The sequence below is a fragment of the Bacteroides sp. Phil13 genome, from assembly GCF_001940965.1.
In the GTDB taxonomy this organism is placed as follows: domain Bacteria; phylum Bacteroidota; class Bacteroidia; order Bacteroidales; family Bacteroidaceae; genus Bacteroides; species Bacteroides intestinalis.
The window spans coordinates 1-115,343 of record NZ_MSHA01000068.1; the positions used below are offsets into that span (position 1 = coordinate 1).

The 115,343-nt window shown below is 42.6% G+C and carries 86 protein-coding genes, 1 tRNA gene, 3 pseudogenes and 2 riboswitches (1 of these 92 running past the window's edge); of the genes and pseudogenes, 42 read left to right on the forward strand and 48 right to left on the reverse strand.

What is annotated here, in order from left to right; all coding sequences use genetic code 11:
- A partial coding sequence (locus BWI44_RS12110; protein ID WP_286814420.1) for an ACT domain-containing protein occupies window positions 1–162 on the reverse strand: 162 nt, incomplete at its 3' end.
- Window positions 163–501: 339 nt separating this feature from the next.
- Between BWI44_RS12110 and BWI44_RS12115 the strand changes: the two genes are divergently transcribed.
- Window positions 502–575 (forward strand) — tRNA-Asp (locus BWI44_RS12115).
- A gap of 285 nt (window positions 576–860) precedes the next feature.
- Here the strand turns inward: BWI44_RS12115 and BWI44_RS12120 are convergent.
- Window positions 861–1,643: a DUF4377 domain-containing protein gene (locus tag BWI44_RS12120; protein ID WP_195209274.1), complete on the reverse strand. Its 783-nt coding sequence runs from the start codon at window positions 1,641–1,643 to the stop codon at window positions 861–863.
- A 164-nt stretch (window positions 1,644–1,807) separates the two neighbouring features.
- Between BWI44_RS12120 and BWI44_RS12125 the strand changes: the two genes are divergently transcribed.
- On the forward strand, window positions 1,808–2,452 hold the full coding sequence (locus tag BWI44_RS12125; RefSeq protein ID WP_117707106.1) for a hypothetical protein: 645 nt from the start codon (window positions 1,808–1,810) through the stop codon (window positions 2,450–2,452).
- 42 nt (window positions 2,453–2,494) lie between these two features.
- Entirely contained in the window at window positions 2,495–3,880 is a 1,386-nt protein-coding gene (locus BWI44_RS12130) for an alpha/beta hydrolase family protein (protein ID WP_195209275.1), read from the forward strand.
- Window positions 3,881–3,953: 73 nt separating this feature from the next.
- On the opposite strand, the gene BWI44_RS12135 is transcribed toward BWI44_RS12130, so the two are convergent.
- The 7 genes and pseudogenes from BWI44_RS12135 to BWI44_RS12165 form a co-directional block, all read right to left on the reverse strand.
- Window positions 3,954–4,727: a class I SAM-dependent methyltransferase gene (locus BWI44_RS12135; protein WP_117707108.1), complete on the reverse strand. Its 774-nt coding sequence runs from the start codon at window positions 4,725–4,727 to the stop codon at window positions 3,954–3,956.
- Between the two features lie 261 nt (window positions 4,728–4,988).
- Window positions 4,989–5,825 (reverse strand): endonuclease VIII, encoded by an 837-nt coding sequence (locus tag BWI44_RS12140; RefSeq protein ID WP_138292587.1) that lies wholly within the window; start codon window positions 5,823–5,825, stop codon window positions 4,989–4,991.
- Between the two features lie 180 nt (window positions 5,826–6,005).
- On the reverse strand, window positions 6,006–9,971 hold the full coding sequence (locus BWI44_RS12145; RefSeq protein ID WP_138292588.1) for a hybrid sensor histidine kinase/response regulator transcription factor: 3,966 nt from the start codon (window positions 9,969–9,971) through the stop codon (window positions 6,006–6,008).
- A 142-nt stretch (window positions 9,972–10,113) separates the two neighbouring features.
- Window positions 10,114–12,045, reverse strand: a complete 1,932-nt coding sequence (locus BWI44_RS12150; RefSeq protein ID WP_138292589.1) for an LruC domain-containing protein — start codon at window positions 12,043–12,045, stop codon at window positions 10,114–10,116.
- A gap of 141 nt (window positions 12,046–12,186) precedes the next feature.
- On the reverse strand, window positions 12,187–12,606 hold the full coding sequence (locus BWI44_RS12155; RefSeq protein WP_138292590.1) for a pyridoxamine 5'-phosphate oxidase family protein: 420 nt from the start codon (window positions 12,604–12,606) through the stop codon (window positions 12,187–12,189).
- Between the two features lie 93 nt (window positions 12,607–12,699).
- Window positions 12,700–13,575, reverse strand: coding sequence for an AraC family transcriptional regulator (locus BWI44_RS12160; protein ID WP_195209276.1), 876 nt, complete (start codon window positions 13,573–13,575; stop codon window positions 12,700–12,702).
- An 80-nt stretch (window positions 13,576–13,655) separates the two neighbouring features.
- Window positions 13,656–15,742, reverse strand: a pseudogene (locus BWI44_RS12165) (BT4734/BF3469 family protein).
- Window positions 15,743–16,157: 415 nt separating this feature from the next.
- Between BWI44_RS12165 and BWI44_RS12170 the strand changes: the two are divergent.
- Complete coding sequence (locus tag BWI44_RS12170) at window positions 16,158–16,793, forward strand: HU family DNA-binding protein (protein WP_195209277.1); 636 nt, start codon at window positions 16,158–16,160, stop codon at window positions 16,791–16,793.
- A 485-nt stretch (window positions 16,794–17,278) separates the two neighbouring features.
- Window positions 17,279–18,409: an OmpA family protein gene (locus tag BWI44_RS12175; protein WP_044532819.1), complete on the forward strand. Its 1,131-nt coding sequence runs from the start codon at window positions 17,279–17,281 to the stop codon at window positions 18,407–18,409.
- A 59-nt stretch (window positions 18,410–18,468) separates the two neighbouring features.
- Here BWI44_RS12175 and BWI44_RS12180 read toward each other — a convergent pair whose 3' ends face one another.
- The 5 genes from BWI44_RS12180 to BWI44_RS12200 form a co-directional block, all read right to left on the reverse strand.
- A complete protein-coding gene (locus BWI44_RS12180; protein ID WP_195209278.1) occupies window positions 18,469–19,104 on the reverse strand; it encodes a SagB/ThcOx family dehydrogenase in 636 nt (211 codons plus the stop codon).
- A 98-nt stretch (window positions 19,105–19,202) separates the two neighbouring features.
- The gene (locus BWI44_RS12185) at window positions 19,203–19,643 is read right to left on the reverse strand and encodes a DMP19 family protein (RefSeq protein ID WP_195209279.1); all 441 of its coding nucleotides are present in this window, start codon (window positions 19,641–19,643) and stop codon (window positions 19,203–19,205) included.
- Window positions 19,644–19,803: 160 nt separating this feature from the next.
- Window positions 19,804–20,739, reverse strand: a complete 936-nt coding sequence (locus BWI44_RS12190) for a homocysteine S-methyltransferase family protein (protein ID WP_195209280.1) — start codon at window positions 20,737–20,739, stop codon at window positions 19,804–19,806.
- A gap of 90 nt (window positions 20,740–20,829) precedes the next feature.
- Entirely contained in the window at window positions 20,830–21,726 is an 897-nt protein-coding gene (locus BWI44_RS12195) for a helix-turn-helix domain-containing protein (RefSeq protein WP_138292600.1), read from the reverse strand.
- Window positions 21,723–22,631 carry a helix-turn-helix domain-containing protein gene (locus tag BWI44_RS12200; protein ID WP_044155326.1) on the reverse strand — a complete coding sequence of 303 codons (909 nt, stop codon included), beginning with the start codon at window positions 22,629–22,631 and terminating at the stop codon, window positions 21,723–21,725. The genes BWI44_RS12195 and BWI44_RS12200 overlap by 4 nt, the downstream gene beginning before the upstream one ends.
- A gap of 146 nt (window positions 22,632–22,777) precedes the next feature.
- On the opposite strand from BWI44_RS12200, the gene BWI44_RS12205 reads away from it, so the two are divergent.
- The 6 genes from BWI44_RS12205 (at window position 22,778) to BWI44_RS12230 (ending at window position 29,269) form a co-directional block, all read left to right on the forward strand.
- Window positions 22,778–23,971: an MFS transporter gene (locus BWI44_RS12205; protein WP_353744915.1), complete on the forward strand. Its 1,194-nt coding sequence runs from the start codon at window positions 22,778–22,780 to the stop codon at window positions 23,969–23,971.
- Between the two features lie 40 nt (window positions 23,972–24,011).
- Window positions 24,012–24,554: a flavodoxin family protein gene (locus tag BWI44_RS12210; protein ID WP_195209282.1), complete on the forward strand. Its 543-nt coding sequence runs from the start codon at window positions 24,012–24,014 to the stop codon at window positions 24,552–24,554.
- A gap of 26 nt (window positions 24,555–24,580) precedes the next feature.
- Window positions 24,581–25,756 carry an iron-containing alcohol dehydrogenase gene (locus BWI44_RS12215; RefSeq protein ID WP_007665057.1) on the forward strand — a complete coding sequence of 392 codons (1,176 nt, stop codon included), beginning with the start codon at window positions 24,581–24,583 and terminating at the stop codon, window positions 25,754–25,756.
- A gap of 241 nt (window positions 25,757–25,997) precedes the next feature.
- A complete protein-coding gene (locus BWI44_RS12220; RefSeq protein WP_195209283.1) occupies window positions 25,998–26,861 on the forward strand; it encodes a DUF3737 family protein in 864 nt (287 codons plus the stop codon).
- A gap of 6 nt (window positions 26,862–26,867) precedes the next feature.
- The gene (locus BWI44_RS12225; RefSeq protein WP_195209284.1) at window positions 26,868–28,025 is read left to right on the forward strand and encodes a MalY/PatB family protein; all 1,158 of its coding nucleotides are present in this window, start codon (window positions 26,868–26,870) and stop codon (window positions 28,023–28,025) included.
- A 95-nt stretch (window positions 28,026–28,120) separates the two neighbouring features.
- Window positions 28,121–29,269: an aldo/keto reductase gene (locus BWI44_RS12230; protein WP_007665061.1), complete on the forward strand. Its 1,149-nt coding sequence runs from the start codon at window positions 28,121–28,123 to the stop codon at window positions 29,267–29,269.
- Here the strand turns inward: BWI44_RS12230 and BWI44_RS12235 are convergent.
- Window positions 29,266–30,459, reverse strand: coding sequence for a sugar MFS transporter (locus BWI44_RS12235; RefSeq protein ID WP_044532524.1), 1,194 nt, complete (start codon window positions 30,457–30,459; stop codon window positions 29,266–29,268). The two genes, BWI44_RS12230 and BWI44_RS12235, sit on opposite strands and share 4 nt — an antisense overlap.
- A gap of 115 nt (window positions 30,460–30,574) precedes the next feature.
- Between BWI44_RS12235 and BWI44_RS12240 the strand changes: the two genes are divergently transcribed.
- From BWI44_RS12240 to BWI44_RS12260, 5 genes are all read left to right on the forward strand, one after another.
- Entirely contained in the window at window positions 30,575–31,435 is an 861-nt protein-coding gene (locus BWI44_RS12240) for an HPP family protein (protein ID WP_138292606.1), read from the forward strand.
- Between the two features lie 12 nt (window positions 31,436–31,447).
- Window positions 31,448–31,987: a GNAT family N-acetyltransferase gene (locus BWI44_RS12245; protein ID WP_195209285.1), complete on the forward strand. Its 540-nt coding sequence runs from the start codon at window positions 31,448–31,450 to the stop codon at window positions 31,985–31,987.
- 356 nt (window positions 31,988–32,343) lie between these two features.
- Window positions 32,344–32,628 (forward strand): RNA-binding regulator, encoded by a 285-nt coding sequence (gene rbp / locus BWI44_RS12250; protein ID WP_007209893.1) that lies wholly within the window; start codon window positions 32,344–32,346, stop codon window positions 32,626–32,628.
- Window positions 32,629–32,778: 150 nt separating this feature from the next.
- A complete protein-coding gene (locus BWI44_RS12255) occupies window positions 32,779–33,870 on the forward strand; it encodes an NAD(P)H-dependent flavin oxidoreductase (protein WP_118308134.1) in 1,092 nt (363 codons plus the stop codon).
- 12 nt (window positions 33,871–33,882) lie between these two features.
- Window positions 33,883–34,083 (forward strand): hypothetical protein, encoded by a 201-nt coding sequence (locus BWI44_RS12260; RefSeq protein ID WP_195209286.1) that lies wholly within the window; start codon window positions 33,883–33,885, stop codon window positions 34,081–34,083.
- 255 nt (window positions 34,084–34,338) lie between these two features.
- On the opposite strand, the gene BWI44_RS12265 is transcribed toward BWI44_RS12260, so the two are convergent.
- The 4 genes from BWI44_RS12265 to BWI44_RS12280 all read right to left on the reverse strand — a co-directional run bounded on the left by BWI44_RS12265 (window position 34,339) and on the right by BWI44_RS12280 (window position 38,058).
- Entirely contained in the window at window positions 34,339–35,217 is an 879-nt protein-coding gene (locus BWI44_RS12265; protein WP_044532267.1) for a VIT1/CCC1 transporter family protein, read from the reverse strand.
- Window positions 35,218–35,305: 88 nt separating this feature from the next.
- The gene (locus BWI44_RS12270) at window positions 35,306–36,244 is read right to left on the reverse strand and encodes a DUF1848 domain-containing protein (protein ID WP_195209287.1); all 939 of its coding nucleotides are present in this window, start codon (window positions 36,242–36,244) and stop codon (window positions 35,306–35,308) included.
- 12 nt (window positions 36,245–36,256) lie between these two features.
- Complete coding sequence (locus BWI44_RS12275) at window positions 36,257–36,775, reverse strand: hypothetical protein (RefSeq protein ID WP_007209901.1); 519 nt, start codon at window positions 36,773–36,775, stop codon at window positions 36,257–36,259.
- Window positions 36,776–36,873: 98 nt separating this feature from the next.
- Entirely contained in the window at window positions 36,874–38,058 is a 1,185-nt protein-coding gene (locus BWI44_RS12280) for an iron-containing alcohol dehydrogenase (RefSeq protein WP_007665068.1), read from the reverse strand.
- Window positions 38,059–38,185: 127 nt separating this feature from the next.
- On the opposite strand from BWI44_RS12280, the gene BWI44_RS12285 reads away from it, so the two are divergent.
- From BWI44_RS12285 to hydF, 4 genes are all read left to right on the forward strand, one after another.
- Window positions 38,186–39,646, forward strand: coding sequence for a monomeric [FeFe] hydrogenase (locus tag BWI44_RS12285; RefSeq protein WP_007665069.1), 1,461 nt, complete (start codon window positions 38,186–38,188; stop codon window positions 39,644–39,646).
- A 173-nt stretch (window positions 39,647–39,819) separates the two neighbouring features.
- Window positions 39,820–40,851, forward strand: a complete 1,032-nt coding sequence (gene hydE, locus BWI44_RS12290; RefSeq protein ID WP_195209289.1) for a [FeFe] hydrogenase H-cluster radical SAM maturase HydE — start codon at window positions 39,820–39,822, stop codon at window positions 40,849–40,851.
- Between the two features lie 33 nt (window positions 40,852–40,884).
- Window positions 40,885–42,303: a [FeFe] hydrogenase H-cluster radical SAM maturase HydG gene (gene hydG, locus BWI44_RS12295; protein WP_195209290.1), complete on the forward strand. Its 1,419-nt coding sequence runs from the start codon at window positions 40,885–40,887 to the stop codon at window positions 42,301–42,303.
- A gap of 41 nt (window positions 42,304–42,344) precedes the next feature.
- Complete coding sequence (hydF, locus tag BWI44_RS12300; protein WP_007665077.1) at window positions 42,345–43,526, forward strand: [FeFe] hydrogenase H-cluster maturation GTPase HydF; 1,182 nt, start codon at window positions 42,345–42,347, stop codon at window positions 43,524–43,526.
- A gap of 9 nt (window positions 43,527–43,535) precedes the next feature.
- On the opposite strand, the gene nuoE is transcribed toward hydF, so the two are convergent.
- From nuoE to nuoF, 3 genes are read right to left on the reverse strand one after another with little or no spacing between them, the layout of a single operon-like run.
- On the reverse strand, window positions 43,536–44,012 hold the full coding sequence (gene nuoE / locus BWI44_RS12305) for an NADH-quinone oxidoreductase subunit NuoE (protein WP_007665079.1): 477 nt from the start codon (window positions 44,010–44,012) through the stop codon (window positions 43,536–43,538).
- A gap of 20 nt (window positions 44,013–44,032) precedes the next feature.
- Entirely contained in the window at window positions 44,033–45,799 is a 1,767-nt protein-coding gene (locus BWI44_RS12310; protein ID WP_138292611.1) for an NADH-dependent [FeFe] hydrogenase, group A6, read from the reverse strand.
- A 20-nt stretch (window positions 45,800–45,819) separates the two neighbouring features.
- Entirely contained in the window at window positions 45,820–47,727 is a 1,908-nt protein-coding gene (nuoF, locus tag BWI44_RS12315) for an NADH-quinone oxidoreductase subunit NuoF (RefSeq protein ID WP_195209291.1), read from the reverse strand.
- A gap of 179 nt (window positions 47,728–47,906) precedes the next feature.
- Between nuoF and BWI44_RS12320 the strand changes: the two genes are divergently transcribed.
- The 4 genes from BWI44_RS12320 to BWI44_RS12335 all read left to right on the forward strand — a co-directional run bounded on the left by BWI44_RS12320 (window position 47,907) and on the right by BWI44_RS12335 (window position 55,991).
- On the forward strand, window positions 47,907–49,793 hold the full coding sequence (locus BWI44_RS12320; RefSeq protein WP_286814143.1) for an FISUMP domain-containing protein: 1,887 nt from the start codon (window positions 47,907–47,909) through the stop codon (window positions 49,791–49,793).
- Between the two features lie 12 nt (window positions 49,794–49,805).
- Window positions 49,806–51,608, forward strand: a complete 1,803-nt coding sequence (locus tag BWI44_RS12325) for a FimB/Mfa2 family fimbrial subunit (RefSeq protein ID WP_195209293.1) — start codon at window positions 49,806–49,808, stop codon at window positions 51,606–51,608.
- A 596-nt stretch (window positions 51,609–52,204) separates the two neighbouring features.
- On the forward strand, window positions 52,205–55,312 hold the full coding sequence (locus BWI44_RS12330) for a hybrid sensor histidine kinase/response regulator (RefSeq protein WP_118216163.1): 3,108 nt from the start codon (window positions 52,205–52,207) through the stop codon (window positions 55,310–55,312).
- Between the two features lie 97 nt (window positions 55,313–55,409).
- A complete protein-coding gene (locus BWI44_RS12335; RefSeq protein WP_195209294.1) occupies window positions 55,410–55,991 on the forward strand; it encodes a hypothetical protein in 582 nt (193 codons plus the stop codon).
- A 232-nt stretch (window positions 55,992–56,223) separates the two neighbouring features.
- Here the strand turns inward: BWI44_RS12335 and BWI44_RS12340 are convergent.
- The 7 genes and pseudogenes from BWI44_RS12340 to BWI44_RS12370 form a co-directional block, all read right to left on the reverse strand.
- Window positions 56,224–56,484 (reverse strand): annotated as a pseudogene (locus tag BWI44_RS12340) (helix-turn-helix domain-containing protein); the annotation flags it as partial.
- A 191-nt stretch (window positions 56,485–56,675) separates the two neighbouring features.
- Window positions 56,676–57,548 carry a pyridoxamine kinase gene (locus tag BWI44_RS12345; RefSeq protein ID WP_022393865.1) on the reverse strand — a complete coding sequence of 291 codons (873 nt, stop codon included), beginning with the start codon at window positions 57,546–57,548 and terminating at the stop codon, window positions 56,676–56,678.
- Between the two features lie 111 nt (window positions 57,549–57,659).
- Window positions 57,660–59,345 carry a putative transporter gene (locus BWI44_RS12350; protein WP_286814149.1) on the reverse strand — a complete coding sequence of 562 codons (1,686 nt, stop codon included), beginning with the start codon at window positions 59,343–59,345 and terminating at the stop codon, window positions 57,660–57,662.
- A 101-nt stretch (window positions 59,346–59,446) separates the two neighbouring features.
- Window positions 59,447–60,979 (reverse strand): acyl-CoA carboxylase subunit beta, encoded by a 1,533-nt coding sequence (locus tag BWI44_RS12355; RefSeq protein ID WP_286814154.1) that lies wholly within the window; start codon window positions 60,977–60,979, stop codon window positions 59,447–59,449.
- Between the two features lie 2 nt (window positions 60,980–60,981).
- A complete protein-coding gene (locus BWI44_RS12360) occupies window positions 60,982–61,497 on the reverse strand; it encodes an acyl-CoA carboxylase biotin carboxyl carrier protein subunit (protein WP_278704621.1) in 516 nt (171 codons plus the stop codon).
- Window positions 61,498–61,517: 20 nt separating this feature from the next.
- On the reverse strand, window positions 61,518–63,029 hold the full coding sequence (gene accC, locus BWI44_RS12365) for an acetyl-CoA carboxylase biotin carboxylase subunit (protein ID WP_286814158.1): 1,512 nt from the start codon (window positions 63,027–63,029) through the stop codon (window positions 61,518–61,520).
- Window positions 63,001–63,228: a cysteine-rich CWC family protein gene (locus tag BWI44_RS12370; RefSeq protein WP_118221101.1), complete on the reverse strand. Its 228-nt coding sequence runs from the start codon at window positions 63,226–63,228 to the stop codon at window positions 63,001–63,003. The genes accC and BWI44_RS12370 overlap by 29 nt, the downstream gene beginning before the upstream one ends.
- A gap of 66 nt (window positions 63,229–63,294) precedes the next feature.
- Window positions 63,295–63,498, reverse strand: a riboswitch (cobalamin riboswitch).
- A 91-nt stretch (window positions 63,499–63,589) separates the two neighbouring features.
- Window positions 63,590–63,810: riboswitch (cobalamin riboswitch) on the forward strand.
- Window positions 63,811–63,939: 129 nt separating this feature from the next.
- Here BWI44_RS12370 and nrdD point away from each other — a divergent pair.
- The 7 genes and pseudogenes from nrdD to BWI44_RS12405 form a co-directional block, all read left to right on the forward strand.
- Window positions 63,940–66,033, forward strand: a complete 2,094-nt coding sequence (gene nrdD, locus BWI44_RS12375) for an anaerobic ribonucleoside-triphosphate reductase (RefSeq protein WP_278704624.1) — start codon at window positions 63,940–63,942, stop codon at window positions 66,031–66,033.
- Window positions 66,017–66,481 carry an anaerobic ribonucleoside-triphosphate reductase activating protein gene (nrdG, locus tag BWI44_RS12380; protein ID WP_278704626.1) on the forward strand — a complete coding sequence of 155 codons (465 nt, stop codon included), beginning with the start codon at window positions 66,017–66,019 and terminating at the stop codon, window positions 66,479–66,481. The genes nrdD and nrdG overlap by 17 nt, the downstream gene beginning before the upstream one ends.
- Before the next feature lie 102 nt (window positions 66,482–66,583).
- The gene (locus BWI44_RS12385) at window positions 66,584–69,004 is read left to right on the forward strand and encodes a sensor histidine kinase (protein WP_278704628.1); all 2,421 of its coding nucleotides are present in this window, start codon (window positions 66,584–66,586) and stop codon (window positions 69,002–69,004) included.
- Window positions 69,005–69,055: 51 nt separating this feature from the next.
- Window positions 69,056–70,270: an MFS transporter gene (locus BWI44_RS12390; RefSeq protein WP_286814171.1), complete on the forward strand. Its 1,215-nt coding sequence runs from the start codon at window positions 69,056–69,058 to the stop codon at window positions 70,268–70,270.
- A gap of 1 nt (window position 70,271) precedes the next feature.
- Window positions 70,272–70,934, forward strand: coding sequence for a SanA/YdcF family protein (locus tag BWI44_RS12395; protein WP_044532141.1), 663 nt, complete (start codon window positions 70,272–70,274; stop codon window positions 70,932–70,934).
- Window positions 70,935–71,056: 122 nt separating this feature from the next.
- Entirely contained in the window at window positions 71,057–71,563 is a 507-nt protein-coding gene (gene fldA, locus BWI44_RS12400; protein WP_044532140.1) for a flavodoxin FldA, read from the forward strand.
- Window positions 71,564–71,623: 60 nt separating this feature from the next.
- Window positions 71,624–71,710: pseudogene (locus tag BWI44_RS12405) on the forward strand (DUF2023 family protein); the annotation flags it as partial.
- Between the two features lie 94 nt (window positions 71,711–71,804).
- On the opposite strand, the gene BWI44_RS12410 reads toward BWI44_RS12405, so the two are convergent.
- From BWI44_RS12410 to BWI44_RS12445, 8 genes are all read right to left on the reverse strand, one after another.
- Complete coding sequence (locus BWI44_RS12410; RefSeq protein ID WP_195209296.1) at window positions 71,805–73,868, reverse strand: cytochrome c biogenesis protein CcsA; 2,064 nt, start codon at window positions 73,866–73,868, stop codon at window positions 71,805–71,807.
- Entirely contained in the window at window positions 73,855–75,006 is a 1,152-nt protein-coding gene (locus BWI44_RS12415; RefSeq protein ID WP_138292617.1) for a Rid family hydrolase, read from the reverse strand. The genes BWI44_RS12410 and BWI44_RS12415 overlap by 14 nt, the downstream gene beginning before the upstream one ends.
- A 19-nt stretch (window positions 75,007–75,025) precedes the next feature.
- Window positions 75,026–75,754 carry a hypothetical protein gene (locus tag BWI44_RS12420; RefSeq protein ID WP_195209297.1) on the reverse strand — a complete coding sequence of 243 codons (729 nt, stop codon included), beginning with the start codon at window positions 75,752–75,754 and terminating at the stop codon, window positions 75,026–75,028.
- Window positions 75,755–75,773: 19 nt separating this feature from the next.
- On the reverse strand, window positions 75,774–76,985 hold the full coding sequence (locus BWI44_RS12425) for a porin (protein ID WP_118216157.1): 1,212 nt from the start codon (window positions 76,983–76,985) through the stop codon (window positions 75,774–75,776).
- A gap of 45 nt (window positions 76,986–77,030) precedes the next feature.
- Window positions 77,031–78,464 carry a di-heme oxidoredictase family protein gene (locus tag BWI44_RS12430; protein WP_195209298.1) on the reverse strand — a complete coding sequence of 478 codons (1,434 nt, stop codon included), beginning with the start codon at window positions 78,462–78,464 and terminating at the stop codon, window positions 77,031–77,033.
- A 128-nt stretch (window positions 78,465–78,592) separates the two neighbouring features.
- On the reverse strand, window positions 78,593–79,711 hold the full coding sequence (locus BWI44_RS12435) for an imelysin family protein (protein ID WP_195209299.1): 1,119 nt from the start codon (window positions 79,709–79,711) through the stop codon (window positions 78,593–78,595).
- A gap of 40 nt (window positions 79,712–79,751) precedes the next feature.
- Entirely contained in the window at window positions 79,752–81,122 is a 1,371-nt protein-coding gene (locus tag BWI44_RS12440; RefSeq protein WP_022210573.1) for a hypothetical protein, read from the reverse strand.
- Window positions 81,123–81,236: 114 nt separating this feature from the next.
- Window positions 81,237–81,608, reverse strand: coding sequence for a hypothetical protein (locus BWI44_RS12445; protein ID WP_394368916.1), 372 nt, complete (start codon window positions 81,606–81,608; stop codon window positions 81,237–81,239).
- Between the two features lie 99 nt (window positions 81,609–81,707).
- Between BWI44_RS12445 and BWI44_RS12450 the strand changes: the two genes are divergently transcribed.
- Window positions 81,708–82,319 (forward strand): TetR/AcrR family transcriptional regulator, encoded by a 612-nt coding sequence (locus tag BWI44_RS12450; protein ID WP_044155328.1) that lies wholly within the window; start codon window positions 81,708–81,710, stop codon window positions 82,317–82,319.
- A 36-nt stretch (window positions 82,320–82,355) separates the two neighbouring features.
- Here BWI44_RS12450 and BWI44_RS12455 read toward each other — a convergent pair whose 3' ends face one another.
- The 5 genes from BWI44_RS12455 to hcp all read right to left on the reverse strand — a co-directional run bounded on the left by BWI44_RS12455 (window position 82,356) and on the right by hcp (window position 89,760).
- On the reverse strand, window positions 82,356–84,083 hold the full coding sequence (locus BWI44_RS12455; protein WP_195209300.1) for a PD-(D/E)XK nuclease domain-containing ATP-binding protein: 1,728 nt from the start codon (window positions 84,081–84,083) through the stop codon (window positions 82,356–82,358).
- A 174-nt stretch (window positions 84,084–84,257) separates the two neighbouring features.
- Entirely contained in the window at window positions 84,258–85,493 is a 1,236-nt protein-coding gene (locus tag BWI44_RS12460) for an LruC domain-containing protein (protein ID WP_195209301.1), read from the reverse strand.
- Between the two features lie 187 nt (window positions 85,494–85,680).
- Window positions 85,681–86,463, reverse strand: a complete 783-nt coding sequence (locus tag BWI44_RS12465) for a DNA-binding domain-containing protein (RefSeq protein WP_007665117.1) — start codon at window positions 86,461–86,463, stop codon at window positions 85,681–85,683.
- 571 nt (window positions 86,464–87,034) lie between these two features.
- Window positions 87,035–88,039, reverse strand: coding sequence for a tyrosine-type recombinase/integrase (locus tag BWI44_RS12470; RefSeq protein ID WP_195209302.1), 1,005 nt, complete (start codon window positions 88,037–88,039; stop codon window positions 87,035–87,037).
- Between the two features lie 68 nt (window positions 88,040–88,107).
- A complete protein-coding gene (gene hcp, locus BWI44_RS12475) occupies window positions 88,108–89,760 on the reverse strand; it encodes a hydroxylamine reductase (RefSeq protein ID WP_195209384.1) in 1,653 nt (550 codons plus the stop codon).
- A gap of 425 nt (window positions 89,761–90,185) precedes the next feature.
- Between hcp and BWI44_RS12480 the strand changes: the two genes are divergently transcribed.
- Window positions 90,186–90,824, forward strand: coding sequence for a Crp/Fnr family transcriptional regulator (locus BWI44_RS12480; protein ID WP_195209303.1), 639 nt, complete (start codon window positions 90,186–90,188; stop codon window positions 90,822–90,824).
- 45 nt (window positions 90,825–90,869) lie between these two features.
- Window positions 90,870–91,559, forward strand: a complete 690-nt coding sequence (locus BWI44_RS12485) for a Crp/Fnr family transcriptional regulator (protein ID WP_138292627.1) — start codon at window positions 90,870–90,872, stop codon at window positions 91,557–91,559.
- A 51-nt stretch (window positions 91,560–91,610) separates the two neighbouring features.
- On the opposite strand, the gene BWI44_RS12490 is transcribed toward BWI44_RS12485, so the two are convergent.
- Genes BWI44_RS12490 through nrfH form a run of 5 tightly spaced genes read right to left on the reverse strand, consistent with a single transcriptional unit; the run spans window position 91,611 to window position 97,032 of the window.
- Window positions 91,611–92,900 (reverse strand): alginate export family protein, encoded by a 1,290-nt coding sequence (locus tag BWI44_RS12490; RefSeq protein WP_195209304.1) that lies wholly within the window; start codon window positions 92,898–92,900, stop codon window positions 91,611–91,613.
- 8 nt (window positions 92,901–92,908) lie between these two features.
- Window positions 92,909–93,700, reverse strand: coding sequence for a cytochrome c biogenesis protein CcsA (ccsA, locus tag BWI44_RS12495; protein ID WP_195209305.1), 792 nt, complete (start codon window positions 93,698–93,700; stop codon window positions 92,909–92,911).
- Entirely contained in the window at window positions 93,697–94,929 is a 1,233-nt protein-coding gene (locus BWI44_RS12500) for a cytochrome c biogenesis ResB family protein (protein WP_286814221.1), read from the reverse strand. The genes ccsA and BWI44_RS12500 overlap by 4 nt, the downstream gene beginning before the upstream one ends.
- Window positions 94,930–94,938: 9 nt before the next feature.
- Complete coding sequence (gene nrfA, locus BWI44_RS12505) at window positions 94,939–96,420, reverse strand: ammonia-forming cytochrome c nitrite reductase (protein WP_195209307.1); 1,482 nt, start codon at window positions 96,418–96,420, stop codon at window positions 94,939–94,941.
- Between the two features lie 21 nt (window positions 96,421–96,441).
- Window positions 96,442–97,032 carry a cytochrome c nitrite reductase small subunit gene (nrfH, locus tag BWI44_RS12510; RefSeq protein WP_195209308.1) on the reverse strand — a complete coding sequence of 197 codons (591 nt, stop codon included), beginning with the start codon at window positions 97,030–97,032 and terminating at the stop codon, window positions 96,442–96,444.
- A gap of 161 nt (window positions 97,033–97,193) precedes the next feature.
- On the opposite strand from nrfH, the gene BWI44_RS12515 reads away from it, so the two are divergent.
- From BWI44_RS12515 to BWI44_RS12550, 8 genes are all read left to right on the forward strand, one after another.
- On the forward strand, window positions 97,194–99,944 hold the full coding sequence (locus BWI44_RS12515; RefSeq protein WP_195209309.1) for a heparinase II/III domain-containing protein: 2,751 nt from the start codon (window positions 97,194–97,196) through the stop codon (window positions 99,942–99,944).
- A gap of 306 nt (window positions 99,945–100,250) precedes the next feature.
- Window positions 100,251–103,040, forward strand: a complete 2,790-nt coding sequence (locus BWI44_RS12520) for a ligand-binding sensor domain-containing protein (RefSeq protein ID WP_286814245.1) — start codon at window positions 100,251–100,253, stop codon at window positions 103,038–103,040.
- 217 nt (window positions 103,041–103,257) lie between these two features.
- Complete coding sequence (locus BWI44_RS12525; RefSeq protein WP_229036185.1) at window positions 103,258–106,020, forward strand: two-component regulator propeller domain-containing protein; 2,763 nt, start codon at window positions 103,258–103,260, stop codon at window positions 106,018–106,020.
- A gap of 219 nt (window positions 106,021–106,239) precedes the next feature.
- The gene (locus BWI44_RS12530; protein ID WP_195209312.1) at window positions 106,240–106,755 is read left to right on the forward strand and encodes a sigma-70 family RNA polymerase sigma factor; all 516 of its coding nucleotides are present in this window, start codon (window positions 106,240–106,242) and stop codon (window positions 106,753–106,755) included.
- A 41-nt stretch (window positions 106,756–106,796) separates the two neighbouring features.
- Complete coding sequence (locus BWI44_RS12535) at window positions 106,797–108,047, forward strand: discoidin domain-containing protein (protein ID WP_117723644.1); 1,251 nt, start codon at window positions 106,797–106,799, stop codon at window positions 108,045–108,047.
- Window positions 108,048–108,082: 35 nt separating this feature from the next.
- Window positions 108,083–111,376, forward strand: a complete 3,294-nt coding sequence (locus BWI44_RS12540) for a SusC/RagA family TonB-linked outer membrane protein (RefSeq protein WP_286814250.1) — start codon at window positions 108,083–108,085, stop codon at window positions 111,374–111,376.
- Window positions 111,377–111,400: 24 nt separating this feature from the next.
- Complete coding sequence (locus tag BWI44_RS12545; RefSeq protein ID WP_195209314.1) at window positions 111,401–113,428, forward strand: RagB/SusD family nutrient uptake outer membrane protein; 2,028 nt, start codon at window positions 111,401–111,403, stop codon at window positions 113,426–113,428.
- Between the two features lie 161 nt (window positions 113,429–113,589).
- Entirely contained in the window at window positions 113,590–115,020 is a 1,431-nt protein-coding gene (locus BWI44_RS12550; RefSeq protein WP_195209315.1) for a glycosyl hydrolase family 28 protein, read from the forward strand.
- 90 nt (window positions 115,021–115,110) lie between these two features.
- Here the strand turns inward: BWI44_RS12550 and BWI44_RS12555 are convergent, their stop codons facing one another.
- Window positions 115,111–115,343 carry the 3' portion of a DUF4890 domain-containing protein gene (locus BWI44_RS12555; RefSeq protein ID WP_138292642.1) on the reverse strand. 103 nt of this gene lie beyond the right edge of the window, so 233 of the gene's 336 nt are visible here — the last part of the coding sequence; its start codon lies beyond the right edge, outside the window — the gene reads right to left on this strand; it ends in the stop codon at window positions 115,111–115,113.

The window sequence follows — 115,343 nt, forward strand, 5'->3', positions numbered from 1 at the left end:
CAATTCCCACTCGATACGCATGAAAAAGATATTCTCCACGTGATCGACATATTGGTCCAGATAGATAATATTTCCCTTGTTTACCGTTATAAAGTCTGTCACTTCTGCCAGAATTCCCGGTTTGTCGGGACAGTGAAGTAACAGTTTGGCCGTTTTCATCATCCTAAATTATCGTTTTTATCGTTTTCAAATTACAATTTTCTCGATTTGAGTTTGCAAAAATAACGATTTATTGTAAAATAACGAAGTTTTCGAGCAAGAAGTTTAAATCAAGCAACAGAAAGCTTCGTTTTCATTACAAAACCATCCCAATCCCCTTTCGCAAAAAGCTCTGCAAGAACTTATTTTTTTTCATATTCCAATGTTCTCAAAATGAGGATATAAAAGAAAAAGTGATAAAATCAAGCAAAAAAATTTCATCGTAGCTATTGCAGGTTTCAAAGAAATGCCTACCTTTGCAACCGCAATCGAGAGAGAAAGCAATTAAAGAAATGAAATTATGGTGCGTTAGTTCAGTTGGTTAGAATACATGCCTGTCACGCATGGGGTCACGGGTTCGAGTCCCGTACGCACCGCTTAAAGCTCTGAAATCGAATGATTTCGGAGCTTTTTTCTTTATAAACACGCTGTACTACTCAAAAAGATAAGGCATTTTGCAAGATAGAGAGATTTTACGCAGATCTTAGTATAAAATATACGCTCGCTGCCTTACCAAGTCCACACCAGCCCTGTACCAACCCCGTACCTGCTCCGTATCAACTCCCAATAAAGGTACCTTTATACGGACCAGGTACGGAGTTGGTACGGAGCAGATCAGGCCCAGACCCGGTTCAAGTATGTTTTAAATATTATTTCAGAGTTTATTCAGCAAATGTGCCTGTAGACATAAAGATTACCGAATTCATATAATAGTCCTCACCCTCTGTCTGTGGTTGTTCAAACAGTTGTTTATAAATAGGCTCCGGCTCAGGTCCGAAAAGTAAATCCGCATCCGGAGTGTAGATACCACAATACCATACAGGAGCCGCTTTCATATTAAAGCGCGGAATGCCTTCTATTACAAATTTATAAAGCCCAACCTTTTCACCATCTTTTACGACTCTTGTCAGCCCTCCGTAATTGGTACCCATATTATATCTCAACCCTTTTAAAGAAATATATCCATCTTCAACCAAGCTACCCTCTGCAAATTTCTTCGCTTTACAGGTAAAAGGTATTTCATATTCACCACCTTCGGGAAACAGAATAAAAGGATTAGGGCCATCTACTTTTATAGTGTATTCATACTCTACTTTTGCCTTCGATATTACATCTATCAATTTGTAGACAATGCTACTCCCATCAGCAGGAGGATTAACCAAGGTTCTTTTCTCAACCCATAAAGCATACTCATAGCCTTTTTCGTAAACGAAATCAGTAATTCCTTGAAAATCCAGCGTTTTGTAGTCACTTTCACTTTCTTCTTTCACCAACATACAATCGATAGGAGAATCACTCCCCCAAGGCTGATAAGTACCAGTTTTGTCAGAAATAAACATTTTTACAGTTTCTACCTTGTCTTGCGGTTCATCATCACTACAAGCAACAAAGCCAGTGATTGGCAGGATTAATAGCAATAATCCTAATAAGCGTTTTGTCTTCATAATGTTTTCTTTAAGTCTAGTTTTGTAATTATGCAAAGATATACAAAATCTCTTTAAGCTTATTATAAACAAAGCCTTTTATTTCTCTTCTCAGAAGAAGCTTGAATAGAATTTTAAAGGAGATAGGCTATATGAAGATATAAAAGCGTACCTTCGTCAACAGAATGAGATATCGAAGAATAACAACCACCGGACAAATCCGGGAAAAAAAGAAAGAGCGCAGGCAAACCATATATGTCTGGCTGATAGTGATTGTGATCCTGGCAATACTTGTCGGAGTGGGTTATCTGGCCACTCCCAGTACTGTATTGCTCCAGCAAACTGCATTTCGGGGTATCAGTTACCGCCCACTTATGGCATTCGTGATGCTTTTCACTGCCATTCTTGTCATTGTTATTGGCATACTACTGGCAGACAAATACACAAAATTTGGATATTACCTGAAGACCATCGCCTGTGGTATTGTCATAGGAATGCTTTTTCACGGCATGGGTATCAATCTGTTACTGAATATGAATCGTTGGTTGGCAAGTAAGACTCCCGTCCGCAAAGAATACAGAGTAACAGAAATCCGTTTTCTAAAACCCAATAAATTGGCTCGTTATCGGACCATATTGCCTGAATGCAGAATTCTGAAAGCTGTCGGCCAGGATAATCCTGATGACTGCCTTTACTTCCACGTCCCTATAGATACACAAGTAGCCATGGGATGTGTATTGCATGTTACAATAAAAAACGGTTTCTTTGGTTGGAAATCAGTGGATGAACTAGCGGTAGATTGTAGAGAACTACATAAGTATGTCAAATAAGAAATTCAAAATATAATATGAAAACCATTTAAATCACCAGATATGAAAAAACACTCCATTCTATTCCTTTTAGGATTTATCTTTCCTATCTGCACCCATGCTCAGGACATATCCGGAACATGGAACGGAAAGCTGTCTCTCCCCAACGCTTCCTTAACTATTTGTTTCAACCTGCAACAAACCGAGCAGGGATATACCTCTACTTGTGATAGTCCCGATCAGAATGTAAAAGGCATCCCGACAGGCTCCACACTCTTTCAGGATTCGATTCTGACGATTCAGATTCCTGATATTCGTGCCTCTTACAAAGGAAAGCTGGAGAAAGACGGCAAAATATACGGAGACTTCACACAAGGACTTAGATTCAAATTAAATCTGGAAAAAGGAGAAGCAGCCAAGCCTAAGCGTCCCCAAGAACCACAACCACCTTTCCCCTATAGAGCAGAAAATATTACTTTTGAAAATAAAGAAGCCGGAATCACAATTGCCGGTACTCTGACGCTTCCCGAACAGGGGAAAAAATTCTCGGCAGTAGTATTGGTTACCGGTAGTGGCGCACAGAACAGGAATGAGGAAATAATGGGACATAAGCCATTCCTGGTAATAGCAGACTACCTGACCCGTAACGGTATAGCCGTACTTCGCTGCGACGACAGAGGCGTAGGAGGCTCAACAGGCGTTTTTGCAGAAGCTACCAACGAAGATTATGCCAGCGATGCAGGAGCAGCGGTCAACTACCTGAAAGGCAGAAAAGAAATTAATCCCAAACAGATAGGAATCATCGGTCATAGCTGTGGAGGAACCGTGGCTTTTATATTGGGCGCCCGTAGCAAAGATATTGCTTACATCATTTCAATGGCCGGTGCTGTCATAAAAGGAGACAGTCTGATGTTGAAACAAGCAGAAGCTATTAGCAAGTCAGGTGGTACCTCTGATGCCATGTGGGAGTTAAGTAAACCCACATTACGCACCCGTTATGCTATATTGGCACAGGACAAAAGCACTGAGGAAATTCGGAAAGAGCTATATGCCAACATTATTGCAACACTGCCACCCGTACAACTGCAAGACCCAAACATCGCCAAACAAATAGAAGTTGAGATGAACGGAATGCTCTCCCCATGGTATCTTCATTTCATGAAATACGATCCGACCCAAGATTTAAAGAAGATAAAATGTCCGGTACTAGCTGTCAATGGAGATAAAGACATACAGGTAGATGCAGACATGAATCTCAAAGCTGTGGAAGATTGGGTAAAGTCTAACGGGAATAAGAAAGTTACCACTAAGAAATATCCCGGTTTGAACCATTTGTTCCAATCCTGTAAGACTTGTACAATTATGGAATACGGGCAATTAGAAGAAACCATCAGTCCTGAAGTCTTGAAAGATATGACGGAATGGATTCTGCTGAATTGTAAACATTAGAGTTTTGCAACGCATAAGAAAGGCCGTATCAAAATAAATGAAAATCTTTTGTTGATACGGCCTCTTTCTTTACTTAGATTTTCTTTCCGATGTAGAATGCATAACCATAAAAGTCTTTATACTTATAGTATAATTGTTGCTCATGGCGCTGATTGGCAATCAGTTCTTCAGCAGCTTGGTTACCTTTATATTTTCGTAGGAAGTCCTCTTGGGCTTCAACCTGCGGCATATAGAAATGTTCGATCCAGCAATTTTCCGGTATACAGAAACAGGCTATAGGGATATATCCGGCCTTCTGCATCTGTGCCAGCTTATTGGGAATCGTATTTATTTCAGGATAAGCATCCATCCAGAAATCATCGATCTCAGCCGGACGTTCGTCAGTGAACCATGACACCTCTGATACGGCAATATAACCGCCTTTCTTCAAAACCGGACGCCATAGATTCAACCCATATTCAAAACCAATATTATAGATGGCTCCTTCCGACCAGATAAGATCTAATTCTTCATTCCGGAACGGGAGTTCATCCATTGATCCAATAATACCTTTCACTCTGTCCTGAAGATTAAAGTGCTCGGCATTACTATTGAATTGGTTAATAAAATCAGGAAACAAATCAATGCCTGTAATTTGTCCCGGAGTATGTTGCGCCAGCGTAATTGTCTGGCCACCTGTGCCACAACCCAGATCAGCAATCAGAGATTTATCCGTAAGCCCCTCAACAAAGCTAAGAGCCTTGATTGTTGTTTCAGCACTTCCCGGTCCCTGACGTTCTACACTTGAAAAGTATTCGCAGATTAAACTAAAATCGAATTCGTGAATAGATTTATTTTCGTTACTCATGATGTTTAAATTTTATTGTTGATATATAGGTATAAAAATAACTCCTGCAAGAATATGCACGAGTTGAACTAAAGGATAACCGAGAGCATAATGCCCACAGTTATTTACTTACCGAATCCTTCTTAACTTTAAACATCCAACATTTTTTTATATCGCCACAAAGATAGGCAGACTTTTTATTCCTCCAAATTATCAGAAGAGAAAAAAGAACACCACCCTTGTGACATGTTCCTTTCGCCATAACTATAATTTAAGTTGTTATTATGTTTTCCTTATTTTCTGACACTCAGAACAATAGTAAACCGATCCTCCAAGATAGGCTTCTTTGACAATTACGCTGCCACAACGCGGACAAGGATTCTTCCATGTTTTGGAAGAAAGAATCGTTTTATACCCTCCCTCATTTCCATAAAGATCCGTCTGGGTATCACGGCCTCTTCCGGAAGTCATAGCCATTAAGGTATCCTTCAGAGATTTGAAAAGTACCCCTTTCTGTCCATCCGACAGGTCAAGCACTTTCTGTTTCGGGTGAATCCCGGCATTGAACAGAATATCCTGCGTTACCCCATTTCCTACGCCCGGAATACGTTGTTCGGTAGCCAGCAGAGCTTTAGCCGTCAATGTCTTTTTGGCGGAAGCAAATAATTTCTCAAATTCCGCTTCCGTATAAGCATCACTCAGCGGGGAAATACTTTCACGGCTTATCGTATAATATTTATTGTCGATAACAGCATCGGGATAGGCACTGATAAAGCCATACATAGCAACCGTAAATACAAGAAACGACTCATCTTCAAAAGTCAGCAGCAATTGGTAATTGGCAGGAACTTTATCACCCGGATTATAGTAACGTGCGCTCACCCCGTCACCAATATTCATTATCACATTGCCCGACAGGTAGAAATCGACAAACATTCCATACCCTTTAGACGACAAAATCGTCTTTCCGACGAGCAACTTTCCATACTCCAGTGGATCGCCACTATAGAACGTGAACTTATGAGGCTTGGTAGCATTGAACACTTGCGTAATCGTTTTACCACTTAAAACATCATTGGCTTGCTTACTCAGTGTAAGTACTTCTGGCAATTCTAACATACTTATATATCATTTAATTATTTATCAATAGGAATATAAATCTCCGTCAGCAATCCTTCAACCGACGTTTCATCCGGCGCATTGAGATACAGCGACAGTACTGTTTATCCACTGTTTGATCCATGGCACAAATATACGATGCATATTCCAAATATGACTATCCCCAATAGGTATCTTTAATCATTTTCTTTCTGACTGTAATTTAGACGCGTATTGACTTGGAGAAATTTTATATTCAGCTACGAAGCATTTAGAGAAATAAGACGGATTAGAATATCCGACCATATACATGACTTCTGATACGGAAAATCTATGTTGCGATAGTAACACGGCTGCTTTCTTCATCCTTATCCGGCGAATGAGATCTACAGGAGTCACTCCTGCCAACTGCTTAACCTTCCGATATAGTTGTTTGTTATCCATCCCCACTAACTGGCAAAGCATAGAAACATTGAATTCAGTGTTTTCCATATTCTCTTCCATTATGGAAACAAGCTCGGTTATAAAAGCCTCCCCTGTATCCGTTTCTTTCTCTTTTATCTGAGAATGTACAGTTGTTTCAACGCATAATTTCTTCTCTATTTCACGCCGGGTTTGAAGTAATTGTTCTAACCTCGACCTTAGTTTATCGACGTCAAATGGCTTAGACATAAACACATCCACACCTGCCTTCATACTTTTAAGTTCCGTCTCCTTATCATCTCTCGCTGTTAACATAATAATAGGCACTAAGGCCGTTTGTGACATCTTCCGTATCTCCCTGCAAAACTCAATACCATCCATTTCCGGCATAATCTGGTCTGCAAGAATAATGTCCGGATAGTGTTCAGAGGCAATAGTTATCCCATCTTTACCATTTAAAGCATGAAGACAACAGTATTCTTCAGAAAAAGCCTCCGCCAGATAAGTTGCCATTTCAACATTATCATCAACAATCAATAATACAGGTTTCCCTGCAAGCGGAGTTAATTGTGAGTCCGCCTGAGAGTGATTTTGCATGGAAGCCACACAATTATCACCGGATAAAGGCAAAGTGATGGTGACCAAAGTTCCACAATCATCACCGGCACTATGAATACTAACATGTCCGCCATGCAATTCTATAAACTTCCGAACTATATACAGACCAATGCCACTTCCATCTTTACGCCTCTCTTTGTTTTTACTCTGAAAGTACCGGATAAACACATAAGGAAGATCTTCACGCCTTATGCCGCTACCGGTATCCGAGATTTGTATAGCTACCGTTTGTTCTTCCTGAATTATGGAGACCTCAATTTGTCCTCCTTCATCAGGAATGAATTTAATAGCATTAGTGATTATATTCGAGATTACAGATTCCATCTTTACTATATCCAAATTCATCCACATCTGTTCACCATTGGACACAAAGGCCGACCGGATATTTTTATCTGCAAAGATTGTAGAAAAAGCATCCAGAATATTCCTTATAAAAGAACATAATTCAATATTAGATCGGATCAAAGTATCCTCACTCGTATAATCCATCTGCTTGAAATCAAGCACTTCATGAACCAGCAAATTTAATTTCAGTGCATGTTTATATATAAACTCCAGTCGGCTTTTATGTTCCGGCTTCTTAGTTTCTTTAATCAGCGTGCTTAAAGGAGCTATGATCAAGCTTAAAGGAGCCTTGATCTCATGTGAAATATGAATGAAGAAGTCTAATTTCAGATTTGAAAGCTCCAACGTCTTTTCTTTCTCTTTACGCTCATATTTCAATCTAAGATTCCTTCGGATATATTTTATAATAACAAAAACGATCACTGCCAATGCAAGTGCATATATAACATAGGCCATTACTGAAGCATACCATGGCGGAAGAATGGTAAAACCAAACTCTGTAACCGGGGATAGTTGAGGATCATCGGAGTTCCCATTCCGCATGAACAACCTATACCTGCCGGAATGTAAATTGGCAAAAGAAATACGATTCTGTCCCGGTTCTAATTTACTCCATTGTTTACTGTTTCCCAAACGATAATAAAATTCAGATTCTGAAGAATAAGCTAATGTGGAAAACTCAAATGTCAGATTCTTTTCCGTATGTGGCAATTCTATCTTATTCTGATATCGGATACTACTCCCTGCATAATCCACCATAGGCAATAGTTGCCTATCATTGCTCCGGACAGCTGTTACAATAACCGGGGCAGCTCCCTTTTCACTCTTTATGGCATGAGTGGATACATAAGATATTCCATCATATCCTCCCCACAAGATGACATCATGTTGCCTGTCATAGAATCCGGCTTGGTAATATCTTCCTGAAAATGCCATACCGGTTCTCTGCGATGAGACAATATCCCATGCCATGACTCCTTCCGTACACGAAACCCAAATATTGGTATTTTCCAACACAAATGAGTGTACCTGGCTTCCCTTGGCTAATTCACCTATTTTCTCACTGGTATAAGTCAAGACATTAAGTTTATAAATCTCGTTGTTTGATGAATACCAGATAGATTGAATTCCATCATAAATCATCCGATTCGGATAAACGTCTAATATATGTATTTTACGGGCTTTGCAGTCTATCCGGGCTAAACCTTTTTGAGTATTGACCCAGATGAAACCATATTTATCAGTCTCTATCTGATAAGCAATTTCACTTACCTTGGTTGAAATCAATGAATCAGACAAGTTCCATTCCGCCCGAAACAAAACCCGATCATCGTGTGCAAGCAATTCCCGCTTATTAACGATAAATATTCCGCCCAGATAAGTCGCAATCCATAGGCTGCCATATTCATCCTCATAAACATCATACGCCCAATTTGCTTTCTTCCGATTCAGCCTGTCTACTATGTTATAATGTACAAACTTCTCCCTCTCCCTATCATATCTTGCCACTCCGGCATCCGTAGCAATCCATACAATATGATCACGATCTTCATATATACATCTGATTTTGTTATGCCGAAGCAAGTTCTTCGGATTCTCAATATTAAAGCATTTCACTTTACCATTCTTGTCAAACAGTAAAAGTCCGTTTGTTCCTCCTAACCAATACCCTCCTTTGCTATCCTTGTATATATGGGTAAAATCATTGCCATTCCTCTCATCCGTCAATTCAGAAATATGAATAAACTGAAAAGCAGAATCATCAACAATCAACGATATACCATAGTCAGTCCCTAACCAAACATTATTATTTCTGTCAATATAGCTACAAGAGATTACATTATTACACAAGGACTGCTCGTTTCGCAAATCATGAAGTATATGATTCACTTTTCCCAAACCCCGGCTATAAATATACAGGCCATTATCCGTACCTATCACAATGTTATTCTTGTTATCAAAAGCCAATGTTTTAAAAGTATTTGATGGTAATGCAAGAGACGGTTCTACACGAGAGTCATTAAGGCAATACCTGAGTAGATATCCTTCTGTCCCAATCCATAGGCAACTCCGTTGTTCATCCCACAGCAATGAATTCACCATTAACTTCCGGAACTTTTCAGGCAATATGACTGTCTCTCTTACTTGTTTTACCGGGTCATAGCAGCTTAATCCATCATAAGAACCTATATAAAGCCTACCATCAGCCGGTTCAAATGAATAAACGATTGATTTACTTTTTCCGGGATCTAATGGCAAATGTACTATGAATTCATCCTGAAAATCATAGTACAGTAATCCTTCATCATTAGTTCCTATCCAAAGTTTATTATCCCAAACAGCCAAAGAGCGGACAGACTTGACCATTTGAGTTACCGGATACAGATTCTCAAACTGTTCAGTAAACAGATTAAGAAATCGCAGTCCCTTGTTAGTCCCGATACAAAGATATTCTTTACTTACTTGTACAATCGCAGTGATATTAGCATACTCTATATCGGTTTCTCTTGCCAATTTATAAATCTGATATCCATTATAAGAGAATAGACCGCTTTGGGTACCAACCCACACCAATCCTGTATCATCTTGAAAGATTACATTTACAACATTAGACTCTATTGGGAAATATATATTCTTAAAACTTTTATACCGATAATTATACGGAAAAGCAGAAGACAGATTATCAGAGCTATACGCCTGCATACCCCAAACTAAAATATAAACCAAAAGAAGTGTTTGCTTGCTAAGAATAATATTCTTTATAATCAGAAATCCTTTCATATATAGGGCCTATTCAGGCATTGATTAAAGCGAAGGTAATAATTTAATTCAATAAAGAGGTATACTGAGACCATTAAAACAAAAAAATGGAGCAAACTATTCAGCCATAGGCTGTCCGTTTGCTCCATCTCCATCAATTAGATTATTTTTTTGGACCGGAATAATTATTATACCAGTCTGTATACTCAATACCCTTTGACTCTGCCCATTTCGAGAAATCAAGATATTCACTGTCAATACGATGAGATTCTGTCACCGGCTTGAAGCCCAATACAGGAATATCAATGGCAAACGGATATGTCCCTTCACGATCAATGTAATAAGCATCCTGATTAGTGCCGATAAGTGACTGATTCGCTAAGGATGTAGCTTTAAACTTAGGCAAATGCACCTCTGTCCTATCCTTTTGTCCCTCAGCATATTTCACAATGATATATGGATTATACCCCTTCAAATCATCTTTCTTAAATGAAGCGTTAAATTCCCTGGTTATTGTATACGTCTTGCCAACACTTCCCTTAGCATTAGGAGTCACTATAATGGACGACGTTTCACTTTCTACTTTTACACCCGTTGAGTTCGAGGTCACTTTACCAAATTGTCCGGGATCTATCTGATAAGCGAACGCATTTGAGAATGTAGCGCCATCGTGTACCGGAGTAAATATATCAGTTATCTTCGTTACCATGTTCTTGGTATTAAAAGTAACTTCACGCCTGTATTCTACTATTACATCATTCATGTCATAATCACCGCCCGAAGGCCAGATATCCTCAAAGGCTAATGTACCTTTCAGAGGTTCCACCGGATCCGGTTCCGGATCGTCTTTACCGTCATCAGGTTTAATAATAGGTCTATCGGGATCATCAATACTTCCTTCCGGAGTGGCGTCTACATAGAATAAGAGGTCACAATAACTTTGATTCGCCCCATCTTCAACACCTATAATCGTTTTTCCGCTCTTCTCATCTTTCACAGAAACGAATCCATTCAAATTCCCAAAAGCCTCATTAGAAGTACGAAGTTCTTTTGTCCTAATTTCATTCTCTTTAACATCATAATCGTGGTAGTACCCATTGAATCCATCAGCATATATAAACCAGCCTACCGTATACCCTGCCGGAAATTTCTCACTTGCTTTACCATTTTCATCAAAATAAAGCAAACGCGCTTTGTTTCCACACTTCAAAATTTGTAACTGATTCCCACTATACGCATATAATTTAACATTTGGGAATACGATATATTTATTAACATAAGGCATCATTTGAGATTGAGGTTCCTGATCTGACTTATAATAATAATATCCGAATGTATTATCATAAGAAGCGTCGCGCTTAAGAAATATAACATCCAACGTTGTTTCTTGCGTTATCTTTATATTGGTAACCTTGGGTCCTTTATATAGATATGAATTATTTACTCCCGACATTCCATTAGGATTAAAAAATTTCATCAAGCGTTCTGCTACTTCTAAGGGAATCTCGTCACCAATCTTATCAACCGACTTCAGATATGTACCATCAAGAGAGCCCGCCTCTCCCCACTTACACAACGAATAGAGATACCACTCATCAGTAGTATATGGAACCTGACCATTGAAAGGATAAGAACGAGTAGAAGACTTCTGTTTTTTTACACTCATGTCAAAGTTTACAGCATTATTCTCTACATTCAGTTGCACGCATCTGGGTAATCCCCATGCCGCAGTATACACATATACTGTTTTCACGGAAGTAGGTATATGCATCTCTCCTTCATACTTTCCATTATTGTCCGTATAAGTTTTGAATATAGCATCTACTCCTTCCTTTTTCACCGGTGTACCTTCCACTGTTTCCATCGGGTCTTCGTCATATACCTCTACAAGAGCAGTAAAACCCGGAACGTCATAGTTCACCAGAAGTTTTACATCACTACGTGTTTCAAAACCAAAATATTCATCCGAATCAGGTAAAGGCTGTTTTCCTGCATCCGGATTATACACATCTTTTTCCATGCATCCTGTCACCAAGCTGCCGAATACGATTGTGACAGCCACAATCATAATACCTTTTAAGTACTTTTGTCTCATAAATACATTCTTAAGATTACATAGTCAACACAAATTATGTGCAAAATTAGGCTATATCAACCAAGACAATAGCCACAAAATGGACAAAGAGTAACACAAAAAAGACAAGTTTAGCATTAGGAAGATAAAGCCATCTGATTATTAGTCAACTACAAAACTTTCCGACTTAAAGTTACTATAAAATCTACCGGAAATGGCCGTAAATTTCAGGACACAATAGTCGGGATCGGTCACGCCTTCCGGATAATACATCGTATCTCCTTCCTGCCATATCATCTCCTTGCTGGCATCATCCGTCAGCACTTCCATTGTGCCGCGCAACATCACTCCCCTAAAGAACCTTGTATCACAAAAGTAAATACTTGCATGATTGTTCTTTCGATACTGCGCAACACGCATTGATGAAGTATTTGTGGTCAGATAGATAACTTTTATTCCTTCCCTTTTCCTGGGCTGCAGCATAGCTTTGATATTCGGGAAACCTTCGGCATCTATCGAACCGATAAAGGCCGTTTTCAATTTATCAATCATATTCCCTACTGTTTTTTCTACATCTCTCATAATTCAATTATTTTATTGGGTTATTGAATGAGGCAAAGATAGGGGCATAACGGAAAAGTAGTATAACAAAAAACAAGGGAGAAATAACACTTTTCACGGTTTATATATACTCCGATAAGCCAAAGGAGTTTCACCCGTAGATTGGCGAAAACAGCGTACAAAATAGGAGACAGTAGAGAAATGAAGTTCAAATGCAATTTCCGAGATAGGAAAATCCGTATAAACAAGTAGTCTTTTAGCTTCTTCCATAACCTTATTCTGAATGTATTGTTTCGCGCTAATCCCCAGAGCCGAACTTACAATCTCATTCAAATAATTGGGAGTGATACACAGTTTGTCCGCATAGTAACGGACAGAGTGATGTTCCCTCAAGTCGGTCCCTACCCATTCCATAAACTTGCTTAGATGGGTACTATTTGCCTCTTTATGGATACTGCCGTCAGACAACATCTTTTGATATGCCCGGTCCAGAAGCATGAGAGCTTCATAAAGCAATGCCCTCAATACATGTACGTCGTTTTGTTTATACGAATCGATCTCTGTCTTAATATCACTCAACAATTGAAGCATACGTACATAAAGCTGATTCGACAAATGCAGTCCGACAGATTTCCTCCCCACATTGAAAAAAGAAAGATGCTGCACAAACAACGGATCTTTAAAGAAGGAAGACAGAAACTCATCTTCGAAGATCAAAGCATAGCCATTTACAATGTGGCCGGTATCCCAATTCCGTATCTCTCCGGGTTTAGAAAACAGTACATCACAGGGAACTGCCTTATGCGTTTGATTATCGATAGAAAAGTTTCCTTCTCCCTCTGTAACGAAAGTAATATCATAGTAAGTCAATGTGTGCACAGTACCCTTAGTCAAGAACCTTTTTACGTACTTCAGTTCTACGACATCCACTAAAAGTTCGCTTCCGTACTTAGTCTTATAGAAAGTATACCGGGGAATTGAGTTTTTCATTGAAAGGCTTCTTACTTTTAGGATTACATTAGTGCATGCAAATATATTGAAAAATGCAACATAACGGTTCTAAATACTTATCACAATCTCACCAAATGATACACCGTCCCCCTATTTGACTTTTTACAAGGAATATCCAATTTCTTCAGCGAACGACCGAAGTGCCCTATTTTGCTGACCGACAGTTTATCGCGGGTTTTCTGCTGTAGATAATTGAATATCTCCATTGCGGTCAGCCATTCCCCTTCCCGTTCTTCTTCCGCCACCCGGAAATAGCAGTGGAAAAGCTGTTCGAGCGGACTGATCTGTTCAAAATCCCGGTTGGTTTCTTTCAGGATAGCTTCGTCCTCATCATTCAACCAGTAGCGCTCACCTTTATAAATGGCATCCATGGCTTGAGCATACAATTGCTTGTAGTTGATGGTGACATTCGTATCAATAGGTGCAGTCACTTCGATACAGATAAAACGGCGGCTACCACTGGGATCGGTAAGCAGTTCCATCTGATTACTGGTACCGATAAACGAAGCATAACGGCGCACCTCCTGAATGGTAGAACCGTAGGGTTTCCGCAAATTTGCCACAGGTTTCTGCAAAAGATGTTTCAGAAAGCCCTGCTGATTGGAGCTAATCTGATCAAACTCATCCAGGTTCACCAACAGAAAACGTCCCAGATAACGCTCCGCATCCTGTTTGCTCTTAAAATCAAGACTATCCGTATATCCGAAACCAGTTCAGGTGGCAAAATAATGCGACAATAGGTAGATTTACGATACCCCTGCGCACCGACCAATAATGGCGACGTACTGTTTCCGTGCTGGCGATCGAGCCCACGCCAATGTGCCACCATACTGAGAAACCAGCGGTAGAACAGCTCCCTCCAATACGGATTATTGCACGGCACAAGATCGGCAAGCGCCCGAATGCGGTCTTTTCCGTCCCAATGCCCCACATTACAAAGGTATTCTTCAACAGGATTGTACAAAGACACATACTCTGATGTCAAATAACGCTCCACGTCACGGTCCCAGGCACGAATCCCCTCTTTCAGGGCATTAATCGCCACCGTATTGCGTACCCTCCGATCCACCGGTCTGAAATAGAAATGAATGGAATCACGCTGACGATATTCCAAATCGTTCAACACCGTGTTATAACGAAACTCATAGCGCCGTTCCATAAACTCTTCCAGACGCAGAGCGGTATCCTGCTCCGGAGTCAAAATAGTTTTAGAGCCAAAGCCCTTAGACTCTTGGTAAATATTATGAACCATGGTACGTACCGTTTGCTCCTCTGCCTGTGCATAATAATGAATGATCGTCTGCCTCACAACTTCCTCTTCCGGTATGCCCGCCTTATAGCAATACTCCGCAAGGCGGACAAGCAACGGTTGGAGATTATCTCCCCGTCGCCAGTTCTCCATATCCCGGAGTGCCTTATCGAGGGCAGTTTCAAAAAGCATGGTGAAGGTCTGCGACGTTTCAAACCCAGGTTCCAGCCTCAGCAACGGATTTTTCTCAGCCAACTGCCGTTGCCGGAAGGTCTGTTCGCCGGGCATGGAGAATGGCTGTTCCAGACAGAAAGGTACCGCATGAGGATTGTATCCGGGATGTTCATCAAGCGTCATCCGGCAGCTTTGCATCAGTGAAGGCTCTTTCAAGGCAATGGGAAACGGGAACAACGGCTGATAACAACTCACCGCCAAGCGATAGGCATGGGCATGAAACAATGCGGCTTCCTGTTCACGCTTCGGTAAGCTTCCATCCGGTAAGGCGAAACATACCCATATCTTCACACTCCTTCCACTGGAACCGCAAAAAGCAGCAAACGTTTGAGGAAGCAGCATCGCCTGACGTTTCACCAGTTCAGCTTCCGCCAATCCAGCTAGCTTCTTCACTTCAAGCTGAACCAGACCATTGTATTGTTTCATTCTTCGCCCTCTGTCTTTAGTGCGGGCATACTCCACGGCAGGATAGATACGTGGAAGTTTGTCAATATAGGCAAATGTGGAACCAGTACCTTCCAACTGAGGCATAACAGTTCGTAACCCGGTTACGTACCCATCTCTGGTTTCCGTTTTCATCTTCTCCATCAGCACATCGGCATCATAAATGGTCATCATCTCTCTGCCTGTATCTTTGTCATGTCTTATTGAAGTGATTTTCATATCATTATCTGTTATGAATTTTATTTATATAGTATAATTCCTTTAAGGAGTTACAAAGATACTGTTCCTAAAAGCGAAAGTCAAGTATTTGAGCATATTATTCTGCATTTATTTCAAAAAAGTTCAGCCCATCCATTTGACAGCAAAAGCTTCAATAATAATTGAGAAATAAACAGGGAATCACTTGACTTTGCCCTGCTTATTTTGTATCTTTGTAGTAAGTCCTATTGGGTGTTAACCTTGGTTAACAGGCTTGTCAACCTTGGCTAACAAGCCGATCAACCAACGTTGACAGACCTGTTAACCAAGGTTGACATCCAATCATACCTAAGAGTAAACGGGATGTTCCTTAGGAGGAAACAGAATAGTCCCTAATGTAAAACAAATTAATACCTTATAATTAAAACAAGCAACTATGGCAATCTTATTTGAATGGTACGAAAACCCGGTGGCTCCCAACCAGCCACAAGAAGAAACAAAACTTCATGCACGCATCACCCTGAATGGAAAAACAGGAACTGACCGATTGCGACGCAAAATCCAGGAACGTTGTTCACTGACGGAAACAGATGTATCCGCCGTGCTCGACGCTCTGTCTCATGCGATGGGTGAAGAACTGGCAGAAGGTAGGCAGGTACATCTGGATGGTATCGGTTACTTCCACCCTACACTGACCTGCACGGAAGAAATAAAAGAAGATACAAAACGGAAGAATACGAAAGTAAGGCTGAAAGGCATCAAATTTCGGGCCGATCAGGATCTGAGGAGTGAAATCGGAAATGTGAAACTGAAGAATATAAAACACAATGGACACTCCAACAAATTATCGGACGAAGAAATAGACCGCCGACTGACCATCTACTTCAGTCAACACCACATGATGACAAGAAGTGACTTTCAAAGGATATGCGGCATGATGAAATCGACTGCAATGGGGCATATCCGCCGTTTACGCGGGGAAGGAAAGCTAAAAAACATCGGATTACAGAACCAACCGATATATGCGCCAAATGTGGGGTATTATGGTATAACAGAAGAAGTTATGATGTAAAAATGTAAAAATCCGGCGTGAGAGTAAGCGGTTTACCCTCACGCCGGATTTTTACTCTCACCCACACTTAATACCCTAACTATCAATAAGATATTTTAGCAGTGAGGGTAGTGAGAGTAACCTGAACCAACTTTTTATTGAGCATCCTGAATCATTAAATTATTGTTAATTATCCTTTCATACATCGAACCATGTTTCAAAGATTATGTTGTTATAAATGCACAGCAACCTTAATTATGAATTTAAAATAATGAATTATGAAGAAGAAAATTAAATTTTTAAAGAAAGAATTGCTGTTATGTTAATGAACGGGATTCGAGAAAGAGTAGATTATATGATTAAACTAACTTTAAACTTAACAAAGATCAAAGCAAACAAGAAATCTGCAACCTAACCCTCCCGCTTTATTCCTGAAAAGAGCAAACAAATAAACTACTTCAGGGCATATTATATTTTATTGTATCAACTATTAATGCATTTCAATTATGAAAAAATCTATTATTTTATCAGCATTTGTTTTAGCAGCATTGACTGCAAATGCCCAAACTACCGTACAAGGCAGCAAATTCACAGACAATTGGTCTATAGAACTAAAAACCGGTATTATAACTCCTGTAAGCCACAGCGCTTTCTTCAAGAATGCTCGCCCGGCTTTGGGAATTGAGTTTACGAAGCAACTGACCCCCGTTTTCGGACTGGGAGTTCAAGGCATGGGATATATAAACACCTCGAACAGTAAGACAGCTTTTGATGCTTCAGACCTTAGCTTATTGGGTAAAGTCAACCTGATGAACCTGTTCGCAGGCTATACAGGTACTCCCCGGATATTTGAAGTAGAAGCCGTAGCCGGTGCAGGATGGCTGCACTACTATATGAATGGTTCCGGAGATATGAACTCCTGGTCCAGTCGTTTCGGAATGAATTTCAACTTCAACCTCGGAGAAGCTAAAGCTTGGACGATAGGAGTCAAACCGGCATTGGTATATGATATGCAAGGCGACTACAACCGTAGCCGATTCAATGTGAACAATGCCGCCTTTGAACTAACAGCAGGTGTAGCTTACCACTTTGGTGGTAGCAACGGAAGCCATCACTTTACCTTGGCTAAACTCTATGATCCAGCCGAGATAAGCGACCTGAACAATTCTATCAATAATCTTCGCTCACAAGTGAACGAGAAAAACGGTCAGATCAATGTCGACGCACAGAAGATCAGCGCATTGCAACAAGAAGTCAACAATTTACAGAACCGGGTAGTTCCTGTTGAAACAATAGTGGAAACCAGCCGTATTCCGGAATCCATCGTTACTTTCAGACAAGGTAAATCTACAGTCGATGCCTCTCAGTTGCCAAATGTGGAACGTGTAGCTTCTTACATGAAGAAACACGCAAACACAACAGTAGTGATTAAGGGATACGCTTCACCGGAAGGTAGTGCCGAAGTCAATGCAAGAATAGCTAAAGCTCGTGCCGAAGCCGTAAAGACAATCTTGGTCAATAAGTATAAAATCAACCCGTCACGTATTACTGCCGAAGGTCAGGGAGTGGGTGACATGTTCACAGAACCAGACTGGAACCGGGTTAGTATCTGTTCTATTATTGAAGATGCCAAATAAACAAAATTTAAAATGGCCTACCTGTACTTAAGCATAGGTAGGCCGTTTTTTTTATTCCATTATTTAAAGTATCCTACAGGATGATTCAACATAGGAATCTGACTATCTTTCAGTTTCAATACTTTCTTCAACTGAATGGCATCCATCGAACCTCGCGGCACTGTAGCCAATTTGGCATTAGCACAGAATAAAGAGATATTCTGCGAAACGATACCAACATCTATAGCTCCAACCACCTGATTTTGTGGTTTCTGAGCATCGCCAAAGAGGGAAACATCACTGACCAGTACCAAAGATGCCGGAGCCGCTTTTACAAAAGTCTGACCACCTGCAACAGCATCGCGGTGATCTCCTTCAGAAACCAGATTTAACTGATGATTTTTCGCATCGTACACATAGCTCCCTTCGGGTAATATCACGTATACATCTACATCCTGCTTATTCAAAGCCGATGGAGCTGTCCGCTTTCCAGACTCCGGACGATTGATTCCGTTAGCAGCCCACAATAAATCCGACAAGTCAGCAAGGTTCAATGCTTTCGAAGCATATTCACGTGTAGACTGACGCTCAGACAATGCTTTCATTACCGTACCGGCACGATTCAAATTGGGCTTTGGTAACTTAACTACCTTATCAGCAGCAGAAGCAGCCACTGAAAGCACTAAACAAACTAACAATAGTTGTACTTTTCTCATAACTGTGGTATTTTAAAAGTTAAGAGGCAAATATACAAAAAAGGAATGAATTTTCATTTTTTAAGTATTATAGTATTCTCTTTTAGATAGGCTTTAAATTACTTACTAATAAAATCCTGTGGATGTTTCTTAACAAATTGTGACATCAATACAAAAAGACGGCCTCCATTATTCAACTCATAATATTCATTATCAAATTCTGTCAGAGGATTATCCTCATAACTTTTACTAAAATTTTCCGATGTACCGTCATCAAACTTTTCTAATTCTGGTTTTATTGTCTCGTAACAAGCATTAGCTCGTCTCATAAGACTGGAGAAGTCAATAGCTCCAATCAATTCCAAAGCCTTTTCAACTTCATACCGATCCTCACCCGACGGATTGAAATAGTATTGATTAAATCCTCCGTTACAAACTTCTCCATCCAATTCATAAATAAGAGAGAAAGCCTTTTGTGAATCGCTAAACCAAACTTCATCGCTAAGCAAGCTCCACATAATTTTAGTATATAGCTCATCTTCAGGAGTTGCATCTATCAACTCTTGAGTAATAGGCTCATAATCTTCAGAAATACCTTTACCAATATTTTTTTTTTAAAACCAAGTAAATTCAAGAACCAAGTAAGCATAATAATATAATTTAAGATATAGTCAAAATTAACTCATTCAAATTCACTCTTTTCGGAAAAGACCGAAAGCATCAGGACAATGCTCCGCAAGATATAGACTTAGCGATTTCTTCCATATGTGTATCATCCGTTCCGCAACAGCCGCCAAATATCCTAAAATCATATTCTGATTTCAATTTCATCATACCTTCAGCCAAGTCGGCAGGAGAAGAAGATTGCAGATCAGCGGAACCGTCCAGTTCACTATAAGACAATGCGGAAGTGTTGGCCTGAATACCGATGAACCGTGTTCGGACAGTATCGGTTTGGTTGAAGTTGTGTGCAAGAGCTTCATAGACGATGCAGGGATGTACACAGTTTGTCATATAGCACGCCGGTTTGCGAGATACATTATCGTCAATAAACCGGATAGCATAGTCGATGGTATGCCCATCAATAAGTTTCCCGTCTTTTTGGATGGTAAAACTAATGATATAGGGGATTCCGGTATCGGACATGGCCCTCGCCATACCCGCTACTTCAGTCAGCACAGGCATAATTCCTGCATACAGGAAATCTGCTTTCGCAAGTTTAAATAGTTGCGACTGCCAATGATGAAAGTCGTAAGCTTCCTCAATATTTAGAGCACCGACACCTGTATAAGCATCTCCTTTACACCCCATCAGACCGCCAATATACATTTCAATATTTGATGTTTCCTTTATCTTACGGAGGAACCTGACATTATCCTCAATAATAGCCTCATCATATCCGGCCTGAATAACTTGCTGCTTATTGGCCCGTCTGGTCGGAGTGGTAGCTAAAAACGGTAGATTGTATTTTCCAGCAATCCCCATGTAGCCCCGCCAAAGAGTTTCCAATGCCACCCGCCCCTGTTGACTATAAATCAAATCAGCCATAGCTACACTGCCATTGATGGTGAGGCCATACTCACGCTTCAATCGTTCTCCCAATGCCCCTTCCATCAGAACTGAAGAATGAGAGGCTATGCAAGTTTCAAAATCCATACAAGTCGGTTTTATATATTACTCGCAGGTATGTGATACCTGTTGCCGCAAAGTTACAGAATCCGTACTAACTTTAATGATTTGAGTTGATTAGTTTTGTGACAATCTATATTCGCTGGGAGATATCCCTACCAGTTTTCTAAACAGGTTGCTGAAATATTGTACGCTTGGATAGCCCAATTTTTCAGCAACCGAACTTACCGTATAACCTTTACCTAATAGCATCTCTTTAGCGACTTCCAGCCTTTTCAACTGGAAGTATTCATCCAGATTCTTCCCCGTTTCAAACTTCAATAAATCACCGAAATAACGGGAAGATAAATGAAGTATATCTGCGCAGTATTTTGTAGAGGGTAATACACCATTTTTCAATCGTCCGGACTGGATATAGTCATCCAACGCAATATCCATCTTGTTCAATATCGCCTTATTGACTTCATTCCGAGTGATAAACTGACGGTCATAGAAACGGGAACAATAATCCAACAGGAGTTCTATATATCTTGAAATCAAGGTCTTGCTATGACAGTCTATTGCATGTTGCAGTTCCTTCTCAATATTGTACATACATTCAATTGCTTTATCCTTTTCGCGCAAGGAAAGGTGCAACGCTTCATTCAGATGATAAGAAAAGAAAGAGTAATTCTTAATGTTCCGCCCCAATGAAGTGCTGCAAAGCAAGTCGGGATGAAAAGCCAACAACCAGCCCTTTCGGGGAAATGCCTTTCCTTCGTTGATATTGATGGATTGTCCCGGAGTCAGGAAAATCATTGTTGCATTGGAATAGTCGTAATACTTACGCCCGTAGATGAAATCTTCACATTCGCATTCCAACAGTAAGATGGTGTAGAAATCGAACTTGATAGTACGCTGCATCACATTAGCTTTAGATAAGTCAATGGCGCTCACTAACGGGTGTAAGGTCTTATTTCCCAAACAGCAATTGCACTGGTGTACAGTCTCTATGTTCAATATATCCTTTTTCAAAACTGTACATTTTGCAGTCTATATTCATTGGGCGTACAGCCGACACGTTTTTTGAACAGGCGGCTGAGATGTTGCGGATATTGAAATCCCAAGGTGTAAGCAATTTCACTGATTGTCTCGTCCGTTTCAACGATATGTTCTTTAGCCAGTTCGATCACTTTCATCTGAATATGCTCCTGAGGCGTCATACCAGTTTCTTTCTTAATCATGTCACCGAAATAATTGGGCGAGAGATAGATTTTATCCGCAAAGTATTTCACGGACGGCAAGCCATCCTGCACAGGAAGATTACTTCTGAAATATTCATCCAGAAGTTGCTCAAACTTGGTAAGAGAGTCTTTATTGGCGCCGCTCCGGGTGATGAACTGGCGTTCATAGAACCGCATACAGTAATTGAGCAGAAGCTCGATATTCATAGCAATCAATGCTTTACTATGCTTATCGATAGGATGCTCCAGCTCGATACTGATCTTTTTCAGGCAATCCATCACAGTTTCTTTTTCCTGATCGGACAGGTGCAAAGCCTCGCTTACTGAATAAGAGAAGAAAGTATAATCCTTTATTGTCTTTCCGAGGGAGGTTCCGCGAATCAGGTCAGAATGAAAGAGGACACCGTACACTTCTTGCTGCACTACATCATTCAGCATCTCTACTCCGGTAGTCTGACCGGGAGCAAAGCAAACGATGGTTCCTTCCTGATAGTCATAATGCTGGCGACCATACTTGATATCACAGTTCTTAGCTCCTTTCAGAAAGAGTGCATAAAAGCCATAAGTCATTTGGATATGATTGACTGATTTGGTTGCTTTGGTAAGATCCACCACACTCACCAGAGGATGCAGGGTTTCCAATCCGTAGAGACTGTTATAGTGATCTACATTATCTAATTTTATAACTCTATCCATATTCATAAGTATTTGAACTGCAACAAAGATAGAAATTATTTCAATTGAGAAATCAGGCATCTGTAATTGGGGTTATCATATCCGTAATTTATCTACAAAGGAAATGCTACGTTTCCCCGACCTTTGCAGTACAAAAAAAGAAATATATGAAGAATAAATTCAAACTCAATTCAAGTACCCTACTTGTATTCATCCTCACAACCGGTGTATTCGGAATAATCAATACCGAAATGGGTGTGATTGGAATTTTGCCCCTGATAGCCGGGAACTTTCAAGTAACTGTTCCGGAAGCAGGTTGGACGGTCAGCATATTTGCGCTGGTAGTAGCAATATCCGCTCCCATCACCCCCTTACTGTTTTCGGGTATCAACCGGAAAAAGGTGATGATACTGGCACTGGGATTATTTACATTAAGTAATATCATCTCCATGATGACCACTAATTTTACGGTGTTGCTGATATCCCGTGCACTTCCGGCATTCCTTCATCCGGTATATGTATCTATGGCTTTCACGGTAGCAGCATCTCTCAGTAAGGAGAAGGCACCAAAGGCGGTAGCAAAAGTATTCATCGGCGTATCAGCAGGTATGGTGCTGGGGGTACCGGTGACGAGTTACATTGCAAGCGAAGTTTCGTATTCAATGGGCATGTTATTCTTCACCGTTGTAAATGCATTGGTACTGGTTGCAACCATCCTGTTTGTACCTTCTATGCCGGTCAAAGAGAAACTGTCCTACGGTACACAACTCGGTGTATTAAAAAAGAAAGTAGTCTGGTACTCCATTCTTGCTATCACGCTGATTAACGGAGCCTTATTCGGATTCTTCAGCTATATGTCTGATTACTTGAAGACAATCACCGGGGTTTCGTATACCGTAATCAGTACAATGCTACTGATTTATGGACTGGCCAATATAATAGGAAATGTAATAGCCGGAAAGCAACTGGCGGTCAATCCGGTACGTAGTATGATAATGATTCCTTTGGCACTACTGACTTTTTATATAGGAGTATTCGCTTTGGGGGAATGGCTGATGGTAATGGCAGTAATCATTCTGATCCTGGGAATTTTGGCGGGATACGGACAGAACACCATGCAATACATGATAACGCATGCCGCTCCTGAAGCACCGGATTTTTCCAACGGACTGTATTTATTGTCTGCCAATCTCGGTACTACAGTAGGTGCAGCCGTCTGCGGATTGTTTATCACCTTCTTTAATACGCGTTATTCCGTCATCGGCTCTTTGATATTTCTTGTTTTAAGCATTGTATTCGTCGTATTAAGAATACGTGCTACACAATCCGAAAGACAAATCAGAATGGAAATGGCTGCATAAGAAATAAGAAGTAGTTTTAACTTTATAATATAAAATGATTATGACTAAGAAAGTATTGATTTTATCATCCAGCCCTCGTCGTGGCGGAAACTCCGACACCCTTTGCGACGAATTTATGCGAGGAGCAATTGAAAGTGGTAACGAAGCAGAAAAGGTTTTCCTGCGTGACAAGACAATCCATTATTGCACAGGGTGCAGCACATGTAGCCTGCACGGAAAACCTTGCCCGCAGAAAGACGATGCGGCAGAGATTATAGAGAAGATGGTGGCAACCGATGTAATAGTTATGGCTACACCCGTTTATTTCTACACGATGAGTGCACAGATGAAAACGTTGATAGACCGTTGCTGTGGCCTCTATACGAAGATGAAGAATAAGGAATTTTATTTCATTGTCACCGCTGCCGAAGATGATCGGAAACTGATGGAACGTACCGTGGACACTTTCCAGGGATTTCTGAATTGCCTGGAAAATCCAACCATCAAAGGAGTTGTGTATGGAACCGGAGTTTGGCATGTGGGTGAAATAAAAGATAAACCAGCCCTACGGGAAGCTTATGAAATGGGAAAAGAAATAGAATAATTTATAGGATTTAAAAAAGAAGAATAATGAGTCATTTTAGAATTTACATTCCTACCCGCACCTTGTTTGGTGCCGGTATGGTGAAGGAACTTCACAATCAGCAATTACCCGGAAAGAAAGCAATGATTGTTATTTCAAACGGTCGCTCTACCAAGGATAACGGATATCTGAATACAGTAGAAGCCGAACTCCAGCAAGCAGGTGTTGAAACTGCCGTATTTGACCGGGTAGAAGCCAATCCGTTAAAATCGACCGTAATGGCAGGAGCCGCTTTTGCCAAGGAAAACAATTGCGACTTTTTAGTTGCCTTGGGTGGTGGAAGCGTAATGGACGCCTCCAAAGCAATGGCATTCATGGCCACGAATCCCGGTGATGTATGGGATTACATCAGTGATGGAACCGGAAAAGGACAAACGATGGTAAACAAGCCCCTACCCCTGGTTTGCGTTACCACCACTGCTGGAACAGGTTCCGAAGCAGATCAATGGGGCGTTATCACCAATGATGAAACCAATGAGAAAATAGGCTTTGGCGGTTATGATGAACTCTTCCCGGTACTGTCTATTGTCGATCCGGAGTTGATGAAATCTGTTCCGCCTAAGTTCACGGCCTATCAGGGATTTGATGCGTTGTTCCACTCTACAGAATGTTATATCTCTAAAACTGCCAGTCTGATGAGCGATATGTACGCATTGACCGCTATTGAAAATGTAGCTAAATATCTACCACGTGCAGTTGCTAACGGAGCTGATATGGAGGCTCGTGAAAGAGTCGCATTCGCCAATAATCTGTCCGGTGCGGTAATGACCTTTTGCAGCACTACTGCCGAACACTCTTTAGAACACGCAATGAGCGCTTATCATCAGGAGCTGCCACATGGTGCCGGATTGATTATGATCTCCAAAGCATTCTATGAATTCTTTATAGAGAAGCATGCCTGTGATGAACGATTCATCAAAATGGCACAAGCAATGGGTATGCCGGATGCTGATAAACCGGAAGACTTTATCACCATGCTGGTAAAACTACAGGAAGCTTGTGGAGTGGCAAACCTGAAGATGAGTGATTATGGATTTACGCCCGATGAATTTGATACCCTTGCCACCAATGCCAAGGAAACAATGGGCAAATTATTCCTTGCCAACCCTTACGAATTGAAGCATGAGGATTGCGTGGAGATTTACCGCAAATCGTTTCATTAATTCATAAAGCCAGTTATTGTACGAGGCTGCATCCGGGTTAATTTCATGTTCTGAACGATAATGAGAAACATGAAATTATCTTCCGATGTAGCCTCTTTTGTACCCGATAAACAGAATCTGTAATCCGGGTTATTATGTCCGTAATCTGTCTACAAGGAGTATCCCATTTCCGCCGTATTTTTGCAATATAGAAAAAAGGTAATCAATCATTTAATAAACAACAAACAAAAAAACTTGAATAATGGAACTAATTAAAGACACTCATTACGAAGGTGAACGCCCTTTGTTCGCCACTCACAATCTTCATCTGGAAAACGTAACGATCCATACCGGCGAATCTGCCCTGAAAGAATGTAGTAATATCGAAGCTGTAAATTGCCGCTTTGAGGGAAAATATCCTTTCTGGCATAACGATGGTTTCGTTGTGAAAAACTGCCTGTTTACGGAAGGAGCACGTGCCGCCCTCTGGTATTCCAATAATCTGCAAATGACAGACACTTTGGTAGAAGCACCAAAGATGTTCCGTGAAATGGATGGTATCCGGCTGGAAAACGTACAATTGCCCTATGCACTGGAAACCCTCTGGTTTTGCCGGAATGCAGAGTTGAAGAATGTAAAAGTAGACAAAGGTGATTACCTGTTTGTACACGGCGAAAATATCAGGATTGATGACTTTGAGATGAATGGTAACTACTCTTTCCAATACTGCAAAAACGTAGAAATCCGTAATGCGGTAATCAATTCAAAAGATGCTTTCTGGAATACGGAAAACGTGACGGTTTACGACTCTGTATTGAATGGGGAATATTTAGGCTGGCATTCCAGAAATCTGCGTCTGGTGAACTGCAAGATTTCAGGTACACAGCCACTTTGCTATGCCCACGATCTGATTATGGAAAACTGCACGATGACAGAAGATGCAGACCTCGCTTTTGAATATAGTAGTGTGCAGGCCACTATCCATAGTCCGGTTCACAGTGTAAAAAATCCACATACAGGAAGTATCACTGCCGAAAGTTTCGGAGCTATAATCCTGGATGAGAATATAAAAGCACCGGGCAACTGTGAATTGAAATTATGGGACGACCAAACCTGTTTTGACTGATTAGGTATGAAATACAATTTTGATGAAATCATTCCACGTCGGGGTACGAACTCTTATAAATGGGATTCTGCCAATGATGCCGACATATTGCCAATGTGGGTAGCCGATATGGATTTCCGTACAGCCCCAGCCGTGACAGAAGCGCTGAAAAAGCGAGTAGAACATGGTATCTTCGGTTATGTCCGCGTGCCTGACAGCTATTATCATGCGGTAATCCACTGGTTCGGCAGACGTCATTATTGGAAAATAGAGAGAGAATGGATAATCTATACAACTGGAGTAGTACCGGCTTTATCAGCAGTAATAAAATCCCTGACGAATCCTAGTGATAGAGTTCTGGTGCAAACTCCGGTGTATAATTGCTTCTTTTCTTCCATCCGTAATAATGGTTGCGAGATGATTTCCAATCCATTGATCTATGAGGATAGCACCTATCGGATTGATTTTGACGATCTGGAGAAGAAAGCGGCAGACCCAAAAGTAAAATTACTGTTATTGTGTAATCCGCATAATCCGGCCGGAAGAGTCTGGAGCAAACAGGAATTAATACGTATTGGTGAGATTTGCCTCCGGAATGATGTATGGGTGGTATCAGATGAAATACATTGTGAGCTGGTCTTTCCGGGATATACTTATACACCTTTTGCATCTCTTTCAGAAGAGTTCCGGATGCACTCCGTCACTTGCACATCACCCAGCAAAGCTTTTAACCTGGCCGGACTTCAGATTGCAAACATCATTTCCGCTGATGCAGACATACGCAGAAAAATAGATAAAGCCATTAATATCAATGAGGTTTGTGATGTGAACCCATTCGGTGTGGAGGCATTGATAGCCGCCTATAATGAAGGGGAAGAATGGCTGGAAGAACTAAAAAGTTATCTGTTTGCCAATTATCAGTATCTGAGAAACTATTTCAATGAACATCTACCGGATTTCCCCGTACTTAAATTAGAAGGTACTTATCTGGTATGGGTAGACTGTTCAGTGTTGAATAAGTCATCGGAAGAAATCGTGACGGCTCTACTGGAAAAAGAAAAGGTCTGGGTCAATGAGAGCTGTATGTACGGAGAAGACGGAGACAATTTTATCCGTATCAATATTGCCTGTCCGCAGCAACAGTTGGCTAAAGGTTTGAAGAAGCTGAAACATGCCTTCGGATAACTTTCTTAATCAGTGCAAATTTATTCGGATTAAAACGGGAACGTTTTCTTCAATATTAGTAACTTCGCAAAAACATACTAAGAATTTGAAATATCATGGAATACAGAATATTAGGAAATACAGGACTATCCGTTAGTGTCATCGCACTGGGTTGTGAAGGTTTTATGGGAAAAACGGAAGAACAGGTACATTCGGAAATGGACTTCGCCATCAGTAAAGGAATCAACTTTATCGATATGTATACCTCAAATCCCGATCTGCGCAGTAATATCGGCAAGGCATTGACCGGACGCCGGCAACTGTTTATCATTCAGGGGCATTTATGTACTACTTGGGAAAATGATCAGTATCTGCGCACCCGTGATGTAGAAAAAACAATTGCTTCTTTTGAAGACCAGTTGACACGTCTTCATACGGATTACCTTGATATTGGTATGATTCACTATGTAGATAGCGAAGAAGATTTCCATGAAGTATTCAATGGTCCTATCATTCGGCTGGCCCTGCGTCTGAAAGAAGAAGGTAAAATTCGCCATATCGGACTAAGCAGCCACAACCCTACTGTGGCAAGGTTGGCTGTAGAAAGTGGATTGATTGAAGTACTGATGTTCTCCATCAATCCCTGTTACGATTTGCAACCGCCCAGCGAAAATGTAGATGATTTATGGGCTGACGAAAGTTATGCCCATTCCCTTGAAAATATAGATCCGGAACGTGAAAAGCTTTATGAACTCTGTGAGCAGAAAGGTATAGGTCTGGATGTAATGAAAGTCTATGGCGGCGGAGACTTACTGAGTGAAACGAACTCTCCCTTTGGCAAAGCTATGACACCGGTGCAGTGTATTGAGTATGCGCTAACCCGTCCGGCTGTTGCTTCCGTAATGGTCGGTTGCAAAAGTTGCGATGAGATGCAAGCTGCCATCAACTGGTGCAATGCTACTAAAGAAGAAAAAGATTACACCTCGGTTATGGCAGGTATGGAAAAGTTTAGCTGGCAGGGGCATTGCATGTATTGCGGACATTGCGCTCCTTGCTCGGTAGGAATTGATATAGCGAGTGTAAACAAGTACTATAACCTAACCATTGCCCAGAATGAAATACCCGAGACAGTACATGAACACTACAAGACGCTCTCGCATCATGCCTCGGAATGCATTCAGTGCGGACAATGTGAAACGAACTGTCCCTTTGGAGTAGGCATCATCGAACAGATGGAAAAGGCTGCGGAAAAGTTCGGATATTAGCAAAACGAACGTTGCTTTACTTTCCAAGCATAAAGCAACACCACGATAAACGAAAGCAACGGAATGATGAACGAGAAAGACATATTGGTCTGATCAGCCACATACCCCATCATGAGCGGTCCTACCGCTCCCCCGATGGGGGACATCATCAGATAAGAAGATGCACGCTTCGTATAGTTACCCAATCCCCTCAATGAGAGAGCGAAAATCGTGGGGAACATAATAGCTTCGAACGCATATCCCAAGAACAGGGCTATCAATGACAAAATGCCCAGATTAAGAACTACCAAAGACGTACTGACCACCGTTCCTATTGCACAAACGAACAGCACTTTTTCTGCCCGGATATACCGCATAATCCAGCTACCGGCAAAACGTCCGCACATAAACAGTCCCAAGCCACCGAACGAAAGTACTACAGATGCATCGCGGGCATTCATCCAGCCGTCATCCACCACATAATTGATAAAGAAACTGTTGATTGAGATTTCAGCTATCTCGTAACAAAACAGACTGATAATGCCAAAAATAAACAGCTTGTGCGACCAAAGCCCGCGTGCACCGTTTTCTCCGACTTCTTCTTCATCAGCTTCATGAACAATCTCCGGCAGGCGTATCTTATAGAATACCAGAGCAACTCCCAATACAATGATCCCCATCAGTGTGTAAGGCAATGATATATTGCTTTCGCCCCCTTCCGAGAATAATAACAATCCCCCGATAAGCGGACCGCAAATACATCCCAATCCATTGAACGACTGCGCCAGATTCAGGCGGCTGGCAGCCGTTTCCCGGTCGCCTAATTCCGTCATGTAAGGATTAGCCGCTGTTTCCAGAAAAACCAAGCCACAGGCTATGACAAACAGGGAGAACAGAAAAAAATTGAAAGACATCCAATATTCCCCGGGAATGAAAAGCAGGGAGCCTATGCCATAAAGCAACAGACCGAAAACCACTCCTTTCCGGTAACCGTATTTATTGATAAACAGTCCAGCAGGAATAGCCATCACGAAATAACCCAGGTAAAACATAACCTGTACCCATGCCGAATGGGCACGTGTAATAACCAGCACATCTTGAAAGTGTTTGTTCAGCACATCTAATATCGCATGTGCAAATCCCCATAAGAAGAATAGGGAAGTTACCAGAATAAAAGGAATCTTATACTCCTTCTTTACCAAATTTTGCATACAGAACTCTTTTATAAAGAAAGCCACTCAAGGCTTTCAGCGCGCAAAGATAGCCAAGAAATTTCATAATACGGCAGTTTCCCTTAACTTTGTGCCCCAAATTCAAAATTATATAATGGAACACAGAAAACTGACAAGATATCTGATATCGCTGATAATGATCCTGATAATGGTAGGTTTAGCCGAATGGACCGATGAAAAGGAGATTCTGTTTCCGGAAATGACAGCACTGATCATCGGCCTGTTAATTATCGATAAGCGGGTATGGAATGTAAAACGTTGGCAAATCATCCTACTTATGACTCTTGGAGCAGCAGTCGGTATCTGCATTGTTCGTTATTCACCCCTGCCCTATGTGGTCAATCTATGCGCCGCATTTGCTTTTGCAGGTGCTTCCCTTTTAATCAGTCGCGCTACACTAATTCCTTTGATATCAGCTTGCGTATTGCCCGTTTTGCTTCATACGGAAAGTATCGTTTATCCGATAGCAGTCTTTTCAATGTCAGTGTCAGTAGTGCTTGTACAAATCATCCTACCCCCACTCATGGTGACCTTTGTAGAAATGGTAAACTCCAAAGCAGGATTCAAAAATCGCCCTACACAAGTATTTCTCTTTCTGACTACCGTAGCCACTCTGGGTACTGTACTTCAAATTGTCGGTCACCACCATCTTCATCTACCGGAAAGTATCGTTACTTTAACCATTGCAGCTATCCTGTTCCTCATCTTCGAGTGGACAGGGAAATACTTTGCCCCTTCCGGAGCATTGGCATTCATTCCTATGCTATTACCCCAAGAGGGGCTGGCTTGGTTACCTTTGGAGGCTTCTATCGGAGTCGCCCTATTCATAACCATCGCCATGGTTGTCTTTCAAAAATGCTATAAATGGAATCGGGCACAACTCATCTTCTGTGCTACCCCAACCCTATTACGTGAATATATGAACCGTAAAAAACGAGAAAAACAAATCGAATAAATTAAGAACAAGATGAATACATACATGGAAACCCCACGCCTGATCCTACGTGATTGGAAAGAAGAAGACATCCCCGTCTTTGCCGGATTAAATAGCAACGATCAGGTCATGAAATTCTTTCTCAAACAGCTATCTTATCAGGAAACATTCGACTTCTATAATCGCATCCGGAAGGAATTCGCATCCAGAGGATACGGGTTGTATGCAGTAGAAAAGAAAGAAGACCATGCGTTTATAGGTTATGTAGGGTTGCATGATATTACGTTCGACGTAGATTTTGCCCCGGCCGTAGAGATAGGTTGGCGCCTGATTCCCGAAGTATGGAATCAGGGATATGCTACCGAAGCGGCTTCAGCCTGTCTGGAATATGCAAAAAAGACATTGGGACTGAAAGAATTATATTCTTTCACCTCACTCCCAAACAAACGTTCGGAACGCGTGATGCAAAAAATAGGTATGATAAAAAGCAAAGAGTTTGATCATCCATTGGTCAGTCCCGACCATCCTTTATGCAGACATGTACTGTATAAGATCTCCTTGATAAATAGATAGTCAATATACCGTCCACGAGTACCTGTAAGGCACATTAAAAAGGGCTACACCCTTTACCCCAAAAGGTGTAGCCATCCGGGGGAAAGGGTGTAGCCCTGAAAAAGAAAGGATTTTCACCTTTAAAGAAAAGTGCAATATACCATAGCCTTTCTAAATGCTAATAAAAAACAATTATTACTTTTTTATTAACAAATTACGAATTAAAAGTTGCCATTCCCAACTATTGTATTACCTTTGTCGCGGTTTGAGTTACGAATCGTTATCGTATAGTTCTCCTTTTTATATTTTATTAAGCAGACCTCTCCTTTAATTATCCCCCTCACTCTTACTTAATATTTATTTAATTAAAATTTCAAATGAACATTTACATTTCAGGTTTAAGCTATGGCATAAATGATGCTGACTTGAACGAATTATTCTCAGCGTATGGAGAGACCTCTTCAGCTAAAGTTATTATGGACAGAGAATCGGGAAGATCCAGAGGATTTGGTTTCGTCGAAATGACAAGCGATACAGATGGACAAAAGGCAATTAATGAACTTAACGGAGCAGAATACGATCAGAAAACTATTTCAGTAAGCGTTGCACGTCCTCGTGAAGAAAGACCTCGTAACAACGGTTATAATTCCAGACGTTATTAATGTCTACCCTACAACAAGAACAGGAGATTAGATCTTCTGTTCTTGCTTTCTTCAACTAAAACAGCAATACAAAGAAAAGAACATCGCTAAACGAATAGAATACCCGGAAGTATATTTATCCGCTTACAGTCTTATTACAATATCAGTTTTATGAAGCCATTTTTTATTGGAAATATAGAGATAAAAACACCTATCATACAAGGTGGAATGGGAGTCGGAATTTCATTGTCCGGCCTGGCATCAGCCGTAGCCAACGAAGGCGGCATTGGTGTTATTTCATGTGCAGGTTTAGGCCTGCTATACCCTAAAGGCAAAGGCGACTATACCGAAAAGTGCATTTGCGGACTCAAAGAGGAAATCAGAAAAGCCCGCAAAAAAACAAAAGGAATCATCGGAGTGAATATCATGGTGGCCCTTTCCAATTATGCAGAGATGGTACGCACTGCCATAAGCGAAAAAATCGACGTAGTCTTTGCCGGTGCAGGACTTCCGCTCGACCTCCCCCTATACCTGACACCGGAAAGCAAAACGAAGTTGGTGCCCATTGTATCTTCTTCAAGAGCGGCCAAGATTATATGTGACAAATGGCAGAAGAACTTTGATTATTTACCCGATGCCATAGTAGTAGAAGGCCCTAAAGCCGGAGGACATTTGGGCTTTAAGAAAGAACAGATACAAGATGAGAAATACGCTTTGGAATCCTTGATACCCGAAGTTGTAGCAATTGCAATGAACTATAAGGAAAGAAAAGATATTCCTGTAATTGCCGCAGGTGGAATCTCTACAGGCGAAGATATTGCACGATTCATGCAATTGGGAGCTTCAGCCGTACAAATGGGAAGCATTTTTGTGACAACCCAAGAGTGCGATGCTTCACAAACCTTCAAAGAGGTTTATATCCACTCTAAGCCCGAAGACGTTCTCATTATCGAAAGTCCCGTAGGAATGCCCGGACGAGCCATTGATGGGGAATTTATCCGTAATGTAGAGAAAGGACAGGAAAAGCCCAAATGTTGCTCATTCCATTGCATCAAGACGTGTGACTATCAGAAGAGTCCTTACTGCATCATCAAAGCACTGTATAATGCGGCCAAAGGAAATATGAAAAGAGGATATGCATTTGCAGGTAGTAATGCTTTTCTCTCTGAAAAAATACGCAGCGTAAAAGAAGTGATAACTACATTGAACAATGAGTTTCTTTTAGCAACCTGCCAATTAGCCCCAGCGAAAATGAAAACTTAAAAACAATTCAATATGATGAAAAAGAGTATTGTCCGACCAGAGACCAGTCAGTTAGCAGAAAACGCTCTTAAAGAGCATAAGAAAAAAGTTGGAGAAGTTATTCTTGTAGCAATTACTCCACGAACAACAATTGAACTTCCGGCCAATCTATCTCAAACTGAAATAGCCGAACGTGTAGAACTCTATAAAAAACTGCATAGTTCCAAAATATAATTCAGTTGATTTTTCATCGATTGACAAAATATAAAAGCCCTGAAGTGCGAAACTTCAGAGCTTTTTAAATCATTCTCCTATTAACAGTTTACTTATTGCAGCATTATTCATAGCCCATTCATAGGTGTAAGCCTCATAGGCTTCAAGAGTATCCATCATCCGGTATCACTGGTACGTTTCATGAAAAGTAAATTTCGTTCGGGTAGTCAGTTGTACACTGAGGATATCTAAAGGGAGTGTAGTATCCGGATATCCCTATCCCCCTACTCCCGTCACTGTCTTCAGCAAATAACCTATCAGAAAACTGATTCCGGCCACGGAGAAGCTCAACACTGCCATCTCTGTGAAACGTCGTTTAAAGCTTTCATTACGGGCAATGGCATAATAATAGTTGAAAAAAGCAATAATCAGCAACGCCATCACCAGCATGATGCATAAAGCCAGAACAGGACTTGACAATAAGATAAACGGACCTACCAAAGCCACTACGGTTATGATATAAGCTATCCCCGTATAAATAGCTGCCTTAACCGGACGCTTATTATGAGTCTTTTCTGATTTAGTGGAAAGGTATTCGGAAGAAGCCATAGAAAGTGCCGCTGCAATCCCTGTAATGCTGCCGGTCAGCGCAATCAGTTTCGTATCATTCAGCGCCAGCGTGAAACCTGCCAATGCTCCGGTAAACTCCACCAAGGCATCATTCAGCCCTAGGACCACCGAACCCATATATTGCAAGCGCTCCTCATCTATCATTTCAATAAGCTTTTCTTCATGGTGCTGCTCATCCCGCGCCATCTCGGCAAAGTGTTCCATACTCGGGTATTGGGAATATACCCCACTCGTTTCTTTCTCTCCCAGTTCCAGACGACGAACGGCAAACGTAACACCCAGTAGACGCACTAACCATACATAAAAGCAGATTTCAAAACGATTAGGACTGACATCCTGATGAGTATAGCCTCGCAGTGTGGCGTAATGCCTACGTTCATCCTCTGCAATACGTTGCAATATCTCCCGGTTATGGGGATTCTTTTCCTTTGCCGCTAACTTCTGGTATATAATACTCGATGTTATTTCCTCTTTCTGAAAGCCAATCATCCTTTTTATCAATTCTTGTTCAGTCTCTTTCTCCATGCTCTTTATTTTAAGGATACACTAAATTATAAGTTATTTATCAGGTACAACAATCCAAGCAATAATTGTTTCCGGTCAGAATGATTTTTTAATAAAATATAGAAAGCTGATCGGTACGCAGACTCTTCATTTCCCGTTCTTTAATCACCACATCCTTATCTACTTCTCCGATTAGCATCGGAGAATCCTTATCGTGTTTACTCCGGTTAAATTTTGCCGTATTATAATTATCTTTAATAGCATAGCAATAAATGCAGCCATTAAGGCAACTTTCATAAGTGCCGATGTCAATACTTTCCACACAACGGCAAATGTCCCGCTGATTCTTGTCTTTACGGGCAGTAATAGGATATCCGATAATTCGTTCAATCAACCTATTGTCAACGCACACTCCACCCGAAATACCCAAATGAGATAAGTCGACCTTTGTTGTACAAGTATCTAACTCCATAGAACATTCATCCGCAACCTTCTTAAATGAAATGACCATTGAATCGATATCTTCCTTTATCAACGGCTTGATATGAAACTCACGGAGAGAGGCACGCACATGCGGATAATGATCAATAAAACCCAGCATACACTTTTCAGTATAATCATGCAAAGCAAATGCCATTTCAGCAAATTTGTCTTGATGAAAAGCAACTGTGTATTGTTCATTCGTAAGAATAGGATCATATCGCCACACCACTTTCTCCCTTCCTATCTTATCAGAAAGGCGTTTGAATGTATCTATACGCTTTTGAAGTGGTGGCAGTTTACTTTCAAGTTCCGTTCCGTACGGATTCAGTGTAAACTGGAAATAGTATTTATAGTCCTGCAATCTGTCCAGTTTATCAATCATCGGTGCAGGATTCTTCGTCCAAAAGACAACGCAATCAATAACAGCAGGGTCCAGGTTGACCCTGCTGATCATATTAGGATTATACGGATTAGGTACCAGAACATACCTTTCTTTTATCCGGTTGAGAAACCACTCCGAATAAAAAGCAGGTATATCCGTCCTGCGACTGGCACTGATGATCATCTTCCTACCTCGCTATTCGTCGGAAGATGGAACCACGTAATCTTCTTTAATGAATTCGTCATATACCCTCTTGGGGTGGTCAAAATGAGCCACACCTGTACGATCTTCATTAAAGTTCTCGCGTCGGAATTTTTTCAGTTTCAAATTGTCTTCAGCATACTCTCTGAGTTTCCTCTTTTCACTTCCGTACAAAGAGCTATCCAACACCTCGGACTCCAACAAACCTTCCCTGGGAGTGATGGTAGGCAATAGATTTTGTTCCAGCAGTCCGCGATAAGCACCATTGTACTCACACCAAACATTATCGCCCAAAACAAACAAGCGATACGTGTAGTTTGACCATGCCGTCTTGATGGTAATCTCGCGGGCATAGATTTCTACTGTTGCCTCCGAATTGTAATTCGGATCACGAATGACAACCAACTTTCTGCCTGAAATATCCTCTTTTACTAAAGTTGTCCATCTCTCACAATTCAGGATCTCTTCGATAATTTCAGGTAGTTTTTCTCTAATCTCAAAATGTATTCTCATATTCTTTGCCTGTGGGTCAGGACTTTTTTACTACCCCCCAATTTGATATATGCCCCTAAAGATAACGAGAATTTGCCAGAAAAACAATAAAAAATCCGTTATCTATTCGCCATGTGATAGATATTTTCCATATCATCGCGATGTAAAACCTTCAATTTTCCGGTTGTTGTACTACCACCGGAACTGCATTTATCTGCCATGAGTTTGATTTCTTCGTCAGTGGCCTGCCGTCCTATCAGCTCGCAAATACTAACCGGCATTCCAATTGCGCGATAGAAATCTTCCATGGCTTCAATACCTGCCAAAGCAGTATGTCCGGGTGATTTAAAATCATTTGTTACACCCATCACATTCACGGCAAACTGAGCGAAACGGGTTACATTTTCTTTGTAAACATACCGTGCCCAGCTTCCCCAAAGAGCTGCCAGACCTGCACCATGTGCTACATCGAATAGTGCACTCAGTTCATGTTCAAGCTGGTGTGTTGCCCAGTCACCGGTTGTTCCACATCCCGTCAAATCATTGTGTGCCAAGCTACCTGCCCACATAATTTGGGCACGATGTACATAATTCTCCGGTTCTTTCAGTACTTCAAAAACGCTATCTTTTACCGTACGGAGAATACTTTCAGCAATGGCATCAGTCACCGTCATATCGTCATCATGAGAGAAATAACGTTCCATGGTATGCATCATAATGTCCGTTACACCGCAAGCTGTCTGATAGTTGGGCAATGTATAAGTCCGTTCCGGATTCATCACAGCAAATTTGCAACGGCACAGATTATTGGAATAACCTTTTTTCAAATCACCGTCCTCATTGGTTATCACGGTACTGTTACTCATTTCACTCCCCGCAGCAGGAATTGTCAGTACGGTAGCAACCGGCAGACAAGCTTCCGCATGGGCTCGTCCCATATAAAAATCCCAGACTTCACCCTCATAAGGTACACCGAAAGCAATCGCCTTCGCAGAATCAATCACACTACCGCCACCTACGGCAAGAATGAAATCAACCTTTTCTTTCCGACACAGTTCAATACCCTCGTGTACTTTCGACAAACGTGGATTAGGAACCACCCCGCCCAGTTTTACGTAAGCAATGCCTTCCGCCTCCAATGCCCGGCATATTTTATCCAGCAAACCGGAACGCTCCGCACTCTGTCCGCCATAATGTACTAGGACTTTAGTGCCGCTATATTGCTTCACCAATTTCCCTGTTTTATCTTCCGATAATGCTCCAAACACAACCTGTGTGGGTGCATAGTAAATAAAGTCTTTCATCGTCAATTTCGTTTTTTTATTCTGATACAAAGATAAGCATATTGAGGGTAGAAAGGTTCATAGAAACTATAACTTTTCATTATCTTTGCACCGTAATTACCGACTAACTAATCCGATAATAAATATTATGGCATTTACCAACAACATTATGATTGTCCGCCACAGATTGCTGACAGAGCTGGTAAAACTGTGGAGGGATAACGAACTTGTAGAGAAAATAGACCGTCTTCCCATTGAATTGAGTCCGAGAAGGTCAAAACATGCAGGACGCTGCTGCGTACATAAAGAACGCGCCGTGTGGAAATACAAATCACTGCCGTTGCTGGGACTGGATATGGAAGATGAAAAAGATGAATTAACCCCATTATCAGAGTATGCAGTACATGCACTGGACCGTGCAGAAAACGGAACGCCGAAAGATAACATCATGTGTGTGATTGACGAAGCATGTTCCGCCTGCGTACAAATCAATTACGAAATCACCAACCTTTGCCGCGGATGTACCGCCCGTAGCTGCCAGACCAACTGTCCGAAGAAAGCTGTCCATGTAAAGGAAAGCGGACAGGCATGGATAGACCATGATGAATGCATCAGTTGTGGTATTTGCCACAAGAGCTGTCCCTATCATGCTATCGTCTATATCCCAGTACCTTGCGAAGAGGCTTGTCCGGTGAAAGCTATCAGCAAGGATAAGAAAGGTATCGAACACATCGACGAAAGCAAATGTATTTATTGCGGAAAGTGTCTCAACGCTTGTCCGTTCGGAGCAATTTTCGAAGTGTCACAGGTATTCGATATCCTGCACAAGATACGCAAAGGAGAAAAAATAGTGGCCATTGTGGCACCGTCTATCCTGGGACAATTCAAGACTACTATTGAGCAGGTATATGGCGCACTCAAAGCTGTAGGATTCACTGATGTCATCGAAGTGGCTCAGGGAGCTATGGATACGGTCAGCAACGAAGCACATGAATTGATAGAGAAGTTGGAAGAAGGACAGAAGTTTATGACTACTTCCTGCTGTCCTTCCTACATAGAACTCGTAAATAAACATATTCCGGGCATGAAGCCCTATGTTTCAAGTACAGGTTCACCCATGTATTATGCCGCACGAATTGCTAAGGAGAAATATCCGGATGCCAAAGTCGTTTTCATCGGCCCGTGTGTAGCCAAACGTAAAGAGGCCCAGCGTGATGAAGCTGTAGATTTTGTTATGACTTTCGAAGAAGTGGCGTCTGTATTGGACGGACTGGATATTCAGTTAGAGCAATCGCAACCTTATACCATGTCGTTCGCATCCGTGCGCGAGGCACATGGATTTGCCCAGGCTGGTGGCGTAATGGGAGCAGTAAAAGCCTATCTGAAAGAAGAAGCTGACAAAATCAATGCCATCCAAGTAGCTAATCTGGATAAGAAAACCATCGGTTCATTGCGGGCGTATGCCAAATCAGGCAAAGCACCGGGGCAATTTATAGAAGTGATGGCATGTGAAGGTGGCTGTATCACCGGACCTTGTACGCACAATGAGATTGCCGCAGGTAAACGTCAGTTTGTACAAGAATTAGCTAAACAGGAAAAGACGTATTAAAATTGATGAATAGGTACGTGGACAACGCGGACTAAACGGACGAACACGGATTTAAAAGGCTACGCTTATTGATAACTAAATCCGCGTTATCGTGCGTCATCTGCGGACGAAAAATAAAAATCCGCGCTCGTCCGTTTAGTCCGTGTCGTCCGGGTATCCATTAATAAAACAACATGAAGAATCTGATTGACCGATTGCATAGTGAACGAAGTCTAAGTGCTGAAGAATATAAAGCACTACTCCTTTGCCAAGACGCTGATACTTTAAAGTATCTGCAGGAGCAGGCACGGGAGGTGTCACTTGAGCAGTTTGGCAATCGGGTATTTATTCGTGGGCTGATCGAGATTACCAACCATTGCCGTAACAATTGCTATTATTGCGGTATACGGAAAGGAAATCAATCTGTTCTCCGTTATGAGTTGACACGGGAAGATATTCTGGAATGTTGTCGTGAAGGGTATACCCTCGGTTTCCGGACTTTCGTCTTGCAAGGTGGTGAAACATCCTCCGTAAAAGATGATTTTATCCTTGAAACTGTTACTGCTATACATCGTGAGTTTCCGGATTGCGCCATCACACTATCATTAGGCGAAAAGTCCCATGAGACTTACGAGCATTTCTTCCGGGCGGGTGCCAATCGATATTTGCTTCGCCACGAAACGCATAATGAAGAGCATTACCATCATCTGCACCCCGATAAGATGTCTATCAGACAACGCCTGCAATGTTTGGCATGGCTGAAAGAAATAGGATATCAGACAGGAACAGGTATTATGGTAGGGAGTCCGGGACAAAACACCGATCATCTGGTGGAAGATCTCCTTTTTATAGAGCGATTTCATCCTGAAATGATAGGAATCGGTCCTTTTATTCCTCACCACGATACCTCGTTTGCAGCATGCCCGCCGGGAAGCATGGAGATGACCCTGAAACTTCTTTCCATCTTCCGGTTAATGCATCCGAAGGTATTATTACCCTCTACCACAGCATTAGCAACGCTTGCACCGGATGGACGGGAACGCGGAATACTGGCAGGAGCCAACGTAGTAATGCCGAACCTTTCTCCCCCGGAACAACGGAACAAATACTCACTTTATGATAACAAAGCCTCTTTGGGAGCCGAAGCCGCAGAAGGCTTACAACAATTAGAAGAGAAACTGACGGTTATCGGATACCGGATATCGAAAGAAAGAGGAGACTACTAATCACTAATCACTCACCCCTAATCACTAAAAAACGTGTATAATGTAAGTTCAAAACAGGCAGAAGAGTTCATCGATCACCCGGAGATACTGGATACGCTGGACTATGCCCGTACCAATAAAGACAACCGTGCCCTCATTGAGAGTCTGCTCGAAAAGGCAGCCTCATGCAAAGGTTTGTCCCATCGTGAAGCAGCTCTACTGTTAGAATGCAACCAGCCCGACCTGACGGAACGCATCTTCCATCTGGCACGGGAAATTAAGCAAAAACTATATGGCAACCGCATCGTAATGTTCGCCCCGTTATACCTTTCCAATTATTGTGTGAACGGATGCGTTTACTGCCCCTATCATGCAAAGAACCGCACTATCGCCCGCAAGAAATTATCACAAGAAGAAATACGCCGGGAAGTGATTGCCTTGCAGGATATGGGACACAAACGTCTGGCACTGGAAGCCGGCGAAGACCCGCTACGCAACCCCATCGATTATATTCTGGAATCTATTCAGACCATCTATGGTATTCATCATAAGAATGGTGCTATCCGGCGGGTAAACGTGAATATTGCCGCTACAACGGTAGAGAACTATCGTCGACTGAGAGATGCAGGTATCGGTACTTACATTCTTTTCCAGGAAACCTATCACAAGGGGAATTACGAGACCCTGCACCCCACAGGTCCTAAAAGCAAGTATTCCTATCACACCGAAGCTATGGACCGTGCCATGGAAGGTGGTATCGACGATGTAGGTATAGGTGTATTATTCGGGTTGAATACCTATCGATACGATTTCGTAGGATTATTGATGCATGCCGAACATCTGGAAGCTGCATTCGGTGTCGGACCGCATACGATCAGTGTACCCCGTATCTGTCCAGCGGATGATATTGAAACAAAAGATTTCTCCAATGCCATTTCTGATGAAATGTTCTGCCGCCTCGTTGCGGTAATCCGCATTGCAGTGCCTTACACCGGAATGATCATTTCCACCCGTGAATCGGAAGCTGTACGACGTAAGGTATTGGAATTAGGTATTTCACAAATCAGTGGCGGTTCACGTACCAGCGTAGGCGGATATGCCGTACCAGAAACGAAAGAAGAGAACTCGGCCCAATTCGATATCAGCGACCGCCGCACACTGGATGAAGTAGTAAACTGGCTGCTCGATCTGGGACATATCCCCAGTTTCTGTACGGCTTGTTATCGTGAAGGTCGGACGGGTGACCGTTTCATGTCTCTTGTCAAGCGGGGACAGATAGCAAATTGCTGTCAGCCCAATGCCTTGATGACTCTGAAAGAATATCTGGAAGATTACGCTTCACCCGAAACCCGGGAGAAAGGTATCCGCCTCATTCATGAAGAGATGGAACGCATCCCGAATCCGAAAATCCGGGAAATAGCTCTGCGAAACCTGCATGAGATAGAGGAAGGGAAAAGAGATTTCAGATTTTAAAAAGAAAATGATAATTTATTAACCCCTTAATATTGAAACTAATGAATCAGACTCCTAATGCCAACCGCCTGCACATCGCCCTCTTCGGACGGCGAAACAGTGGAAAATCCAGCCTTGTCAATGCCTTGACAGGGCAAGATACCGTTATAGTCTCCCCCACTCCCGGCACTACTACTGATCCTGTGACAAAAGCAATGGAAATTCATCCACTCGGTCCGTGTCTGCTTATTGACACTCCGGGCTTCGATGACGAAGGCGAGCTGGGAGAAATGCGCGTAGAATGCACCTTGAAAATAATCGGAAAAACCGATATCGCCCTGTTGCTTTGTGAAACCGGAGACGCACAGGAACAGGAATGGCTTCAACGATTGAAGGAACGAGGCATCCCTGTCATATTGCTTCTGAACAAAGCTGACGCACGCCCCAATACGACAGAGCTGGCAGAACAGATAAAAGCAAGTTGCGGACAGCCTCCCATCATCATCAGTGCCAAAGACGGCACAGGTATCGAAGCCATCCACCGCGCCATTCTGGAAAAGTTACCTGCCGATTTCGGAGAACAAACCATCACCGGGAACCTCGTAGCAGAAGGTGATGTAGTAGTGTTAGTCATGCCCCAGGACCTTCAGGCACCTAAAGGACGACTTATCCTTCCCCAAGTACAGACAATCCGCGAACTTCTGGACAAGAAATGCCTGATCATGAGTTGTACCACAGATAAGCTGAAAGACACATTGTGCGCACTTGCTAATCCCCCCAAATTAATTATCACAGATTCGCAAGTATTCCACACCGTATACGAACAAAAACCGGCTGAAAGCCGGCTCACTTCTTTCTCCGTGCTCTTTGCCGGATACAAGGGAGATATACACTATTGTGTAGAAAGTGCATTCGCCATCGACCGACTAACGGAACAATCCCGCGTATTGATAGCCGAGGCCTGTACCCATGCTCCACTGACAGAAGATATAGGCAGAGTAAAAATCCCCCACCTGCTGCGTAAGCGAACAGGTGAAGGATTGCAGATAGATATTGTCTCCGGAAATGATTTTCCAGAAGATTTATCCCCATACAATTTGATTATCCACTGTGGCGCCTGTATGTTCAATAGAAAGTATGTACTGAGTCGCATTGAACAGGCACGGATGCAAAAAGTTCCCATGACAAATTATGGGGTAGCAATTGCCTACATCAGTGGAATACTAGACAAAATAGAAAAATAATGAGCCACTCTACTCCAGTTCCTCCAGCACTTTCTTCACATCCACCGCCTGAAGCCTCCCGTACACCTTCTCTCCAATCATCACTACGGGCGCCAGTCCACACGCTCCTACGCAACGCAGACAATCGAGTGAAAACTTCCCGTCCGGTGTCGTTTCTCCGACTTCGATGCCCAGCACACGCTTGAATTCCTCAAGCAATTTCTCCGAACCACGTACGTAGCACGCCGTTCCCATACACACCGAAATAGGATGTTTACCTTTAGGAGTCATCGTAAAGAAAGTATAGAATGTTACCACACCATACACACGCGACACCGGAACATTCAGCTTTGCAGCAATCAGGCGCTGCATCTCTTCCGGCAGATAGCCGTGCAGATGCTGCGCTTCATGAAGTATATTGATAAGTTCGCCCGGCTGGTTGCCATGCTTGTCACAAATAGCACGCACTTGTTCGGCAACGTCACAGGCTAATTTGATATCTGACATAGTTTCTCCGTTTTAATAAGTTAATCAATCGCCTTATTGAAATAATGCGTATGCAGCAACCGTTCTGCAGTCTCACTCAGCGGTTTGCCCAGATATTCCTCGTACAACGTCTTGATGTACGGATTCTCATGCGACTTGCGCAAAGGCTTCTGTGCATCTTCCCGATACAGTGCATTGGCACGTGCATACAGCACTTCCGAGTTGCCATGATGCAACGGTTGTCCGCCACCACCGATACAGCCACCCGGACATGCCATAATCTCAATCACATGATACTCATTCCGCCCATGGCGAATATCTTCCAACAATTGACGCGCATTACCCAGACCATGAGCAATACCCACCTTCAGTTCAAAACCATCCAGATCAATCGTCGCACGGCGCACACCGGCCAGACCACGCACCTGTTCGAAGTTCACATTCTCCAATGTCCGCCCGGTATAAATCTCATAAACCGAACGCAATGCTGCTTCCATCACACCACCGGTCGTTCCGAAGATGACACCGGCACCTGTTGAAGCTCCCATCGGATGATCAAACTCCTTATCCGTCAGTAGTGTAAAACCGACGTTAGCTCGTCTGATAAGTCGTGCCAACTCACGAGTGGAAATAGAATAATCCACATCCGGACTGCCATCTGTCTTAAATTCATTACGGTCGCACTCATACTTCTTCGCCAGACAAGGCATAATAGATACCACTACCAGCTTTTCACGCGGAATGCCCATCTTCTCCGCCCAGAATGTCTTGGCAATGCTACCAAACATCTGCTGCGGCGAGCGTGCCGTAGAAGGAATATCAAGCATATCGGGAAAATGATGTTCAAAGAAATTCACCCATGCCGGACAACAGGAAGTCAGGATAGGCAGACGAACAGATTTATCCCCATTCATATAACGCGTCAGGCGATTCAATATCTCGGCACCTTCTTCCATGATGGTAAGGTCGGCGGCAAAGTCTGTATCAAATACATAATCGAAACCCAATTCGCGAAGAGCGTACACCATCTTTCCCGTTACCAATGTCCCTGCAGGCAGCCCGAATTCTTCTCCCAGAGCCGCACGAACGGCCGGAGCTGTCTGTACAATGACTACCTTATCCGGATTTTCCAAATCCAGCAACAGGCGGTTGGTATGATCGCGTTCTGTCAATGCCCCTACCGGACAAACAGCTACACATTGTCCGCAATAAGTACATTCACTGTCACTCATCATCTTATCGAAAGCCGGAGCAATCGTAGTATTGAAACCACGGCGAATAGCTCCCAAGGCACCTACTGTCTGTACTTCATTGCATACACTCTCGCAACGGCGGCAGAATATACACTTATCCATATTCCGCACAATGGACGAAGTTACTTCACGCTTACGAGGCGAAAGCTCCCCACCATTATAAGGCATCCGCCGGATATTGAAACGCAGCGCCAAAGTCTGCAACTCACAGTTGCCGCACTTCGGACAGGTAAGGCAATCATTCGGATGATCCGAAAGTATCAGTTCAGCTACCACCTTGCGGGCATTCATCACACGCAGGGTACTGGTACGCACCACCATTCCTTCTGTACAACGGGTGGCGCAGGCAGGAGCCAGATTACGACGTCCTTCCACCTCCACGACACAGATGCGGCACGAGGCCGGATTATTCTTGATGCAAGTGCCCTTCAAATCAATATGACAAAGGGTGGGTATATCTATACCGATTTTCCGTGCGGCTTCCAGAATAGTCGATCCTTCGGGCACGGTAATATAATGGCGGTCTATTTGCAGGGTTATTTGTTTTTCTTCCATTTTCTTTCAGTTTAGTTCCCTTAAACAACATTGATTGCTTTGAATTTACAGCGTGCCATGCACATGCCACACTTGATGCACTTGTCCGGATTGATGACATGCGGCTTGCGCACATCGCCCAGAATGGCATCGGCCGGACAATGTTTAAAGCAAAGATGGCAACCGATGCACAGTTCCGGATTAATGGTATAAGTCAGTAATGATTTGCACTGCTTCGCACGGCAGGTTTTATCCCTCACATGCTCCACGTATTCATCATAAAAGTTATTGAGCGTAGACAGTACCGGATTGGGTGAAGTCTGTCCCAGCCCGCACAAGGCAGTATCTTTTATCACCTTTCCCAATGTAGAGAGTGCATCCAGATCTTTCATCGTGCCTCGTCCTTCGGTCATCTTGTTCAGCAGTTCCAGCAGACGTTTGTTACCAATACGGCAGGGCGTACATTTTCCACATGATTCTTCCACCGTAAAATCAAGATAGAAGCGTGACACAGAAACCATACAATCATCTTCATCCATTACAATCATACCACCGGAGCCCATCATCGAGCCTTCCGCCAGCAAGTTGTCAAAGTCAATCGGTGTGTCCAGGTGCTTTTCTGTCAGGCATCCTCCCGAAGGTCCACCCGTCTGCACAGCCTTGAATTTCTTTCCTCCCTTAATGCCACCGCCAATTTCATAAATCACCTCACGCAGTGTCGTACCCATCGGCACTTCTATCAAGCCGACGTTATTAATCTTACCGGCCAAGGCAAATACTTTTGTCCCTTTCGAACGTTCCGTGCCGATAGACGCGAACCATTCCGCACCTTTCGTCAGAATGATAGGAATATTGGCAAGCGTCTCCACATTATTCACATTGGTCGGCTTGCCCAGATAACCGGCTTCGGCAGGGAAAGGAGGTTTCAAAGTAGGTTCACCGCGCTTCCCTTCCATAGAGTGGATCAGGGCAGTTTCCTCACCGCATACGAATGCTCCCGCGCCGTAACGTATCTCAATATCAAAACTGAAATCCGTACCGAATATATTCTTTCCCAGCAGCCCGTATTCACGTGCCTGGGCAATAGCTATTTTCAATCTTTGTATGGCAAGCGGATATTCTGCCCGGATATATACCAGTCCTTTCGGAGAAGCAATGGAATAACCGCAAACTGCCATTGCCTCAACAATGGAGTGCGGATCACCTTCCATGATGGAGCGGTCCATAAAGGCACCGGGATCCCCTTCATCGGCATTACACACCACATATTTCATATCAGCCTGTTGCTTATGGGCAAACTCCCACTTCTTCCCTGTGGGGAAACCACCGCCACCGCGTCCGCGAAGTCCGGAACGTTTTATCACGTCAATCACTTCCTCCGGTTTCTTATGGAGCAGACTATCTGCCAATGCCATATACCCATCCAGAGCAATGTATTCTTCAATGTTTTCCGGATCGATGAAACCGCAGTTACGCAGTGCTATACGCATCTGCTTCCGATAGAAATCCATGTGCTTGGAGTCGCTGACGGTTTTCTCCGTCTTCGGATCGATATAGAGCAGCCGTTCTATTTTCCGTCCCCCGATGATATGCTCACCGACTATCTCGTCGGCATCATCAGGCACCACCTGGGTATAGAACGTGTTATCAGGGATAATCTTTACGATAGGTCCCTTTTCACAAAAGCCGAAACAACCGGTAGTGATAATGTCCACCTTGTCGGCAATATTATTTTTCTCGAGTGCTTGCTGAAGACGTTCAGCAATGATGTGGCTGTCGGATGCCTTGCAACCTGTACCTCCACAGATCAGGATTTGCAGATGCTCGGTTCCCAATGCCAACCCACAGCATTGTTCCGTAACCGCCTCATTGCTTTCTTCGCGTAGCAAGAGCGTGCCTTCTGCCCTTTTCCTGATTGTTTTCAGATCATGGATAGTTAGTACTTTCATTTTGTAATAGATTTGGGGTCGAGAACAAAGATACAAAAAGAGTTGAGATTACAAAAGGAAAGTAATGAAGATTACAGGAAAGAGAATTTCTCATATTGAAAAATTATATATTTTTGCACCCGCTTTCGGAAAAGGTCCGAAAGAAGTATCAATATTCAATATAACATTTTACAAAAAACATGAATCACCCTTACAAAAAGATCATCGTTTCCGCCTTGCTCGGAACGTTGTTTTTAGGCGCCTGCTCAGACGATGCACCGTCTGAGGGAGAAGGCAAACAACAAGCTTATTCAGTAGTAGTAAAAGGTATTACGACTTCCGGTTCAGACTCTTCTGAGGAGATACGGGATGTGTCTGTTTTCCAGTTCAGCGATGGCAACCTGTACAAAATGCAACAATTGACTCCCGAATCCAATGGCCAGTCCAGCATTTCCGCACTCAGCGGTTCACGGCTATACTTCCTCACCGGAGTGGCACTTCCGGTCCAGGAAGGAAACATTACCGAGGAAGAATTCCGCAATATGACCATCGGTGAAGGACTGCATGATAATTCAGCTCCTGACTTTATGGCTGCAATCGTTGAGTTGGAAAGTACTCCCCAAACACGCAGTGGTCAGGAAATCAACGTCGGCATGAAACGCGGTGTAGCCCGTATAGACCTGAATACCACAGCAGACAGCAAAACATTAATCAAAGAAGTAATCGTGGAGGATGCTCCGGCCGAAACATATCTGTTCATCGAAAACACTGCCGCATCAGATAAAACAGTAAGTTACTTAAAGAAATTTGATCCCGCTTTCAGTGGAGAGCAACAGGGAATATTCCGCATTTTCGAGAGTACACGTCCTGTACATATCATCCTGCGTGGTACATACGATGAAATCCCCATCAGACTGGAGATGCAATTACCCAGTATAGAACGTAACAAAATTTACGAACTGTCAGTACTCAACGTAGGTGCCACAGTAGAAGGAATCTTCGAAATCAAGCCTTGGGAAGAAGGCGAAACGATTATCGGGAAACCCGATACGGAGCATCGCATCCTGCTTAATGCTTCCCAATCCAAGATTCCGGAAGGAGTAACAGTAGATTATGAGAATAATATAGTAGAGGTACCCGCCACAGGAGTCAGTGACATGAAGCTGGCATTTGTTTCCGATACCCGGATTGACATATCGGGCACCGAGGGTATTGGCAATGATGTGAATCTCAGCGGGATGTCGGTATCCGAAGAAACAGAAGGCATAGTGTCGGCATTTAATGTATCGGTGGCCGCACAAGGCAGTGGCCGGCTGGGGTATACAATTCTGGTACATTTAAAAAATGCTTTGCTGACTGGCTCTTATGATTATGTAGAAATTCGTGTGGCTCCGAGCGACAAGCAGATTGAGACCGTTGAAATGGGTGGTAGTATTTGGATGGCGTTCAATGCACGCAGCCGGGATCTGGAAGACCAGGTATACCCCTTAGACGGTGCTACTGTTGAGGAGATGTACCATAATGGTTGGATCAGCAGTATCGGCGGCTTGTTCCAATATGGACGGAAGTATATGTATGTCCCCTGGCAAGGATACAACCCCTCAAACAATCTGGGTAATCAGAAAGCCGACGTACCCTGGCAAAACGATACCCACATGCCTTGTCCGGAAGGCTACCGTGTGCCAACCCGCAACGAACTGAATTCCCTTCTCCCCAAAGGACAGGAAATCCCCGGCACTTATACAGCAGGAAACGGAGAAAAAATAACCGCTACACTCCACATTGGCGAAGGAACCCTGACTACCCCGACCGGTGTAACAGGAACGCAACACTATGTGAAATTTACTTCAGAAGATACCGGACGTTACCTTATCATCCCCTTGGCAGGCGGAAAAGGCGACAAGTCTGCCACCAATAATCCAGCTTTCGGAAAAAGAGCCGTGTTATGGACAAGCGAACGTAACGGCTGTCCAGGTGGCTATGCATGGACTTACTGGTTGCCGTTTGAAGGCAAGGAAACCACTGCCATTTCCGAAAGACAATTGCAGATGGAAGCGTTTGCATCCTTACGTTGTGTAAAAAAATAAAGGAGGAATTCTATGAAGATTTCAAAAATCATACTATTATTTCTGATATTGCTGCTGGCAAGTTGCTCAAATGAGCTTGAGCAGGAATCCGGCCTTATGCCGCCTGCCTCCGGTCAGGTAACATTTCTTCTTGGATTGCAGGAAGACGGCACTGCCGTACAAACACGCAATGAGGAAACGGAACAGATTGCCCGTATGTGGTATGCCATTGCCGATGACCGGGGCCAAATACTCAAACCGTTGTATCAAAAGCTGGAAGCAGACTTCTCCAAACTGACCATTGAAGGATTGGAATACGGTGACTATACAGTTGTATTCCTAGCTACCACGAGTGCGGAATCAGATGCGACGATCAACGAACCTGAGCAATTATCGGATGTCTGGCTGCTGAATCAGGCGGCAAAAGCCCCTCTTGACGATGTCTACTTTTACAAAAAAATAGAGCTGCACATCGGCAAGGAGCAAGCTGCGGAATCGCAGACGGTGACATTGGAGCGATGTGTGGGCAAAGTTGATGTAGACTTGAACGTCTCGTCCGATTATATGTGGCGTTTTATCCGCAAAATCGACATCACGTTTGATGATGCCGAAGGAGTATATACCGGTCTCAGTGCCAATGGTGAATACTCCGGCACGGAAGGTATTGAATCTTATGACATCACGGAAAGCCGTTCATTTTACTCATTGCCCGGTAAAGAGGCACTTTCCGGATTTGTAACGATCGAGTCAGACCGAAGTAACGGCACATCGTTTGTACACAAATACCGCTTCAGCAATTGCAAAATCGAGGCAGGCCGTATATCCCACATCAGCATTGATTACCGGCATCCGGAAAGCCTGGACGGATTGCTTTATATCCGTGAAGAAGATTTCTCCCGCTTCCAGACTGACACTATGTTTTTAGCCAACGAGCCACGAGATATCTTCTATGACAGCAAGCACCGTTCCTTTTATGCAAACGCACCGTTACAAGTATCTATCTCGGATGAACATCAATTACTGGTTAAATTCTTCTCACCGGTTACTATCCATGATGTGACGATTTTATGTCGATTCAATAATATCAGTACTGAGTTCCTTGAATTGGCACATTTCGATGTGATCTATCCTTTCATGGAAGCCGCTTTCCCATTGCCAGTTGTAGGTTCTGACCGCACATTCACCACCAGCAGCGGCAGAAAGATAGTAATACCTGCACAACCGGAACTTTCTGGTGATGATGTCACACTTATTATCCGAACGGAAGATCCGTATATGAAGAAGATAGAACAGATAGACAGTCGGTGGTTCATACGTTTCTCTGCTTATTCAGCCGACAACGGACACGCTTACTGGCGGCACATGAATCCATTATTATGTCGTCACGGGGTAGCATTGGCTATCAATATAGCTTTCATGTTCTCTTCCGAAGAGTTTAACACAGAAATGAACAAATATGAAGGCAAACTGAAGGATAACGGAGGAAATGCCATCAATCTGAATGCATTACGCCAGAGAATCCGCAGTCATGGAGGACTCGTATTGGGTTGCGTATCAGGCGTCGGCGGTCTGGGAGGCGGCAACACTTACGGATTAGCGGACTACTGTTATACCGGAGTCTATTTTGATGCAACACCACTGGGATCCAATCCTCATAACTATCCCCGACAAGCTATGTTCCACGAATACGGGCATTGTTTAGGTTACAACCATAGCAGTACCATGACTTATGGCGACCAATGGACAGTACTCTGCGCCACAGTATTCGTAAACATGGGGCAAGAGGGTAAATTACCAATATGTTCAAAAGACATAATTGCCAATTTACCGATGTAAAAAAGATATAAATAGTAAATAAAAGCAAAAAGGGAGGAAACAGATTATGAATAAATAAATTTCTGTCCCTCCCTTTTACTATGATATAAATAAAGACCTATTACTTCTGAACCTCTCCTTTTTCATTGGATAGTGACTCACTTAACACGTCAATAACGACATCAGTATCTACAAGATACAGGCTTTCTTTCTACTACAAAAATGCTTTGTTGAATATCAAAAATTAAATCCTCCACATTAAGAAATAGCAAAAGGGTTACTAATTTGTTACCTCTAATCATATGATTAAACAGCAGATTGCAGATTATATACACAGAAAAATCATCCAGTAAATACCTATAAAAAGACACCCTTGGGGATGCACTTCAGTTGAAACAGCCTTATCTACTATAAAACAAAGTTTGCACATCAGAAACTCAGAATGGTTTAGCATAATAATGTATGATGAAACTATAATTCACACCAATAGCAGAAATGTAAATTACTAATTTTGGTTAATATGATATAAAAAAGCAATTATAAGAAATCTCACTTTTGTATTTTTGCATCAATATCTAATATTAATTCAATATAAAAGAATACTTAAAAAATTGGTTATGAGACTTTTTTTATCTTGGAAACATATAATCAGCCTCTGTTGTGTTTTAGTATATTTAAGTTCATCCCTTGCCCATGCAACTGTAGTTCCCAAACAGCATCGACTACTTATTATTAACTCATACAATGAAGGGGCCCCATGGAGTCAAACACTGATAACCCCTATTATGCTTCAAACTTCTTCAATAGAGGATGTCAATGCCGACTTAGTGCATATAAACGGAACATTTATCCGTAATGATTCATTGTACAACCAAATGGAAGAAGGAATCTTCCAACGTTATGAAAGAAATAAGCCGGATTATCTAGTGCTCATAGGGAGTATAGCTTTTACTTTGAGAGATCGTATTCAGAAAGAATGGGGGGATATTCCAATGGTTTTGATTGCCAATGAAGATACTTATGCCCCCCGGGAATATTATTTCACGGGACGCTCTAAAAATATGGAGGACAATACAGTCGCACCTCTGAATGACATCAGAGAACAATATAACTTCACGTTTATTGAAGCCCCGGATATGTATAAAGAAACCATTGACATGATGGTACGGATGTTACCCCCAATGAAGAAGCTCGTATTTGCGGCAGACGAACTTTATCAGAACCAGCGGTTGGACCAGCTTATACACTCATACATCACATCAGAATATCCGAATATTGAATACGAACGCCTGGTGGGCAAAGAAGAAAACAGCAGACGACTACAAGAATACTTATTGGCAGATGATCCGACTACAAGTATCTTATTTTCTACCTGGTTTTATGAACGTAAAAACTTGTTTGGATCGCCTACACTTATCAGCGGCGACTTCCAGCTGGTAGCATCTTCACCTCAACCGGTATTTGCCCTGAGAGGTGCGTATATCAATAAGGCAGGATTCATCGGCGGACACTTCTATGACCAAGCAGAACTAGAGCAATCATTAACCAACATTATCGGACAAATGCTCCAAGGGAAAGAGATGCGTGACATTCCATTCGTATATAGTAAAAAGTCATACCCGCTTGTCAATTATGCACAACTGGAATTGGATGAACTTGATGCAGAACTTTGTCCGTCAAATACAATATTCCTGAATAAACCACTCACATTCTGGCAAAAATATAAATGGTGGATCATTAGCGGAACGATTCTATTACTTTCACTTGTGGTCATCGCACTTATCATATACTGGTTCCAGCAAAAGAAAATAGCCCTGTTCAGTGCTCACAACACACTTGTATGCAACATGCCGATATCATATACCCAGGCAATAGTGGATCTTAATGAAAAAGGAGAGGTAACAAATATAAAATACCAAGCCGGAAACAGTTTGTTCAACAGTTTGTTTACGGCAAATGAGGATAATGATACGAATAAGAATTCGCTTTCACAGATTGAATGTCTTCCCCGATTTATAAAAATGATATTCAGAGAAAAACAGGCGATTACCTTCACACACTTTTTCAAGCAGACCCACTCTTTTTATGAATTCATTATCTGCCGGTCATCCGAAAAGTATACTATCGATATTTTTGGAGTTGATATTACAGCACGCAATGAAGCGGAAAATGCGTTGCGGGAAATCAACAAGAAACTGGAAATGACCTTGAGTGTAGCCCGAATCATTCCTTGGCGCTGGGACCTGAAAAACGATATGATTACCTGCGAATCCGAACAGATATTGGCCCACATGAATTTTACCAAAGAAGAAGGTTCCACTCCTCAGGCGCATATTATAAAAGCCTCCGAATATTTCCGGAAAATGCACCCGGAAGATCTGGAACGTATGCAGCAGGTACACAAAAAACTTATATCCGGAAAATTACAACATGCCAAAGAAGAGTTCCGCATCATTACCGAAGTGGAAGGACGAAAATTTATAGACTGGCTTGAAACGAATGCAATAGTAGATCAATACGATGAGCAGGGCAGTCCAATATCACTGGTAGGCTCACTGCTACTAATAACAGAACGTAAGAGACAAGAAAAGGCACTAATAGCAGCCAGGGAAAAAGCTTTGGAATCCGAACGGCTAAAGTCTGCATTTCTGGCTAACATGAGCCACGAAATACGCACACCATTGAACGCTATCGTAGGTTTCTCCAGCTTGCTGACTTCCACTGAGGATGAACAGGAACGGGAAGAATTCATCAGTATCATAGAGAATAATAACCAGCTGCTCTTGCAACTCGTCAGCGACATTCTGGACTTGTCGAAAATAGAGGCAAATACGCTTGAGTTCAATTACCGGGACGTTGACCTGAACGGACTGGCAAAAGACGTGGAAAGTACCGTACGCCGCAGGCTGAAACCGAATGTTGTTCTGGAATTCATTCCTGGAGCTGCCCAGTGCCATGTGCAAACCGAAAAGAACCGGCTCTCACAGGTACTTATCAACTTGTTGGTTAATGCGACTAAATTTACTCAGGCAGGTAGCATCACATTCGGTTATGAAATACGTGGAAAAGAACTATATTTTTACGTAAAGGACACCGGCATGGGCATCTCACAAGAGGATCAGAACAAAATATTCGAACGTTTCACCAAAGTGGACACTTTCACTCAGGGAACGGGACTGGGCCTTTCCATCTGCAAAAACATTATCGAAAAGATGAAAGGCAGGATCGGAGTAGAATCCGAGGGTAAAGGCAAAGGAAGCACATTCTGGTTCACAGTGCCGTATCAGCCGGGAGCAGTTGTAGAACAGAAGAAACAGCAACCTGTCAGCCTTGCCCCCAAAGCAGCCAGGCAAAAGCCTATCATCCTAGTGGCAGAAGATAATGAGAGCAACTACTTGCTATTCAATTCCATTCTTAACAAAGATTACAACCTGGTGCATGCCTGGAATGGTGAAGAAGCTATAGAGTTATATCGGAAATTCCAGCCGCACGTCATCATCATGGATATCAATATGCCTAAAATGGACGGATACGAAGCGGCAAGGGAGATACGAAAATTCTCAAAAACAATACCCATCATTGCCGTTACGGCATATTCCTTCTCCTCTGACAAAGAAAAGGTGATGGAGAACGGATTCAACGGTTATGTGCCCAAACCGGTCGACGCGCATATCCTGAAAGAGAAACTCCATAGTACAATTAAACAAAACATTGCAGCAGAATAAACACATAGCGAGGTTATAAAAAACATTACACGCAAGGATTGCCAGAAGAGTCTACAAGAAAAGCACTAAAACATTTTAACATAACGAAAGAAGAATTATGAGTATGGAACATAAGGCGTTTGTGTTTGACACCGAGAAATTTCACGCCGAGATAGAGCCTGTCATGAAAGACAGCATTAAGAATGCCGAGGTGGCACACCGGTATATTTGCGAACATCTTGACGAGTTGCAATCACCTTACACGGGCGATGAGTTGGGTGAAGATTGGGAAGAGGAGTTCGGCGAACTTACACTTCAGACCTATTTCGACATTCTCCTTACCACCTGCTACGATGTGGAAGACGATCGCGGTCTGGGCGAAATGTGGGATGCAGTGAACGAGGTAATCAAAAGTCTCGATGTGTTTGAATATGGTGAGGTTCCTGTCCTAGGCTGCCAGGTTGAAATCAACAGTGTCATCGTAGACCCCGGCATGGAAGGTTTGGGCATTATAAACGGCGACGAGGTGGCGGAGATTTTGGAAAGGTTGAAGGAAAACAGGGATGAAGCGGAAAGTGCTGAACCCGAAGACCTGCTATATGAAGCTGAACCGGAGGAATGGATGGAAGCCTACGACGACCTTTGCAGCCTCTATGAAGACGCCCTCAGCCAGAAAAAGGGTCTGCTCCTCACCTTTTGACCGATTGAAAGAATCTTACTTAAGAAAGAGTGTCAAAACTGAATAAAAGAATGCAAATTACACGAATTACGCAAATAACAAATCAGATAAGTTCTGATTACCAGAAGCATAAAAAATATTTGTGTAATTCGTATAATTTGTGTTCTAATCTTAATTTAGACTCACACCCTCTTTTTTTATTCAGTTTTGCCACATTCGCATTCGTTTTCTTACCTTAATCGAAGTTTTCTTTTTACGCCATTCCTTTTCCTCTATATTCACTCAGACTGACCCCGAAATGTTTCCGGAATACTTCCCTGAAACATTTCGCATCGCAAAACCCGGTCATATCCGCAATTTCCGTAATGGAATGCTCGCTTTCTTTCAATATCCGGGCGGCAATCAGCCAGTTGATACTCGCCCTCAGAAGATTGATACTGAAAGATTTTGCCCTATAGTCATCCGCACCGATTTTCAACCCTTCCAACATGTTCTTTTCATCTCCCAATGCAGTCGTAGAAGCACCAGAATATGATATTAATATGAAAAATTAACAAAAAAACAAGAATATTCATAGTCTAAAGATCGTTTTTCATGCAAAAGAACCGACAGAAATCCCCATCTCATTAAAATGATTCACTTCCAAACAAATAACATAACTACATAAGGGCTTGCTCCGAAACCGGATTCAGCCCCTTATCCATTTTAAATTAACTCATAACTGGCGCTCTGGATAGGCATATCCAGATTGTGCAGTACCTTTTCAAGCAGAATTCCCTCCCGGTTATCGTACTCATAGCCAAAAGTGGCACGAATACCCTGAAGGATGAATTGCGTGGCACGGTCCAGGGCAATAGGAAGGCTGTCACCTTGCAATAAGGCTCCGGTGATGACGCTCGTAAAGGTATCCCCCGTTCCCGGATAGTGGGCAGGAAGATAGGGACAGGTTATTTTCCAATAACGATCTCCTACCCGATTGTAGGCATATACCGAAGTCTTATGGCTTTCTCCATGGACAGGGACGCTTGTAATAATAACTACCTGAGGTCCGGCATCGGACAAAAGCCGAAGATAGGATTTCAGTTCTTCATCCGTATTATCCGCTTTATAAGGTTTATCCATCAGATAAAAAAGTTCGGTCAGATTCGGGGTTATCACATCGGCTTTTGCTGCCAGATGACGCATCTCCCGAATCATCGATTCATCAAAATTAGTATATAGCCGACCGTTATCTCCCAATACCGGGTCAACCACTACCAAACCGTCCGGTTGGCGGAAATCATCTATAAAATCCGAAACGATCTGTATCTGTCGGGGAGAGCCTAAATAACCTGTATAAAAAGCATCAAACTGTATATCCAGCTTTTTCCATTCAGCAATGATCCTGGGCATTTCATCCGTCAAGTCGAGAATGGAAAACTCCGGATATTGTGTATGACTGGAAAGGACAGCCGTAGGTAAAGGACAAACCTGAAAGCCCATCGAAGACAAAATAGGAATTACCACTGTAAGAGATACGCGTCCCATACCTGAAAGGTCATGAACCGCTGCTATTTTCTTTACTTTATTTGTATACATCTTGGTTACTACATTTTTCTTTCACATAAAAAACTCCCCGCAAAGATAATCTTACGGGGAGTAAAGAACAAGCTAAAAGAGAAAATGTTTGATTCAATTAAAGTTTAGAAATTAAGCTAACGCAAGTATCAGTATCTGTGCAGTAAGCACACGTAAAAACATGGTGAGCGGATAAACAGTGGCATATCCCACCGCAGGAGCATCACACAAGGTCAGATCATTGGAATACGCCAGCGCGGGCGGATTCGTGGTTGAACCACCCAATACTCCGATCAATGTGTAATAGTTCAACTTAAATATATATCGTCCGACGAGGCCCGCTATCAGCAATGGAACAATCGTGATAATCACACCATAACCTACCCAGACATAACCACCGTCATAAATCACTGTCTCTACAAATCCTTTACCGGCCCCCAACCCTACACAAGCCAGGAAAAGGGATATTCCGATCTCACGCAGCATCAGGTTGGCACTCATGGTAGTATAAGTAATCATTTTATACTGAGGACCGAAGCGGCTGATCAGAATGGAAACAATAAGAGGTCCACCCGCCAATCCTAACTTTACAGGCTGTGGAATACCCGGAAATACGAAAGGTGTACTACCCAGGATGCATCCCAATGCTATGCCCAAGAATATAGGAATCAGATTGGGATGATCCAAACGTTTCATTGAATTTCCCAGTACTTTTTCTGCATGACTGACTGCCAACTCGCTACCCACAATAGTGACACGGTCCCCCATCTGCAATTGCAATTGCGGTGCAGCAACCAGATCCACTCCCGAACGATTCACGCGTGTGATACTGGCTCCGAAATTATTACGTATCTTCAACTGGGAAAGCATCTTTCCATTCAGTTCCGGTTTTGTTATCAGAATACGACGGGAAATCAGTTTTTTGTCTAACTGTTCCCATTGCATATCAATCTGCTTACCGAAGAAAACACTAATTGCTTCAATATCTTTAGGAGTAGAGATAACCAGGATTTTATCATGCAGATGCAATATCGTATCAGAATTTACCAACTCTATTTTTTGTCCGTCATTATACTGCACGCGCGAAATCACAAAATCGCGATTCATCAACGGACGTATATCTTTTATCTTTTTCCCATCGATAGCTTCATTACGAATTTCAAACGAAATAGGACGCACTGTGAGTTCCTGTATATGTCCCAAACCACGTTCAGCTTCCGCCTCTTCTGTCTTAGTATTGATACGTAAGATATATTTCAGAGCTATTAAAGACAAGATTATACCGACTACACCCAGCGGATAAGCAACCGCATATCCCAATGCTATCTCAGGTGCATCTATACCATTCAGATCACTGTTTGCCTGTTGGGCAGCTCCAAGACCAGGTGTATTGGTCACTGCACCGGAAAGAATGCCGACCATGGTAGTGATAGGAGTACCTGTAACAAAATGCAATATTATAGTAATGACTACTCCTAAAAAAACAACCAGCATGGCAAGCAGATTCAAAGTAAGTCCCCCCTTTTTGAAAGCAGAGAAAAAACCGGGTCCCACCTGCAAACCAACGGAGTAAACAAACAATATCAATCCGAATTCCTTCATAAAATGAAGCAAATGTTCATTCAGGGTCATATTAAAATGTCCGAACACGATACCTACAAAAAGTATCCACGTGATACCCAATGAAACTCCTGCAACTTTGATTTTTGCCAGCATGATACCAAATGCTATCACAAGCGAAAGGATCAGGACGGAATGAGCTACTCCTCCACCCCAAAGATCCGGATATCCTTCAAAAAGGTTTTTCAATAGTTCCATAATTTAAAGCATATATAATTTTATCATAAATACAATTCGTTTAAAATCTCCCCGGAGAAATCACTTCTACGGGGAGACGCACACATTGAAACATAACTAAATCATAGTGGCATATTGCCGTGCTTTTTTGGTGGGTTGCTCTGACTCTTGTTATGCGTCATTTCTAACGCTTGAATCAGCTTATACCGGGTATCACGAGGCATGATAATCTCATCAATAAAACCACGCTCGGCAGCCCGGTACGGGTTCGAAAACTTAAATTCATATTCTTCTATAAGTCCGTTTTTTTCTTCTTGAGTATTATTCTTATATAATATATTCACAGCTCCGGCAGCTCCCATCACAGCTATTTCAGCTTGTGGGTAAGCCATATTGATATCTGCTCCAGTCTGCTTGCTGGACATCACAATATAGGCACCGCCATAAGCTTTACGCGTAATCAGCGTGATTTTAGGAACAGTAGCTTCGGCATAAGCATATACAATCTTCGCACCGTGACGAATGATACCATTATGCTCCTGGGTAACTCCGGGTAGGAATCCCGGTACGTCTTCAAATGTGACCAAAGGAATATTGAAGCAATCGCAGAAACGGATAAAACGTGCAGCCTTATCAGAGGTATCGATATCCAGTACACCTGCCAGATAAGCCGGTTGATTGGCAACAATACCTACCGAGCGACCATTCAGACGGGCGAAACCGACTACTATGTTCTTGGCAAAATGAGGCATTACTTCAAAGAAATATTGATTATCCATAACCGGTTCTATAATATCCTTGATATCATAAGGCACGTTCGGATCTTCCGGAATAACCGTTTGAAGTTCTTCCGTCTGACGGCGGACGTCATCGGTACAGGATATAAGTGGTGCATCTTCCATATTGTTGGAAGGCAGGAAACTTAATAATTCGCGGATGGCCAACATCGTTTCCTCTTCTGTGTTACACATGAAGTGGGTCACTCCACTTTTGCTGCTATGAGTATAGGCACCGCCCAACTCTTCTTTACCCACTTCCTCATGAGTAACAGTCTTCACAACATCCGGTCCTGTAATGAACATATGACTTTTCTCCTTCACCATAAAAATGAAGTCTGTTAACGCAGGAGAGTAGCAAGCCCCACCGGCACACGGTCCTAAAATTGCAGAGATCTGCGGAATCACTCCGGATGCAATCGTATTCTGATAAAAGATAGAAGCATAGCCCGACAGACTACCCACTCCTTCCTGAATGCGGGCACCTCCAGAATCATTCAAAGCAATAACCGGAACACCGTTTTTAAGAGCCAATTGCTGTACTTTCACAATCTTTGCAGCATTCGTCTCGCTCAAAGAACCGCCATGCACCGTGAAATCATAAGCATAGACAAAAACCGGACGACCATCAATTTTACCGTAACCGGTTACCATCCCGTCGCCAGGAATTTGCTTTTTCTCCATCCCGAAATTCGTACAACGATGGGTAACAAATTTATCCAATTCGGAGAATGTACCTTTGTCCAGCAATACGTCTATGCGCTCGCGTGCACTCATCCGGCCGGCAGCATGTAATTTTTCATTTTTTTCGATTCCTCCCCCTTGGGAAGCACGTTTATCAAGTTCTTCAAACTGATTATATATATCTGTTCTTTCCATACTTATTCTTCATTTATAATATCCAATGTCATTAAAACCTGGTTGCTACCAACCGAGTCGCCCTCTTTCACCATGATTTCTTTCACTACGCAGTCCGAACTCACTTTATAGTTACTCTGCATCTTCATGGCTTCAAGCACTACTACAATTTCTCCCGCTGACAATCGATCGCCTTTCTGCACGGGAATCTTCACAACCTTACCCGGCATCGGGGCTATAATCCTGTTGTCTTGTTTTTCCTCGCCACCTTTTTTCATGCGCAGATATTTCACCTGTGTATCTACGATATCCACGTGATAGGTACGATAGAAAAGATTCACATCATAATTCTTTCCACCTTCTCCACGAATGATACCGGCATTGTAAGAATTTCCATCGTGCAGGATAGAACAACTCCCGTTTTCTGCCATAGCAATATCCACATCATAGATTTTGCCGTCGACACTCAACCGGACTTTATTATCTTCTTTACTGACTAACGTCACGTCTGCTATGCGATCTCCAATATGTATTTCCATTATAAGCTTCCTCCGTTTTTTTAGATACGTAAAACACCCTTCTGCAAACCAAATTCACGCCAGCGGCTAATAGGACGTGCATCGGGCGACTGTGTGGAAGAATTTTCTTCCAGGTTCATCAGATAATCTATATAGGCAGCAATCATGGCAATATTCTCAATTTCTTCATTATTACCATTAGAGCGTTGAAGCATACGTGAGTTCTTTTCTATGAACAGGGTGTTATACTCTCCTTTCACAAAATCAGGATTATGCATAATACGTTTCAGATAACTGAGATTGGTCTTCAATCCGGTGATTTTATACTCGTACAATACCCGTCGCATACGTTCGATTGCATACTGGCGGTCAGTAGCCCATACAATCAGTTTTCCGATCATCGGATCGTAATAAATAGGAATTTCATATCCTTCATAGACATAACTGTCAATACGGACTCCGATACCATTCGGTTCGGCTAGTAATTTAATAATTCCCGGAGACGGCATGAAATTATTTTCCGTATCTTCGGCACAGATACGACATTCAATGGCATGCCCGCGCTGGAACAAGTTTTCTTGTTTGAGATGCAAGACTTCTCCGGCAGCAACACGTATCTGCTCTTTTACCAAATCTACACCCACCACTTCTTCTGTAATAGGATGTTCCACTTGCAAACGGGTATTCATTTCCAGAAAATAGAAATGGCGGTATTTATCTACCAAAAATTCAATAGTACCCGCACCAGAATAATTTACCGCTTTAGCAGCAGCCACGGCTTTCTCTCCCATTTCCTTACGAAGTTCAGGAGTCAGGAAAGGAGACGGGCTTTCTTCTACTATTTTCTGATTTCTGCGTTGAACGGAACATTCACGATCGAATAAATGAATTACATTGCCGTGGTTGTCTCCCAATACCTGAAACTCGATATGGTGCGGTTCTTCCACAAACTTCTCCAGATATACCGTATCATCGCCAAAAGCAGACATAGACTCAGAACGGGCCGTATTATAAGCTTCAACCACTTCACTTTCATTATGGATCAGGCGCATACCCTTTCCACCTCCACCCATAGAAGCTTTCAGCATCACAGGATACCCTATTCTATTACACACCGCCACAGCCTCTTCAGCACTTTGCAACGGCTCTTCCGTACCGGGAACTACCGGTACACCGGCAGCAATCATGTGTTTACGAGCCGAGATTTTATCTCCCATCGCTTCCATTGTTTCGGCAGAAGGACCGATAAAAATAATACCCTCTTCCTTACAGCGGCGAGCAAAATCAGCATTCTCAGATAAAAAGCCATATCCGGGGTGAATGGCATCTGCTTCGTGCTGGCGGGCAGCACAGATTATATTTTCTATATTCAAATAGCTGTCTTTGGAAGCTGCCGGACCTATCAAACAGGCCTCATCAGCGTACATCACGTGTCTCGCTGCGCGATCTACTTCCGAATAGACAGCAACTGTACGTATCCCCATCTCTTTGCAGGAACGCATTACACGTACAGCAATTTCGCCTCTATTGGCAATCAATACTTTCTTTATCATTGCTCTTCTGTTTATCGCTAAGGGGTACATCACATATGCCCGTCAGACAATCATGACATAAACAGCCGGAATAATTCTCTTGCAAATAAGCACGCTGCTGCTCATTTAGCCTTACCGTAATACAATGGCATGACAAAATCTGATCGTGCATGCACTCAAAGGTCGCACCACAACGCGGACATACCTTCTTCATAGGCATCCCTTTCGCATTAATTAAATTAAAACAATTATATTTTCGTACTGTTTCCCTAATCCCACGAGTAGAAACAACCTTTAACGAATGGCAGGTCTTCTGACTGACTCCCCTTCTGATTCCTTCCCGGCCTCTAATTCACAGCCAGTGGCTAAAGTATTTATCAGAAAGTTATGGAGCTTCACAGCAGCGGGACTGTCCGGGATTTACACCCGATTCCCTTTTAATCCGAATGATGGAATAGTTCATCCGAAACCAATTCGGGGCAAAGATAGTGGAAATTATCATTGAACATATCTTTTAAAACAAAAAATGTAAGCCGGGAATATTTTTTCCTATCATCTGTTGGATTATAGATTTTATTTCTAACTTTGTCAGCGATAACGGTTTCCGAATCACTGCAAACGTGAAACGGAATTAAAAGGGAATCCTGTGAAAATCAGGGACTATCCCCGTAGCTGTAAGTTTCATCTCCCCATTAATATCGGAGAAAAGATTGTGGCATTCTTTAGCCACTGGTCCTGCAAAGACCGGGAAGGCGCCACAACGGAAACAAGTCAGAAGACCTGCCGACATCCATAAACATTCAGGCTTTCGGGTGAAAAAGCAATAGAACGTATCCTTCAAGATTCATTTTATTACTCTATCTTCTCGCATGCTCGTATGTTTGCACAGCTAAACAAAAAAGAATAGTTTGTTAAATCTTAAATTACAGGTATGATCAATTCGGAGACATTCATCGTCAAAAGAGATGGGAAGAAAGAAGCATTTTCACTTGATAAGATCAAGAATGCAATTAGTAAAGCCTTTTTATCGGTAGGTAGTTTTGCCACGCAAGACGTCATCACCAATATACTCAGCCGCGTGAGTATCAGTGATGGAACCAGTGTGGAAGATATTCAGAATCAGGTAGAAGTAGCCTTGATGGCCGAACATTATTACAGTGTGGCCAAGGCATTCATGTTGTACAGACAAAAACATCTGGAAGACCGGGAGGTACGTGATAAACTCCGTTTCCTGATGGATTATTGTGATGCCTCCAATCCCGCCACCGGTAGCAAGTATGATGCTAATGCCAATGTGGAGAATAAAAACATAGCCACTCTGATAGGTGAACTCCCCAAATCGAACTTTATCCGACTGAACCGCCGTTTGCTGACCGATCGTTTGAAGGATATGTATGGCAAAGAGCTTTCAGACCGATACATCGAATTACTGAACCAACACTTCATCTACAAAAATGATGAAACGAACCTTGCCAATTATTGTGCAAGTATCACCATGTATCCGTGGCTGATAAGCGGAACCGCATCCATAGGAGGTAACTCCACCGCCCCCACCAATCTAAAGTCTTTCTGCGGAGGATTTATCAATATGGTATTCATCGTATCGAGCATGCTCAGCGGTGCCTGCGCCACACCAGAGTTTCTGATGTATATGAATTATTTCATAGAAAAAGAATTCGGAGAGGATTACTACAAACATCCGGAACAGCTCGCTGACCTTTCCACCAAACAAAGGACCATAGATAAAATAATTACTGATTGTTTCGAGCAAATCGTGTACTCCATCAATCAGCCTACGGGTGCCCGGAATTTCCAGGCAGTATTCTGGAATGTGGCTTACTATGATCAGTACTATTTCAGTAGTCTTTTCGAACATTTCGTCTTCCCTGACGGAAACGCTCCCCATTGGGAATCATTGAGCTGGTTGCAAAAGCGTTTTATGAAATGGTTCAATAAGGAACGTACCAAAGCCGTTCTGACCTTCCCCGTGGAGACAATGGCTTTGCTGACCAAAGACGGAGATGTATTGGATAAGGAATACGGTGACTTCACGGCTGAAATGTATGCGGAAGGGCACTCATTCTTTACCTATATGAGTGATAACGCCGACTCGCTGAGTAGTTGCTGCCGGTTGCGCAATGAAATACAGGATAATGGATTCAGCTATACCTTGGGAGCTGGCGGTGTATCTACCGGCTCAAAAAGTGTGTTGACTATCAACCTGAACCGTTGTATCCAGCACGCTGTAAAATCCGGATTGCTTTATCATTTCTTCCTTGAAGAGATAGTAGACCTAGTACACAAAGTACAGTTGGCCTATAATGAGAATTTAAAGAACCTGCAAAGCAAAGGCATGCTCCCCTTGTTCGATGCCGGATACATCAATATGGGACGCCAATACCTGACAATCGGTGTAAACGGGCTGGTGGAAGCCGCTCAATTCATGGGAATTGAAATCAACGATAATCCTAAATATGAAGCTTTTGTACAGGAAATTCTGGGAATAGTTGAAAAATACAATAAAAAATACCGCACGAAAGATATACTCTTTAACTGCGAAATGATACCGGCTGAAAATGTAGGTGTGAAACATGCCAAATGGGACAAAGAAGCCGGTTTCCAGACATTCCGCGAGTGCTATAACAGCTATTTCTACATTGTAGAGGATGAGTCGCTGAACGTCATTGATAAGTTCCGTATGCATGGACACAGGTATATAGAGCATCTGACGGGTGGTTCGGCACTCCATATGAATTTGGAAGAACATCTAAGCAAAGAGCAATACAGACAATTACTTCGGGTAGCCGCCACTGAGGGCTGCAATTACTTTACTTTCAATATACCTAACACGGTTTGCAACGAATGCAACCACATTGACAAAAGATACTTGAAAGAGTGTCCGGAATGTCATAGCCAAAACGTGGACTATCTGACCCGCGTCATCGGCTATATGAAGCGAATCAGCAATTTCTCTCAAGCTCGGCAAAAGGAGGCTGCCCGAAGATATTATGCTGAAGTACACTGATTACGACATTGTTTTCCAAGAGATACCGGATGAGGTGACATTGGCAATCAACCTGTCCAATTGCCCGAACAGGTGCAAAGGTTGCCACAGTCCTTATCTCCAACAAAATGTCGGAGAGCTATTGACAGAAGAAAACCTTTCCATACTTTTACAAAAGTATGGAAAGGCTGTTACGTGTGTTTGCTTTATGGGCGGAGATGCGGATCCTTATGATGTAGCATATTTCGCAGATTTCCTGCAAAGACAGCAGATCGCTCCGGTGAAAGTAGGCTGGTATTCCGGAAAACCGGAATTACCTACAGAATTCCCCATACAGAATTTTCAATATATCAAACTCGGGCCCTATCTGGAAAATCGCGGCAACCTGAAGTCCGAACATACCAACCAGCGGCTTTATAAGATTACACAGGAAAAAATGGATGATATTACCTACCGATTCCGACAGTGAAAAACATTCTTTTGACAACAAATTCCTCAAAATATAAAAGTTATCTCTATATTTGCCCACTGAGATTTTAATAAAGAATAGAAAACAGGAGCAAAAAGATATATGAAAGAGAAGCCAAATATTGACTGTGAGAAATATCGCCAGATTGCGCAAATGGCTAAAATGGGTTGGTGGGAATCGGACCTGAAAAATCGCCAATATATTTGTTCAGACTTTATAATTGACTTACTCGGACTTGAAAGCGACCGGATCAGTTTCGAAGATTTTCACGGAAGAATACGGGAGGATCATCGGAGGCGACTCAGGAATGAATACTTTTCGCTCACAAACATAGAAACCTATGAGCAGATGTTCCCCATCTGGGCAAAAGATGGAGATATATGGGTGTATTCTAAAATCAGCTTCAAACAACCGGATGAAGAAGGTTACAGAAATATAATAGGCTATCTGCAATGCATAGACAAACAAGCTGGAGAAATGAGTAAAAGCACAGACTCTCTTCAGGTAAACAGCCTGCTTTATCAACAAAACAGCCTTTCTTATTCATTGCTCGCTTTTCTGCAATCGGATGATATTACACAGATCATCAATAAAATATTGGCAGATCTACTCAAACAAACCAAAGGAGACCGTACCTATATATTCGAAATAGACCGGGAACATAAAGTACAAAGTTGCATTTACGAAGCAACAGCCGAAGGAATATCCCAGGAACTGGATTTCCTGCAAGATGTACCTTGGGATGATTCTCTCTGGTGGGATCGCCAAATCTCAGAAAAGAGATCAATCATTCTGAATACATTGGATGATATGCCTTCCGAAGCAAAAGTTTACCGTGATACCCTGGAGGTGCAAGACATTAAATCTGTAATGGTAGTTCCTCTCCTATCGAAAGATAAGGTATGGGGATATATGGGCATCGATATGGTCAGAACGCACCGCAGCTGGAGTAACATCGACCATCAATGGTTTTCTTCTTTAGGAAACATCATCAGTATTTGCCTCCAACTGCGCAAAGCGGAACTTCAAGCTAAAGAAGATCGCCGCGCATTGGATCACAGTGAAAAAATTCTTCGTAATATTTATAAGAATCTGCCGGTAGGTATCGAGCTTTACGACAAAGACGGGTATCTGGTAGATATGAATGATAAAGAACTTGAAATATTCGGCTTGGCGGATATGAAGGAAGCACTGGGGGTATCACTGTTCGAGAATCCTAATATCCCCGAAGACGTGAAAGAAAAATTGCGTGCCAAAGAAAATGTGGACTTCTCAATTAATTATGACTTCTCTAAAATCGACCGATACGTCACAAGTCGGAGAAAAGATGTTATCAATCTTCAAACCAAAGTGGCTCTGCTTTACGATTCACAGAATCAATTCAGCAATTACCTGTTTATCAATATAGATACAACAGAAACCACCAGTGCATACACCAAAATACAAGAGTTTGAACATCTGTTCCTCTTAATAGGTGACTATGCCAAAGTGGGTTTTGCTCATTTTAATGTAATGACAAGAGACGGGTATGCCCAGGATACATGGTATCGGAATTTAGGTGAAAAAGAAAACACTCCCATGCCTCAGGTTATCGGAGTATATTCACATGTGCACCCGGAAGATTGCGCTGTCCTGAAACAATTTGTAGGTCAGGTTAAAGAAGGGAAAGCCACAAGTTTAAGTAAAGAAGTACGCGTCAACAGAGGTAACGGAAAATGTTCGTGGACCAGTATAAACGTAATGGTCAGGGATTATCGTCCTCAGGATGGAGTTATTGAAATGCTGTGTATCAACTATGATATTACTCCCTTGAAAGAGACAGAACAGAAGCTGATCATTGCCCGTGACAAAGCCGAAGAACTGGATCGTTTGAAATCTGCTTTCCTTGCCAATATGAGCCATGAAATACGTACTCCGCTCAACTCTATCGTTGGTTTTTCCAGTCTGCTGGCAGAAACAGACGACAGGGAAGAACGCCAGGAATATATCAAAATAGTAGAAACCAACAATGAATTGCTTCTGCAACTGGTTTCTGATATTCTCGATCTTTCGAAGATAGAATCCGGAACATTCGACTTCGTACGTTCCGATCTGGATGTAAACGAAAGCTGCATGAAAATCATCAAATCGATGGAGATGAAAGTACCGGAAACTGTGGACCTGGTCTTCGAGAAATGTATGCCCGATTGTCATATTTATACAGACAAGAATCGATTCATGCAGGTCATAACCAATTTCATAAACAATGCATTGAAGTTTACAAAGCAAGGCACTATAGCTTTGGGATATGAACAGACAGCCCCCCATGAAATTAAATTCTATGTACGTGATACAGGCGTCGGGATTCCCAAAGAAAAAATCGACAGCATATTCGAACGGTTTGTGAAACTCAATACCTTTGTACAGGGTACCGGTCTCGGACTTTCCATCTGCAAAAGTTTAGTATCGCAGATGGGAGGAAAAATCGGAGTGGAATCAACCGAAGGCGAAGGTTCATGCTTTTGGTTTACTCATCCGTATTAATCATTTTATTTTGTACCTTTGCGCCCGATTTACATTAGAGACGCAACCATCATGCAACAGAATACACAACGCCCGGTAAGCTCGATAGCTTATCCGATATTGATCGCATTAAGTATTTCCCATTGTCTGAACGACTTATTGCAATCCGTCATAACCGCCACATATCCGCTTTTCAAAGAGGACTTGACATTGAGTTTTGCACAAATCGGATTGATTACGCTGGTTTATCAGATGTCCGCATCGGTATTCCAACCCGTATTCGGATTATTTTTTGATAAGCGCCCGTTTGCCTGGACACTACCGATGGGTATGCTGTTCACCATGACAGGGATGTTGAATCTGGCCTTTTCCACGAATCTTTATTGGGTATTGTTCTCAGTGTTCATCATAGGTATAGGTTCTTCCGTACTTCACCCGGAAGCATCCCGCATCACTTCGCTCGCCTCCGGAGGCAGAAGAGGATTGGCACAATCCCTGTTTCAGGTGGGTGGAAACCTGGGAGGATCGCTGGGTCCGTTACTGGTAGCTTTAATTGTAGCACCTTATGGTAGGCACAACATCGCATTATTCGCAATTTTATCAGTGATAGCAATCATAGTAATGATACCTGTCGGCAAATGGTACAAAGGATACATTACCCGGATGAAACGTGATCATATCTCCCTGCAACCTCATATGCAGATGCCTTTGCCTATGGGGAAAACGGTTCTTTCCATTTCTATCCTGCTGATACTTATCTTCTCCAAATATATTTATATGGCAAGCTTAAGCAGCTATTATACTTTCTATCTGATTGATAAATTCGGAGTAAGTGTGCAGGACTCCCAGCTTTACCTTTTTGTATTTCTTGTGGCTACAGCCATCGGTACACTAATGGGTGGTCCTATCGGAGATCGTATCGGAAGAAAGTACGTCATCTGGGGTTCTATTCTCGGTGCTGCACCTTTCAGTATACTGATGCCTCATGTAGGCTTGCTTGCCACAATTATTATGAGTTTCTGTGTCGGCCTGGTTCTTTCATCTGCTTTTCCTGCCATCTTGTTATATGCGCAGGAGTTATTACCCAGTAAACTGGGACTGATCTCCGGACTATTCTTCGGATTTGCTTTCGGAGTGGCAGGCATTGCCTCGGCTGTATTGGGAAATATGGCGGATAAGTTCGGCATCGAAGCCGTTTATAATGTCTGCGCTTATATGCCATTACTCGGATTGGTTACCTGGTTTTTGCCTGATTTGAAGAAAAACCGTAAGCAAATACCTGATTAGTATGAAAAAGCTTATAAAATCATCCAAATGGGCAAGACGGATCAAATGGTCTATCCTGACCGACACAATCCTCATCTTTGCAGTAATAGTTTGCGCTAATTACGCAGTACGCCATACAGCAAAAGCGTTTATATATCAGAATATCGATTCTATTCCCCAGAATAAAGCAGGTCTTCTGCTTGGAACCTCAAAACTATTACGTTCCGGACTTCCCAACCAATACTTCCAGAATAGAATACAGGCAACGGTAGACTTATATAAAGCTGGTAAAATAGAAGTGGTTGTAATCAGTGGTGACAACAGTCGAAAAGGTTATAATGAACCGGAAGATATGAAGTCGGAGCTGATGCTACGCGGTATTCCTGAAGATAAAATTTACTTGGATTATGCAGGATTCCGCACTTTGGATTCCGTAGTCCGCATGGAAAAGATTTTCGGACAGAAAAGTTTCACAATCATATCACAGAAATTTCATAACCAGCGTGCTATTTACATTGCGTACGCCAAAGGATTACAAGCTGTAGGATACAATGCCGAAGACGTGAATGCCTACAGTGGTTTCAAAACACAACTCCGGGAGAAATTTGCCAGAGTAAAGCTCTTTCTGGACTTATGGACCGGCAAAAATCCGAAGTTTCTGGGAGAACCGGTAATCATTCAGTAACTTCCCACCCATCATACCTATAAGTGGTTAGGCACAAAGAAACATTTCATTATTTGTGGGTATTTCATAAACCCCTCTGATGCCGTTACTTTGCAGCCGTACAAATTAAACCATTTTATAGCATGAAGAAAATAGGAATATTTTATGGTTCCTCAACCGGAACTACGCAAGGCATTGCTGAAACAATCGCTTCTAAACTTGGTGTCCCCGCATCCGATGTAATCGATGTCAGCAAAATGAACGCCGACATGGTAAAGGAATATGAAGCTCTTCTCTTAGGAACTTCTACCTGGGGTGACGGTGAACTGCAGGATGACTGGTATAATGGCGTTAAAGTGTTGAAGGAATCAGACTTGAAAGAAAAAACAATTGCTCTGTTCGGTTGTGGTGATTCCGAATCTTATTGCGATACATTCTGCGATGGCATGGGTATCATATACGAAGATATCAAGGATTCCGGTTGCACCACCGTTGGTAAGGTGTCTGCAAAAGATTATTCTTTCTCCTCCTCTATTGCCGTTATCGATGGTATGTTTGTCGGACTCGCTCTTGATGACATCAACGAAAGTGATAAGACGGAAGAACGTATCGACGCTTGGGTGAACGACATAAAAAATCACTTGGCATAATTTTCTCTTATTCCATAGCCTTATGACAATATCTGACATTAACCCGGTAGAATTGAAAGAGAAGATTTCATACTCGGGGCAATGTTAGGTTATGATATATGTGCGCAATGCGAACGGTACTGTGAAAGAAAAGTCCGGTGCGCTTGATTAACTTTGCATGTGTTTAGTTAGTTGTTTTTGTAAAAAATGCCTGCGGATTCCGTAGGCATTTTTATTATATCATCCGAAAATAGAAAGATAATCAGGCATAGCTATGCATACCGCCCAGTAGATAATTTACTCCGAAGTAAGTCATCAGCACCGTAAGGAAAGCCAACACCATATAAGCATGGAAAAACCGGGGTTGCCGGAAGACGGCAAGCGATGGTCCGTGGAATGCCGCACCATAGATTAAAAAGGTGATCAAAGCCCAGACTTCTTTCGGGTCCCAGGCCCAATAACGACCCCATGAAACATTTGCCCACACAGCACCAATAAAAATTCCCGCCCCCAGACAAAATACTGCCGGATAGAGCATCAACCGACTGAAAAGCATCAATTGCTCCACACGGACCTTACGCTGTTCCTGAATCTCCGAATCGATTGCCTTTTTTCGCCAGCCTCCTATGCAGAATGCCAGTAATCCATTTAGCATCATAAAGGCAAACAATGCATAAGATACCATAATCAGAGAAACATGGATACTTAACCAGGGAGACAGCAACACAGGCATCAGAGGAGTGATCTGAGGATTGTTCTGCCCAAGATAAGCCACTAACAAGGCAAAACCCGAAATGAGCAATCCAAAAGGCAACGTAAAAGAGAAGCGACGCCGGAATATGCATGCAAGCAGAAGTGTACACAGTGCCATAAACTGCATGGTTTCATATCCATTGCTCAGTGGAATACGCCCGCCAATATACCACCGCAAACAGTAGCCAAAGAGTTGAAAAAGGAATGCCGCATAAAGTGTAACTGTAAAAACGCTCCATGCCTTACCTGCCGAACGATGCATGCTGCAATAAAGTAAATAGAAAAATGCCAGCATCCCTACAGTCAGATTTAATATGAACAACTGTTTGCTGAATGGAATGCGATTATACAATATTTCAGCCTGCACCTTTACGTCAGACAGTGGTTTTATACTCCCATCTTCCGGTAAAGGACGGATAAGTGTTCCACTCCGTAGCATCAGTATCAATCCTACCTTTTCATCCGTTTCCATGATAGCCTTTTCCAACGAAGTCATTTTCATGTGTGGCTTTTGTCCTCCTTTCCAAAATTCCTGCAAGCGATAGTTTTGCCCATCAAACAAATCAGTAAGACGGGCATAGGAAGAAGGTAATCGGAGTAAATGACGAAGTTCCGCACTCTTTATATAAATCATCGGTTCATTCTGCCAAACCTCCGGGCGGAGTAACCAACCTCCGACAACCTGTTCAGGTGTCATTCCACCATAAGAAGATTTCCCGGTCAGTTTCAATACAAAGTCTCGTGCAAGGGTATTAAAAGGTACTACGCGATCATGATAAATCACTTGTTTGGATGCCAGACTATCCGCATGTCTGAGTGCAAGTGCCGGAAGGCTTCTGTTTTCTGCTTGCACCACCGTTCCCATCGTAGCCATGAGCAACCACACAAACATTCCCCCTTTCCGAAGCAACGGATGCCTGAGTAATCTACGGAATTCCCCACTGCGACCGACAAGCATCCACAACATGGAGATACCCAGCAAAATATATCCTGCATACGTAATCCCTATTCCCCACGGATCATAATTCACCGACAACCAGCTCCCCTCCTTATCATCATCAAAAGAAGACTGGTAAAAGCGATATCCCTGACGAGAGAGGATACGATTCATGGAAACAGGTTCCGCATCCCGAATATAGCTGACGTAATCTGCCGGAGCATCCGTCCCCGGATAATACTCCACCCGAAAACTGTCTAAACATAGGGTGAACGGTAGTTCGATCACCCGCTTACTGTCTTGGTCTATGAAAGTACCCACCTCAGTACCTACTGTGAGATGCATATATCCTTTCTTGCTACATGAAAATGTAATCATGGCTCCCATCAAGATAACGAGGAAGGAGCCATGCAACAACAATGTCGGGAGATGCCGCCACAACTGCCGCTTAACCAGCACGACAACTGCCAATGCGGCAAGTACTCCCCACAAACAACAAAACCAAACAGTATGATAAACATACTTTTCTACAAACTCTGTTCCGCGTACATGCTCCACAAAGGTCGCCACAACGAGCAAAGCCACCAGACAGATATATAAGAAGACGAGACTTTTCTTCAAATTAAAAAGGTGCATATTCCTTATTCTTCAAAGCCTTAACTCCCATACATTCCATTTCGATCAACCATTCGGGACGGCATACAGGCGCATGTACAAATACTTTAGGAGTATCCGGGAAACGCTTGTCATACATACTCTTCACAACTGCATAGTCTGCAATGTCACGCAGGTAAACAATCATATGTCCCAAATCATCAAATGTGCACTCCGCCTCTTTCAGCAAGGCTTCTACATTTTCCCACATCCGTTCCGTCTGCCTGCGGATGTCGCCGGGGTATACCACTTCCCCTTTATTGTTGATACTTGCCGTACCCGAAATAAACACTTGACGCCGGTCACCGTAATCGACATACGTTCCGCGTTCAAAGCTGACACCATACTCATAAGTAGGATTCAGATGCGTAGGAGCATAAAGGAAGTGTATCTGTTCCGGCTTTAAACCTGCCACAGCATAGGTATCCATTTGCACCAATACTTTAGGATCAGCATGACGTCCGCCGATACCTGTACTGGCAATATAGTGTGTCTTTTCCGTCAGATTCTGAGTGACAAAAACCTCATTACGTGCCTTTACCACACCGGCATAATTCACATCTACATTCTGTACAAAGAACCAGGTACGGATACAGTTATCCGCCAATTTACATCCTTGTTCCATAAGCTGCATCACGTAGTCATTCAGTAACAAACGGGTCTGGTATTCAGAATTTGCAGCACGATTGAAAACACTGCCTCCCCACAGATGGCGGTACGCATTGTGTTTTACTTCAAACAGTCCGTTGTGCAGCACTTGTGTCTGCACATTGGTCTGTAAATAAGCCCACAAAGCTATTTTCGTCCCATCCAAAGGGGGCTGCTCTACCACGGAAAGAGCACAGTCGGAACTTTCGGTAGTGATAGCCAGCAGGAGGTCAGCCTGATTGGCGGTATCACTCAGGAAATAACGTTTAAACACAGCCATGGCACCTTTCAATTCACCTGCAAACAAATCATTGTAGGCATTGACTACTGCATTTAACTGTTCCTCATAAGTGTCTTCCGGCCGAATAGAGTGAATCATTACATGAAACTCTGAAACGCCTTCTTTTACTTCATATTTAAAAATCTCGGTTAATGTATTCTCTGATTGATTGGTTGTTTTTTTGTTGTTCATTTCCAATATCGTTTACTCGTTATTCAAAAAAAATACCTTCGTTTATCCAATTATCTATCAGTTTCAATAAGGGTTGCTCATCTTCTGACAGCATATCGGTATGGTTCATACTCGTATCACCAGCCCTGTTCAAGACCAGATGTAGAAAACTCTCTTCTGCACTGCCGGGCTTCACCAATAGTATATCACTATTCTTATGCGCCGGCTGGTTGACCAACGCATGATAGCTCTTATCCTCCGTCAGAAATAAATTACCCGATGCAGAACCGGTCTGCCCATGGCACGCTACACATCTATTATCAAAAACCTGTGACTGGATGGAACTGAACATACCCACGTCCAGTGTTCCCACATCCATTAATATGGTATCTGTGACGGCTGTGAGTTCTTCGTCTTCCATCGTCTTAAATTCAACAATGCATTCGCGCAAACGACTGATAACACACAATTTGAGTGATTTCACATCATCACTGATACCTCCCAGTGTCATAACGATATCTGTTCCGTCGGCTACATTGACTGGTAGTGATTTCGTTATAACAGCGTATTCACTTTTATCATTGAAGCCTGCCACAACGACGCTATAGTCATCCGTCCAATTGCTGATACCACTGAAACGACCAGTCAGCTTCATTGCACGTCCGCCACGCTGTATATCCACCTCCTTTTCATAGATTCTTCCATCATCACATGAACAAAAAGTTGTCAGCGTAAAGATAGCAAGAAAGAATAATATATAGTTCTTCATACCCACCCTTTCTTGTTTTTTAGAAAGTATATTGCAGCATTACTGTTGCAGAATGAGTGGCCAGACCTAAATTATCATTATCTCGGTCGAGTTGTGTATCGTGACCCGTACGGGCAATATACTGGTACATAGCCTGGAGTTTCAGGTTACAACCCTTAAAGAAATAATTCATACCCACAGCCGGTATATTCAAAAATCCGTCATCGCTGGTACCGTTACGGTTAAAGAAGTCATAACGCAAGGCAGCCTGCAAACGGGGAGCTACAAAGTAGCCGCCCTGTACATAACCACCCAGATAATTGTAGCTTTCATTGATCTTCTGGCGATCCGTGAAACCTACATTCATATAATATGCTTCGGCACCCAGATACAGTTTGTTCTTTAACATGGCAAATTCCACTCCCACACGGGTATCATTGGTACTTTCATTCTCACTTTCCACATTGATTGAAGCCGATACACCGAACATGATCTTATCTTCATTCAAACGGTTGGGATTACCTTGGGTGGACGGCATCACACCTTTAGGCATATAAGTAAAGCGTCCCGCATACAGTAAAGAAGGAATATACCAATCATCACTCAAAGTTTTTGTAGCTGTATTTACAGAAGAACCGGTGCCATTGAATAAACCTACTTCATAGCCAAATTTATCAGCTAATAATCCGTGAATTTCAACACCGAGGTCAAAACCGGTACCGATGTTAGGCGTTACCGCATTCAAAGAATAAGGCAGAATGACAGCAGAAGTCAATGATACTGGCAACTGCGGCAACAATGTTTCGCCCAACGTCGTCAGATAAGCATGCGAGAAAGGTGTTTTGAATTTACCGACACGCACGGCAAACTGTTTTTTAAGTTGTACATCGAACCATGCTTGTTGAAGCAATGCTCCTCCACTGGCAGCCGCATTGATAGAAAGATTAAAGGCTACTTTACCAAAAGCTTTACCGGTGAAACCCAATACAGCATAGGGAATTGAGAAACCGGAATTAGCTACATTATCCTGATTGTATGCCTTATCCAGACCTTCATCATCATACCAATTGAAATTTGCACAAGTCTGTACCAACAGATAGGGCTTGAACACAAAGTCCCCCTTCTTGGTTTCTATCGTAAATCCCTCTCTTCCGGCAAGTGACACTACACCATTTTCTGTATCTTCTTCATGCTGTGCCATAGCAGCCAACGAAAGGGCAGCCATTACAACCATTAAAATTAATTTCTTCATAATTGCTTGTATAATACTTATTGGTTTTATTGTTCGTTATTCGTTTTATAATGATTTCAGGAATGCGACCAAAGCATCGCGATCTTCTTTACTCATCTTTTTGAAGAGGTTCTTCGATGCTTCACCTTCACCACCATGCCACATGATAGCCTCAACATAGTTGCGGGCGCGTCCATCATGCAGGAAGTAAGTATGACCATTCACCGTTTCCTGCAATCCGATACCCCAAAGCGGAGTCGTACGCCATTCGTTGCCACGGGCCAAACCACTTACATAGTTGTCATTCAATCCTACACCCATAATTTCAGAGCCCATGTCATGAAGCAGGAAGTCCGAATATGGATGAATTGTCTGACTGCCCAGCCAAGGAAGACGGCTTCCGTTCAACAGTACAGAACCACGTGGTTTTGTGTGCAAGGTGGTTACATGGCAGAGATGGCACTTCGCCTTATAAAAATTCTGCTCACCCTTGATCACTTGTTCATTATTCACATTGCGGCGTGCCGGAACACTAAGGCTCTGCATGTAGAGGTCTACATTCTCCATTTCTTCCGTAGATACATCCAACTGGGCATAAGAAAGTCCCATCATACTGCCCTGATTTACTTGCGCCTGTCCTTCGCAGATTTCTTCGGGATAGCGGCTGTTCGTAACTCCCATATCGCTGGAGAAACCAAGTTCCACTGTCAGGTCGGCATGCTGTGCTTTATTACCGGACAAGCCTAAACTTCTCACTCCTCTCTCGGAGATATAGTTGCAACGGCCACTGATACCATATTCCGGATAATTACTTTTAGCAGCCAAAGCTTCAATTTCAGTGGGATCGAGCGCCATCATTTGTCCCATACCTACGTGGCGCAAAGGAATACGCACCGTACAGAATAGGTCTTCGGGTTTAATGCTGTCCGCATACCATTCATAAATGGAGTAATTGGGTTTGCAAAGTTCATACGTCTCACCATCAGGGAATTGGAAAGTCTCATAGGTATATTCCACTTTCAGTTTTCCCTCGGGCTTCACACCATAAATAGCCTGATCATGAAGCACACGTCCATAATCCTGAAAGAAAGCTCCATTCTTACGACTAATATAAACCAACATAGACGAAAAGCCGGAACTACCGGAACCACCTTCGCTCCACAAAGTTGGTTGCGTACGTCCGGCATTTCGGTGACAGCTACCACAAGAATAACCGGCATAAACCGGTCCCAGTCCTCCACCTATTCCATTACTACTGGTGCGGATATCATCATACAATTTGTCACCACGAGTGAAACGTTTATCGTATGTTCCTGTTATCCAGTCAGCAGACCTGTCATAAGCATAAGAGGAAGTCAGGAAGTTGGTAGCAGTACCGGCAGAGAGGGCAAAGCCGGCAGGTACTGCTATATCATCCACATCAATTCCATCATTTTCGCAAGCAAACAATGCCAGAAGCGAAAAACAGATTGGAAATGAGTATTTTAATAAGCCATTCATTCGTTATTGAATTATTATTGTAAAATACGTAACTAACATTTATCTTTTTAACGCAGATTTTGCGGAAACAACAGAATATTCATTATCCCGCTGTTTCCGCAAAATCTTATTTCTAACAAGTAAAAATCTTACTGAATGGTACGGGCTTCACCATCTTTGAAGATCAGATATTCCAAAGTGTGGTAACCACGCAAAGCTTGTGCACCGGCAATTTTATCATCTTCTTCGTCATAGTCACCATCCCAGTTCAGGTTAGAGTAATTACCGGAAGTCAGGATCTGTACGATACCATCCTGATCGAGTGGCCAGCTATCCATATTGGGGTCAAGACCTTTGTCGGCAACCGGACCAAAAAGGAATGCCTCACTGGTTTCCCACGGTGTACGGGCAGCAAGCCATGCTGTGGCACAAGCCTTGAAGTTAGCATTGCTGGGAGAAGTACGGAAAGTCTCAACAGCATCGAAAAGAGCCTGATTTCCCGCTTTCAAATCAGAGTAAGTAGGTAATACAACTACATCCACATAATTTTTTACGACTTCAGCCAACACTGTTTTATCAATACCTTCGATACAACTCTTCAAACTACCCTTGAGTACTCCCTCTAAAGTGGCACATGCTTCCATAGCACTTACTGCTTCCGGACTATTGATATTGTTGCGGAAAGGACTCGGGATAGCCCAAATTGCTGCTGCTGCGTCATCAATCGCTTTTTTTACTTCAGTATCAAGATTAGCATTTACCGCGGCTACTGCTTTTGAGAGAGATGACTCGCTAATAGCCCCTGTACGTGTTCCGTAATAAGCATTACGAATAGAATAGATATTGTTACGATAGTCTTCACGAGAATGCCAGCTATACCATGACTCTACAGCATACAAAGCCTTTTCTTCATTATTATGTATGAAAAGATCGTAAGGGTCACCAATTTTGGCGGTACCTACTTCATTGGCAATGTCTACACAGCCGTCAATCAACTGCTCAACACTCGTCAAAGCATCTTGATTCTTAAAGAAATCTGCATAACTTCCACCTTCATTGTATTTAACTGCCCAGTCATCATAAAGAGCAGTAGCATCATTCACCAACAATTGTGCAACTACTCGCATGTAATTTCCCCAACTACTTGCATTCTCTGCCGTATAGTCAAGATTTTTAGCGTCTATAGTCGTAGTGTCATCATCACTACAAGCCGTAATGGAACACATCATGCCCAATGAAAGAGCCGACAAATAAAAAAACTTTTTCATATTACTTAAACATTAAATTAATTATAAATACCTATTTGAACTATCTCTTGGTAAACCAACCGACATAAGCTATACCGATAGCAAATTCATTTTCATTGTTATATTTAGTCGATCCAAATACCTTGTTCGTACCAATATGACGGGTAGTATAATCGGCCTTCACAACCAGATTCGGCAATGCAAACCAGTTAACTCCTGCCGTCCATTTGCTTACCTGACAGCGTTTCTCCATTGTAGCTGAACCTTCTGCCTCTTCCTGCGGGTTGTAGTATTCATAACGGGCATAAGGATAAATAACCGGACATTTCTTCTGCGAGAAGAAAGCACTCAGGTTAAGACCAGCCTCCAAGCCATAGCACAGAGCATTCTTAGCTACATTACGCATAGCACCGTGATAATAATTGGAGTTATTGGAAAGAGTAACCTTGCTGATCTTGGAAGAATTCTCTAAATCACCATAAATGATATTACCACGAGCGGTAACATATTTATTTTTATACTGCGCATCGGCAGAGTAGATTTTCACTGATGAGCGACCTACGCTGCTATACTTATAATTCTTATCAGCATTGGCTGTCACGTCATTACAATAGTAAAAAGCAGCACCTACACGCAGTCCCGGTACCCCTTTATAGTCCAGACGTGCTACATAAGCAGGCGAAGTAAAGTTATCTTGTTCAAAGAGTCCCTGCTTACCACCGGCAACCCAGTTATCGCGACCGAAGCCATCAGCATTCAAGCCGGCAACAATCATTGCCTGATAATCAAAGCGCGCATATCCTTTACCAAAAGAACCGAAGAATTCCAATCCTGTCTCATGCCAGGTAGAAGGAATAATTGTGGTTTCACCCTCAGGACGAGATGTTCCAAAGAAGTTGATAGGCTCATGGTGTGCATTGGTCAATCCCATAGGTACAATCAAATGACCGGCACGAACATTGAAAGCCGAATGTATCAGACGGGTAATGTGAAACTGCTCAAGAGCGACTTCTCCACCCTTTTCCATTTCTGTCTCATACTCACCGTTTTCTGAATTCTCAAGTTCTGTTTCAATACCTACACCTCCTGCTTCAAATTCTATTTCAGCACCCAGTATCCACTTGGAATTAAACTTGTAGTCAAAAGCCAACACAAAACGAGGAATTGCAATGGTATTGCGGTGATCACTGTTATCGACCCCACCATAGAAACGGTTCGTTCCGTAGTTCATAAACTTTGCTACCATCTCTCCGTATCCACCGAAACGGAACTTTTCGTAGTCGTCATCTTTTGTTACCTGTTTTATTCTCTCTTTCTTTGCCGTAGTTTCAGATACCTCTTCTGTTGAGGTTACTTTTTCGGGTTCATTAGCCCGTAAAGTATTGTTAAAAAGCAAGAAACCTAAGGCGAATAAGCAAGTTAATTTTCTCATCTTTTATCTTAAATTTTGTTGGCGCAAAGGTAGAGGGAGTTGAAAAGGCGGACAATACCCAAATATGAGTATTATGTTATTAAAAATAATAACAAGTAGGTACTTAAACGAACATTATTTCTTTTTGTTCTTTTTTACAAAGCAGTAATTCACTAAAAAGACAGTCGCAAAGATCACAGCAATCCAGATAAAACTAATAAATATCAAATAGCGGTTATAAATGTACTCTCCCTCTTCAGGAACATGATTAAGCATACATAGCAAACAGTTACACTGAGAATTATCAGCGTCATGAGAAAAGTAAGAGTACAGTAAAAAAGATAAGCTACCTGCAAAAAGAATAATAATAGCTATTATTCCCCATCTCTTACAACCTAAAGGTCTGTCAATTGCCTTTTTATGATTCGTTAGTTTCACCATATAGTAGTTTATAGTTAGATTATACGCGCAAAGTTGCATGCTTTCAGCGACCTTGGCAATACCCAATAATTGTGATTTTTATAAAAATCTAACAAAAAACCATCATTAATGGGTATTTCAGAAAACGCGGATTCTCCCCTACTTTGCAGTCGAGAAATAAAACTTATGCAATACCCTAAAGATGACATACAAAAAGAAATTTTGAAAGCTGCCGAAAAGGTATTCCTCGAAAACGGCTTTCCGAAGGCTTCCATGCGTGAAATTGCGCAAGAAGCACAGGTAGGGTTGAGCAATATCTATAACTATTTCAAAAGTAAAGATGATATTTTCTGTACGGTGGTACGGCCCGTAATCAGTGCATTCGAAAGGATGCTGCACGAACATCACGGGCGTTATGGAGCAGATATCATGGAGATGTATTCCACAGAATACCTACGATATGTGATAGAAGAGTACATGACATTGATACAAAAGCATCGCAAATTGTTGGTATTGCTATTTTTCCATGCACAGGGTTCTTCACTGGAAAACTTCAAGGAGAACTTCACCGAACGCTCCACATCACTTGTGAAAGAGTACTTCAGGGATATGAAAGAAAAACATCCGCAAATGAATATCAATGTAACCGACTTTTCTATCCACCTGCACACGGCATGGATGTTCACCATGTTTGAGGAATTGATCATGCACCGAGTCGGGATAGAAGATTTGGAACAGATAGTCACAGAATACATCACATTCGAAGTAACTGGTTGGAGAGAGCTTATGAAAATATAAGCTCTCTCTTTTTTTGAATGAATCTGAATATTTTTTCTATACCTCCTCCATCCTTGCCAGTTCCCATCCGCTGAATTGCATTACTATGCAATGCAATCTTGTGCCTTGAATGAGTTGTTGTACCCTCGGGGCCTCAGCATAACGATGTATCTGATCAACAGCTTCCTGCCACTGGGCAGGAGCTTTTGTTTCATACTCTTTCGATGGCAGATATTTCAGTTCCAGAATATAACTGTGCGCCACCCCGCTATAGCGTTGCAGGTCGGGCATCAAAAACATATCGCAAAAGCCATGGTTCAATTCCACTTCAGGAGCAACCAGATAATAGGCACTCACACTAAGATAGGCAGTAAAGAAGCCTTGTATATTTCGTTCGCCCTCAATCATACTGCGTACAGAAGAATTGTCCTTGTAGGCATGAGCAATGAATTCAAGGGCTTCGCGCCATTTACCGTCATAAGACATGTCATAGTACATCAATCCTAAATCATTCAGATTGATATACTTCTTATTTTGACGTTGATACTCTTCCAGCAGATATTCGTAATATTGTTTACGCACATTATTATTAGGAATACTCAGTACCAGATAATTTCCCCGTGTAGCGGTTATGGTCAACATTCCATAATAGAACAGCAGACTGGGAAAGAGTTCCGGGTCAGTAATCTGGCTGGCTGGAAAAGTAGTAGCCAAGGTCGTTACAATTTCCCCCTCTTCAGTAATCTTCCGGAGCACCCCTTTACGGTCACCATCCAGATGATCCAACTGGATAAGCTTCTTCATCTTGTTGTAATCGGTACGGGTATTGGGGTCAATCATCTGCTCGGGTGCTTTATCCAGATTCATATAGTTACGCAAATAATAAAACACCATATCACAGTTGAACATCTTCGGATCACGCGTCAAGCTCTCTTTTGCAAAACAGTAATTGTCATACCACGGCTTCATCTCAGCTATCATCGCCTCGACATCTCCCTTCAGTTGTCCGGCATCCTTATAATACTGAAACATCTCACGGACATCACTTTCGCTGAAGCCCAGCATCATATTGAATTGATAATCGGTGCTGATATTCCAACCTATATTGAAGCCACTGGTCAAGTCATCCAATGTAACAGGACTTACCCCCATCATAAAAATACGCTCGAACATGCCCTTGAACTTCTTGAATATCTCCCGATAAAAACCACTGGCATGAGTAATGGCATGATAGATATCATTACCCTGCTCATTAAGCACCACGTTAGTGAAATTGTCGTACTCATCGATAATGAGATAGAGCGGATAGCCGTGACGCTGGGCTTCCACTTCAATCATACTCAGTTTATCGGCAGCCGAGGTCGAAGCATAGAATTCTTCGACCGTACGCTCTGGATAAGCATCCTCATAAGTCGCCATAAATCCATCCAACTGACGACGACAATAAAGGTTAAAGTTAGCTTCCAAATTCTCTATCCCGGCGCCCGCTTTAGAGAAATCAAGGAAAAGTACCTGATAGCGCCCTTGCAGCGGTGTAGGATTCCGCCCAATCCAAAGGTTCCCAAAACGTTTTTCAAATTTCGCTTTCTGTGAACTGTCATAATAAGCACGAAGCATGTTCAGGAAAATACTCTTTCCGAAACGGCGGGGACGGATGAGAAATAAATTGCTGGGCTGCTGCTCTAACAAAGGAAGATACATCGTTTTATCCACGTAGTACTGGTTTTGCTCCACCACTGCCACGAAGTCTGATACTCCATAAGGTATTCTTTTCACTGCTTCCATATCACTCTGCATATTTGAATTCATAAACGGGGACTCCATGCAAATGTAGTCTATTCCTTCCGAATGAACAAAAGAAGAAAGGGAAAGTTGTAACTACAAATAAACGAACGGCACATATCCCTCAGTGGCCTTACAGGATATGTACCGTTCTAAATCTAAAAACCGGTTTTAATTTTATTGAGTTTTTATCAAGAGTTCGTTATTCTTCTCTCCGTTATACCAATTTGCTTTATCCTGACCGCCACTCATCGCCCAGGCGGTAAAGTCTTTATAAGCATCGAGGAAGTTACCTTTTTCAATGACATGAGCTATCGGAGCCGGAACACTCAAGCCCCAAATCAAGCCTTTATTGTTATAATAATAATCCTTTCCCAAACCGGAATTGTCACTGGGATATGTATCGTATACCGGTTTGTATCCTCCTAAATGAATTTCAGTGCCATGATCAGCCTTTGCCAGATAGAAGTCGAAGCTTTCAAAGTCAGCTGAGCTTACATCTACATCATCGTCATCCAAGTAAATAGCAATATTCAATTGCGGTAGATCCTTAGCAAGATATTCTTTCTCTGTATTAAAGAAAGAACTGCCGGAAGGCTTTGAAGTTGCTGCAACCAAATTGCGGAAGTCCATAATGACTTCACCGTCAGGACCGGCAAACCAATTTACTTCTTCAACCGATGTATAAAAACTCTGATATACTTCAATTTCTTCAACATCCTCTGCCCGCAGGTTCTTCAGCCTTAAATATGGAGCATAAGGATACGAGCCTCCCATAGCCCTCAACTCAATACCAAGCTGTATAGCTTCATCAATCACTGACTTATGTCCATAAGATTTGAATGGGATTTGTACCCTGTAGGCTAGAACAAAATCATTGAAATCATAATCCCCTAAACTCGGAAACTGGTCTTCGAACATGACAGTACCCCATCCGGAATTAGGATAGCTGATTTGACCGCTTCCTCCATTTCTGGTTTCCGCCCTTGTCTCAGAACTCGGTTTGCTGTCTTGGGGAAGCGTGAAATGAACGATATTATCTTTGTCGGCAGTAGCCGCCAAAACCATTTTCTTGCCATTTACCGTTTCGTATTGCAGGTAAGCCTCTTTAGAATTGGCAGGCAGGCTCAGAGGAATCGTCAAGGTTCCGTCGTTTGTCTGTAGAGTTGCCAGCATTGCATTTTCGGTACATTCCTGATCGGAGTATACTGAAACATCCGATGCACTTTGAGCTGTGATTTCGCATTGTGCATTCTTGACCATTTTCCAGTCAAACCCAGTCGGGACGACAAGGTCGGCTACTGTTTTTTCTTTTTGCGGTTGTTTGTCTGCATCATACACACTTTTCTCGCATGATGTAAAGGCTAACGTGCCCAGCAATAAAGACAAGGTAAAAATCGATTTTCTTTTCATGTTGCGTTCGTTTTTTATTATGATATGTAAAATGTATGTTCTCTCTCCTAAGTAATCATTATCACAATTGATTGAGATGTAAATCCGGCAAAGCACCGTTGCCTGCTCAGGCAAAGTACCATTGCTCGGTCAGGCAAGACACCGTTGCTCGGTCGGGCAAGTTAGCATTGCCAGTAGTGTCTCCTAATTAACCGAGCGGATCATCCTCTATCCCTCCGTCACCTCCACTTCCACCGCCGGTAGGTGCCATGCCGATATATATCGTTTTTATGACACTGCGAGGTGTTTTCAGCAGATGGCCTTGACCGTATTGTGTCGTCACCTTCAATTCATACGTACCTTTATCCAATCCGCTGGGGATGATGAAACTGAGACGCGAAGGTTCGTTCAATACCCACAAGTCTTCGGTGATTTTTGTTATCGTACCTTTTGAGTCAGTCAAGATGATGCCTACAGAGTCGTCAGTACCGGTCACTTTCAGCATTGCACCCTTCAGGGTGAAAGCACGTCCGGCTGTGGCACTGGAATCCAGCGCACGGGTGGATGTGTCCTGAACGCCTGCAATGTACATGGCACTGCCCTTTGCACCGATAATGTTCACCACCGTATTTTTGATGGCTTCGCGAAGGTCGGCACCCACGTTGAAGTTTACCACGATAGAGTTCTTTGCCGGATTCCAAGCAGAGTTCTCGATGACACCATGAAAATTGACCGAGGCATAATATAAGCCTGTGTTCACACTGACGCCACTCATCAGCAAACGTTTGATCACGCGCTTCTCCAGGTCGAAGACGTGGCGGATGGTTTCTTCCCGCAGACCGGAGTCTTCCGCTTTCATTTCGGCAATGATACGTTCCTCGTCGGCACTGCCGTTGGAGACGGGGACGAGGATCATATCCTCTTTGTTGTCCACAGTCACGGTGTTATCCGCCAGTTGACCGTTGATTTGATACCTGATTTCTTCTGACATAATCTCTTTTATTTTAGGGTTAATATATGTATGATAAACTATATGGGTGACGAGTCACAAATGATTTAGAACCATTCGCTCCGTTTTGTAAATTACGGTGTTATAGCTGTCGCTACAACCTAACACCGTAATCCCACAAACAGCACAACAACATATTGACTAAAGCGCGCTACACTATATATACATTCATTAATTATCATTTATCGGAATAAAAAAACTGGGTTTCTGAAATTACTTACCAAGTAATTTCAAACTACTATCCGATGCATGCGGAAAAAGCGATTTCCAAGCGCATCGCTTAGGATGAAAAAAAGACTTTTCTGAGCTAAAAGTAAAATAGTTGATGGTTCCGCTTCTAAGCTGAAAGTGGAGGGCGCAATTCGTATACCTGCCGTAGTAGAAATAAGAAGATAATATGTGTTTTTTCTATTTTAGATCATTGTGATTCTGTCTTGAAAGAATTATATTTAAAGTTTTATTAATATCCCCTTGCTTATTTGTGAAAATATGTGGATATTTGCAAGCGATTACTGCCGTTACTTGGTAAGTAATTTAGTCTCAACTTCGTGTCTTACAATATACTGTAAAGCATACTCCCCTTCCATTTACCTTTTTTCACAGCTGCGATGAGTTGTCTGTTTACTTCATCGATACGTTCATTTTCAAAAGGTTTGAGGTAAGTTTCCGTTACCCGGATGGACGAGTGTCCCAGTGATTGGCTGATAATACCAATGGACTGCCCCATGTGGTAAGCCAGCGTAGCCCAAGTATGCCGGGCAGTGTAGGAACTTACCGGCACGCCTGGAAGCATCCGTTTTACGGCTTGCTTTAATGTCCGGTTGAAGTTACGTAAAGCAATCTGGTAAGAAAGATATTGTTCCCAACCGTCCTGTATCTCTGCATCCAGGATTGGCAACAGGTAGAGAGATGAGGAGGTAGTCTTCTGTCCGAGCCCTCGTAGTAGGCGCAAGGCTTCGGGAGACAGTTTCACCCGCATCGGTTTCTGAGTCTTATGACGGAGATAGACCAGATATTCCCCCTGCAAATCCTGCCTGCGCAGATGGGCAAGGTCGATAAACGGTATCCCCCTGCACAGAAACATCAGGCGGAAATATGCCAAAGCCCTTCTTTCTTCTCTGGTCAGGGCATCGTTCTCTGCTCTCAACAACTTTTCCATCTGCCATCCACGCAGTGCACGTTTGGTTTGAGACACCACCCGTGTATGTACACCGGCAAACAGCTGTGGGTTGTGTCCCGGTGTGCCTACGGGCATCCAGCGGTTGTACACAGCCCGCAGTGAGCTCATGTAACTGGTCACGCTGTTCATCTTCAAGGGTCTCTTTTTCTTCTGCATCAGCCACTCCTCATAGGCTTTCAGCCGCATAGGGGTGAACACTTCATCCATAGGCAGTGGTATGCCCCTGCCACCCGCAAAATCTTGGAAGGAATGCAGCGCAGACACATAACCATGCGCCGCCGCAAACTTTCGTTCACGTTTCAGCTGTTCGGTCACAGCAAGTATGTAGGAAGCCAAATCCGTACTTCCCACATCCGTTTCTACATCTTTTGTTTTCATAAATCTCACTATTTATTAATAATAAAAACTCCGGCACAGCAGTAGCTATTACCGGAGTTTTTTCAGTCTTATAATAATTGGAACATCTTCAAGTCATCTTCCACATCACTGATGGTACCTATCTGAAAAGTATCTACCAAGACTTTTGCCACATTGGGCGACAGGAAGGCAGGCAACGTAGGCCCTAAATGGATTTTCTTCACACCCAGACTCAACAAGGCCAGCAGTACGATAACGGCTTTCTGCTCGTACCAAGCAATGTTATACACAATCGGGAGTTCGTTGATATCATTCAGTTCGAATACTTCTTTCAGTTTCATTGCAATGACTGCCAGTGAATAGCTGTCGTTGCACTGTCCTGCATCCAGTACGCGTGGAATGCCGTTGATATCTCCCAGAGGCAACTTATTGTAACGATACTTGGCACAACCTGCTGTCAGGATGACTGTATCTTTAGGCAACGCCTTGGCAAATTCGGTATAATAATCGCGTCCCTTCATACGTCCATCGCAACCTGCCATAACTACAAAGCGACGAATAGCACCGCTCTTCACGGCATCCACTACTTTATCTGCCAGTTGCAACACCTGATTATGGGCAAAACCACCGATGATTTCTCCACGTTCTATTTCCGTAGGCGGCTGGCATTGCTTGGCTATCTCAATAATTTCGGAGAAGTCTTTTCTGCCTTCGGCATCTGCCTGAATGTACTTGCAACCGGGATATCCGGTGGAATTTGTTGTAAACATACGTTCTTTATATTCAGCATTTGCCAACGGAGGGACGATACAGTTCGTCGTAAACAGGATAGGGCCATTAAAGGTGGTGAACTCTTCACGTTGCTTCCACCAGGCATTTCCATAGTTGCCTACGAAGTGGGAATACTTCTTGAAAGCAGGATAATAGTGAGCAGGAAGCATTTCGCTATGTGTATACACGTCGACTCCCGTACCTTCGGTTTGCTTCAATAGTTCTTCCATATCTTTCAGGTCGTGGCCGCTTATCAGGATACCCGGACGCTTCCCTACTCCGATATTTACTTTTGTCATTTCCGGATTGCCATAGCGTTCGGTATTCGCTTTATCCAGTAAAGCCATAGTCTTCACACCGTATTCTCCGGTCTGGAGCACCATCTTCACCCATTCGCCTGCCGGAAGTGATTTTGTAGCAGTGGCGGCCAAAGCATGTTGCATAAAAGTATGGATAGAAGCATCGTCATATCCCAGACGCATGGCATGTTCCAGATATGCCGCCATACCTTTCAGACCATAGGTCATCAATTCTTTCAGGGAACGCAGATCTATGTCGGGCTCACGCAACACGCCCACGCTTTCCGCCTTGGCAGCATACTCATCACGTCCGCCCTGCCATTGCAATTCGTCGATTTCAGGCAGGGAAATACCTTTTTCTTTGGCTTCTTCTATCAAACGGTTACGCAATGCCATACCTTTATCCACCCTGTTCAGAATGCTTTCATCATCGAAGTTGGCATTTGTAATGGTACAGAATAAGGCATCCACAACAAAACGGTCCACTTCGGCAGCTACAGGATGTCCGGCGTTACGGAACTCATCGGTAACGACTGATATTCCACGTACCACGAACATCAGCAAATCCATTGCCTTTGCTGTATGACTTTCTTTTCCACACACACCTTTCAAGATACAACCGGTGCCTTTCATTGTCTCCTGGCACTGATAACAAAACATTTTAGCTTCCATCATCTTATTCTTTTTATTTAGTTAAATACTCATGCAAAATTAGGTTGTTCTATAAATAATAATTTATCGGCGTAGCTATTGATATTCTGACTATCTCAATTCCCCTCTTCCAGTTGGAGGAGGGGTGCCCAACGGGCGGGGTGGTAGGTGAGAGAAAAATTCCTTTATCTTATTATTCATAGGTATTTTATTGTTTCACCTACCACCTCCCCCTACGGGTACTCCTCCTCCGACGGAGGAGGAGAATTTAAGATACTTCCGCGTAACAATTCTCTCACCGATAAATTATCATTTACCATACTATAAATTAATTGTAATCGGGCATCTATAAAATACATTTGCATTATCTTTGTGCAAAGATGGAGAGTTTATAGCAGGTAAATTGTCACGTATGTTACACCCAATCACAAAAAACTTAAAAAAGAATGGAACCACATATATTATTACAGATGCCATTGTTTCAAGGTATAACAGAGGAAACGCTATTACGGTTCGTTCTCTCTCACCAACATACCCTTAAATCTTATAAACCGGGAGAGTTTATCGCCATGCAGGGAGACATTTACCGTTCTCTCTATATTCTATGCAATGGGACAGTGCGTACGCAAATGGTCAGTGCAGAAGGAAAACAACTCACCATAGAGACCCTCCGTGCCCCGAAACTCCTTGCACCGGCTTTCATCTTCGCTTCCGAAAACCGTTTCCCGGTGAATATCGAAACCCTGGAAACCTCGGAAGTATTGATTCTGAATAAGGATGCTTTTCTGGAGTTCATGCACCAGTACCCGGTCATCATGCAGAATTTCCTGAAGTTGATTTCCGACCGGAGCTTGTTTCTATCCAAGAAACTGAACGAGTTTGCCTTACAAAGCCTGAAATCCAGATTACTCAATTATGTAAAGATGCATGGAGGCATCGGTTCCCAACAGGAAGTGGCACATATACTTGGGGTAGCCCGTCCGTCATTGGCACGTGCCATATCCGAGTTGAGTAACGAGGGCTGCATACAAATAGAAGGAAAAGAAATGCGTATTAATGAGGAGAATTCGAAGAAATACTTTTAATTCTACTTTTTCATCGTATCTTTGTACAACCAACTACCTAATATAATGAGGAAAATAACATTAACCGACAAACATCAGGAATTACTTTTCCAGATTCCGCTGTTTCGTGACCTTCCCCTTAACATCAAGCATTCGTTGCTCGACAGGTTGGATATCTCCCTGTACTCGGTCGACAAAAAAGATATCATTGCCACCCAGGGAACACTCTGCAAGAAATTATATGTATTGTTGGAAGGGAAACTACGGGTAGATATTATCGACGGATTGGGAAATGAAGTCATGATAGAATATATCGTTGCGGCACGTGCATTCGCCACTCCTCATTTATTCAGTTCAGACGGAGTACTGCCGGCAACCTTTACTGCCATGGAAGACAGTACCCTACTCACCGCCAGCAAAGAGTCCATGTTCAAGCTTATCAGCGAGGAACCTAAAATATTACACAACTTTCTTTGCATCACGGGCAATTGTAATGTCTGCACAGTATCCCGCCTGAAAACCCTATCGCGGAAAACAGTGCGCGAACGTTTCGTTGTCTACTTGCTGGAACACAAGAAAAAGAATTCTTCAACGGTCAACATCATCCACAATCAGGCAACCCTTGCCGAATATCTGAATGTAACCCGCCCTGCACTATCGAAAGAGATTAATAAGATGATAAAGGAAGGTATTATCGATATGGACGGAAAGACAGTGCAGATACTCAATGAAACTATATTAGAAAGGTACGTATAGGAGCTTTCTCCTGATACGTACCTTCATTTATGTTCTCTCTTACTTACAGTTTTACCACTTCACAAACAGCACTCTGGGATTGATGTTGACAGACACCCATCCCCAGTCTTGCCAGCTTTTATGATTGCCGCCTTTCACAACGTCCATCGTCTCCGTTCCGCGCATAATGGAGTATCCGGCGGAGAGTTTCACATCCTTCATCACCGACCAGTTAATCTGATAATCGACTTCCGAACCTAATGCTTTCTTCAACCCCGGCAATTTCACCGCAGTTGAGAAATGATGGTAGTTCAAGTCCATATCCACCTTATCGGAAGCACGGAAACGTACACCCAGACGTTTGTCAAACAAGCCGGGAGCATATCCGGGTTTAAAGTCGGACGCATAAAAATAATCCATAGCTCCGTAAAACTTATGATGTGTGCCATATAGAACATTGAATGCCTTGTACTTGTCACTGTCACCGCTGTTTCCACTTAGATAATCGGCGCTTGCCACTACGATCCAAGTCGGTTTAAGATTGTATGGGAAAGCATAAGCCACTTGCAGGCTGGCCATGAAAGCAGATACCTTCTGCACATTTTGGTTCTTGCCCGTCTGATAATAGAAGGCGCCGTCTACATTCCACCCTTTTTCCCTGTAGGTGATATAAGTTCCCATCGTTTGCAGATAACGGGTGTGAGACTCTTTAGTAGCGGCATCTCCGGTTTCCAATCCCAGATTCATGAACAGTAAGGATGCATCAAAGGGAGTATAATCGGATTTATAGTGATACCAGAGTGTCTGCATATTCTTGTAAGGCTGTGCTCCGGCCTGCACGTAATAGGTACCGCCTATCTTAGTCTCGTCATTCTGGTTGAAAGCAAGGATCATATGCAGTTGGTTGTTGGGATCGGCATAACCCAGTTTCAATGCATCATGATAACGTCCGGCTATGTTCCAATCCAGTCCGCCCAAAATGCGCTCGTCATCGTACGAAAGGGTCTGACGACCTAATTGTGCAAAGAAGTTTTTACCGAAATTCAGTTTAGCCCATGCCTCGTTCATGATGAAACGTCCATTCTTGTCAATCTGCGGATCTTGTCCCCATACCCCCACATGCTGAGCCGAGATTTTCATTTGCAAATCAGAACGCTTGTACTCCATAGAAAGGCGTGCACGGTTATTGATGAATCCCGCAGGTTCCTCTCCTTCATTACGGGGCATCAGAGCACCATTACGATATTCTGCACGAGGTCTGATCTGGATGGACATTGTAAATTCATTCTCTTTTTCTGTCGTTTGCGTATACGCCATGCTTGGCAAAAGCATGAGAAGCATTGCCCAATAAGTAGTTTTCATAATGATTATCAGTTTAAATTATACGTATGAATGCTGACTCCCTGTGCAGAGGGCAGATAGTTGATGCCGTACCAGCACATTTGCAGCAAAACAAATGATATCAGAAGTAAAATTAAGGCCTTACGGTGTAACAAAGGTTTTCCAAGGCGGAAATGTATATAAATCAGATAGGAAAACCACGTAGCTGCCGCCCATGTCTCTTTCGGGTCCCACGACCAGTAATGTCCCCACGCCTCTTTTGCCCATACAGCCCCCGACAGCATGCCTAATGTCATGAATGCCAATCCTACATAAGTCAGATTATCGCATAGGTCCATCTCCCGGCTGTCAATCGGCTTCTTCTTGAACCAAAGCAGATAAATAGCCATCACGGTGGCCGCACCCAGCATAGCATAGGCAAACATATATACGATGACATGCGGCGTAAACCACGGACTTTGCAAAGCCGGCATCAAAGTTTTGTTATGTATTTCCGGTTTGAAGATATTGATACAGATAAATACCAGTGATAGGATAAAACTGAAACTGAGTATCCACTTATACCTCCAACGGCTGTATGTGATGAGTCCTGCCAGTGGAAGAAAGAAAGAGTACCACAAGCGCGTCTCTCCCATCGTCCGCATAGGCGGACGTTCCAGGGAAATCCACATTCCCACAATAAAGCTGAAGAAGATAGCAAGCCCAATCAAGGTAAGCCCGCCAACAATATACGGTTTTCTTCCGCGCCAGGCGGCAAAGGCACCGAATCCCCAGAAGTGCAGGGCGGCAATTGAAAACGGTACAAAATAATCCCACGTCATTCAGCGTCCTCCTCTTTTCTTTTTTGTGCATTAACAAACAGACAGATAGCTCCCAGCACCATCATGATAATACCTGCATAGACAGCAGGCAACCACGGATCACGTACCAGTTCGAACACACTGATATCGCTCCAGCGCCCTTTCGTATCATCATAACTCAATTGATAAATATTCCATCCCGCCACATTCAGGGGATGGTTCACTGCAATCGTATCTTCCACCTGTTTGCCGTCTTCCGTGTATACTTTCACTGTAGATGCAAAACGCTGCGGTTCGCGTTCCGGCATAATAAGGCTTGTCAACGAATCCAGACGCAATGCTTTATATGGGAAAATAAAACTACCGCAACTTACCCAACCCTCTTTTGCAGTTTTCGTCTTTTGATTGATAGCCTGCAAATAAACGGCGTACGTGGCTCCCATCGAATGGAATTCGGTAAACTTCACCGTATCTTCCGTAGCCACAGAAGCCGCCCAGGGAATCGTTTGCCGGATAGTCACCAGCCAATCGGACAACTGCCCCTCCGTAACACCTTCTTCCAGCAACAAATGTTCCGGTGCTTTTTCAGGCAATGTACGGCCTGTTTCATTATCAATCAGCATCAGTTTCGGAGGATACTCGTCAATCGTGAAGTCTTTCAGTTCAATGGCCAGCGGAAGTTCTATCAATTTGCCGTACTCATCCATTGCACGCCATTCGGCATTATCTATCCGGGTGGTCATTTTCAGCCGCTGCATATCGGCATTTCCCAAGGTTGCCGTAATCAGGGCAATAAACAGCCCGGCATGATTCAAAAGGAAAGCAAGCTTCTTCCATCTGAATGGAAATCCGGCACGAAGCGTAGTCAGCCCCAGTACAGTCACCATCCAGATATAAAGCAATACAAAAGGCCATGCCGAAAGCATTCGTGAGAAACCGAGCACATCTGCCGGATGACAGGAAGGGATCTGACGGATAAGTCCCATCACCACCGTAATGCCCGCCACCCATAAAAGAGAAGAGACAGCCGATGTATAATGGCTTATCCAACTGAAGAAATAAACACGCTTGCGCAAGCAATGCATGGCAACTATTCCGGCTATATATAAAACCAGAACTATGATATTCACCGGACAGGCAAACAGACTCCAATCTATTTCACCGATTGCAATCTGTAGCAACCATCCTGTCACCAACAGTCCTGCGCCTATCAGGCATCCTTCTTTAAATCCCCACGGTCTGATCCACATATCTCTGTTTTATTTCTGGGCCAGGCGACCGTTAGCTTTCGCTTTTTCCAGCCATGCAGGTACAGTTGTTTTCAGGAATTTCTCTTTAGCAGCTCTTTCCGCATCCATGTCGAGACCAATATATTGTTGTGCTTTCTCTTTGGTTGAAATGTCCGGCATCGGCACATCATCCGTAAAGCCATGCTTAGCCAATACTCTTGATACAGCCAGACGAGCCTGCATAGCCTTGTCCAATCCATGTGAAAGGATACGTTGGATTTCCTGCGGAGCATGGAAAGAACCACCGTGAGAAGCCACACCGAAATCCCAACGCCACTGCGCCTGACGGATAAGGGCAAGTACATCTTTCATCTGATCTTCCGTAGCCCCCTTGTCCCATGCAAACTTAGCCTCGATATGAGCCTTGGCAAGTTCCTGTTCCAAACGGTTACGTATTTCGTTAGCCTTAAGTTGGCGTTCGTACACATTGTTACGCAATGTTTCTTCACTTTCGCGGTGGCAAGTCTGACAAGTACGGTCAATCATCGCCAACGGGCTTTGAATATGGTGATCACTGAATTTCACACCACCTTCGCTCTTATAAGGCATGTGACAATCTGCACATGACACACCTCTCTGACCGTGAATACCCATCTGACAGATTTCATAATCAGGATGCTGCGCTTTCAATATCGGAGCACGACTCAGTTTATGAATATAATCATAGAAACCTTCATTATCATAATAAGCCTCCATATCTTCCACAGTAAAGCCTTTATCCCAAGGGAAAGTCAGGTACTTGCCATCACCCTTGAAGTAATATTCCACGTGGCACTGCGCACAAACCAGCGAGCGCATTTCCTGCGGAGTAGCTTTTGTTATATCTCTGCCCTGGCGTGCAAAAGCCTCGATCAAAGCCGGACGGCTGATGTGCAGATTCATATTTTCCGGTTCGTGGCAATCGGCGCATCCGATAGGATTTACAATCTCATCACCCATTGCTCCCCACTTATTATTATAGAACGCATCCACACCGATAGCCTCCATCATACGGGGAACATCCGGGCTCTTACAAGTCCAGCAGGTAGACGGTTGCGGACCATCTTCGGGAGTAGCAGGCGCCCCCGTACGAAGGCTTGCCGTAATATCCTCTATCGCATGCATGTGCCCACGCGGAGTCGAATAGTCCTTTGAGAAAGCATATCCTGCCCACAGAACCACCATTTCGGGACGTTGTTCCAATACATCGACCGCAATGTTTCCATTGAACTCACTCTGGAAATCCGTCTTCGCTGTTTCCGTCCAGGTCTGATATTCACGGGGGAAATCACTTTTGAACACTTCATTACGGGCTTCAATGCCTGTAATAACAGTCCTGCGGTTATTGAACACGCTTTCTAATTCCGCCCGCCTCTCCATCAGCGCGGAAACACATAATCCTAATACAAACACGACTACCATCGAACCACCGAACAGCAGCCAGCCTTGCCATGATTTCAATTTCTTTTCCATAAGTATATTGATTTTATTTCATTATTTCTTAAGCATCTTTTGCAGCCAGCCCGGAACGGGCGATTCAGGATAAGGTACCAGTGCATTGGGAGTGGATGACAACGAGTTGCTTCCGCCATGCGGCACATCCCGGTGACAATCCCAACAAGCCTTACCCTCGCCTACCTGAGACATCATATAATCTATTTTCCCGGTTTTCACAAACTCCGCATTCAACTGCGTATGGCAACGGATACAGTTATTCATAATCACCTCTGAACTGGCTTCATGCGCCCTGATAACCTGTGGCTCGCTCTTTGTCAGAAAAGCAGCCACATGTTTCATACCGTCCATCCCCTTGAATGTCCATTTCTTTACGGCATTCTCATGAGGAACATGACAATCATTGCAAGTGGCATCCCGACTATGTGAACTGTGGAACCATGTAGCGTAATAAGGTGCCATAATATGACAGTTCACGCATGCCGACGGCTCATCCCCCAAGTAGGTATGCGCCCGCAGCAAGTACATGAACAAGCCTCCCCCGCCCACAACGATACCGCAGATAACTATCGCAGCCACTTTCCATTTGTACGAAGGTAAAAACCTGTTTATAAATGACAATTTCTTCATAGGAAATAGTATTTTTCACAAAAGTAGGGGCTTTATTTTTAAAAAAGTGTAATAATGATTACATATTTTGCATAGTCTTGCGCTATCTTTGTCGTGTTCCGTTGAGTAATTATCCGCCCTCATCCGTATATTCTTTAAATACCTAATGTTATTGATAGAATATGAAAGCACTTAGTTTATTGATATGCCTTCTCTTTTCAGGGATATTACAAGCCCAGGAGGTAGAAATCACCTTCCGGCAGCAGTTGCCGGACAGCCATCCGCGTTATCTGACAAACAGCAACGGTAAGAGTGAAACCCTGAACCTGATAGAAAAAGAAGATTGGGCAAAAGACGTATTTGAGAAACTGAAAAGGCGTGCCGATCTTTATGCCAACCTGACAGATGCCCAACCGGACTGGTTACTTTCACGCCTTGCCATGTATTGGAAGTCTCATGCTACGGATGTATATATAAAAGGTGAAACCTTCGACCATGCCGGAGGCGAAAAAGCACCGACACCCACCGTTCGCTATACCGGTACGCGTGGCACATTCGCCACCCACGGACGTCCCCGTCTGGAAGATGTAGTGCCATACGATGACGATGCGGAAGGAAATGTGACCTTCTGTAACAATGCCCTGCCCGGTCGCCCTATGGAGAGTGTACATCCATCTAAAACCGGTCGCAACATTGAAAGCCTGAACCGTGAAATCATGGGTATCGCCCGTGATGCCGCCTTCCTTTACTGGCTTACCGGAGAAGAAAGATATGCAAAACTCGCTGCCGGAGTATTCGATACCTATATGACAGGTATCTATTATCGGAATGTTCCCATCGACCTCAACCACGGCCATCAGCAAACGCTAGTAGGCATGAGTTCTTTCGAGGTTATTCACGAAGATATTCTTTATGACATCGTTCCCCTTTACGATTTCCTGTATGACTACCTGAATACCCGGCATACCGACAAAATGGATATATACGCAGGAGCTTTCAAGAAATGGGCGGACAATATCATTGCAAACGGTGTTCCTCACAACAACTGGAACCTGATGCAGGCTCGTTATGTCATGAATATTGGTATGATACTGGAAAACAACAAGCAATATGCCGATGGCAAAGGACGCGAATATTACATTGATTATGTACTCAACCGCTCTAGTATCCGCCAATGGAGTCTGAATAAATTAGCCGATTATGGCTTCGATCCGAAGACAGGTATCTGGGCCGAATGTCCCGGATACAGCAATGTAGTACTGAATGACTACACCAGCTTTACTACCCTCTTCGACCGGAATCTGAATTATGACCTGGTGGAAGCAATGCCGGTTCTTTCTAAAGCGGTAGCCGCTACTCCGCAATATTTGTTCCCCAACCGGATGATCTGTGGTTTCGGCGATACCCACCCGGGATATCTGAACACCCATCCTATATCCCGCATGATACGAAATGCACAGCACAACGGAAAGAAAGAGCAGGAAGAATATTTCACTGCCATGCTGAAATGCTTCCATCCCGATGCGGGAAAAACCAAAGACAATAAAAAAAGCGTCCCCGTTTCTATCAGTTCTTTCTTTGATGAAAAGCCATTGGAACTGAATCCCAATATCGAAGCCGGAAAAATAGAGCAATATGTCTCTCCCCTCTTCTATGCACCGAACGTTTCCTGGCTGGTACAACGAAACGGAATGAATCCCCGTCACAGTCTTATGATTTCCCTGAATGCCAGTGAAGGAAACCACATGCATGCCAATGGCATATCCATGGAACTTTATGGTAAGGGATATGTTCTGGCTCCCGATGCCGGAATCGGTCTTTACTTATACAGTGGGCTGGATTATCTGGAATATTACTCTCAATTTCCCAGTCATAACACGGTTTGCGTGGATGGCATTTCCAGTTATCCGGTGATGAAAAGTAATCACTCCTTCGATCTTAAATCCAACTTCCCTGTTTCTTCCGAACCGGGAAAAGCTTTCACTTCCGTAACCTATAGCGATGTTTCTTTCCGTGAACCGGAAAGCCGTGCCGACCAGACCCGTATGATGAGTATCGTCACTACCGGTCCGGAAACCGGTTATTACGTAGATATCTTCCGCAGCCGGAAAGAACGCGGTGGTGATAAAATGCATGATTATTTCTACCATAATCTGGGGCAAACCCTAACACTGACAGGCACAGACGGTGCAGACTTGAATCTGCAACCTACCAAAGAACTGGCCTTTGCAGGCGCTCACCTTTATGCTTATTCTTATATCTATAATAAGAAGTCGGCTACTACCGACAAAGACATAAAAGCTACATTTACCATTGCCATGCCCGACAAGGATGACATTTCAATGAACTTGTGGATGAAAGGAGAAACGGACCGGGAAGTTTTCACCGCCCTGTCTCCCATGACGGAAGGTTTGAGCCGTAGCCCGGGGATGCCATATAATATAAAAGAACAACCTACCCTGACTTTTGTGGCTCGCCAGAAAGGAGAAGCCTGGAACCGGCCGTTCGTCGCTATCTATGAGCCCTCATCCGTAAAAGAACCCGGCTGCATTACCGAAGTAAGCTTCCCCGAAGTAAAAAGCAAAACGGAAAACAGTGCCACCGGTATCTGTGTGGTACAGAAAAATGGACGCACAGATTATATTCTGTCATCAGATAATCCCACGGATATCTGCACTAGCGGAAAAATGAGTGCACAAGCCACCTATGCTTTATGGGGAAATAAAAAGGGCGATGATTGCACCTTCTTTTTAGGACATGGCACTTTGCTAAGTACCCCGAATGTAGTTATCAAGACGGAAACTCCCACAGATGTATTACTGGAATTCAAGAAAGGGGCATGGTACTACACTGCATCCACCGATTGCACCATCAGCATCAAAAAGAAGACGTACAAACTAAAAGCCAATATGGAGGAAAAGATATTGAAGTAGAATTTTATTTAACGATTAATTGATTGGATCATATTATTAGAAAGGGAAATAGCAAAAGCATCAAGGTTATATCAACTTCCTATCGAAACCTTGTCAAGTCCGTATCATCTCCGTGTCTATAGCCAAGGAGAAGGTACGGACTTGACAGGGAGTTGGTACGGGCTTGGTATGGACTTGGTCATAAACCAATAGATCGGTAGAGGATTTCCGTCCTCTGAATTATCATTCTAAACCTAAACATTTTCGTTCTTTTTCCTTATATTTGCTTGCAGAAACATAATACATAGAAACGAAATATAATATATAGTGAAAAACATATTAAAATATATCATCCTATTATTACTGCTATTTAGCTTCCTGCCAGGCTATTCCCTCCCCTCTGTATTCCGGGGACTGTCCGTCACCGAAGGGCTTTCCGACTTAGTAGTGAATGCACTTTATAAAGATTCCATTGGTTATGTTTGGATAGGTACCGGCAATTCTCTGGAACGTTTTGACGGTACACGCCTGAAACATTTCCTGATTTCGGGAGCAAATGAAAAGATCAAGAGGGTCAATGCCATTGCCGAAATGGAAGGCAATCAGATATGGATGGGAAACGGTATGGGGCTTTGGCGGGTGAATACCGAAAAAGATATTCTCGAACCGATTGCTGCCGAAACAATACACTACGGTGTCCGCGCACTTCTACCTGATGGAAAAGGTGCTTTATATATAGGGAGCGAGGCCGGTCTGTTTATCTATAAAAACGGGAATCTGGAACAGGTACTTATAGCCCCCAATGTCCTTTCAGCCTCTAATGTCATCACCGGACTCACCCTGGGTGAAGAGGGGCTTCTCTGGATATCCACCAATGACGGACTTTTTTCTCTAACATTGGCTGACAAGAAAATTACTCCGTATCATAATATGGTAGAGGACAAACATTTTTGCTCTTACAATAACATCACCCGAATTGGCAACGTAATCTACTTGGGTACAATGGGGCAAGGCATCATCAGTTTCGACATACAGACACATAAGTTTAAGCATTTTGTCGACGTAGGCTGTAATGTGATATCTTCCTTGTCCGGTGATGGTAAAGATATGTTGTATGTGGGTACCGATGGAAACGGGGTTCATTTCATTTCGACCCAACAAATGAAGATTCTACGCTCCTTCCGCCATGAACCGGGAAAAGAAGAAAGTATCCGGTCCAACTCCGTGTACTCACTTTTGGTAGATCGTGACGGTCTCATCTGGATAGGCTTCTATCAGTTGGGATTGGATTACAGTCTATACCAGAGCGGACTTTTTTCGACTTACAGTTATCTCCCGTATTTTGACTCCAAAGATATGCCTGTCCGTAGTATTGCAATTACCGAACATGAAAAGTTAGTTGGCTCCCGCGATGGCCTATTCTATATAAATGAAGAGGAACAACGCTTCAAAAACTTTAAATCTCCTGAATTGCGTTCCAGTATGATTTTCTCTATCTACAAATTTCTGGATAAATATTATATCGGAACTTATGGCGGCGGCATGTACATATTCAATCCTGCTGATCTTACTATCCACGACTTCGAACCTGGTGAACCGCAACCTTTCATGCGGGGACAGATTTTCTGTATAAAGGCTGATGCAAAAGCCCAATTGTGGATAGGTACCTCAATGGGGCTCTATTGCTATAAAGATGGAAAAAGAATCAAGCACTACACCAGTGCCAACTCCAAGTTACCCGAAGGGAATGTTTACGAAATCTATTTTGATTCCACTCACAAGGGATGGATTTGTACGGAGAATGGCATGTGTATCTGGGACCCCTCTTCCGAAAGTCTGAAAACCAGCATCTTCCCGGAAAACTTTATTCATAAAGAAAAGATCAGAGTTGTATATGAAGACTCCGACCATAATCTTTATTTCCTACCGGACAAAGGAAGTATGTGTATATCCGATCTCTCCATGAACCGTTTCAGAAGGTTGCAACCTGATACACAATTGGAAGGAAAAGATGGTATGTTCATATTGGAAGATGACGAAAAATGGCTTTGGATAGGAACCAATAACGGACTCTACCGCTACGACAAAAAAGAAACTTTTATTCCTTACAACTTCATAGACGGTATTCCAAGTTCTATTTTCACATTGTGCCCTCCCGTACAGGACCAGCAGGGCAATATATGGATGGGAAATTCCAAAGGTCTGATTTATATGAATTTCAAGGAAAATAATCAGATGAAAAGATACACTTATCCGCTGACTATTACAGATATTTACGTCAACGGAAAGAAATCGCTTCATCCTGTTATTGAAAGTAGAAAAGTTCCTGAAATACAACTCGAATCTTCCCAAAACAACCTGACATTTCACTTCTCCGGATTTACCTATACCGAACCGGCTTATATGACTTATGAATACAAATTGGAAGGTGAAGATGAGGACTGGCAGATATTGACCGGAAAGTCCGATATTACTTATTATGATTTGTCATCCGGAAACTATCTCTTCAAGTTACGTTATATCGGGAACCCAGATTCTGAAATACACACATCTGTCCACATTGCCTATCCTGTAGAAACATGGAGCATCATTGCTATCTCTATTGCTTTAATTTTTATCGGCTACATTTACTATCAACGTAAGAGAAAAGCGAAGCAAACGAAAAATATTCAAATCCAGCTTCCTGAAAATGTGCAAGAGTCCGAAAAGCAAGAAAAGATAGTAGAATCAAAATATAAAACCAATAAGATAAGCACGGAAGAATGTCAGCGCCTGACAGAAAAGCTGGAGGCTCTGATGCTTCGTGATAAGCCATATACGAACCCTGATCTGAAAATAGCCGATTTGGCAACCATGCTCGGCAGGTCAGCACATACTTTATCTTATCTGTTCAATCAACATCTGAACCGTAATTATTACGATTACATCAATGATTACCGTATTGAGGAGTTCAAGCGTCTTATCAACGAAGACGAATATTCCAAATATACGCTGGGAGCGCTTGCCGAACTCTGCGGTTTTAGCTCACGCGCCTCTTTCTTCCGCTATTTCAAGAAGGCTACCGGCATCACTCCCAATGAATATATCCGTAGTATCGGAAAGAATAACGATGAATAATTTATAATATTAATGATTCCGACATTTTCCGAGAGCCAAAATAAAGATTAGAACACAAATTAATCAATTCTTTGTCTAAGTTATGAGATTCTATAAGAAATAGAGAAGTTATACTTTATTCTCTCGCCTTATAGAATCTTGTTTTATATTTTCATTCAAGTAATACTAAAAGACGACATTTTTTCCTAAATTTGCATAGTATAAAGAAAAAATGCTTATGTCCTTAGGAAAACACATATTAATTCTCGTAATGCTTTTTATCGGGGCATTTAATGCCTTTGCTTCCGACAATGACTATATTATCTATTCAATAGGAAACGAAGAAGCGAATTGCAAATTCGAGGACAATCGTGTCAATTGCATTTATAAAGATTCCGACGGTTTTATCTGGGTAGGTACGGGTACTACAGTTGAACGTATAAACGGTAAATATACCTCACTTTACACCTTCGCTGAAAAACAAGTAGGAATAACTCCTTCTCCTTTTCTAGTCAACGCATTGATAGAAAATCACAAACATGATTTTTGGGCAGGTACTATCCAAGGTCTTTTTCGCATGAACCATGAAAAACGTATATTAAAACGAGTATTTACTGAGGAAATAAACTTTTCTGTCCAAGCATTAGAAAAAGATGAGGAAAACAGACTCTATATAGGGACAGTAAATGGACTCTACATCTACGATGGGAAAAAACTCCGACACATTATTATCGATGAGAAAAACATTCTTTCTGATAATAATCGTATCTTGGATATTGCGATATACAATCATAATTCTGTTTGGTTGTTAACTCCAAATGGAGTGGTTATTTGCGATGCCAAATCCGGTTCACTCAAACAATATAGATGTACTCTATCTTCATGCGGACAATTAAAATGTCTTGTGAAAGTAGATGATACTTTGTATATAGGCACAGAAAAGGGAAACATTATAACTTTCAATTTACTTCACCTGAACTTTGCTCCTTACTGGAATGAAATCAAAGTACCCATTTCAAATCTTACCTATGAAAAAGATGTTTTGGGAGTTGCTACCAGCGGACAGGGAATTTTTCTACTATCCTTAAACGAAAGAAAAATCATTTATTCTGCTACCTATGGTAGAGAAACAGAACAGGATCTCTTATCCAACAACATTTCCTCCATCTTGCTGTCTCAAGGTGATATATGGTGTGGAACAGGATACTATCTGGGTATGAATATATTGAGGAAGAAAAATGAGTCTTTCAAACGCTATGACAAAGGAATCTTCAAAACCAAAGACATTGCAGTACGTAGTTTTCTTCCTACTCGAGAGTATAGCTTCATCGGTACGCGGGAAGGGTTCTATTACGTACACGAAGCGACCGGAAAAATACAATACATAGATGTCCGAGGCGATAAAACCGGAAATTTACGCTCCAATCTGATATTTTCCTTTCATGAATACGAAGGAGATATATTAGTTGGAACCTGTGGAGGTGGTTTGTCCGCCTTCACTCCTCAAACCGCTACTTTTAAAGAAACACCCCTGACTCGTGCATGCGTATCGAATGATATTTTCATGTTTTTAGAAGATGAAAACGGGAAATTATGGTTAGCAACTTCTGACGGTCTTTATTCATATGACAGACAAACTCAAGCAGTCCGGGAGTACAATGCATCAAACAGTGGTATGCCAGGCAATATCGTATATGGTATCTATTTAGATTCAGCCAAGCGCTTTTGGGTAGGCACGGATAAAGGTTTGGCAGTATTTGATAGCCAGACTGGAAAATGTAGCCAGGATATGTTGCCAGAGGTCTATTGTAAAGAAGCTATCCGATACATTTATGAAGGGAGAGACGGCACACTCTTCTTCTGCCAGTTAAACAACCGCTTGTTAGTGGCTGATAAATCATTGAATCATTTTCATCACCTCTCCCCTCTTTGCCCCAATTTTATACAAGATGACCAAGGATTTTATTGGTTAGGGCAATGGGATGGACTATTACGAATTGATGAGAACCTGAATCGCTACACATTTTTTCCTTCTATAAATGATTTGAATACCAATGCCGGACCACCAATCTTAAAGGATAAAAATGGTATGTTATGGATATGTGGCGTGAAAGGGTTGTTCATGGTAAATCCCCGGGCAAACTTTATCCCCTCACCCGTACAAATCACAGAAATGCAGATCAATGGTAACTTCTATGCTGACGATTATAAATTAAAGCCGGATTCTACTTTGTATTTAAAATCAAATGAAAATACTATCACTTTCCGATTCGCCTCTTTAGGATACGAAAAACCGGAACTTATTAAGTATGAGTACATGCTTCAAGGCAAAGATTCTACGTGGACAGTGCTGACCAACGAAGATAAAGTTTCTTATTTTGACCTGCCTGCCGGAGAGTATGTTTTCCAGATCCGTAAGTTTCTGGACTCAGATTCAATAGATCAGGTTTCATTTAAAATAAGAACTAATCGTTCTTGGATGGCTTATGCCGGTATTATAATAATAATAGTGATAGTTTCTTTATTCGTTTTCAAGAACAAGAAAACAGTATCAGTAAACGCAACCGTCCCCGATAAATTACCGGAAGATTCCCAACCGGAGAAAAAAGTTACTATCCAACCTACGGAAAGCTATGTGAAGCTAAGTGAAAAAGAAGCCAGCGAAGTAATTGATGCACTAAAGAAATATATGCAGAAGCAACAAGCTTACCTGAACGTAGACTTGAAACAATCAGAAGTGGCGGTTGCTATCGGTTACCCCACCTATCTCCTTTCCGCTATATTCACCCATTATCTCAAAATGGGATATTACGATTTTGTCAACAGCTACCGTGTTGAGCAGTTCAAGCAGTCGGTCAGCGAAGGCAAACATAAAAAATATACTTTGGTCACATTGGCTGAAAAATGTGGTTTTAAATCAAAAGCATCGTTTTTCCGAGCTTTCAAGAAGTTTACAGGTACTACCCCCAACGAATATATCCAGCAATTCGATAAAGAATAACCCATTCTCCATATTACCGACGGTATCACTTATTTGTGATACCGCTTTATTTTATTGATAATCAAGGGAATTAAACATAAATAGTATCTTTCATAAGTTTGATACACCTTCCATCCTTTTTTCGTTTTCAGTCTGTTTCTTACTACTTATTTTTGCATTGAACTTCTTGACAAAGAAAGGTTCTATAAACAGTAAATTGTAAAACCAAAAATCGAAAGCATGGAAGACTTAAAAGCAACAACACCCTGCCTCATTACCGATTCTTATAAAGAATACTACCCATCAGTATGTTCTTATATTTATTATAGAATTAATAATTGGGAAACAGCAAGGGATTTATCCCAAGATGTATTTCTGCGTCTTATGGACTATAAACAAATGCTTCGCCCCGATACCGTGAAATATTTCATTTTCACCATTGCCCGCAATTTGCTGAACGACTATCTGCGCCGTTATTATAAGAAGCAGGAAATCACCTCATATATATATGATCATGCTATAACCTATACAAACGAGACGGAAAGTCTCATTATAGCAAAAGAACTTTCTCTCTTAGAGAAACACAAATTAGGGATGCTCTCCGACCAACGCAGAAAGATTTATACCATGAATCGCTTCGAAGAAAAATCCATTTCCGAAATTTCTACCGAACTCAGTATATCTCCTCGTACGGTCGAAAACCATCTGTTTGTCAGCCGTAAGGTAGTACGTGATTTCATCAGACAATGTATCTAATTAGATTTATAACAATAGTGTTAATTTTAAATTTATAGTTTATGAAGAAAGATTTGCTAAAGTTCCCGTTCAAGAGAACCTTCTTCTCTACGGTGATTTTGTGTTCTCTGTCTGTCATTTTCAACTCATGCAACGACGATGGAGAAGGACGAATAAAGCTCAATGACAAGGCACCAGCCAAAGTAACAAATGTAACTACAGAATCCGGTCCCGGTGAAGTATATCTGACTTGGACTAATCCCACCGATGAAAGTTTCATGTACACCAAAATTGAATACACAAATACGAAAGGAGTAAAAAAGTATAAACTCATTTCTAAGGAGAAAGCGAATGATAGTGGAATTGCACAAACCACTATCAGTGGTTTTGGCAATACCAATGCGGTTTCTTTCTCTCTATTTTCTTGTTCTGTAAGAGGCAACAATGAAGGAGCAGTCGAAGTATCTGCGTCACCCCAAACACCGGCATTTGTAGACGTAGCTAAAACTATTACTTTAACTCCTGACCTTGGAGGGATATATGTAAATTGGAAAAACATCTATAATACTCCGGTTTACATTGTCCTCAATTATTATGCGGCAAGTGATTCTAAAAAAGCAGGTACATTCAAGTTCCAAATAAACGGAAATAGCGAAAGCAAGCAGTTTGTTCAGCTTTCCTACGGAAAAGATGATTTCTTATCCGGCGAAGAGTGTATTGTAAATGTAACTACCGAAGACACAGATGAAAATGCATCTGAACCGATAGAATTTAAAATTACTCCAATAGCTGTAGTGAAAATATCCAAGGCTAACTGGTCATTCCCGGGTTATAATGACAGTTCAAACGCCGGTACTATCGGTTATAGCTCACAGGAAACAATCGGAGAAGGCGGCGGCAAATCACCGGCAGGACGTGTCATTGCAATGCTTGATGACAATTTAGAAACCTATTGGCACGCTTCCTGGAAACAAGCCAGCAATTATCCTCACTGGTTTATTGTCGATATGGGTAAGAACGTTACTATCAGCAGCATTGAGCTGATACGACGTCAAGGCGATGCTAGAGGGCAGAAAGGTCAGATCTTCTATACATGTTCTGACGAAGATGCAGCGAACAAAGACAATCCCGACAGTTGGGCATGGACCAACCACGGTGCCTTTACTTTCGACCCGGGTATTGATGATCCACAAGTATACCGTATAAATTCGAATCCGGTTGCCAGGTACATAAAAGTGTATTTCGGAACAGAACATAAAGGTACAGGCGCTCAGGCAATGGTTTCCGAGATCAATGTTTATGGTGCCGAATAATAAATCCAATACTAAAATGTAAATATGTTTATATCATGAGAAAGAAATTTATATTTGCGGCTGCTTTATGCCTGACAACATTATCTCCTGTATATAATGTCAATGCAGCAGTACAAGTGACGCAGGAAATACAACAAGACGGACAAACCATACGCGGTAAAGTGATAGATAATACCGGTGAACCCGTTATTGGTGCGAATGTAACAATAAAAGGTACGACGAACGGTGTTATTACCGATATAGATGGCAATTTTGTCCTGAATAACGCGAAAGGTACACTGGTTATTTCCTTTGTAGGTTACAAAACCCAGGAAATTCCCATTGCAGGAAAAACTACGATTAATGTCCAATTGCAGGAAGATTCAGAACTATTGGATGAAGTTGTAGTCACTGGTTATGGTGCACAAAAGAAAGCATCTCTGACTTCCGCTATCAGCCAGATTAAAGGTGATGAAGCTTTCGCCAATAAAGGTATTGCCAATGCTACGGTAGCCTTGCAAGGTGAGATTCCGGGATTAACCATTACCCGTAGTTCTTCTCGTCCGGGTAGCGAAGGAGCAGCCATGAAAATTCGTGGTGACATCTCCATCAACGGTAACTCTTCACCATTGATTATCATTGATGGCATGTCCGGTTCAATGGATGAGTTGAACTCAATGGATGCAAGTGACATCGAAAATATTTCTGTATTGAAGGATGCTTCGGCAGCTATTTATGGTGCACGCTCAGCTTCGGGTGTTGTATTGGTGACTACCAAACGTGGTAAGAAAGGCAAAGCGCAAATTTCTTATAACGGTTCTGTCAGCAGAACTATCAATGGTATTCAGATGCCCCTTACCACCAATCGTGAGTGGTTAGACATGTTCTATGAGGCACAGTACTACGATGCAGTTGCCAATAATCCAAGTCTGACTACTCCGGAGGAAATTCATAAGAATATCAACTGGTGGATTTTCAACTCTTTTGGTGGTCCCACATTGGACGAGACAGATATTGATCCGACAACAGGGCAGCCCACTATTTATAAGGGAGAAAAATTGTTCAATGCCCTTAGAAACGGAAATGTCCTCACACTTCAAAATGGCACTAAAGTAGAGCGCTGGGATCCCAACGTATATATGCAAGACTATTTGTATGGTCAGGCTACCTCACAAAAGCACTCGGTAAGTATCGCAGGGGCTGATGACAGATTCAGTTATCGCGCATCTTTAAGTTACTCTGAAAACAACTCACAATTGAAAGTAGCAGAAGATGGAGACAAAAAGTACGGTGCACGTCTGAATGTAGATTATAATGCTACTGACTTCCTGAAATTTGAGACAAGCATGTCTTATGACAAGCGCGATATCACTACCCCAACCACTGACGTAGGAGCAGGCTGGATGGATCCTTGGTTCTGGGCTATTTATAATCAGAATGGGGACGCATATGATACGTTTAGCGGTAACCGTAACCCGGTAGGTGGTCTTATTCAGGGGGGACAGAAGAAAAATTCATTAACAACTTTCCGTGGCAACATGAAAGCTACGTACGACTTCTCAAAATGGGTGAAAGGCTTTTCTCTTTCAGCTTCCGGTAATTATAAACTGGTGGAAAGAAGCATTCAGGAAGCCAAAAATCCTGTGTATTATTATGACTGGGTAGGCACAGCTACCGGTAATAAACAAGGTCCCGGCTCATTGAATGAGAATATTGAAAAATGGGAAAATGTTACTTTGGGTGCTTTTGCCAATTATGAACGTACCTTTGCCAATGTCCATACCGTATCTGCCATGATTGGTATGACCGCAGAGCAAGAAACTTCTAAAAAGATAGGTGGAAAACGCAACATGGGGCCTCTTTATCCAGGGGCCGACCTTACCGACCTCGATGTATGGATCAGCGGTACCAATAATGAAGCTTATGGCGGACAGAGTTCCTGGGGATTCGTTTCCTATTTAGGACGTGCAAACTATATTTACGATAACAAATACTCAATCGAAGTATTAGGTCGCCGTGATGGTTCTTCTAAGTTATCCAAGCAACAACGTTGGAAAAACTTCTATTCAATTTCCGGCTTCTGGAGAATTTCACAAGAAAATTTCCTCAAAGATTATTCTTGGCTGAGTGATTTAAAAGTGCGTTACAACTATGGTAAAACCGGTAGTGTAGAAGGAATCGGCAACTACGAACGTTATTCGGCAATCAAGACTGGAGGCACTCTTTTCGGAGAAGATCCTTCACATCATACATCTTTGTGGATTGACGGTATGAGATCTGACCAACGTACCTGGGAAACAATCGACAGTCACAACTTCGGATTGGATTTCGCTTTCCTGAATAATCGTTTGAGAGGTTCGTTCGACTACTTTATCAAAACTAATAATGGCATGTTCATCGGAGTAGATTACCCTTCTGTTTTGGGTGCCGGTGCTCCGAAAACCAATAATGGTAAACTCCGTGCCAAAGGTTGGGAACTTGCTCTTAACTGGAACGACCAGGTGGGACAAGTAAGATATAACATAGGTGCTTCACTTTCTGATGCTTGGTCTAAGGTGCTCGAATTAACCAATAATGAAAATGTTCCTAATCCGGGTAAGAATACAAGCCGACTGATAAACAAGCCTATAAATGCCATTTATGTCTATCAGACAGACGGTATCTTCCAGACTCAGGAGGAAGTGGACGCTTTCTATGAAATGTATTATTATACAGCAAACGGAGGGGTTAAACCGAACAATATTCTTCCTGCACCGGGAGAAACTGGTCTCAACCGCCTTCGTCCGGGTGCTCGCAAACTCGTTGACCTCAATGGTGACGGTGCCATTACTACAGAAGACCTTTATTATGCAGGAGATGCAGCTCCCCGTTTAGCATTCAGCATAAAGGCAGGACTGGAATGGAAAGGCATAGATTTCTCCGCTTTTTTCCAGGGAATTGGTAAACAGGTCACTTTAAGAACCGGAAGTATCTATGCACCATTTGTGACTAACTACACCATGCAGAACAGTACGTTTATGGGTAAAACCTGGACTCCGGAAAATCCGGACGCACAATACACCATCTTGTCACGCGATAATGGTTTCAACAAATATAATTATGAGAACAAGGATATCAGTGTACAGAATAACAGATACATCCGCCTGAAATCATTGGTAATAGGTTATTCGCTCCCCAAACAATGGATTGCTAAAGCAGGACTTAGTAAACTCAGATTTTATTTCTCTGGTGACGATTTGTGGGAATGGACGAAAATCAAAGACGGTTATGACCCTGAGCATGGAGAAGGTGGTAACAATACATTCCCATTCAGCCGCCTGATAACATTCGGTGTGGATCTTACATTCTAATATAACTTTCTAAAAAATATGAGTATGAAAACCATAATAAACAAAATATTCTTAGCCTCAGCATTGACTTTGTCACTGTCTGCATGTAGCGACTTTCTTGAAAAAGAGCCATTGTCGCAAGGAACAGAAGCAATCGTCTTCAAAACTCCGGAACATTTTGTACAGGCAGCTAATGCCCTGTATAACATGGAGGGATGGAAAAATTACGATAATAAAGCCAATTATGACGTCATGGACCGTAACCTTGATATTTCAGGATTAGGCAGTAATGGCGGTGGTTCGGCACCGGAAAGCAACTGGCAATGGGACAAGCCTTACGGGCATATCCGCACTTGCAACATCCTATTGCAAAAAGCAGAAGAATTCGGTGACAAAGACGCTATAGCCCAGCCCATAGGAACAGCCTACTTCTTCCGTGCATGGCAACACTTCTACCTTCTAAGACTTTTCGGTGGTGTACCCATCGTAGACCATGTACTGGACGTTAATGACGGAGTAATATACGGTCCGCGTAAGAGCCGCTATGAGGTAGCTAATTTTATCATTTCCGACTTGGAAACAGCCATTCCTTTATTGCCCAAAGAAACAGATATCCCTGCTTCTTCTAAAGGAAAAGTCAGTAAAGAAGCTGCCAAAGCATTTTTAGCGAGAGTACTGCTTTACGAAGCTACATGGGAAAAATACGTTCCTACCATCAACTACGATCTGGATGGAAACGGTAATGAATCAGGTGCCGGTACAGCTAAACCGGAAGGATATTACTCTATTGAAAAGATGCTGACTGAAGCAAAGAAGCTTTCGGGCGAAGTTATCACCGAAGCCGAAACCGGAACTTTCAAACTTTGGAACGAATGTGATTCTTTGAGTTATTTCTACCTGTTCAATATTGATGACGGAGCAGAAAATATCCCAAACTTCAGAAACGCAGGAAAGAAAACAAATAAAGAATTTATCTTATACAAAAAGTATGATTACAATTTAGGTCAGGGCGGCATCAACTTATCACATACGGTTGCCACCTGGCAAGGTTCGAACATCAGCACTTCATTTGGTGAAAGCTTCTTGTGTCGCAACGGATTACCTATCCGTATCAGTTATACAGGCAATATGTCAGATGCACAAGATAATCCACAGTTTGAAGGATATGATACATTTGTGGGCGAATTCCGGAACCGTGACTACCGTTTTGTAGGTTGCGCCATGTCAATACCAGACCGTACTTTCTGGAGCAGCCGCACTGAAGATGGCAGACAACTTACAGCAGCAGGAAAACCATATCCCGATCCTGTATTCCCACAAAACAACGATGTATACAATGCCAATGATCCTGCCTACAAAAGCTCTTGCGGAGTATTCAAACCTACTCTCCGCAATAACAGTACAGCCAGTTCCTACGGTAGCCGTAAATTCTTAATTGAAGGTGCAGGCCGATCTGTGTCCAATAGTGAATCCGCAGATTTTCCGCTGATCCGCCTGGCAGAAGTACACTTGATTTATGCAGAAGCAACTTGTGAATTGGGCAACGGTTCAATCTCCGATGAAGACCTGAACTTCTCTATCAACAAAAACCGGGAACGTGCACGTGTTGCTCCTTTGACAAATGCTTTGATTGCCAATGTTTGGGATGCCGGATGGTTCGACCACGCAACAGGTAAGACAATCTGTAAGAAAATGAATATGCTGGATGAAATCCGCCGCGAAAGAGCATGTGAACTCTTCGGAGAAGGTTTCCGCTTGGATGATTTGAAACGTTGGGGTATTGCCCACATCAATCTTACAGGTCAAAAGTTAGGTCACCGCATCTTGGGAACAGCCTACGAAACAGAAAAAGCCAATGATGCCAACTACTTCGGTGAACCTTGTTACTATCCGGAGAAATATCCTTTGCTATATGGCATTTACGAAGGAACCGGTCCGAATGATCCCGACTATGGACGCTCTATTGCCACCTTAGCAGGAAATCTGAATTTCAGCCAACGCGATTATCTGCAACCTATTCCACGGGTACAGATTCGCCTGAATCCTCAGTTGAAGCAAAATCCGGGTTGGTAATTTAACTAAAAAACAGTAATACATATTTATATTAAGCAAGGTCCGTAATTCTTCATTAAGGGAAAACGGACCTTACCTATTTAAAATAAGTGAATATTAGAGTGAGTGAATTCTTTTTATTATTCGTATTCATCTAAAATAAAACAATATAATATCATTATATGAGATTAAGAAAGTTCATATTCATCACAAGTATTCTGTTAGGTGCAATCCCAAGTGCAACCGCGCAAAACCAGTTAGTCACCTATCCGGCACCGGAAGGTGCCGAACTGATGAACGACTTCACCATCAAAGTGAGAGAAACTGGAAAAGACTGGAAATACATTGACACTTACCTTGTCAAAGTAGATGAGGTGCGGAATACTCAGCATAATGTAGAAAAAGCCTCCATGAGCTATTTCGACTTCTCCGGTGAAGTGGAAGTATCGGTAACCTTCAACCATGGCACTATTCAGACAGGGCGCGTTCGTCCACTCTCTTACCAAATCACTCCTTCCATATCCGGCAGCACCATGACCTTCAAACTGGATCGTCCGCGTAACTTGTCGGTAGAAGTGAATGGAGATATTTTCCATAATCTTCATCTGTTCGCCAATCCGATAGATGAGAATAAACCTAAGAAAATAAAAGATAAGAATCTGATCTATTTCGGCCCGGGCATACATACTTTCCCGGGTGACACACTAAACGTACCATCCGGAAAGACTGTCTATGTAGCAGGAGGAGCAGTAGTGAAAGGTCTTATCCAGGTGGTCAATGCACAGGATGTGAAAATATTGGGAAGAGGAATCGTGATTCCTGACCGCTGGGCCGGACTCCGCATCGTCAATTCCAAGAATGTAACGATAGAAGGCGTAATCAGTACCCAGTGTCCCACCGGAGGCTCAGACGGCGTGACAATACGGAATATAAAAGTCATCAGCTCCTACGGTTGGGGAGACGGACTGAATGTCTTCGCCAGCAACAATGTACTGTACGATGGTGTATTCTGCCGTAATTCCGACGATTGCACCACAGTTTACGGCACGCGTATGGGCTTCACCGGTGGCTGCAAGAATATTACTATGCAGAACTCTACCCTTTGGGCGGACGTGGCACATCCCATATTCATCGGTATCCATGGAAACACAAAGAATCCTGAAATTCTGGAAAACCTGAATTATATCAATATAGATATTCTGGATCATAAAGAGAAACAATTGGATTATCAAGGTTGCCTCGCCATCAATGCGGGAGATAATAACCTGATCCGTAACGTGCGTTTTGAGAACATCCGGATTGAGGATTTCAGACAAGGGCAACTAATTAATCTACGCATCTTCTTTAACGAGAAGTACTGTACAGCCCCCGGTAGAGGTATTGAAGACATTTTGTTTAAGGACATCTCCTACACGGGAGAGAATGCGGAAGTTTCCATGATTATCGGCTATGACAAGGAACGGAAAGTGAAAAACATTCGTTTTGAGAACTTGCAAATAAACGATGAAGTGATTTATGATGACATGCCTAATAAGCCTAAATGGTATAAGACCGGAGATATGGCACGCATCTTTGTGGGCGAGCATACGGAAGGGGTGACATTCCGGAAATAAAGTTTAATGAGGAATGAAGTCTCACCTTGCGGGGCATATTTACATAGCGCAGCAAAATTTTTCATTCTCATTCCTCATTTTTCATTAAACTCATTTCCCTCTTCTCTGTCCCCTCTGAGGCCTCATACTCTGATACTTTTTATACTGTTCGTCCGTCAGAATCTTTTTGAGTTTCGCATCTGCCTCATTACGTTTCTTCTCCATTTCCTCGCGTGAAGGTCTTTCGCCCGAAGCATCTCTGCTTGGTCTCATTTCCTCCATTACTGCCTTGAATTCTTTAGCCTGAGTCTCATTCAGTCCCAGGTCAGTTACCATCTGTTCGA

What these genes read in the sequence shown, in the direction of transcription:
- BWI44_RS12120 (WP_195209274.1), bottom strand. Translation starts at nt 1,643, where the DNA reads ATGAAGACAAAACGCTTATTAGGATTATTGCTATTAATCCTGCCAATC.
- BWI44_RS12125 (WP_117707106.1), top strand. Translation starts at nt 1,808, where the DNA reads ATGAGATATCGAAGAATAACAACCACCGGACAAATCCGGGAAAAAAAG.
- BWI44_RS12130 (WP_195209275.1), top strand. Translation starts at nt 2,495, where the DNA reads ATGAAAAAACACTCCATTCTATTCCTTTTAGGATTTATCTTTCCTATC.
- BWI44_RS12135 (WP_117707108.1), bottom strand. Translation starts at nt 4,727, where the DNA reads ATGAGTAACGAAAATAAATCTATTCACGAATTCGATTTTAGTTTAATC.
- BWI44_RS12140 (WP_138292587.1), bottom strand. Translation starts at nt 5,825, where the DNA reads ATGTTAGAATTGCCAGAAGTACTTACACTGAGTAAGCAAGCCAATGAT.
- BWI44_RS12145 (WP_138292588.1), bottom strand. Translation starts at nt 9,971, where the DNA reads ATGAAAGGATTTCTGATTATAAAGAATATTATTCTTAGCAAGCAAACA.
- BWI44_RS12150 (WP_138292589.1), bottom strand. Translation starts at nt 12,045, where the DNA reads ATGAGACAAAAGTACTTAAAAGGTATTATGATTGTGGCTGTCACAATC.
- BWI44_RS12155 (WP_138292590.1), bottom strand. Translation starts at nt 12,606, where the DNA reads ATGAGAGATGTAGAAAAAACAGTAGGGAATATGATTGATAAATTGAAA.
- BWI44_RS12160 (WP_195209276.1), bottom strand. Translation starts at nt 13,575, where the DNA reads ATGAAAAACTCAATTCCCCGGTATACTTTCTATAAGACTAAGTACGGA.
- BWI44_RS12170 (WP_195209277.1), top strand. Translation starts at nt 16,158, where the DNA reads ATGGCAATCTTATTTGAATGGTACGAAAACCCGGTGGCTCCCAACCAG.
- BWI44_RS12175 (WP_044532819.1), top strand. Translation starts at nt 17,279, where the DNA reads ATGAAAAAATCTATTATTTTATCAGCATTTGTTTTAGCAGCATTGACT.
- BWI44_RS12180 (WP_195209278.1), bottom strand. Translation starts at nt 19,104, where the DNA reads ATGAGAAAAGTACAACTATTGTTAGTTTGTTTAGTGCTTTCAGTGGCT.
- BWI44_RS12190 (WP_195209280.1), bottom strand. Translation starts at nt 20,739, where the DNA reads ATGGATTTTGAAACTTGCATAGCCTCTCATTCTTCAGTTCTGATGGAA.
- BWI44_RS12200 (WP_044155326.1), bottom strand. Translation starts at nt 22,631, where the DNA reads ATGGATAGAGTTATAAAATTAGATAATGTAGATCACTATAACAGTCTC.
- BWI44_RS12205 (WP_353744915.1), top strand. Translation starts at nt 22,778, where the DNA reads ATGAAGAATAAATTCAAACTCAATTCAAGTACCCTACTTGTATTCATC.
- BWI44_RS12210 (WP_195209282.1), top strand. Translation starts at nt 24,012, where the DNA reads ATGACTAAGAAAGTATTGATTTTATCATCCAGCCCTCGTCGTGGCGGA.
- BWI44_RS12215 (WP_007665057.1), top strand. Translation starts at nt 24,581, where the DNA reads ATGAGTCATTTTAGAATTTACATTCCTACCCGCACCTTGTTTGGTGCC.
- BWI44_RS12220 (WP_195209283.1), top strand. Translation starts at nt 25,998, where the DNA reads ATGGAACTAATTAAAGACACTCATTACGAAGGTGAACGCCCTTTGTTC.
- BWI44_RS12225 (WP_195209284.1), top strand. Translation starts at nt 26,868, where the DNA reads ATGAAATACAATTTTGATGAAATCATTCCACGTCGGGGTACGAACTCT.
- BWI44_RS12230 (WP_007665061.1), top strand. Translation starts at nt 28,121, where the DNA reads ATGGAATACAGAATATTAGGAAATACAGGACTATCCGTTAGTGTCATC.
- BWI44_RS12235 (WP_044532524.1), bottom strand. Translation starts at nt 30,459, where the DNA reads ATGCAAAATTTGGTAAAGAAGGAGTATAAGATTCCTTTTATTCTGGTA.
- BWI44_RS12240 (WP_138292606.1), top strand. Translation starts at nt 30,575, where the DNA reads ATGGAACACAGAAAACTGACAAGATATCTGATATCGCTGATAATGATC.
- BWI44_RS12245 (WP_195209285.1), top strand. Translation starts at nt 31,448, where the DNA reads ATGAATACATACATGGAAACCCCACGCCTGATCCTACGTGATTGGAAA.
- rbp (WP_007209893.1), top strand. Translation starts at nt 32,344, where the DNA reads ATGAACATTTACATTTCAGGTTTAAGCTATGGCATAAATGATGCTGAC.
- BWI44_RS12255 (WP_118308134.1), top strand. Translation starts at nt 32,779, where the DNA reads ATGAAGCCATTTTTTATTGGAAATATAGAGATAAAAACACCTATCATA.
- BWI44_RS12260 (WP_195209286.1), top strand. Translation starts at nt 33,883, where the DNA reads ATGATGAAAAAGAGTATTGTCCGACCAGAGACCAGTCAGTTAGCAGAA.
- BWI44_RS12265 (WP_044532267.1), bottom strand. Translation starts at nt 35,217, where the DNA reads ATGGAGAAAGAGACTGAACAAGAATTGATAAAAAGGATGATTGGCTTT.
- BWI44_RS12270 (WP_195209287.1), bottom strand. Translation starts at nt 36,244, where the DNA reads ATGATCATCAGTGCCAGTCGCAGGACGGATATACCTGCTTTTTATTCG.
- BWI44_RS12275 (WP_007209901.1), bottom strand. Translation starts at nt 36,775, where the DNA reads ATGAGAATACATTTTGAGATTAGAGAAAAACTACCTGAAATTATCGAA.
- BWI44_RS12280 (WP_007665068.1), bottom strand. Translation starts at nt 38,058, where the DNA reads ATGAAAGACTTTATTTACTATGCACCCACACAGGTTGTGTTTGGAGCA.
- BWI44_RS12285 (WP_007665069.1), top strand. Translation starts at nt 38,186, where the DNA reads ATGGCATTTACCAACAACATTATGATTGTCCGCCACAGATTGCTGACA.
- hydE (WP_195209289.1), top strand. Translation starts at nt 39,820, where the DNA reads ATGAAGAATCTGATTGACCGATTGCATAGTGAACGAAGTCTAAGTGCT.
- hydF (WP_007665077.1), top strand. Translation starts at nt 42,345, where the DNA reads ATGAATCAGACTCCTAATGCCAACCGCCTGCACATCGCCCTCTTCGGA.
- nuoE (WP_007665079.1), bottom strand. Translation starts at nt 44,012, where the DNA reads ATGTCAGATATCAAATTAGCCTGTGACGTTGCCGAACAAGTGCGTGCT.
- BWI44_RS12310 (WP_138292611.1), bottom strand. Translation starts at nt 45,799, where the DNA reads ATGGAAGAAAAACAAATAACCCTGCAAATAGACCGCCATTATATTACC.
- nuoF (WP_195209291.1), bottom strand. Translation starts at nt 47,727, where the DNA reads ATGAAAGTACTAACTATCCATGATCTGAAAACAATCAGGAAAAGGGCA.
- BWI44_RS12320 (WP_286814143.1), top strand. Translation starts at nt 47,907, where the DNA reads ATGAATCACCCTTACAAAAAGATCATCGTTTCCGCCTTGCTCGGAACG.
- BWI44_RS12325 (WP_195209293.1), top strand. Translation starts at nt 49,806, where the DNA reads ATGAAGATTTCAAAAATCATACTATTATTTCTGATATTGCTGCTGGCA.
- BWI44_RS12330 (WP_118216163.1), top strand. Translation starts at nt 52,205, where the DNA reads ATGAGACTTTTTTTATCTTGGAAACATATAATCAGCCTCTGTTGTGTT.
- BWI44_RS12335 (WP_195209294.1), top strand. Translation starts at nt 55,410, where the DNA reads ATGAGTATGGAACATAAGGCGTTTGTGTTTGACACCGAGAAATTTCAC.
- BWI44_RS12345 (WP_022393865.1), bottom strand. Translation starts at nt 57,548, where the DNA reads ATGTATACAAATAAAGTAAAGAAAATAGCAGCGGTTCATGACCTTTCA.
- BWI44_RS12350 (WP_286814149.1), bottom strand. Translation starts at nt 59,345, where the DNA reads ATGGAACTATTGAAAAACCTTTTTGAAGGATATCCGGATCTTTGGGGT.
- BWI44_RS12355 (WP_286814154.1), bottom strand. Translation starts at nt 60,979, where the DNA reads ATGGAAAGAACAGATATATATAATCAGTTTGAAGAACTTGATAAACGT.
- BWI44_RS12360 (WP_278704621.1), bottom strand. Translation starts at nt 61,497, where the DNA reads ATGGAAATACATATTGGAGATCGCATAGCAGACGTGACGTTAGTCAGT.
- accC (WP_286814158.1), bottom strand. Translation starts at nt 63,029, where the DNA reads ATGATAAAGAAAGTATTGATTGCCAATAGAGGCGAAATTGCTGTACGT.
- BWI44_RS12370 (WP_118221101.1), bottom strand. Translation starts at nt 63,228, where the DNA reads ATGCCTATGAAGAAGGTATGTCCGCGTTGTGGTGCGACCTTTGAGTGC.
- nrdD (WP_278704624.1), top strand. Translation starts at nt 63,940, where the DNA reads ATGATCAATTCGGAGACATTCATCGTCAAAAGAGATGGGAAGAAAGAA.
- nrdG (WP_278704626.1), top strand. Translation starts at nt 66,017, where the DNA reads ATGCTGAAGTACACTGATTACGACATTGTTTTCCAAGAGATACCGGAT.
- BWI44_RS12385 (WP_278704628.1), top strand. Translation starts at nt 66,584, where the DNA reads ATGAAAGAGAAGCCAAATATTGACTGTGAGAAATATCGCCAGATTGCG.
- BWI44_RS12390 (WP_286814171.1), top strand. Translation starts at nt 69,056, where the DNA reads ATGCAACAGAATACACAACGCCCGGTAAGCTCGATAGCTTATCCGATA.
- BWI44_RS12395 (WP_044532141.1), top strand. Translation starts at nt 70,272, where the DNA reads ATGAAAAAGCTTATAAAATCATCCAAATGGGCAAGACGGATCAAATGG.
- fldA (WP_044532140.1), top strand. Translation starts at nt 71,057, where the DNA reads ATGAAGAAAATAGGAATATTTTATGGTTCCTCAACCGGAACTACGCAA.
- BWI44_RS12410 (WP_195209296.1), bottom strand. Translation starts at nt 73,868, where the DNA reads ATGCACCTTTTTAATTTGAAGAAAAGTCTCGTCTTCTTATATATCTGT.
- BWI44_RS12415 (WP_138292617.1), bottom strand. Translation starts at nt 75,006, where the DNA reads ATGAACAACAAAAAAACAACCAATCAATCAGAGAATACATTAACCGAG.
- BWI44_RS12420 (WP_195209297.1), bottom strand. Translation starts at nt 75,754, where the DNA reads ATGAAGAACTATATATTATTCTTTCTTGCTATCTTTACGCTGACAACT.
- BWI44_RS12425 (WP_118216157.1), bottom strand. Translation starts at nt 76,985, where the DNA reads ATGAAGAAATTAATTTTAATGGTTGTAATGGCTGCCCTTTCGTTGGCT.
- BWI44_RS12430 (WP_195209298.1), bottom strand. Translation starts at nt 78,464, where the DNA reads ATGAATGGCTTATTAAAATACTCATTTCCAATCTGTTTTTCGCTTCTG.
- BWI44_RS12435 (WP_195209299.1), bottom strand. Translation starts at nt 79,711, where the DNA reads ATGAAAAAGTTTTTTTATTTGTCGGCTCTTTCATTGGGCATGATGTGT.
- BWI44_RS12440 (WP_022210573.1), bottom strand. Translation starts at nt 81,122, where the DNA reads ATGAGAAAATTAACTTGCTTATTCGCCTTAGGTTTCTTGCTTTTTAAC.
- BWI44_RS12450 (WP_044155328.1), top strand. Translation starts at nt 81,708, where the DNA reads ATGCAATACCCTAAAGATGACATACAAAAAGAAATTTTGAAAGCTGCC.
- BWI44_RS12455 (WP_195209300.1), bottom strand. Translation starts at nt 84,083, where the DNA reads ATGGAAGCAGTGAAAAGAATACCTTATGGAGTATCAGACTTCGTGGCA.
- BWI44_RS12460 (WP_195209301.1), bottom strand. Translation starts at nt 85,493, where the DNA reads ATGAAAAGAAAATCGATTTTTACCTTGTCTTTATTGCTGGGCACGTTA.
- BWI44_RS12465 (WP_007665117.1), bottom strand. Translation starts at nt 86,463, where the DNA reads ATGTCAGAAGAAATCAGGTATCAAATCAACGGTCAACTGGCGGATAAC.
- BWI44_RS12470 (WP_195209302.1), bottom strand. Translation starts at nt 88,039, where the DNA reads ATGAAAACAAAAGATGTAGAAACGGATGTGGGAAGTACGGATTTGGCT.
- hcp (WP_195209384.1), bottom strand. Translation starts at nt 89,760, where the DNA reads ATGGAAGCTAAAATGTTTTGTTATCAGTGCCAGGAGACAATGAAAGGC.
- BWI44_RS12480 (WP_195209303.1), top strand. Translation starts at nt 90,186, where the DNA reads ATGGAACCACATATATTATTACAGATGCCATTGTTTCAAGGTATAACA.
- BWI44_RS12485 (WP_138292627.1), top strand. Translation starts at nt 90,870, where the DNA reads ATGAGGAAAATAACATTAACCGACAAACATCAGGAATTACTTTTCCAG.
- BWI44_RS12490 (WP_195209304.1), bottom strand. Translation starts at nt 92,900, where the DNA reads ATGAAAACTACTTATTGGGCAATGCTTCTCATGCTTTTGCCAAGCATG.
- ccsA (WP_195209305.1), bottom strand. Translation starts at nt 93,700, where the DNA reads ATGACGTGGGATTATTTTGTACCGTTTTCAATTGCCGCCCTGCACTTC.
- BWI44_RS12500 (WP_286814221.1), bottom strand. Translation starts at nt 94,929, where the DNA reads ATGTGGATCAGACCGTGGGGATTTAAAGAAGGATGCCTGATAGGCGCA.
- nrfA (WP_195209307.1), bottom strand. Translation starts at nt 96,420, where the DNA reads ATGGAAAAGAAATTGAAATCATGGCAAGGCTGGCTGCTGTTCGGTGGT.
- nrfH (WP_195209308.1), bottom strand. Translation starts at nt 97,032, where the DNA reads ATGAAGAAATTGTCATTTATAAACAGGTTTTTACCTTCGTACAAATGG.
- BWI44_RS12515 (WP_195209309.1), top strand. Translation starts at nt 97,194, where the DNA reads ATGAAAGCACTTAGTTTATTGATATGCCTTCTCTTTTCAGGGATATTA.
- BWI44_RS12525 (WP_229036185.1), top strand. Translation starts at nt 103,258, where the DNA reads ATGTCCTTAGGAAAACACATATTAATTCTCGTAATGCTTTTTATCGGG.
- BWI44_RS12530 (WP_195209312.1), top strand. Translation starts at nt 106,240, where the DNA reads ATGGAAGACTTAAAAGCAACAACACCCTGCCTCATTACCGATTCTTAT.
- BWI44_RS12535 (WP_117723644.1), top strand. Translation starts at nt 106,797, where the DNA reads ATGAAGAAAGATTTGCTAAAGTTCCCGTTCAAGAGAACCTTCTTCTCT.
- BWI44_RS12540 (WP_286814250.1), top strand. Translation starts at nt 108,083, where the DNA reads ATGAGAAAGAAATTTATATTTGCGGCTGCTTTATGCCTGACAACATTA.
- BWI44_RS12545 (WP_195209314.1), top strand. Translation starts at nt 111,401, where the DNA reads ATGAAAACCATAATAAACAAAATATTCTTAGCCTCAGCATTGACTTTG.
- BWI44_RS12550 (WP_195209315.1), top strand. Translation starts at nt 113,590, where the DNA reads ATGAGATTAAGAAAGTTCATATTCATCACAAGTATTCTGTTAGGTGCA.